The sequence below is a fragment of the Rhodococcus sp. MEB032 genome (assembly GCF_030208925.1).
Taxonomy (GTDB): domain Bacteria; phylum Actinomycetota; class Actinomycetes; order Mycobacteriales; family Mycobacteriaceae; genus Rhodococcus_F; species Rhodococcus_F qingshengii.
The window spans coordinates 1-113687 of the sequence record NZ_JARVSY010000006.1; the positions used below are offsets into that span (position 1 = coordinate 1).

Consider the following 113687-nt stretch of genomic DNA (forward strand, 5'->3'; position numbering starts at 1 on the left):
CAACCACCTGCCCGCCGCCGCGTCACAACTTCACCGAGTTGCCGCGCATCCGCAGTGAGCGTCCGGCGTTCGAGCTGCACTACCCGCACATGGTGGAGCGAATGAGGGCGGAAGCGCACGTGGGTCTCACCGGGCAACCCACGTCGACGTTGGAGAAGAGTGACGATCATCGCCAGATTGATTAGTGCAATAATAGTTGCTGCACTAATTAATCTGATAACATCGGATTCATGACGACGAAGGCTCCGCAGACGCAGATGGATGATCCGCTGGCTCTCGACCGGCAGGTGTGCTTTGCACTTGCGGTCGCGAACCGGGCGGTGCTGTCCGTCTACCGGCCACTGCTCGAGCCGATGGGCCTCACGCATCCCCAGTACCTGGTGATGCTGGCACTGTGGGGAAAGTCGCCGATGGCGGTCAAGGAAATCGGGCAGGCACTGCAACTCGATTCGCCGACGCTGTCGCCGCTCCTCAAGCGACTCGAGGCGTCCGGGCTGATCACGCGAACCCGTAGCCGCGCCGACGAACGGCAACTGGACGTGGACCTCACCGAAGCCGGTGTGGCACTGCGCGCGGAGGCGGAGAAGATCCCGCCGGCGGTTGTCGCGAAGCTCGGCGTCAGCCTCGCCGAACTCGAAGAACTCCACAACGTTCTGACGCGGGTCAACGAGGCCGCGCTCCGCGCCGGAGCCTTGGACCAATGAGAGAAATGTGATGACTGCATCCGAAAGAAACGTGATGACTGCGTCAGTACCGTCGATGCGTACCGAACAGGTGACTTCCGTGACTTCCAAAAAGCAACGTACGAGCCCGAATCCTCTTCAGTGGTTGGGTTATTCAGTGGGGCGCAAGCTGCCCGATTCGATGCAGGACTGGGTACGAAACGACCTGATAGGTGACTGGGCCGTGCCGCGTCACCTGATCCGAAGCATGGTGCCGTTCATTCCAGTGTTCGCGGCTTTCATGCTCTTCCCCGGACCGTGGGCCCTGCGGGCATCGATGGTGCTGCTCGGAGTGCTTCTGGCACTGTTCTATTCGGTCTCCTACATGGCTCAGAACAGGTCGCGTCGCCTCGAGCGTCACGGTTTGCCTTCCGACCTCGAGAACCCGAAGAAGATCTCGCGCCACGACGCCGAGAAGGCCGCCTACGAGAAGTTGCACGGCGGCCCCGCGACGTAGACACCTCGGTCACAAGCCGTGGAGGGCGCTGCCGCCGTTCAACTCGCAGACGCGTTGCTCCACGGTCGCCGAGAAGCCCCCTTCCGGCTCGGTCGAACGGAGAGCCGATTCGACGTCTTGCTCGACCAGATATCCGTTGATCGCGATTGCCGCGGTCGAACCTGCCGCCGCAGCATTGATTACCTGGGCGCGAGGGTCGACGACGTTGCCGGCGCCCCAGATACCAGGAACACCGGTGGCGCCGGAACGATCGACAGCCACGAATCCCGTGGGGCTGGTTTTGCAGCCGAGTCGCGTCAGATGTGCGTCGTTCGGAACGAAACGCGGCGCAACGAACAGTGCTGAGCGCGCAACAAGTTGGCCGTTGTCGAGTTCGACGGCTTTCAGTTTGCTTTTCTCGCAGACCAATCCAGATACCGATCCGTCGGCAACCGTCACTCCTCGGGCAGCCAGTCGCGCGCGTTCGTCGGGGGTGAGCGAGATCTTGTCGGGGAAGAACGTCACATCCGACGACCACTGTCGGAGTAGAAACGCCTGGTGAAGTGACATCTCGCGAGCGTCGCCGCCGAGAACGCCGATCGGTTGGTCGCTGATCTCGTACGCATGGCAGTACGGGCAATGGAGCACGCTTTGTCCCCAAAGCTCCTGGATGCCTGGTATTTCCGGGAGTGAATCCCGTAGACCGGTGGCAACCAGCACAGTACGAGTTTCGAGCGTCGTGCCTCCTGAAAGTTCGACGACAAAGCCGGGTTCGATACCGCGCCAGGAGATGTCGACTACGTCATCTTGTGTCAATTCCACTCCGTACGTCTGCAATTCGCTGCGTCCGACGGCGAGCAACTCACGTGGCGCCATGCCGTCGCGCGAGAGGAAGCCGTGCATGTGTGCTGCCGGTGCGTTGCGCGGTTTGCCGGAATCGATGAGGGCGACCGAGCGCCGAGCACGACCCAACACCAGGGCTGCGCTGAGTCCGGCGGCGCCACCGCCGACGATCACGGCGTCGAGGATCTCAGTTTCAGTGTGTGTTCGCATGAGCACAGATTGCTCGCGGAGGGGGTTCTTCAGCAACTAATGTTGCCATTTCTGGGAATCGTCGTCAGACTCGGCACCATGAATGTCAACGGTCCGCACATCGATGCCGCCATCTCGCAGATCGGCGCGCGCCTCAAACGCATTCGTACACAGAGGAACGTCACGCTCACAGCGCTGTCCGAGTCCACCGGTATTTCGAAGAGCACCCTGTCGAGGCTCGAAGCGGGGGAGCGTCGCCCGAGCTTGGAGTTGCTGCTTCCGATCGCGCTTGCCCACCAAGTGCCGTTGGACCAACTGGTGGCGGCACCGCAGGTCGCCGATCCACGCATCCAGAGTGCGCCTCGAAGCGTCAGTGGGCGAACGGTATTGCCGCTGACTCGGCAACCGGGTGGGTTGCAGGCATTCAAGATGACCATCCCGGCAAGCCAGACGGAACCGGATCCCCAAGTGCACGACGGCTACGAATGGCTGTACGTGTTGTCGGGGAGGTTGCGGTTGGTGTTGGCCGATCACGACATCGTGATGGGTACGGGTGAAGCTGCTGAATTCGACACCCGAAACCCGCATTGGTTCGGCAGTGACGGGCGCGGCCCGGTCGAGGTACTGAGTCTGTTCGGCCCCCAAGGAGAACGCATCCACGTTCGGGCCAGGCCTTCGGCGAAGTGACGGACAGTCATACTTTCATTCGATGCTGCCGGAAGCGAAGAGGACAGTGAGGGTCTGTGCGAATCGAAATTGACGACCTGAGTCGGGATGCGGTCCGTGCTCTACTCACCGAACATCTCGCCGACATGCACGCGACCTCGCCCTCGGACAGCGTTCACGCGCTGGACGTCGCGGGGCTGATGGATATCTCTGTGACCATGTGGACGCTGTGGAGCGAAGGTGACGAGTTACTCGGTTGCGTCGCGCTCAAGGAACGGTCGTCGGCGGGCGGCGAGATCAAGTCGATGCGAACGTCATCGGCAGCAAGGGGGCGTGGCGTGGGAACGCGACTTCTTCAACACGTCGTGGACGAGTCGAGACAACGAGGTTACCGGCAACTCGAATTGGAGACCGGTACGCAAGAGTTCTTCGATCCAGCTCGCCGGTTGTACGCGAAATTCGGGTTCGTGCCTTGTCCACCGTTCGGGAACTACCGCGAAGACCCGAACAGCGCATTCTTCGTTCTCACCTTGTGAGCAGCTCGCACGCTACAGCATCTTTGCTGTGATGCGTCGTACTGCACTGTCGGAGTCCATGATTGCGGTGTCGAGCACCAGCCGTTCCGTAGTCCACGGCTCGTAGTCTCGATCCAGAATTTCCTGCCACGTCGGTGGTACGAGATCCGGGATGTCGACGACTCGCCGTTCAGCGCGTCTGCGATGCTCGTCGGGATCCGAACAGATGACCTCGACACCGAGCAGGCGCGCCGAATTATGTTGTGCGGTAGCGGACCAGGCGTCTCGTGTCGCCTCGACGGGGTTGACGCATTCGACCACGACCGAAAGTCCGAGTCGCAATTGTTCGGCGGCGAGCGCGTACCCGGTGATGTATCCGGCGGTCCCGGACCCGTCAGCGATACCGCTGCGGATCAGCGCCTGTTCGATGGTATCGATCCGCACGAAGGGGATTTGGTGACGCTGCGCAAGCGCCCGCGCGATCGTCGACTTGCCGGTGGCCGGCAAACCACCGATCACGACGAGCGTTGCGCGAGTCGATGGCTGGGGGTTGTGTCCGGCATCCACCATCCCCGAAATGTACGGGGCGTTGTCGATTTACGTGAACTCGCCCCGTACTCGCCCCGTACTCGCTCAGTTCGAGATCGCGAACTCTCGTGCTTCGAACGCCAGATCGTCGGCGGCGGATTCCATTCGTGCCGTCGCGCGGTTGGGTGCTGTCAGCACTGCGACAATCGGAACTGCCAACGCCAGCAGGCCGAGAACGAAGACAGGGAAGAGGAATGAGAACACTTCGAGTCCCTGTGGCGCCGGGGCTGCCGCGTCGTGAACAACCTCGACAGCGGCCATTCCGGTGTAGTGCATACCGACGACAGCGATGCCCATGATGATTCCGGCGACAAAACGCAGAATCGTGGACTCGAGCACCATGGTGAACCACAGTGCAGCGGTTCCGGCGACGACTGCGATGAGAACCGACAGTGCAACGAAGAGCAGGTCGTAGTGGATCTCGCCCTGAAAGCGCAAGGCGCGCATACCCGTGTAATGCATGATGTTCACGGCGAGACCGGTTACCACGCCCCCGATCAGAAGCCGCGTCCAGCGAAATTCGGTCCCGATGATCAGCAGGCCGACAAACACGGCCCCTACTGAGATGATCGCGGAGATCACGGTCCATCCGAGGTTGTATCGAATGGGACTGCCGGGGACCGCGAAGCCGAGCATGGCGATGAAATGCATGAGCCAGATGGCGACGCCACCGATCGACAAGGCAGCCATGGCGAGCCATCGCATGCGTGTGGCGGTTGTCGTCGCCGACGCTGAATGCCTGGTGCACGCCAGGCCGACTACCGACCCGACCACGGACACGACGTAGGCGAGTCCGAGCAGCCAGATTCCCATCGAGAAATGGTGCATTTCATCCGACATGCCAGTTCCTTTCGGCGACGATTCGCATCTGGTGATTCATCTAGACGACTGCTTCAGCTGCAAGTCGTTCGAGGGAGTATTCGGTGACGGCGATCAGCGCGCGTTTGGCTGATTCGCGGTTTCGGGCGTCGATCTCGATCATGGGAACCCGGTTGGGTAGAGCCAACGCCTGGCGGAGATCGCTCGCCGAATGGATTGGTGCGCCGTCGAAACGGTTGACCGCCACGATGAACGGGAGGCCTCGCGCCTCGAAGAAGTCGACTGCGGCGAAGCTGTCTTCCAGGCGACGCGTGTCGACCAGAATGACCGCACCGATCGCACCGGTGATCAGGTCGTCCCACATGAACCAGAAGCGGCGCTGTCCCGGGGTTCCGAACAGATAGAGGACCAGGTCGTCGGCGAGAGTGATGCGCCCGAAGTCCATCGCGACCGTCGTGGTGCTCTTGTCGGGAGTGGATCCGAGATTGTCGATACCGTCGCTGGCGTCGGTGACCATGGCCTCCGTGCGAAGGGGGACGATTTCGGAGACGGTCCCCACAAGTGTTGTCTTGCCAACACCGAAACCCCCGGCGATCACGATTTTTGTCGATTTCACGCGAGACGATGAGTCAGAGTGCCCGAAGTCCACTGAGGGTCCTTTCGATCAGTTCGCGTCGCTCGACTCGAGATGCGTCGCTTCGCAGAGTGGCATGTATTTCCAGTGATCCGGCTACTACGAGGTCGGCGACCAGTACCCGCACGACTCCGATCGGAACACCCAGGTGGGCAGCGATCTCGGCAACCGAGATCCGCTGCTCGCAGAGTGCGACGATCGATGCACGAATATCCTGCGGTGCAAGATTGTTCGAGACCGCGTCTTCGATCGTCGCGATGATCGCTTCGAGTGGGAGGTCGATGGACGGCAGGGTCCGACCTTCGGTGAGCGCGTACGGCCGGACCAAGCTCGGTTCGGCGTCGTCGTACTCGGATTGATGGTGAGGCATCGAACTCAAATACCCTGCGATGTTCTCGGGGCAATGTCCATGGTGGTGCCGACGCGATCGACGAGAGTCGCCATTTCGTAACCGATCTGGCCGATGTCGCATCCGGCGACAGCGAGAGCGGCAAGGTAAGCGCCACTACCGACGCCCATGAGAAGCAGGTAGCCGTTCTCCATCTCGACGACGGACTGCATGACGGCTCCACCGTCGAAGAGGCGTGACGCCCCCGCGGACAGGCTGGCGAGTCCGGAAGTGACAGCGGCTAATTGATCGGCCCGATCGAGCGGAAGATGTGTGCTCGAGGCCGTCAACAACCCGTCGGCTGAGACGATGATCGCGTGACTCACACCCGGCACGTCTCGGGCAAAAGCCGATACCAGCCAGTCGAGTGCGCGGGGAGTCTCTTGGGCTCCGACAGTGTTCACTGTTCTCCTTCATCGTTGTGCAACATCGTGGACGATTCGAAAGACTGTCCGCCATCGGGCTCATGGTCGGCAGCGCGCCGACGCCCTCGTTGTACGCCGGATTGGTAACTGCTCCAACCACGTTGGACGTCCGCCGGATTGGATGCATGGCGCTGTGTCGTTCCGCCTCTCCCGACGGCACCGGGAACCAGGCGGGCTCCGCGGTCTCGAATGGGAAGTCCGGAATCGGCGATCTTGGTGACCGGCATCTCGAACGAGGTCCGAGCGGCCAGCCAGCCTTGATCCGCGTCGGTGGTCCAAGCACTGCCGGTGGAAGCAGCTGAAGTCTCCGCCGTCGGGTCCACGAGCCACTCGGACACCATCCGGGCGAAAATCGGCATCGTGGTCGGGGCAGCGAGTACGCCGTTCGAGTTGCCCTCTCCCGCGCCGTCAGCGCGCGCCGATGCGCGAGCAGAGAGCCCGTCACGGGTGCGCGAGGAGAAGAACGCCGCAGTATTTGTCGGCGTCGGGGCTGAGAGCCGGTGCCGTGGCGGCGGGGTTGTCGACGGGTGTGGACCCACCGGGATCTCGGGACCCTGTGCCGGCGAGGTGAATTCCGGCGAAGGAGTACGCACGGGAAGGGACGTCGATGCGCTTGTGCCTTCGGGATCGGGCAGAGGAGCGAAGGACGACACGGAGGTGGCGGGTGCAGCAGTGGTCGGAGTCGAGGTACTGACCGCCGGTACTCCACTTGTGCCCGGAGTGCGACGTGGCAACCCCGAAGGCGCTGTTGTCGTGGGAATGGATTGCGGTGTGATCGGGGCGAACGTCTCAGTCCGGTCGGTGCTGTTGCTGGGCGTTCGACGCGGGAGATCTGCGAAACTTCTGGTCGCAGGCTGCGGGGGTGCCAATTCGGTCGGGACGGGCTTTGACCAGGACGGTTCAGACGGTGCGGGCGGCGGAGTCCGATCGAGCGTGGGCACGGGTCCGGTTCGCGGCGTGCGGATCTCGGGTCCCCGAGAAGAATCGAGTATCGACGTCGGTAGGAGCACCGTTGCGGTGATGCCGCTGTGCGTCGACGACGTTGCCGTCGGGCGCAGGCGCACAGAGATGTTGTAGCGACGACTGATTCGGCTCACGACGAACAAACCCATGCGACGCGCTGTATCCGCGCTCATCTCGCCGCCGGCGGCGAGGCGCTCGTTGGCATCGAGGATATCGGCAGGCGACATGCCGATACCGAGATCTGCGATCTCGACGATCATGGAGCCGTCGATGGTGCGGGCAGCGTTGATGGAGACGGTGGTCTCCGGCGGGGAGTACCGCAGAGAATTGTCGAGCAGTTCAGCGATGAGGTGAACGACGTCCGGGGCAGCATGACCGGTGACGACTCCGGGCGGTATCTGCCCGAGTTCGACGCGTCGATATTCCTCGACGCCTGATACCGCCGCACGAAGGATATCGCCGAGAGCGACGGGGGCGGTTCTGGCGCGGCGTATATCGGTTCCGGCGAGAACCAACAAGTTGTCGCCGTTTCTACGCATTCTCGCGGCGATGTGGTCGAGCCGGAACAGATTCTCGAGGCGACGAGGGTCGTCTTCGTCCTGCTCCAACTGTTCGATCAAACCGAGTTGCTGGTCGACGAGGGACTTGTTACGCCTCGACAGCGTTTCGAACATGTCGTTGACCTGGCGCCGCAGGGTGGCCTGCTCGCCGGCCAGCGTGATGGCCTGACCGTGCATGTCGTCCACCGCGCGTGCAAGCTCGCCGATTTCCTCGTGGGTGCGGATCGGTACACGGGCGAAGTCGACGTCGTCGATACTGGCACCTGCGCGAATTCGTTCGATCGCGTCGGGGAGTCCGCGTCGTGCTGCTTGCAATGCGGCAAATCGCAGCCGACGGATCGGATCGATGAGCGATCGGCTGATGACGAGGGCGATGGCCAGTGCCAGCAGGACCGCGCCGAGCACGATTGCAGTGTCACGAAGTGCTGCGGTTCGTGCTGCATTGGATTCAGCGGTGACGGTATCGCCGAACTCGGTGACGGTGGTGTCGGTCAGGCTTTTGTACTGGTCGTTTCCGGATTTCAGATCGGTACCGACGCGGCTCCCCAGAGGAGAGGTCGACGGGGTTGATCCGAGTGCGTTGATCCGGTTCTGAGCGGAGTTGCTGAGGGTCCGGACGGTGTCGTTGCTCCCGTCGATGGCGAGAATGTTGTTCAGAGCGACCAGTTCGGCACCGGCGGCACTGACCATCGAGGTACGAGCCTGCTGGTCCGGATCACCTGAGCCGAAGAGGATTCGTTGTTCGGCCAGTGCTCGTCGCGCATCCCAGAGTGCTGAGAGTCGGCCACCCTCTTCGCGCAGCGCCGGACGCTGAGAATGCTCGACGACGCTGGTGAAGGTGCTCGAGAGTGCGCGAGAGACTTCGCCGACCCGCGAAACCAAGCGTGCGGGAGCCACCGCGCCGGCGGCGACCTCCTCCGTGATGGAACGGCTCTCTGCGAGCGCCGAAGTCACTTGGTCGTTGAGATCGTCGTCGGACTGGAACGCGCGCGCGGCGTCGACCAGTTGATCCATTGCGTCCGAAACCGCTTGTGTGGCGGGGCCGGTGTCAGCGCGTGCCGATGCGGCTTCGGCGAGCTCGTACAGCGCGGATTCGAGATTGATCGCGGCGGGCACAGCGAGGGCGCGCTCGGACGAGGAACTCAGCTGTGCGGCTTCTTCGAGTTCCGTCTGAACGCGAAGGGCTCCGAGGACGACGGCGACGATCATCGGCAATGCGAGAACGGCGATGACCTTCCATCCCAGGCGCCATTCGCCGATCGACCACCAAGAGGTTGTCGTGTGTGAATCGTGTTTCATGCGGAACATGGCCCCTTCACGTCAACCCCCCGTGGGTCATTGCCCGAACCCCTTCGATCCGGTTTGACCAGAAGGGGTAGTTAGCTGAACGGTAACAGACTGTTCGCTGGCTCGCTACATCCCAGTTGGCTTCTTGGATCGCCGATGACTATATCCGGATTGTAAGGCCAGGTGAAAGGGTAAACGGACAAGTGCGGCGAATGGGATAGCCGGAAAGTCCAATTTGGTAGCTCGGCGAGCGGTGCTGCCCGGGAATTCGTGGAACTCACGGCAAGCATCTGGCTCGTGTCCCGACATCGAGGACACGTCCGAACGAGGCGCACACGCATGTCAGAATGTGGAAACCGCACCGATGACCGAATTGAACTTGGAGCCATAGTGAGTGGAACTGCTCGCGACGCGTTGCGCGCGATCGCCGAACTGCTCGCCCCTGACAGCGCTGTTGTCATCGATCGTGTGACTCTCGCGATCGACCAACCGGAACGGTATGTCGAAGTGCAGAACGAGTTGTACTCACAGACGCTCGAGAAGCCACACCCGGAAATGGCGTGGTTTGCTCTCGTCGACGCATTGCACGAACAAGAACGCCTGGTCTGGGTGGACTGGAACGAGGATGCTGCCGAGGTTCTGGGTCAGCTGCGAGTGCTCACGTCGGCGCCGGCGGGATCGTGGGAGTGGGCGGACAGTCTTGTCGTGGCCTTCGATCGAGCTGCCGGACTCGAATCGCTTCTCGCCCGTATCGGCGACAACATCACCGATACGGGCGTTTCACTTGCCTGGCTCGACAGCGACAGCGATACGTTTCTCCTCGCGCTCGTCCCGAGTGTTCACGGTGCAACGCTCGTCGAACTCGCGCTGGCAACCGGGCACTGCGTGCGCGTGTTCTAGAGTCTCAGCGTTTGCCGAGCAGGCGGCGCAATCCTTCGATTCGATCGCTCAGTCTGGGCGGCGTGCGCTCGGGATCCATCAGTGCATTTTCAGCGAGCACGTGGTCTTCGCCGTCGACTGTGTTCCGGTCGAATTCGCGCAGACTGCGAGCGTCGGAGGTCGAGAGAGCGCGAACCGTCGACAACAGTGACTGCTCACCCGACGCGTCGTCGACTTCTTCCTCGGTGACGTCGAGGTGCTCGCTGAGTAGCCGGCGCCTCAATCCGATGATCGAGGCGCGCAACTCGACATCTGCGTCGTCGTCGGATTCGACGGCGATGTCGCACTCGGTGTCGAAGCCCATCGAACGGTTGTTGAGATTCGACGACCCGATTCGCAGGAGGCGATCGTCCATCACGAGAACCTTGGCATGTACGTAAATGGGTGCGCCAGAGGAGGTCACGGGATAAAACGCACCGAAACGGTCGTGGATGTCAGCGGACCACAGCAGATGCAGCAGGTCGTGGCGCGCCCCGTCCATCGCCTTTTGTTCCAGCCAACCGTCGGCGTTGCGCGGAATGACCAGAACGATTTCCGGTCCGTCGTCCTCACGCAGGCGCGCGGCAATCGCCTCGGCCAGCGTGCGTGAGGCGAGGTACTGGCTTTCGATGTACAGCGTGTGTTCGGCGCCGGCGATGGCGGCGAGATACAACGCCTCGATCTCACGAACCTCCGCGCGCTCGCCGAGTTCCGGCAATGTTCTGGCGACGGCTACGTCGACCACCCGCAAGGTGGGAGCCAAATTGACGGGCCACGGAGTCGCAGTGCTCTTGACCGGTGTCAGATCCTCGCCGGTTGCGGATTTCCAGCGTGCCCGCGCCAATTCGCCGATGGCCGCAGCCGCATTGCCGTCGACCGCCGTGGTTGCGTCATGCCAAGGGCCGTAACGCCTTCCGCTCGGCGTGATTCGATAATCGTTTCGGTCGACGTGATCCGAGGTGTCCCAGCGGTCCACAGTCATGTCGATGCCGCCGCAGAACGCCAGAGCGTCGTCGATGACGATGATTTTCTGATGGTGCGCCGCACCAACCGGGTGGGCGCCGTCGATCTCGAACCGTAGGCGCTCGTCGGTCAGCCAGTTGGACACGAAGACGGGAGTCATGCCGCGGCCGATTGCGGTGAACGCGCCGATGTTCCATTTGAGTACGAGGATTTCGAGGTCGGGTTTCTCGCGGACGAGCCAGCGGAGGAACATTCCCAACCGGTTGGGGCCGTCGAGAGTCTGCTCGCCTGGTTCGAGTTTGATGCGCGTGTCGAAGTCCCAGCCGATCAACATGATTCGCTTTTCAGCTTGCAGCATTGCGGACTTCGCATGATGAAAGTAGTCAGCGGCGTCGACGATGCAGGCAAGATTGTCCGCCGGTTCGATGCGCCAGCAGGTTTCGCCCGGAACAAGGATTCTGTTCATTCGCCGATTCCCAGGTACGCGGTCAGTTCGCGCGCTGCCGCTTGGCCGGCGCGGTTGGCTCCGATCGTCGACGACGACGGTCCGTATCCCACCAGGTGCACGCGAGGGTCGGCTTCGACCTGCGTGGCGAGGCGCCCGGTCATCGGGATTCCGCCACCCGGTCCGCGCAGGTGCAACGGCGCCAGGTGATCGAGTGAGCTACGAAAACCGGTGCACCACAAGATGACATCGGCGTCGACGACGGTACCGTCGGCCCACTTCACGCCGTTCGGAAGAATTTCGGAGAACATCGGCAGTCGATTCATCACACCACGCTCTCGCGCTGCCTGGATGGCAGGCGTTACCGGGAGGCCGGTCACCGAGACAACGGATCCCGGTGGCAGGCCGCGTCGTACACGATCTTCGACCATGGCAACCGCAGCGCGGCCGATGTCCGGCGTGAACGGCTCGTCGCGGAACTCGGGTTCGCGCCGCGTCACCCAGGTAGTGGTCGTGACGCGTGAGATCTCGTCGAGCAGTTGGACAGCCGAGATCCCGCCGCCGACCACGACGACATGTTTGCCTTCGAACTCGGCAGCGGTTCGATAGTCCTTCGTGTGCAGTTGTCGGCCACGGAACGACTCGGCCCCGCGATAGTGGGGGATGAAGGGCCGCTCCCAGGTCCCCGTCGCGTTGATCAAGCCTCGCGCCGCGAATACTCCCCGGTCGGTCTCGATCCGCAGGCGCTCTTCCCTCGGACACACCACTCGCGTGTGTACCGGGCGGTGGACGGGAAGTTCGAATTGCTTTTCGTACAGTTCGAAGTAGTGGGGGACCGCCACCGATGCAGGCACCTGTTCGGCGTCTGTACCGGTGGTTTCCGCGAAGGACATTCCCGGGAGGTCATGGACGCCGTTGACGGTGCTCAGTGTCAGGCTCGGCCAACGGAACTGCCACGCCCCGCCCGGACCGGCCGCATGATCGAGCACCACGAACCCCGATTCGGGCTCGATTCCGAACTTGCGCAGGTAGTACGCGGCGGAGAGTCCGGCCTGTCCGGCGCCGATCACCACCACGTCAACCGGGTGTGGTTGCTGTGCGGCAAGGTCGTCTGTACTCATCGGTAATCTAACCTCCTGATGTACAGAACTTAGCTGCAGAGAAGTATGCGGACGGTATCGGCGCCTCGGAACATCCCTGTGTCGAGCCTTCCAGAAACGAAAGTGAGCGGACATGATCGGGTTCTCCCGTGACGGCAACGTCGTGACCATCGAGTTGCAGCGTCACGAGCGTCGTAATGCGCTCAGCGCGGAACTCTGCATCGCAATACGGGACGCGATGAACGCGGCGGTAGCCGAGCACGCGCACGTCGTCGTCATCACCGGTGAGGGATCGGCGTTCTGTGCAGGCGCGGACCTTTCCGGCGACGTCTACATGGAGGGCTTCACCGATCGCCTGTTCGAGATGCTTCGCTCTATCGACACGGCGCCCATCCCGGTCATCGCTGCCGTCAACGGTCCGGCCATCGGCGCGGGCACACAACTGGCCATCGCGTCGGATCTTCGCGTCGTAGCGCCGAGCGCTCGCTTCGGAATCCCGGCCGCCACCCTCGGTGTCTCGGTGGACAAGTGGACGATGCGTCGGCTCGCGTCGCTGGTCGGCGGCGGTCCCGCGCGCACCATTTTGCTCGGCATCGAACAGATCGGCGCCGAAGAAGCCTTCACTCGCGGCCTCGCCAACAAAATCGGAACCCTCGACGACGCTCAGGAATGGGCACACCGCATCGCGAATCTCGCACCGCTGTCGTTGCGGCACATGAAGATGGTTCTCAACGACGACGGCACCATGGAGGAGCAGTCTCCCGAGCAGCTCGACGCGCTTCACGCCGCCTGGCTCAGCGAGGACGTCCAGGAAGCCCGCGCTGCCCGCATCGAGAACCGCCCTCCCGTATTCAAGGGTAAGTAAAGCTGGTTGCAGGGAAAACAGGCGCCGGGCACGCAGGGCAGATAGTGGCTACGCTCGTCTGAATGAAGAAGACGACGGTTCTCGGAGTTGCTGCTGTTGCCGCGGCGACGGGGTGGGTGGCGCGAGCCGCATGGGGCATCCCGACGCAGATCGGGGCCTCGCGAAACACGGTGCAACCGTATGCGGCGATGTCCCCGCGATACCGGGACCGCCAGTTCCACAACTCGGAGCCCAGCAGCACACTGGTTCCGGGCACCGATGTCGGAATGTTCAAGTCGATGGCCACGCGAGGGTCGACGGGTCGGCCGCGTCGGCCGATTCCGTTGGCCACTCCGCTGGCACCGGCGGCAGCCGGCGACGCGGCGGTGACGTGGTACGGCCATTCGAGCGTTCTCGTCGAGGTCGACGGCTACCGCGTTCTCGCCGATCCGGTGTGGAGTGAACGCGTATCACCCTCGGCCACAGTAGGTCCCGCACGCATGCACCCCACTCCGGTGGCTTTGACCGAACTGCCTGCAGTGGATGCGATAGTCATCTCTCACGATCACTACGACCATCTCGACATGGCTACGGTCAAGACCCTGACTCGTACACAGACCGCTCCGTTCGTCGTGCCGATCGGTATCGGGGCTCACCTGCGGCACTGGAAGGTGCCCGAGAACCGGATCGTGGAATTGGACTGGGACGAGTCGACCAAGATCGGCGACCTGGTCCTCACGTGCACGGAGGCTCGTCACTTCTCCGGTCGTGGCCTTGTCCGGAACACGACCCAGTGGGCGTCGTGGGTATTCGCCGGGCCGAAGCACCGGGTCTTCTTCGGTGGTGACAGCGGATACACATCACGTTTCGAACAGCTGGGTGAAACCTATGGGCCTTTCGATCTGACGCTTCTCCCCGTCGGTGCGTACGACGTGCGCTGGCCGGACATCCACATGAATCCGGAAGAGGCAGTGCAGACGCACATCGACCTCAACAAGGGCGACGGGTCGCGCGGTGTCTTCGTCCCGATTCACTGGGCGACGTTCAACCTCGCGTTTCACTCGTGGTCGGAGCCGATCATTCGCCTCGACGAGTCGGCTGCAGATGCGGGCACAACAGTGTCGGTCCCGATGCCGGGCGGCAGGATCGACGCGTTGTCACCGACACCGCCGTCGAAGTGGTGGATACCGCTGGGCTGACTGCGGCCCGTGCTCGAAAGTCACCCGGGATCTTCCTCAATCCAGTCGGATTCCGAACCAACCCCCACGTTGGTACTGCAGTTGATGTGTCACTTGTTCACTGGTGAGGTCGGGATCGGGTTGTCGTTTCGGTTCCCATAGTTGTGTGACACTTGCGGATGCGGATGCGATGCCTTCTCCGTCGAGGGTGACAACCTTCTCGTCCATTCCCAGCTGAGGCCATGCAGTTGCGACATCGATCGGCCCGGCGGGCGGTATCGGAGCCAGCAAATACTCACCGCGCACTGAGCCCGAGCGGCTTTCAGCCGTGCGTAACTCCAGCAGCGAGCCTCGCGTTCTTTGCGCGGTTGTCACCGATGATCCGTCCGCGAAACCGAGGCCGAGGAGTAGCGGCGCGCTGAAATGTGTGAACGTGGGACGCCCGTCGTAAGTGCCGAGACTCAGCGAGAGTGCCGGATCCTCGTAGCGGGCATCAATCGCGAACATCATCCCGAACGAGTAAACCCGAATCGCCGACAACCAGACAACCACGTTGTCGGTCCGGTTGAGGTCGAGAGAAATCGGCAGGTCGACGGGCCGTTCGCACCGAAGCGCCTCGTCTAGACCGTTGTAGACGTATTTCATACCGTTCCTCGATGGCCTTCTCTGCTCGTTCCGACCAGCATCGCAGAACCGCGGCGCACGGGTGTGATCTTCGTGTAGCCGTCATTGCCACACGAGTCCGACCCTGATTAGTTGCTCCGGGTGCGTAATCTTTGACCATGGCTCACGAGCACACCAGTTCAGAAGAGACAGCAGTGGCGGTAGCGCCTGAGCGATTGCCGGACGACGTCGACGTCGCCCGCGGTCTGACCGCCGATCAGGTTGCAGCAAGGATCGCGTCGGGACAAACCAACGATGTACCGGACCGGGCGTCCCGCTCGGTCAAGGACATCATTCGCGGCAACGTCTTCACTCGCATCAACGCGATCCTGACCGTGTTGTTGGTGATCGTGCTCGCGACGGGTTCGATCATCGACGGCATGTTCGGACTGCTGATCATCGCGAACAGCGGTATCGGCATCATCCAGGAGATCCGCGCCAAGCGCACGCTCGACGCTCTGGCCATCGTGAGTCAGGCCAAGCCCATGGTCAGGCGTGACGGCGTCGCCGTGGCGATGGCGCCCAAAGATGTTGTGCTCGACGACATTATCGAACTCGGATCCGGTGACCAGATAGTAGTCGACGGTGAGGTGGTCAGTTCGGCTGCACTCGAGGTCGACGAATCGCTGCTCACCGGTGAGGCCGATCCGGTTCACAAGGCGAGTGGCCAGCAAGTGTTGTCGGGCAGTTTTGTTGCCGCGGGCAGCGGTGCATACCGCGCCACCAAGGTCGGCGGCGATGCATACGCGGCCAAGCTGGCCGAAGAGGCGAGCAAGTTCACCCTCGTGCATTCCGAACTGCGTAGCGGCATCGACAAGATCCTGAAGTTCATCACCTACCTGATGATTCCGGCGGGTGCGCTGATCATCTTCAATCAGCTCTTCACGATCGGCCTGCCGATCCGACCGGCACTCAACGGCATGGTGGCAGCTCTGGTTCCGATGGTTCCCGAAGGCCTTGTGCTCATGACGTCCATTGCATTTGCGGTCGGTGTGATCCGGTTGGGCAAGCGCCAGTGCCTCGTTCAGGAGTTGCCGGCGATCGAGGGTCTGGCCCGTGTCGACGTGGTGTGCGCGGACAAGACCGGAACGCTGACCGAGAACGGCATGCGCCTGTCCGAGGTCGACGTCGCACCGGGTGGATCGGGGGAGACTGCGGTCAAGTCCGCGTTGAGCGCGATGGCCGCGTCCGACCCTCGCCCCAACGCGAGTGTCCTGGCGATTCGCGAGTCTCTCTCCGACGACTCCGGGTGGGGCGAAGCGACAGCGGTGGCGCCGTTCTCCTCGGCGAAGAAGTGGAGCGGCCAGTCGTACGGCAGTCACGGCAACTGGGTACTCGGTGCCCCGGACGTGCTGCTCGATCCCGACTCGGAAATGGCCCGCAAGGCCGAGGAAGTGGGTTCGAGCGGACTTCGTGTCCTCATGCTCGGCAGCAGCGACCTCCCCGTCGACGACGCCGACGCCCCTGGCACCGTCACCCCCGAAGCTCTGGTCGTGCTCGAGCAGAAAGTGCGCCCGGACGCCCAGGAGACGTTGGAGTACTTCGCCAGCCAGAAGGTCGCGGTCAAGGTCATTTCCGGCGACAACGCGGTTTCCGTCGGCGCCGTTGCCGGATCCCTCGGACTCGAAGGCGGCGACCGCCCCATCGACGCGCGAGAGCTGCCCAGCGATCAGGAAAAGCTGGCGGACACTCTCGACGGAGCAACGACGTTCGGTCGAGTGCGACCGGATCAGAAGCGGGAAATGGTCGCGGCCTTGCAGTCTCGCGGACATACCGTCGCGATGACCGGTGACGGCGTCAACGACGTGCTCGCCCTCAAGGACGCCGACATCGGAGTCTCGATGGGGTCGGGCAGCCCGGCTACCCGAGCCGTGGCCCAGATCGTGCTGCTGGACAACAAGTTCGCGACGCTCCCGTACGTCGTCGCGGAAGGCCGCCGAGTGATCGGCAACATCGAGCGTGTGTCGAATCTGTTCCTGACCAAGACCGTCTACTCGGTGGTGCTTGCGTTCCTGATCGGCATCACCGGCGTCCTGTCCCAGGTCTTCGACTTCGAACCGCTGCCGTACCCGTTCCTGCCCCGCCACGTCACGATCGCAGCGTGGTTCACGATCGGTATCCCGGCCTTCATCTTGTCTCTGGCACCCAACAACGAGCGCGCGCGAACCGGTTTCGTCTCGCGCGTGATGCGTCTGGCGTTGCCGTCGGGCCTGATCATCGGCATCACCACGTTCATCTCCTACGTATTGGCTTACCAAGGCCCGGACCAGACGGAAACCCAGAAGATCCAGGCCGGAACCAGTGCGCTCATCACGTTGATCATGATCGCCGTGTGGGTTCTGGCCGTCGTGGCTCGGCCGTACGTCTGGTGGAAGCTCGTTCTGATCGGCGGGTCGGTGGCCGGATACCTCATCCTGTTCGCGCTGCCGTTCACCCGCGAGTTCTTCAAACTGGATCCGAGCAACGTCGCTGCGACGACGCTCGCGATCACCCTCGGCGCGATCGGCGTTGTACTCGTGGAACTCTCGTGGTGGATCAGCGCACGCCTGCACGGGGAGAAACGAAAGATGTTCGCGACACCCGACGACCTGCCCGGCGAGCATCACCATGCCCACAGTGAGTGAGTAGTTTCAGCGCCTGAACATCTGCACCCAGGCAATGCGATCGCCGCCCCGCTTCTTGGCTCGGTACATCGCATTGTCTGCGTGCTCGATCAGTTCGTTGACAGCCCGATCCGGTAAGTCCGTCTCGGGACTCAGATAGACACTGACGCCGGTACTGGCGGACACAGGATAGGGATCGGAGTCGGACGAAACCGCCGAATGTATCTCGGTGGCGACCTGCTCGATATCTCCTCGATCGACTCCGCGCAGGACGACGAACTCGTCTCCACCGATTCGAGCCACCACCGCATCGGGGCCGGCGGCAGCGATGAGGCGGTCGGCGACAGCGGTCAACGCGTCGTCGCCCGCGACGTGCCCGTGCGTGTCGTTGAGGTTTTTGAACGAGTCGACGTCGATGAGTAGTGCGATCAGAGCCTGCGTTCGATCACTGCGCAGCAGATGCTGTGCCTCGTCCTGGAGTCCGCGGCGATTGAGTGTCGCGGTGAGGTAGTCCCGGTGGGCGTTGCGTGCGTCGTCGGTCAGGCGCAGCCAGACGATCTGCAGAATCCACGCGGTGGAGAAAACCACACCGGCAACCATCAGATAGAGATTCACGACCACCCAGTCGTCGTTGACCGGCTCGGACATCGCCATGGCAGCGAGCGTCGTGCAGACAGCAAGAGCCCAACCGATGTGGCTGATGGCAACGCGAGGGCTGTGAACTATCGCCGCATAGAAGCCGATCATGATGAACAGGATGCAGCCGATGGTTCCGACGAAAGCGGTGCGTACGGCGAAGAAGAGAGTGACGGCGAGCCACAGGTCGGCCCAGACGACAAAGGCCACGGATTGTCGCCAAGTTGGCCACGATTCATTACGCGCCCAGCGGTAGCCCGCATAGGCGCCACTGATAGTTCCGAGGGCGAAGATCGACCGCGCCAGGGCGGTGTCGGAACCGAAGCGGCTCAACTGCATGGTCGCCGCGATCAGGGCGAAGAGAAAACACCACACCGCGACTAATTTGCGTCCGGGAACGGTCAGCCCGCGAGTGTCGAGGAATCGGGGGAGCCAGGTGTAATCGGTGCGATCCGACCACCACCGGGACAGCAGTTCACGCGTGGGGTAGGGGTCGCTCCCCGTCCCGCGCAGTCCTGCATTCAAACCGGGCACCTGTCGATGTCGATGGGTGGTCAATCAGCTATTGGCGGGTTAACGCTACCGCGAGTTGCGCACGGCTCGAACGCACGGACCTGCTTTCTGGCGCAGAGGCCGTCGACCTGTGAGAATCGAAGGGCGCGGAGGAACGATTCCGCCGAAGGATGTGCGTCAGCACCGGGAGAGGACACGGACATGGGTTTCTTGGACAACGTCAAGGGATTGGTCGAAAAGGGCCAGGAGCTCGCAGCGGAGAACTCCGACAAGGTTCACGACGCTATCGACAAGGTCGCCGACATCGCCGACGACAAGACCGGCAACAAGTACGGCGATCAGATCGACAAGGCAGCTGAGGCCGCCAAGAAGGCTGTTCCCGAAAAGCAGTAATACCGGATTCGGCATACCGTTTTTCGGTAGCACCGTTGCTCAGGGGCCCGTCACCGAAAAGGTTGCGGGCTTCTGTGCGTCCGCTAGGTGAACTCCCAGGGTCGGCGGGCAGAATGAACGCGTGAACTTCACCTGGATTCTGCTGGTCGTCATTGCCGCCATCGCAGTCACCGGGCTGTCCAATCGACGAAACCTGCAGGCTCCGCTGGTTTTGGTGACGGTAGGTTCGGTCGCATCCTTCATACCCGGTATGCCGCGGCCGGAACTCGATCCCCACGTCATTCTCGGTGTGGTCCTGCCGCCGCTTCTCTACTCGGCCGCTCTGAAATTCTCGGTGGCGACCTTCAAACGCAACTTGGCCCCGATCTTGCGCCTCGGCGTCGGAATGGTGTTGGTGACGGCGTTCGTGGTTGCCTTCTTCGCCGAATGGATGGTGCCCGAGTTCACGATCGGCGCCGCCCTGGTGCTCGGGGCCGTGATCGCGCCGACCGACGCCGTCAGCGCGGTGGCGGTCGGTCAGAAGCTCGGGCTCCCGAAACGGGTGATCGCCATCCTGACGGGCGAGGGGCTCGTCAACGACGCCACCGCGCTCACGCTCTTCACCGTCGCCGTCGCAGCAGTGACCGGAACGCGAATTGCCACCGATTCGCCCCTGTTGTTCTTCGCGTACGAAGTGATCGGCGGCGTTGTCGTCGGCTTGGTGCTCGCGTTTGTCGTCAAGTTCGTTCGTGCCCGCATGTACGACTCTCCACTGGAAACCGGCTTGGGGTTGGTGCTTCCGTTCGCTGCCTACCTGGCCGCCGAAGAACTACACGCGTCCGGTGTTCTGGCCGTTGTGGTCGCTGGTCTGGTGATCGGGCACTATTCGACGGACGCGTCGATCATGACGCGATTGCAGGAGCGCTCGGTGTGGTCGAGCCTGGACACTCTTCTCGAGATGTTCGTCTTCGCATACATGGGGCTCCAGCTGAGCTTTGTGATCGACGATGTTGTCGCCGACGGACTTCCGGTGCTTCACGTGTTCGCGTACGGTCTCGCAGTCCTGGCCGTTGTCATCGTGATTCGGCCGGTGTGGCTGTTCCTGAGCTACTCGCGTGTGCGATTCGGTGTAACCCTGCGCCGTGATCGCGAGAATCAACTGACGTGGAAACAGAATCTGGTGGTCTCGTGGGCTGGAATGCGCGGCGTCGTCACTCTTGCTGCGGCCGGCGGTATCCCGTTTGCACTCTCGTCCGGCGAGCCGTTCCCCGGACGCGGCGTCATCCAGGCGATCGCGTTCATCGTCGCGGTCGGGACATTGCTCATCCAGGGATCTACCTTGCCGTTCATGATCCGTCGCCTCGACGTCGCGGATCCTTACGAGCAGTTGCGCACGCAGGAACAGATGGAGTTGGCCCGCAACATTTCTCGCAAGGCGGGAGAGAAGGCGTTGGCAGACGCGGCCGCGCACCCTCCGCCGGGGATCGACGGGAAGGAACTGCAGGCGATCGTCGAACGCGTACGACGCTCGATGCAGGCGAGGCTTCAACTCCAGGAGGTCGACGAGGACGCCGATCGCGAGGCCGCCTTGTGGAATGCGGGAGCTCTGTTCGACAAGTTCCGGCATCAGTCACTGCGCTCGCAACGAGTTGCGCTGATCGCCGCACGTGACGACGGAGATCTCGACGACGAGGTATTGCGTACCGTATTGGAAGGACTCGACATCGAAGAGGCCGCAGCAGAGGAACGTGTCAGGCGTCGCCGAGCAGGTAGCGGTGCGGGCAAATAGAGGGGAACACTGCGTATGACTGTTCGGAGTTCGAGGGTTCGCGCAGTCTGGGGAGTCGTGGTGGCGAGCGCACTTCTCGTGAGCGTCGGCTGCGGATCGGATGCCTCGCCGGATGTCTCCGTCACCGACACCTCGACCACGACAACCCCGTCGGTCGAGAGCAGTGCGCAACGTGGCGTCGTGTTCGACAGTGAACCCTTCACCAGCACAGCCGAAGTGGCGGCGTCCGGAGCAAGCGCGGTGAAAATCCTGTACGGCTCCACCTCCGGTATCGACGGCCGAGAGACTCAGGTGTCGGGAACGGTGTTCACGCCGCCTGGAACTCCGCCGGAGGGCGGTTGGCCGATCGTCTCCATCGGCCATGGCACGACGGGTATTTCGGACGACTGCGCGCCGTCGGCCTCGCCGACCCTGTTCGGCACGATCGGCCTGGTCGCGCCGTTCCTCGACTCGGGATACGTGGTCGCTGTCTCCGACTTCGAGGGCCTCGGCACTCCGGACCCGCATCCTTACCTGCAACCGGACACCGCGGCGTTCAACGTCATCGACGCGGTTCGAGCGGCGCGCAACGTCGTTCCGGACACCTCGACTCGTTGGGCAACTCTGGGGCTGTCCCAAGGCGGGCAGGCATCCTGGGCAGCAGCCGAGGAAGCCGACACCTACGGCGACGGACTCGAATTCGTCGGTGCAGCAAACCTGTCCCCGGCAGCGGACATCTCGCCGATCATCTCGAGTGATTCCGAGGTGAATCTGTCACTGCCTCAGCAACTGCTGCTGCCCTATGTACTCGAAGGGCTGTCCCTCACCCATCCGGACCTCGAACGAACCGACTACGTGCGCGGCGCATTCGAGCAGAACTACGACCTGCTCACCTCGTGCCTGACCGCTCGGGCGACGGAGAAGTTGGGTCTGGTCGGAAAGGTGACGCCCGCCGACACGCGGCCGGCCACCGCCGAGGATGCGGACCGAATTCACGCGTGGCTCAGCGATGTTGCTCTTCCCCGTCAACGCGCGAGCGGTCCGATGTACGTAGTCGTCGGTACCAACGACAACCTGATCCGTCCGGAATGGACCGAGGCGGCAGTCGAACGCGCCTGCGCCGACGGTGACGTCATCGAATTCCAGGCGCGACCGGGTGAAGGTCATGCGGACGGCGCCGCTGTGCCGGGAGCTGTCGCGTGGGTGAAGGATCGATTTGCAGGTGTTCCGGCACCGAATACCTGCGGGTCGTGAATCGATGACGCCGTTGGAGCGAATCCGCGCTCTTGCACTGGCATTGCCGGAGGCGACCGAGCGGGTCAGCCACGGTGAAGCGTCGTGGTTCGTGCGCAAGGCGCCGCAGTTCGTCACCATGGCAGATCACCACCACGACGATCGCGTCGCGATCTGGGCCGCGGCCCCACCTGGGGCGCAGGCAGATTGGGTCAGTCGTGACCCGTCGAGGTTCTTCGTCCCTCCGTACGTGGGTGGCCGGGGATGGATCGGCGTGTACCTCGACGTTCCGAGTGCCGACGAGACCGAGGACGAGAAATTCTGGAACGACGTAGCCGACGTCGTCGAAGATGCGTACCGCACGGTGGCTCCGAAAACACTGATACGGAAACTGGACGAGGACTCGCGGTGAGTCCGGCCGTGGTCGCGCTTCTCAGCGTGCTGATTCTCGCAGTGGCCGGGGCGCTGACGGCTGTGTGGATGCGCACCAGACGTGAGGTGACCACCCCCACCGAACGTGCCGTCCATGCCGCTCTCCATACGGCTTCGCTTGCCGCGCGGCCACTTCGGCGTGGACTCGACGAGAATTCGGCCGCCGAGGCGGCGCCTCACCTACGTGAGCTGACCGGCGGCTCCGGTCTGGGCCTGGCAGACGCGTCGGGAAACCTGTTGGCGTGGGACGGCCGTCACGAAGCGTTGTCCGAACAATTCCACGACGCCGCCATTCGTGCGATCGAAGGCGAACGCCGGGTACTCGTCACGCACTCGGACCTGGTGCGCGGACCGAGCGATCACCATGTGCGAGCGCTGATCGCTCAGCCCCTGCTGATCGAGGACATCGGCGTGGTCGGCGTACTGGGAATCGTCACCAGCGAGGACCCGTGGCCGGGAATGCTCGGAGCGGTCACCGAGGTGGCACGATATGCCTGCAGTCAGATCGAACTCGCCGACCTCGACGCGTCCAGAGCCCTGTTGGATCGAGCCGAAGTGCGTGCCCTGCGCGCACAGATCAGTCCTCATTTCATCTACAACGCGCTCAACACGGTCGCATCGTTTGTTCGAACCGATCCGGCGCGGGCCAGAGAACTGATCCTCGAGTTCGCGGACTTCACGCGGTACTCGTTCCGATCTGCGGGTGAGTTCACCCTGCTTGCCGACGAGCTGCGCAACATCGATCGTTACCTGACCCTCGAACGCGCGCGATTCGGGGAGGCTCTGAACGTCCGCCTTCAGATAGCACCCGAAGTGCTCAACGTGGTTCTTCCTTTCCTTGCCCTCCAACCGCTGGTCGAGAACGCGGTTCGTCACGGCATTTCGAGTAAGCCGGAGGGCGGGACCGTGAGCATCGTGGCTGCGGACGAGGGACCGGACTGCATCATCAGCGTCGAGGACGACGGTGTGGGGATGGACCCCGAACTACTGCGCTCCGGTTCGCTCGACGCCATCGAGTCGGGATCGGGGCGACCCAGCGCACGAGAAGCTGCTCACGTCGGTTTGGCCAACGTCGACGACAGACTTCGTGCCGCGTTCGGCAACGACTACGGACTCGTGGTGGAGACAGCGCCGGGTGCCGGTACGAAGGTCAGCATGCGTGTTCCCAAGTTCAAGCAGGGTATTCACGTCTGATTCTCGCCTTCGATGATCAGGCTGAAACCGTCGTGGGAACATGGACCTGTTGTGAACGAGACTGACACTGATGCCCAGCTGACCGTCCTTGCCGTCGACGACGAGAAACCAGCCCTCGACGAGCTGGCCTTCTTGCTGCGCGCCGAGGGCTCGGTGGCGCACGTTCACACGGCATCGGATGCGACGACAGCGTTGCGGATACTGCGCGGTGGAAGCATCGACGCGGTGTTTCTCGACATCAACATGCCCGGACTCGACGGTCTCGAACTGGCCGGCATCCTCTCCAATTTCGCGACGCCACCGCCCGTGGTGTTCGTGACAGCGCACGACGATCGAGCGGTTGACGCATTCGATCTCGGCGCCGTCGACTACCTACTCAAACCGCTCCGGGAGGAGCGTCTCGCTCAGGCCGTTCAGCGGATCGTGGGGCTCGCCGGGCGCACCAAGAGTGAGAGCAAACCCGAAGCTGCGCCCACGGACGAGGTGATCCCGGTGGAACTGGGCGGTGTCACGACGCTCGTTCAGCGTTCCTCGGTGGAGTGGGTGGAAGCCGACGGGGACTACGCGCGTTTGCACACCGCTGGAAAGTCGCACCTGGTGCGCATCCCGATCTCGACGCTCGAATCACGCTGGGCCGACGCGGGCTTCTTGCGTGTGCACCGCTCCTACCTGGTGTCTCTGGCGCTGGTCACCGGCATCCGCACAGTAGGCAGTGGATTGGTGGTCTGTCTGCGCCCGCACGGTGACAAGCCTCCCGTCGAGCTTCCGGTCAGCCGCAGACACACCCGTGAACTCAAGGATCGACTGGTTCGTGCGCCCAAGCAGAGTTGGTTGTCGCGGTGACGTCGCAGTCCGATCCTCCGCAGCGTGAGCGCGTTGTGTTGGCGCAACGTAGTGGCGCACGGATCGTGCGAACACGGGTGGAGGTGCAGGAACAGACCGAAGTCGGTGACGCCATGATCCGCGGTCTCGTTCGCGCGCAGTTGGGACTGGCAATTCGCCTTGCCGTCGTCGCGGCCGGGCTCCTGTGTGCGGTGCCGCTGCTGACGCACCTCTTCCCGACGCTGTCGGAGGTCGCGATCCTTGGCATCCGGTTGCCCTGGCTCGTGATGGGCGGCGCCGTGTATCCCTTGCTGTTGACGACCGGTTGGGTGTTCGTGCGTCGTGCGGAGCGAAACGAGCAGGACTTCAACGACATCGTGGACGACTGAGCGCGGCACTGTGGGAGGACAACCTATCCCGGTGTTGACGGTGCTCGGCATCGTGGCAGCAGCTGTCGCGACGGTGGCTATCGGAATCTACGGCGTTCGGCTCGCTCGTACCACCTCGGACTTTCTCGTCGCGTCCAGAACCGTCAGCGCGCGGTGGAATGCGACGGCCATCTCCGGCGAGTACCTCTCTGCTGCTTCGTTTCTCGGTGTTGCGGGGCTGGTCGCCAAGTACGGCGCCGACGCACTCTGGTATCCCATCGGCTTCACCGCCGGATACCTCGCCCTGCTGCTGTTCGTCGCAGCGCCGCTTCGGCGTTCCGGTGCGTATACCGTCCCCGATTTCGCCGAGTTCCGTCTCGGCTCACCGCGATTGCGCAAGCTCGCGATGCTCGTGGTCGCGATGGTGTGCATCCTGTATTTGATTCCACAGTTCCAAGGCGCGGGACTGACGCTCAATATCTTGCTCGGGGTTCCCAGTTGGATCGGCGGCGTAGCGGTCGGGGTCATCGTCATCGCCAACGTCGTCGGCGGCGGGATGCGCTCGATCACCTTCGTTCAGGCCTTCCAGTACTGGCTGAAACTGACTGCCGTCGCGATTCCCGCTGTGGCACTGACCTTCTACTTCTTCGGCGATCACCACGACGTCGGCGCGTCGATGCCGCCGACGGTCACCACTGCGACGACCGTCGACATCACCACCGACGTCGTCGTCCAGGTGTCCGAGCCGGTGACGGTCAGCGGCGGCACAGTCGACGGGCGAGCGGTCGAAGGCACGATGACCCTGGGGCCGGGGGAGCACACTCTCGGTGAAGGCATGTCCATGGTCCTCGACGCGGGAGCCGCTGTCCCCGTCGTCGCCGGAGCGCCCGCGCAGAACTCTGACTGGATCACCCCAGGTTGGGGTTTCGGTGGGCCGCACCCGATGTACCAGGTGTACTCGCTGATGCTCGCGACCTTCCTCGGAACGCTCGGCCTTCCTCATGTTCTCGTCCGGTTCTACACCAACCCCGACGGCCGGGCAGCCCGTCTGACGTCGCTCGCCGTTGTCGGTCTGGTCAGCGTGTTCTACCTGTTTCCGACACTCCTCGGCGTCTTCGCTCGTCTGTACGTCCCGCAACTTCTGATCACCGGCACCTCTGACGCGGCGGTGCTGCTGTTGCCGGGCTCGGTGTTCTCGGGGTGGGGCGGACAACTGCTGGCAGCCCTCGTGGCGTCCGGTGCCATCGCCGCTTTCCTGTCGACGTCGTCCGGATTGCTCGTCAGCATCGCGGGCGTCGTCAGTACCGACGTTCTCCGTGGTCGAGTTCGAGACTTCCGTATTGCAGCGCTACTGGCCGGGGTCGTTCCTCTCGTGCTGTCGCTGGCGGTGGTGTCGGTCGACCTCTCGAGAACCGTCGGTTTGGTGTTCGCAGTCGCTGCGTCGACGCTCTGCCCACTGCTCGTATTGGGTATCTGGTGGCGCGGTCTGACTGCCGTCGGCGCGGGGGCGGGGATGGTTGTCGGTGGATGTGTTGCGGGGACTGCCGCTACTGTCGCCGTCCTGGGTGGTTTGTCGGAGGACGTCCTCGGTGGCTGGCCGGCAGCCATTTTCGCGTTCCCGGCCGCGGTGAGCGTGCCGCTGGCGTTCCTCACGATGATCGTCGTGAGCAAGGTGTCGTCGAAGCAGATACCGGCAGATATTGCGCGAATCTTCACGCGGATGCACGCCCCGGAACGTCTCGGAATGGGCTCCGATCGCGAAGACGATCTCCGCCAACCCTGACTTTCACCGCCCGAACCCTCTGCCGTTGGTCGCGCCTGCCTGACCGTTCGGCGCAGCGCGCGACTGCTCACCGTGTGACTGGCGCCACAGCGTCTTCATGTGACTCCGATCTCACTAACGTCTGTGCGTAGTTCACTTCACACGCGAGGCGAGGAGCCGGCAGTGTCCACAGCAGAAATCAGTGAGGGGTCGCCGCAAGAGCGACGCACCCCGGATGCCCAGGCATTCATAGACATGCAAGCGAGTCCCGAATTCCAGGAACTCCGAACGCGTCTGCGCAAGTTCGTTTTCCCCATCACTGCATTCTTCCTGCTCTGGTATGCGGTGTACGTCGTCCTGGCTACCTATGCCCACGACTTCATGGCCACCAAGGTCCTCGGCAACATCAATCTCGGCATCATCCTCGGCCTCGGGCAATTCGTCACGACCTTCGCCATCACCGCGTGGTACGTGAAGTTCGCCGGTCGTGAGCTCGATCCCCGCTCCGCCGCCATCCGTGAAGAACTGGAAGGTCCCGCACAGTGATCACCACACTCGCCGCGTCCGGAACGGACGTAGGAAACCCAGCCTTCAACATCGCGATCTTCCTTGCGTTTGTCGTCGTGACCATGACGCTGGTGATCCGCGCCAGCCGGACCACCAAGAAGGCGTCCGACTTCTACACCGGTGGTGGGCAGTTCACCGGCCCGCAGAACGGGTTCGCCATCGCCGGTGACTACCTCTCGGCGGCATCGTTCCTCGGTATCGCAGGTGCGATCGCCGTGTACGGCTACGACGGCTTCCTGTACTCCATCGGCTTCCTTGTCGCCTGGTTGGTTGCACTGCTCCTGGTCGCCGAATTGCTCAGGAACACGGGCAGATTCACGATGGCCGACGTGCTGAGCTTCCGACTCAAGCAGCGTCCGGTGCGCATGGCGGCGGCCCTGTCCACTCTGGCCGTTTCCCTCTTCTATCTTCTTGCCCAGATGGCCGGCGCCGGTGGACTTGTCGCGCTGCTGCTCAACATCGACGGCAAGGTGGGACAGTCGATCGTCGTCGCGATCGTGGGTGTGCTGATGATCGTGTACGTCTTGGTCGGCGGCATGAAGGGCACCACCTACGTACAGATGGTCAAGGCAGTTCTGCTGGTTGCCGGAGCCGGAATCATGTTCGTACTCGTTCTGTGGGCAGTGCGCGGCAACTTCTCTCAGTTGCTCGCCAATGCGCAGGACATGGTCAACAGTTCCACCACCAAGGGTGTGCAGGGACGCGACATCCTCGGGCCCGGTGCCAAGTACGGTCTTTCCGGAATGACGAAGCTCGACTTCATCTCTCTCGGAATCGCTTTGGTGCTCGGCACGGCGGGCCTGCCGCACGTGCTGATGCGCTTCTACACGGTGCCCACTGCCAAGGAAGCTCGCCGCTCGGTGACCTGGGCGATCGCGCTGATCGGTGCCTTCTACCTGTTCACACTGGTTCTCGGCTACGGCGCGGCCAGCATGGTCGGACCGGACAAGATCTTGGCAGCGCCTGGTAAGGAGAACGCGGCCGCTCCGCTTCTCGCCTTCGAGCTCGGTGGCACCATCTTTCTCGGCATCATCTCCGCGGTGGCGTTCGCGACCATCCTCGCCGTCGTTGCCGGTCTCGCGATCACTGCTTCGGCGTCGTTCGCTCACGACATCTACGCCAGTGTCATCAAGCGCGGCAACGCAACCGAGGAGCAGCAGGTTCGAGTTTCTCGAATCACCGTCGTGGTCATCGGACTCGTCTCCATCGTTCTCGGCATCATGGCGATGGGGCAGAACATCGCCTTCCTGGTGGCTCTCGCCTTCGCAGTGGCGGCCTCGGCGAACCTGCCCACCCTGCTCTACTCGTTGTTCTGGAAGAAGTTCAACACCACCGGTGCGCTCTTCAGCATCTACGGCGGTTTGATCAGCTGCTTGACGCTGATCGTGTTCTCCCCGGCAGTGTCGGGCAAGCCGTCGTCGATGTTCCCGAACTCCGACTTCGCCTGGTTCCCGCTCTCGAACCCCGGCATCGTCTCGATTCCGCTGGCATTCGTCCTCGGCATCGTCGGTACGTACATCGGACGTAACAAGATCGAAGATCCGGCAAAGCAGGCGGAGATGGAAGTTCGCTCCCTCACCGGCGTCGGCGTCGAAAAGGCTGTCAGCCACTAAGAGGGGCAAAGCCCCGTGCGTCTTTCTGGTACCTCTGGTTACGGAAAAGGCGCACGGGGCTTATTGTTCTGCCATGGCAAAGCTCACAGTGAAAATCGACGTTCCGCTTCCTCCTCAGGAAGTGTGGGACAAGGCGTCCGATCTCAGTGGATACGAAAACTGGCTCGTGGTTCACGACGGATGGCGCAGTGAACTTCCCGAACAACTGGGTGTCGGCACCGAGATCAGCTCGATCGTGACTGTGAAGGGCCTGCGCAACCGCGTTCGGTGGACCATCAAGAAGTACGACGTCCCGAAGGCGATCTCGCTCAAGGGAGACGGCAAGGGCGGGGTCAAGCTCGGTCTCGAACTCGACGTCAAGGCAAAGGGCGACGGGTCGGAACTCGCGCTGACAGTCGAGTTGGGCGGCGCGCCGTTGTTCGGCCCGATCGGTTCGAGTGTGGCGCGGGCGCTCAAAGGCGATGTGGAGAAGTCGCTGGCCCAGTTTGTCCAGATCTACACCTAAGTTGTGGAGATTTCCACATCGAGCTACTTTACCGCTAACGTGAGTTAGGATTCTTTTCGGCGGGATAAACCGGGCATCGGTTGGTTATTGATGCGGGTCCCGCCGGAAAGGATTCGATCAATGTCGTCTCGTCATGGGTACGGCGCACCACCTGCGTCCATGCCTCGATCCGTGCAGGTTCTGATCGGACTCTTGGCAGTAGTCGCAGTCGGTGGAACCGCAGCATTCGCCGTGACGTTCAAAAGCGTCAGCGACAAGGGAGAACTCGGTGCGAGTGCTGTCACAGCTGCGACGGCAACCAGCTGTGAGAACCCGGAAACCGTGACCGTGGCCGCCGATCCGTCGATCGCCTCGGGACTCGAAGCTGTCGCCGCTGCCATCCCCGCTACGGAACTCGGGTGCAGCTCGCTCAGCGTGACGCCGCAAGATCCCGTGCTCACCGTCGCGGCGATCGCCGACGGTTCGGCACCCGCACTGTGGATCCCTGATTCGAGCGAATGGTTGGACAAGGTTTCGGCTAGCGGGCAGGAGATTCGCCGGATCAGCAATTCGGTCGCGTCCACCCCTGTTGTCACTGTCTCGGCGCCGGGTAGCGAGGCACCCGCCGCTTGGACGGATGTCCTCGGCGCTCCAGCACTGCACATCGGCGATCCCCTCACCAGTGCCGTCTCCAGCGCACCGATCGTGGCAGCCTTTGCCGAGACCCAGTCGCGGGGCGCTGACCTCACGTCCATTTCGGCAGCCCTGGTCCCGGTGGCGCAAGCGCAGTACGGAAATCTGAAGGAAACCGGTTCCACCGGACGCATCCAAACCGTGGACGCGGACGGCGGGACCGCGGTGACGACCGAGCAGACCTTCGAGGCTTATCTCGCCGCACATGCGGACAGTCGACTCACCGCGTCGGTACCGTCGTCCGGTTCGGTCTTCATGGACTACCCGATGGCAAGTGTGGGTGCAGACTCGTCGGCGGCGGTCGACGCCGGCAAACTGCTGGCGGCAGCGCTGACATCGGACACCGGGCGCTCCGTACTTGCCGGCCTCGGGTTCCGCGGCGCGGATCAGGCCCCGCCGGTCGCCGGTGGAGTGGGAAAAGTTGGCTCGCTGGTGCCGTCCGATCCGACTGTGGTCACCAAAGCGCTTGCGCGGTACGAGATTCTGTCCAGGCCTTCCCGTGCACTGGCAGTTGTCGACGTCTCGGGGTCCATGGACTACATGCAGGACGGGGTCACTCGAATGGCCGCGACTGCACAGGCCGGTGACATTGCGATCCGAATGTTTCCCGCCAACGCACAATTGGGTCTCTGGGCATTCTCCGTAGACCTCGGCGAGGGCACGGACTACCGCGAACTCGAACCTGTCGCCCGTATGGATGCAACTGAAGGCGACACGGATCATCGGAGCAAACTGCTGTCTCGGATCGACAGCCTCTCTTCGATCGTCGGCGGCGGAACAGGTTTGTACGACAGCGTTCTCGCCGCGTATCGGTCCATGCAACAGACCTACGATCCGGCCTCGATCAATTCGGTGATTCTACTGACCGACGGTGCGAACGATGATCCGTCGAGTATCTCGCTGCAGGAACTTCTCGACACCCTGACTCGCGAGCAGGACCCGACGCGGCCGGTACCGATCATCACCATCGGTGTCACCGATGACGCCGATACCGATGTGCTCGAGCAGATTTCGGCTCTCACCGGCGGCAACAGCCACTTCGCTCCGACACCGGCAGACATCCCGAAGGTCTTCGTCGGCGCGATCAGTGGGCGCGCCGGCTGAACTACTCGAGGACTGGCGCGTCGGCGCTGTCCGTGATCCATTCGGTTGCGAGTCTCTCGAGGGTGCCGTCGGCGTAGAGCGCATCCACGGCGGCAGAGACGCACGCCGTCAGAGGACTGTTCTTCTCGAGCACGAACCCGAAGAATTCGGTGACCGCGTTGGGCCGCGGAAACTGACCCACGATGACCGACCCGGGCAGTTCGTTCTCGGTGATGTGAAATCCGGTCGGGATGTCGACGACCAATGCGTCGATCTCGCCCGCGGCCAGCGCAGCTTTCGCGTCGTCCGTGGTCGCGAACTCGCGTGGCGCAGTGGTCGGAACAATCGTGTCGGTGATCGCCGCGAGGCTGGTGGAACCGGTCTGAGCGCCCAAACGGTAGCCGGCCAGATCCGCAAGATTCTTTGCCTCAGCGGCTTTGCTCCCGCGCGAGGCGATCACCGACTGCGCCACTGCGTAATACGGCGAGCTGAAGTCGACGTTCTCGCGGCGATCCCCGGAAACCGTGAACTGATTGACGTCGAAGTCGAAATCCTTGGGGCCTGGTTTCAGTGCGTCGTTGAAGGCGACCGTGGTGAAGCGAACCTGGTCGGCGTTGTACCCGAGTTTGTCGACGACGGCCCGGGCCACCGCCCCCTCGAAGCCCTTGCCGTTGGACGGAGTGTTGTCGACGAACCACGGCGCGTACGCCGGCGAATCGGTGGCGATGGTCAAGACACCGTCTTCGAGGGTGGTCCCGCTCTGGGGTCCGCACTTGTCCACGGCAGTGGTCGAGGGCAGTTTGGTGAATGCCTCGGGAACCGTGGTCGTGGTGTCCGCTGCCGCAGGTGCCTCCGGCTGCGACGAACACGAGCCCAACAAGATCGAGGAAGCGAAGATCGCGGTCACGGCAACAGCGCGTCGTGTCATAGGCACAAGGCCATCTTGCCTGTTTGTCCGGTACGGACGTGACGGGGGTCTCGTGTGAGCGGAGTTCACGCAGCTGAGCGTCGTAGTGCAAGGCGCTCCGACGGTGTCGTCCCACCCCATACTCCGTGTGGTTCAGCGGTGTCGAGTGCAAACGTCAGGCAGTCCCGAATGACCGGGCAGCGGAAGCACACCTGCTTGGCGGAATTTTCCCGTGCAGCCCGATTGCGTCCGCGCTCTTCACCCGGCGAATAGAACACCGCCGGGTCCACTGTTTTACAGGTGGCGAACATCCGCCAGTTGTTGTCCACCAACGGCTCCACGGAACTGCGAACTGTCATCGTGGTCTCCTCTCCCATCGAGAATCCAGTCTTGCCCGTGGCCTGGCGCAGCGGCAGGTTTCCGATCCATCAGATTTCTACTGCCAGACGCAGCGCTATCCAGCACAATGAGGAGATGGCAACGACGGATCGGGGTCAGATCACTCTCGACGGCACAACCGTGTCCGTGACCAATCTGGGCAAGATTCTCTACCCCGAGAGCGGCACCACGAAGGCCGAAGTCATCGACTACTACACCCGTATCGCCGCAGTCATGCTTCCGCATGTCGTCGGTAGACCGGGTACTCGAAAGCGTTGGCCCAATGGCGTGGACGGTCAGTCCTTCTTCGAGAAGAACCTTGCGTCGTCTGCCCCGCAGTGGCTCACGCGTGCGTCGCTGCAACATTCTGATCGTGTCGTCACTTACCCGGTCTTCGATTCCGTTGCATCCCTGGCGTGGCTGGGGCAACAGGCGGCACTCGAATTACACGTTCCCCAATGGCGATTCGACGGTTCCGAGCGTGGTCCGGCGACACGACTGGTATTCGATCTCGACCCGGGCGAAGGCGTCGGATTGACCGAGTGCGCCGAGGTGGCGAGGTCGATTCGAGATCTGGTCGCAACTCTGGGGTGGACTGCCTATCCGGTAACCAGTGGTAGCAAGGGAATTCACCTCTACGTTCCACTGGATCGAGCCTTGGACGGCAGCGGTGCGTCGACTGTCGCCAAGCAGATCGCCACCGGACTCGAGAAGCTTCACCCGGATCTCGTCACCGCGACGATGGCTCGAAATGTGCGGGCAGGCAAGATTTTCGTGGACTGGAGTCAGAACAACGCAGCCAAGACAACCATTGCGCCGTACTCGATGCGCGGTCGCGATCAACCCTATGTTGCCGCGCCGCGCAGTTGGGACGAACTCGACGATCCGAAACTACGACATCTGTTGTTCGACGAGGTTCTGGAGCGCGTCGAATCCGATGGTGATCTGCTGGGCGATCTGGATCCGCCGGTCTCGGCGGCTGTAGCCGACACGTTGACGCACTATCGCAACAAGCGGTCGGCCGACCGGACGCCGGAGCCGATCCCTGCTGCGGTGACCAAGGAGACAGCGGGCAATACCTTTGTGATTCAGGAACATCACGCCAGACGATTGCATTACGACGTTCGGCTGGAGCGGGATGGTGTGCTAGTGTCCTGGGCTGTTCCGAAGGGCGTACCGACCAGTGCCGGAGAGAATCGGTTGGCCGTGCACACCGAGGATCACCCGCTCGAGTACGCCACGTTCTCGGGCACGATTCCGAAGGGGGAGTACGGCGGCGGTTCGATGACGATCTGGGATTCCGGGACGTACGAGACCGAGAAGTGGCGTGAAGACGAGGTGATCGTGCGCCTCAGTGGGAAACGGGTGCAGGGACGCTTCGCGCTGATCCGGACGAAGGGTGACCAGTGGTTGATGCATCTGATGAAGGATCAGAACGCGAGCTTCGGAACGGAGTTTCCGAAGAATCTCGAGCCGATGCTTGCCACCGCTGGAACGCTCGAAGGTCTCGACTCGCAGGAGTGGGCTTTCGAAGGTAAGTGGGACGGGATTCGAGTGATTCTCGAATATCATTCGGGCACAATGTCACTTCGCAGTCGCGCGGGTAACGACAAGACCGGGGACTATCCCTCCCTTGCCGGGTTGGCCGAGGTGCTGGACGGCCATGACGTGGTTCTCGACGGTGAAGTGGTGGCGTACAACGACGCGGGGGTCACCGATTTCGGTCTTCTCCAGCGAGGTGGGGAGCCGGTGTTCCTGGCCTTCGATCTTCTGTACCTCGACGGAGTGTCTTTGCTGCGGAAATCCTACTCGGACCGGCGCACCGTGTTGAATGCGTTGGCGGGCAAGGTCGGTGAGCTCGAGGTACCTCCACAGATCGAGGGCACGGCGGAGAACGCGTTGGAGGTGAGTACCGATGCCGGATGGGAAGGGATTGTCGCCAAACGTCGTGCATCGGTCTACCTTCCGGGGCGGCGTGGGTCGAGTTGGATCAAGGTGAAGAACTGGCGCACTCAAGAGGTGGTGATCGGAGGGTGGCGCACCGGGCAGGGCAATCGAGCACAGGGGATCGGGGCGCTGCTCATGGGAATTCCGGGTGAGGATGGATTGACCTACGTTGGGCGCGTCGGTACCGGCTTCAGTGATCGCGACTTGGAGTCTTTACTTGCGACACTGGAACCGCTGCGTCAGAAGGAAAGTCCGTTCGGGGAGGAACTTCCAGCAGATGACCGCAAGGGTGCGGTGTGGGTGAGGCCGGAACTCGTCGGTGAGGTGCGGTTCATGGATTGGACGAAGACCGAGCGTCTGCGTCATCCGAGTTGGCGAGGTCTGCGGGAGGACAAGAAACCGGGCGACGTGGTGCGGGAAACAGTGCAATGACGGCCAACGCACCGACGAACGCGACTGCGGCACAGATTTGGATTCCGGTACTCATCGCCGAGGTGTAAGCCTGGTTCGCTGCGTCGGTCAAGGCACTCGCGGGGGGAGCGCCGGCATGGATCTGCGCCGGATCGGCTGTGGAAGTGCCGACTCCGGGTTCGAAGCGGGACCGGAAAACGGTGGCTACGACCGTCCCGATGACGGCGACGCCCAGAACTCCACCCAACTCTCGCACGACGCTGTTGATCGAACTGGCCATCGAAGCCTGCTGGGGCGCAACCGAAGACATCGACGTGGTTGTGGCCGGAGCCATGACCAACCCCATCCCCGCGCCGACCAGTGCCATGATCGCAGCCAGGATTCCGAACGGTGCGTACCTATCTGCTGCGATCGACAGGACCAACAGTCCCGCGGACATGACTGCGAGACCGGTCGCGATCGAACTGCGCACGCCGAATCGGCCGACCATACGATCGCTGCTGGAGGCGACAGTCGCCATCACTATCGCAAACGGAACTGCACCGACGCCGGCGACCAATGGACCGTAACCACGAACTAATTGGAGGTATTGCGTGTACGTGAAGAGAACTCCGAAAAGGGCGAAGAATGTTACGGCCAAGATGGCATTGGAGGTGCTGAACACTCGACTGGTGAAGATGCGCACGTCGGTCATCGGTGCCGAGGCCCGCAGCTCCCACCAGACGAATCCGGCGAGAAGTGCTGTTGCGCTGACGATCTCCAGCACCGTGACGGGCGACGACCATCCGCGAAGGCTTGCCTGGGTGAGGGCATCCACGATCAAAGCCAGTCCGCCGGCGGACAGCAGGAGTCCGGGGATGTCGAACGAACCCTTCGTGATCCCTCTTGCCGGGGGCACAAGAAAAACCGTCGCGGCGATCACACCGGCGACCAGTGGGACGTTTATCCAGAAGACGCTTCCCCAACTGAAATGTTCGAGAAGTACGCCACCGGCCACGGGGCCGATCGCGATTCCCAGTCCGGCGGTTGCAGACCAGATTCCTATCGCCCGGCCTCTCTCCTGCGGGGCGAACATCGAGACGACAAGTGACAGCGTCGCCGGCATGACCAGTGCGGCGGCTGCCCCCATCACTGTTCTCCATCCGATCAGCTGCATTGACGTGTGAGAGAGGGCAGCGAAGGCTGACCCGAGGGCGAACAAGGTGAGGCCGGTCAGAAGTATCCGACGGTGACCGAATCTCGCGCCGAGTCCACCTGCCGTGATGAGCAAGGCGGCGAACGCCAATGTGTATGCGTTGGTGATCCATTGCAGGTCGACGGTGGTCGCCCGCAGTTCGCGGGCAAGGGTCGGGATAGCGGTGTTGAGGATGGTGTTGTCGATCGTGACTACGACGAGGGATGTGCAGAGGGCGCCCAGTGCTGCCCATCGTCGCCGGTCAGTGGGTTCGAGGGAATTCATCATGTCCTTACGAATGTAACCTTACGAATGTTTAGTGATGAGAACGTACCCCCTCGCCTTACATGTGTAAAGTTTGTCGGGTGAGTGATGTTTCCGAAGATGCCGATGAAACTGGGACGAGTGGTTCTCGGAGTACTCGCGCCCGAAATCCGAGAGGAAGCGGCGCACGGCTCCGCGGAGAGATCGTCGCCGCAGCGGCGACGCTCATCGCCCGCGCCGGATCGGATCAGGCGGTGACGCTCCGATCAGTCGCTCGCGAAGTCGGGATATCCGCACCATCTATCTACGGACACTTTTCCGATCGCGATGCCATTGTCGAAGCGGTGGTCTCCGAATCGCTGGAGCAGTTGCATCTCGCCGTGGCCGACGCCGTTTCCGCACACCCCGACCCGGTCGAGGGTCTGTATGCCGGGTGCTCGGCATACGTCGAGTTCGGCATTTCCGAGCCCGCTCGGTATCGGGTCTTGTTCGGGTGGTCCAGGCCGAAAGGTCAGTCACCACAATCGGATACGCGAGGACTGGCCGCCTTCAACACGCTGGTGACCAACCTCGACGCGTGCGTCGCCGCTGGGAGGTCGGCCAGCACAGACACTTTTGTCGATGCGGTATCGATCTGGACTTCGCTGCACGGACAGGTGATGTTGCGGGCCGATCTTCCGGAATTCCCGTGGCCGTCGACCGACACCGTCGGTGAGATGGTGAGGAGCCTTGCGCGGCTTGTGAACTGACGCCTCAACCGTTTGCTGATCGGCAACCAGGCGAGGTCTGATCCAGCATCGTGAGATAGGCATCGAGCTGAGCCGCGCCGGCGAGAAGGTTGCGACTGCGTGTGGTCAGCCGGTCCTGCCAGGATTCGAGGAACGCTGACAATGCGTCTGCTCCGCCGGCCTCGCGCAGCGAATCGAGAAACTGGGCGACTTGCGACAGCCGATAGCCACCGCGCCGCAGCTGCCGTGCGATCTCGGCGTCGCGCACACACTCCGAACCGTATTCGCGATAACCCGTTGCCTGTTCGCGCTCGGGGCGCAGGATGCCATGCTCTTCCCACGTGCGCAGTGTCGCCGGGTGAACGCCGAGACGGCGCGCCAGCTCACCCACCGTCAGCGCTGGACCGTGCACCAGTGCCGGTGCCATGGTGGACAGAGTCCCCAGCGCTGTGGCTACCTCGGTGCGAGTTTTTCGCTCGGCGAGCAGCGTCACGTGCGCACTGTCGATCAGGCGGTAGGCGGACTCGGTGTCGCCCTGGTTGGTTGCCCGCATGATTTCCGTGGCCCGCTGGTGCCCGTGACCGCCGCGCAATGCGAGGAAAGTGCGCAGGGCTTGCGCGTGCACTGGGGTGTATCGCCGGTAGCCGTAAGTGCTGCGCTCGGTCGGAGGGAGGATGCCGGCATCGTCGTAGTTGCGGATCGCCTGTGCGGACAACCCGTGTTCACGGGCAAGGTCTATGGGCCGCACTGATCACCTCCGATTGAGGCTTTTCACGTTATACCCCAGGTAATTGCCAGTAAAAGTTTAACCCGAATCTTCAACGATACTGTCGAAGGCAGTCCACCTTCGAAAGGGATGATCATGTCCACTGCCCCAGCGCTGAGTGAGTTCGGCCGCCAACTCGAAGACGCGGCAAGTCTTGGTCGTGCCGTCGACGAACTGCTCGCAGCGCGAACCGAGGTGCCGGCTCTGCTCGCTCTCGGCGAGCCGACTCATGGGATCAAGGCTTTTCCGTTGCTGCGCAACGAACTTCTCGGCCAACTGGTCGAACGAGGATATCGGTCGATCGTGCTCGAAACAGATGTCTTTGCGGCTTTGCTCGTGAACGACTACGTGAACGGGGGAGAGGCGGACATCGAGAAGGTGCTCGCCACAGGCTTCAGCCACGGATTCGGTGCGGTACCGGGAAACCGCGAACTCGTCGAATGGCTACGCGAGTACAACCACGGCCGCGCTCCGGCCGACCGAGTTCGCTTCTACGGCTTCGACGCTCCGGTGGAGTACTCCGGCGCACCGAGCCCACGTGGCGCGCTGTCTGCAGCAGGTGACTTCCTGCCCGCTGCGATGCGGCCGCACTCGTTCGACGACATCGACCTTCTGCTCGGGCAGGACCCCGACTGGACCAACCCGGCGGCGATGTTCGAACCGGCTGCGTCCGTCGGCAACTCCGATCAGGCTCGTGCCCTGCGCATCATTGCGGACGACCTCGCCAGCGTCCTGCGGCGCGCCGCACCTGTGCTGCGGCCCGCCGACCCGGGCGGATACGACCTGGCCCTCGCACACGCACGCACCGCTGTAGGTCTTCTGCGCTACCACGCCGCGATGGCGAGTTCCGCTCCTGATCGTATCGGCACTCTGCTCAGTCTCCGTGCCGAGATGATGGCCGAGAACCTGCTGGCCGTCGTCGCCCAGGAGCAGCGACGCGGGCCGATCCTGCTCTTCGCACACAATGCCCATCTCCTGCGAGTGCCGTCCGACATGCCCGTCAACGGCGACGTGGTCAGCTGGGGGAGCGCCGGCTCACTTGTCGGACTTGTCCTCGGAGAGCGCTACGTATTCGTGGCAACCGACGCCAACCCCGACAGTGATCCGGGCACTCTGCAGGGAGCGTTGGCCGATGCGACCAGTCGGCGTGCCCTGTTTCCGACCCCCGCACTTCGCGCAGCACTTGACCTGTCCGTCACCGCGGGAGAGGCGATCCTGCCAGGGCATCTGCCGCTGAAACCTTCGGAGTTGGACGGCGCCGACGCCGTCATTTTCGTCGCGGACACTGATGGAAAACGTCATCAATACTGGTAACAGCGTCAAGGGCAGAGTGCGTGCGAGAGTATCGCGACGGTGTCCGGCTGGTCCTTCGGCGTCGACGTCAGCGTCACAGTGAACGCGCGGTCCGGCGTCGCACCGGACAGTGTGTAGTACCCGTAGATCCCACCACTGTGGCCGGTATAGGTGACGCCGCAGGGAAGTTCGGTGGCGCCGACGCCCATCCCGTACCCGAGTCCCTCGGCTTCGGTGGCGGCGACCTGAGGGGTGGTCATCTCGGCAAGCTGCTCGGCCGGCACCACCCGCCCGTCGAGTAGTGCACGCCAGAAGGTGTTCAGGTCTGTGCCCGTCGAGACCATCGCTCCGGCAGCCCAGGGGATCGACGGTTCCGTGCGGGAAACGTCGGTCAGGCCACCGTCGAGATCCTGATAGCCCGTCAGGTGATCGCCCCTGATGTCGAGCTCACCGGCCGCCGGGAGGTACGTGTCTTCCAAGTCCAGCGGATCGAGTATCCGAGACCGGAGTTCATCGGCGTAGCTGCGGCCGCTCACGGATTCGACGAGCATTCCGAGAACGATGTAGTTGGTGTTGGTGTAGACGAACGACGTTCCGGGGACGAATTGCGCCGGTTTGCCGAGGGCGATGGCGACCGCGGCGGACGGCGCCAGCGTTCGGTTCTCGTTAGCTGCAATCCATTCGTCGGCGCCGGGTTCTCCGGCGAACTCGGGAAGGCCGCTGCGATGTTGCAGCAGTTGCCGCACGGTGATCGCGCTACCGTCGATGCCACTGCCGTCCATGTCACTGCTGTGCAGTAGGCCCGGGAGATACCGCTCGATCGGTGCGTCGGGGTCGACCTTGCCCTCGGCGACCAACTGCAGAACGAGCGAAGCTGTGAATGTCTTTGTCACACTTCCGATCCGGACGCGATCATTCTTGCCGATCGAATCGCCGTTGGTCCGGTTGGGCACGCCGCTGGTCATGACAGCCGTCGTGGTGCCGTCGTCGAGTGTTGCGATCGACCCGACGACTCCCGACCTGGTGAGTCCGTCGAGATCCGATTGAATCTCCACTGCGCGCTGGAGCGTCGAGCAACCGACGAGTGCCGTGGTGGCTCCGATGATGACCGCGGCGACGAGCAGGTATGGGCGCATGAGTCGAATCTATGGACCTTGTCGTGCCGCGGGATCCAGGAAATCCCCCATCATTCCCTGATCTTCTGCCAGCCCGGGACGTAGGCCCGTTTGTTCAAAACCGACAAATCGGATCAATCATTCCTGTCCGAACACCACGTCCACGCCGTTAACATCCGAACGAAGTGTTTGTTTTCACGTGTCTTACCAGTTCACGGCTATCGAGGTGCGCTGCCGCGCGCCGAAACGACTCCCACGAAGGACGGATGCATGAAGAAGTCGACACTCCGCACGGGAACGGTCGCGGCTTTGCTGACCGGAAGTGTCCTGTTGCTCTCCGCTGCCCCTGCCTCAGCCGACCCGGGAAGCCTCGGTAGCGGTGGCAGTAGCGGGAGTTCCGGAAGCTTGGGAAGCACGGGCAGCATCAGCAGCGGATCAGCCGCCCTTCCGATTCCGAGCCCGGCAGGGCTGATCGCGCTGGCAGCGGCGAGCACTCAGACCGGAAAGCCCTACCAGTGGGGCGGCGTCGGGCCGAACTCGTGGGACTGCTCCGGGCTGGTGCAATGGGCGTTTCGGCAGGCCGGAGTGAATCTGCCAAGGACCAGCCAACAGCAGGCCAACGTCGGACAGCCGGTTCCTCGGTGGGCCCTCGCGCCCGGCGACGTCATCACCTTCTACCCCGGTGCGACGCACGTCGGCATCTACGCCGGATTCGGAATGGTGTTCAACGCCTACGGAGTTGGTGTTCCGACCGGACTGACGCCGCTGGCGGATCTGCCGATCAACAACATCCGCAGGTTCTAGAACCTGCACAGAACCTTCACAAGTCCTCCCAGGTTCATCCACGAGGGCCGAATACAGTCAGTTCCATGAGTCAGCGAAGAGTGCTCGTGGTCGACGACGAGGTCAGTATCTGCGAGTCCATCGCAGCGAGGCTGCGTGCCGAGGGCTACGACGTCGAGTTGGCATTCGACGGCCCCAGCGCGGTGGCCCGCTGCGAGCAGATGGATGCCGACCTAGTGGTGCTCGACGTGATGATGCCGGGATTCGACGGCCTCGAAGTTTGCCGCCGCATCCAGGCCGTGCGCCCGGTGCCCGTGCTGATGGTGACCGCTCGCGCCGATGAAACGGACATGCTGATCGGTCTCGGCGTCGGGGCCGACGACTATCTGAGCAAGCCGTTCAGCATGCGTGTGCTCGTCGCCCGGGTGCAGGCTCTGCTTCGGCGTGCGGATCGCGCGGAGCACGCTGCTCGCCCGGTGGCCGACCTCCTCGAGTTCGGTGACGTCGTGATCGACCTGACCGAACGTCGAGTGCGCCGTGATGCGCAAGAAGTTCACCTGACTCGCACCGAATTCGATCTCATCGCCTATCTGGCGGAGCGGCCGCGAGCCGCGATCCCGCGGGAGTCGCTGCTCGAGGAGATCTGGGGCTGGGGTGAGGGAGCGGGCAGTCGGACCGTCGACAGCCACGTCAAGGCGCTGCGACGCAAGCTCGGACCTTCCGTGATCCGGACCGTTCACGGGGTCGGGTACGCCTGGGACGTGCCGCGATGAGCGTCGTCGACCGTCTTTTTGCACGGTGGCCGCGGCCGCTGGACCCGATGCGGTCCTTCAAGGTGAAGGTCGGCCTCCTGGTTGTCGCAGCACTGGTGTTCGCCGCGGGTGGTTTCTGGCTGACGTCGCAACAACCGTTTCGTTTTGCTCTACTGACGGCGTTGGTTGTCGCTCTAGGCGTTACTCAGGTGCTCGCACACGGGATGACGTCACCGCTTCGCGAGATGACGGCCGCGGCGAAGGCGATGGCGCGCGGCGACTATTCGCGGCGAGTACGAGCGACTTCCAGAGACGAAGTAGGCGAACTCGCCCATGCGTTCAATCGGATGGCCGAGGACCTCGGGGCCGACGACCGGTACCGCCGCGAGTTGATCGGCAACGTCTCCCACGAACTGCGCACGCCCATCACCGCTTTGCAAGCCATGCTCGAGAACGTCGTCGACGGTGTCGAAGAACCGGATCCGGCGATGATGAAATCGGCGCTGCGGCAAACGGAACGACTAGGCGCGCTGGTAGCCGACCTTCTCGATCTCTCGAAACTCGAGGGTGGCGCAATGCCGTTGAAACGCCGCCGTTTCGAGGTCGAGCCGTTCTTACGCGAGCTGTCGAGTGTGAGTGCGGGCGACATCGAGATAGACGTCAAGCCTCCACAATTGTCCGTGGTCGCCGATCCGGATCGCCTCCACCAGGTGGTGACCAACCTGGTGGACAATGCGGTTCAGCACGGGAACGTCGACACCAAAGTTGTCATCCGAGTACGTACCGGCAGCGCGGGGGAGTTGGTGCTCGACGTCCACGACGACGGCCCCGGCATCGAACCACAGGCCCGTGAGCGAGTGTTCGACCGCTTCATCCGCGGCGGCTCGACCGACGGAGGCACCGGACTCGGCCTCGCGATCGCGAAGTGGGCGGTCGAATTACATGACGGCAGGATTGCCGTCGTCGATGCCCCGTCGGGTTGTTGCATTCGAGTAGTGCTGCCGCAGAACTGAATCAAAGTCCCTGACGAGATCGAGAGATCTCGCGATGGCGCATGTCTTCATCGGCATTCGTCTGTACTTCCGACCCTGAAAAATTGAACCAGACACATAGGAGATCACATGAGCGCTCCGATAGTAATTCCACCGAAACCGCCGATGCCGGCCGTAAAACCCAAGCGTTCCAGCCGGTTCTGGCGTCCCGATCGCACTTCGATGGCCACCCGCTCGATGCTCCTCGGCGCGGCCGGAGTAGGGGTGCTTGCGGCCCTGATCCTCGACCCAGGGTTCGCGAGTATCGCGTACGTGATCGTGGGTGCCGGTGTGGTGATCGTCTTCGGGATTCTGACGCCGCCGCGGATGACCGTGACGCAGTGGGTCGCCGCCATCGGGATGCTCGCACTGCTGGGTGTTGCCGCCGTTCGCGGTGCGGAGTGGTTGGTGTTCCTCTGCGTCGTGGTTGCGTGGGTTCTGTTCACGTGGACTCTGATCGGCGGGCGGACGTGGACCGGAATACTTCTGGGAACGGTCGCTCCCTGGCGGGCACCGCACCGGACGGTCAACTTCGTTCGTCGTCGAAAACTTGCTACCCGCTCTGCTCCGCGGGTGCCGGCGGCGCGAGTTGTCGTCGTAAGCGCAGTATCGATTCTTCTCCTGCTGATTTTCGGATCTTTGTTCGTGAGTGCGGATCCGGAGTTCGCGAAGATCTTCGACGGCTTCGCTCCTGCCATCTCGGTGTCGAACCCGGGAGCACGGATCTTTGCCGGCGTCGTGATGGCGTTCGGCACGCTGGTTGCGGTGTATCTGCGCCGCAGAACGCCGACGGTGGACGCGTTTGCACCTGCGCAGGCGACGCCGTTGCCGCTGTGGGAGTGGGCGGTCCCGCTCGGAGTACTCAACGTGCTGTTCCTCGGTTTTGTTGCAGTACAGACGAAGACGCTGTTCGGGGGAGACGAGCACGTACAGGTGACCGATGGACTGACCTATGCGGACTATGCGCGTGAGGGTTTCTGGCAGCTCATGGCGGTTACCGTGCTGACGCTGCTCGTCATCGCCGTCGCAGTGCGGTACATCGACCGCCGCGACGCTGGATCGAGGCGTCTTGCCCGCGGACTGCTGGGTGCCCTGTGTGTTTTCAGCCTGGTGATCGTGGCGTCCGCTGTGCACCGGATGTGGTTGTACGAGAATCAGTACGGTTTCACGGTGCTCCGGGTCAGCGTCTTCGCGACCGAGCTGCTTCTTGGCTTCGTGTTCGTGTTGTTGCTCGTCGCAGGTATTCGGATGTCCGGGAAGTGGCTGCCCACAGCTGTTCTCGCCACTTCGGCCGTCGCGCTGCTGGCCTTCGCGGTGTTCAACCCCGACGCGTACATCGCGCAAAAGAACGTGGAACGGTTCGAGGGCGGCAAGAGCATCGACGTTTCCTACTTACGCGGGCTCTCCGTCGACGCGGTACCTGCCTTGGATCGTCTACCGGAACCGCAGCGTTCATGTGCCTTGAGCAGATATCGATTCGGAGTGCCGGGCACCACTGCGCCCTGGGAGTTCAACGCAGCGCGAGAGAAGGCCCGCGACATCCTGGAAGCTCGCCCGGTGGGGCCGTGCCTGCAGATGTACACGGTCGGATAGACGCAGGGCGATTGTGCAGCCGCGCGGCAGATGGCCTGCGCGGCTGCATAATCGGCGAGCGCCGCCTGGTCGATCAGTGCACGGCGAGTGAGATTTTCTCCCGTTCCTCTGCGGACACCACGTCTCGGGTGGATCGCAAGTCGACGGTCACGCTGTGGAGTTTGCCGCCGTAGCGGAACGTGCCCTTGTCCGCGAACTCTTCCGCGACCGGGCTTCCCCGGTTGATGCCGACGTCGAGCTGTTCGTTCATGCTGAAGATCGCCCGAGTGGTCTTCTCGATCCGGCCTTCGGAGACCACCTCGTCGTCGACGCTCAGGGTTGCGGTTCCACCCTTGCCGATTCCGCCGCCGTCGTACTCGAAGTGGACGGACACCTCGCGTGCATTGGGTGCCAGCGGATTGCGCCCACGCACGAAGGTCCGACCACCGCCGCTGAAGTTGTAGCAGTAGACGGGGACGGAATCGAGTATGTACAAAGCGAATCCGCCGAACCGGCCACCGAGGCTGACCAGCATGCCGTCGGCGACGCTACCCAGACTTGCGGTCAGCGTGTACGAGCGGTTGAAGAACGTCGGCGCGGCTTTCTCGACCAGACCGTTCATGTGTGGGTACAGCGTGAGGGTCTTGCGGCCCATCATCGGATGCGGGGGTCGTGATTCCGCGGTGGCGTGGCGACCGACCGTTCTGTCGTCCAGCGGCAGCACCTGATATTTGGCCGCCTCGACGAGGAACTTTTCCTTGAGCCGGGCGAGGATCTCGGGATGCTCGTCCGCGAGATCGCGGGCCTGCGACCAGTCGACCGAGGTGTCGTACAGCTCCCAACGGTCCTCGCTCATCGGTGTGAGCTCGAGGCCGTGAGTGGCCATCAGCCAGGGTGCGCGGTGGGCCGTGACTGCGGTCCAACCGTGATCGTAGATTCCGCGGTTGCCGAAGATCTCGAAATACTGTGTGGTGTGGCGCTCTTCGGCGTCGGGCTCGGCGAAGGTGTAGTTCATCGCCACGCCTTCCATCGGTTTCTGGGTGACCCCGTCGACGCTGGTCGGTGCCGGAATGCCGGCAGCTTCCAGGATTGTCGGCGTGATGTCGACGCAGTGATGCCACTGCTCCCTGATTCCTGGCTTGTCGATCCCCTTGGGCCAGTGGGCGATCAGACCGTTTCGGGTACCGCCGTAGTGGGACGCAACCTGCTTGGCCCACTGGTAAGGGGTGTCGAGAGCCAGAGCCCACGACGCCGGATAGTGCGGGTAGCTGGTTTCGGTCCCCAATTCGTCGTAGCGCGCCAGTACGTCGGATGTCGCACTCTTGTAACCGTTGAGGCCGGCGAGGTAGTTGAACGAACCCTCCATTCCGCCTTCCGCGGAAGCGCCGTTGTCACCCATCATGTAGAGCACCAGAGTGTTGTCGAGTACACCCATGTCCTGCAACCGGTCGACGAGCCTGCCTACCTCGTCGTCGGTGTGCTCGAGAAACGCCGCGTACAACTCCATCAAACGGGCCGAGACCTTCTTCTGGTCGTCGTCGAGTTCGTCCCAGTGTGGGAGCCCTGGAGCCCAGGGGGCCAATTCGGTATCAGGAGCGACGACGCCCAGTTCCTTCTGCTTTTGGAGGGTGATCTCGCGTTGGCGATCCCACCCGTGATCGAATTCGCCGACGTACTTGTTCAGGTATCGGTCCGGAACCTGGAGTGGAGCGTGGCACGCGCCGAAGGGGAGATAGCAGAACCACGGCTTGTCGGGGTCCATCGTGTTGACGCCCTCGACCCATTCGATCGCGTGGTCGACGAGATCCTCTGAGAGGTGGTAACCCTCCTGTGGTGTCTTGGGTAAGTCGACCATCGTGAAGTCCTCGTAGAGAACCGGGGTGAACTGGTCGGACTCGGCACCGAGGAAACCGTAGAACTTGTCGAAACCCTCACGGACCGGCCACCGATCGAACGGCCCGGCAGCGGTGGTCTCCCACGTCGGGGTCTGGTGCATCTTGCCGAAAGCACCTGTCGCATAGCCGTTTCCCTGTAGGACGCGTGCGACCGTGGCGGCAGAGGCGGGGCGGGTCCCGTTGTATCCCGGTGCCGCGTTGGCCATTTCGGAGATGACACCCATACCGACACTGTGGTGGTTGCGCCCGGTCAGTGTGGCGGCACGCGTCGGCGAGCACAGAGCCGTGGTGTGGAATCGGCTGTATTTCACGCCGGTTTCGGCCAAACGCTCGGCGGTGGGGGTGCGGCACGGGCCACCGAACGCGGAGGGTGCGCCGAATCCGACGTCGTCGATCATGATCAGCAGCACGTTCGGGGCCCCGGCCGGCGGGCGAAGCGGTGCCGGGCGGGTGTACGGGGGATTCTGATCGGGGTAGTACACGGCGGCCGCGACGTTCGGCGTCTCGGGAATGATCGGAATGGAATGGCGATTCACCAGCAGGCTCCTTGGCGTGTGCAAAACCGGGCGGATTAAGCAGTCGTCTTAATCTGGAGCGTATCGATCGGAATTCAGTTGGCGGCGTATGTCTCGTTGACTGGGACAACTACCCCCGTGAGTGGTTAAGGAGTCCCTGCACTCCCTAACCGCGCACAGGGGATGGGGCTTGCGGAATTAAGACAGTGACTTATATGGTCGGTGTATGCCCGCCTCGTTGGATGCCAAGAACGCCATGATCGCCGTCGCCGAGCGGATGTTCGCCGAGCAAGGTATTCACGAAGTGTCCATGCGGGACGTGGCGACTGCGGCCGGGCAGCGCAACAACTCTGCAGTTCAGTATCACTTCGGTGGGCGAGACGGTCTGGTGCTGGCCGTATTCCGGCATCGGATGGATCAGATCAACGCAGCGCGACTGACGTATCTCGACGACATCGACGCCAGTGGGCGGACCGACTTGGTCCGTGCTTTGGTCGAAGCCTTTCTGTACCCGCTGGCAGATTTTCTGGCGACGGTCGACGGTTCCAACTATGCGAGGTTCATTGCCCGAATCTCACCGTCGGTGGATACGCAGAGTGCTGAGTTTCGCGAGGTCAGTGAAGGAATCAACGAGGTAGTCGGCAGGTTGACGCGGGCGTTGCCGCATCTGCCCCGCCGCGTCGCGGTGGAACGGATCGATCTGACGTTCAACATGAGCGTCTCTGCTCTGGCCATCTTCGAGCAGCGCCGCGAAGACGAAAACCCGGTTGTGCAGGCAGATTTCGATACGACGGTGGATCATCTGGTCGATCTCGCGGTGGGAGCACTGACCGCGCCCCAAAGCACACACAAACGCACACGAGCAGAGCGGGTGCACGCGTCGACTGACGTGTGACCCCACGACACGACAGGACGGAGTCATTCGATGGCTACCCTTACATCCTCACGAACAGTTCAAATCGGCAATCACACAATCGAATTCGGACCACGCGGAATGAGGCGAAACCCGGAAGGCGTTGAATCGAGGCCGTACGAGCGGTTCACTCTGACACCCGTCACACCGTTCATCGGTGCCGAGATCAGCGATATCGACTTGCGTGACCCGTCGGAGGAGCAGATCGAGGACGTGCGTCGGGCCCTCCTCGAATGGAAGGTCGTGTTCTTCCGTGACCAGCCGATTTCGAGCGTGAATCATCGTGACTTCGCTGCCCATTGGGGCGAACTCGAGGTCCATCCACTTCTCCCACAGGGAGAGGTTCCGGCAGTCGTCAGATTCGAACGCGGAGAGGACAGTCCAGGAACCGAGAACATCTGGCACGTCGACGTCACCTGGACGAAGACGCCGCCGCTCGGTTCAGTACTTCGGGCGATTGACGTACCGCCTGCCGGTGGTGACACGCTCTGGGCTGATATGGGTAACGCCTTCGACTGCCTCCCCGACGAGATCAAGGAATTGATCGACGGCAAGGACGCCATCCACGATTTCGTGCCGTCCTTCGGACGCGGCATGAGCCCGGAGAAGTTGGAACAGATGAAGGAGCAGTACCCGCCGGTCCTGCACCCGATGGTGCGTAAGCATCCGGAGACCGGGCGTAAGACTCTGTTCGTCAACAGCCTTTTCACCACCCACATTCCGGACATGGATCCTGTCGAAGGCAACGATCTGCTCAACCTGCTGTTCGCGCAGGTCAAGGTCCCGGACTTCCAGTGCCGCTTCAAGTGGGCGCCGAATTCCATTGCCTTCTGGGACAACCGGGCTACCCAGCACTACGCAGCGAGTGATTACTTCCCTCATCGCCGCGTCATGGAGCGGGTGGCCATCCTGGGGGACGTGCCCTTCTGATCTACTCCTGCGGAATGCGGATGATGCACCGGAAGCCGACGTGGCAGGTTGAGGACTCCTCGGATTCGCCCTGCCGCGCGGCGGGGCGGTAGCGCAAGCAGTAGTTCGGTGCACACAGATGTGAGCCGCCTTTGATCACCCGTCGTGCGTAGGGTTCGCCCACCAACGCCTCCGTGGCGAACTCCGCTCGGGGATTACGAGGAATGCAGCACGACGAGGCCGGCGCGACGTTCTTGGAACTGTGGGCGTGGTCCGATGTGTAGTGATCGGCCGTCCATTCCCACACGTTCCCGGCCATGTCGAACAGTCCGTAGCCGTTGGGCCGGAACTTTCCGACCGGAGCGGTGCGCTCGTAACCGTCCTCGAGCAGATTCTCCCAGGGGAACTGGCCCTGCCACACGTTGCCACCGGGCCGCCCGCCCGGAGAGTCGTGATCGCCCCACACGTACGCCTGGCGATCGAGTCCACCGCGGGCGGCAAACTCCCACTCGGCCTCGGTCGGGAGTTCCTTGCCGGCCCACGCGGCGTAGGCCTGGGCGTCGAAGTACGACACGTGGGTGACGGGGTGCCGTTCACGTCCCCCGATGTTGCTGTCGGCGCCCTCGGGATGGCGCCAATCGGCGCCGGGAGTGAACGACCACCACTGGGTGTAGTCGTCAAGTGAAACCGGGCCGGGTGGCGAATTGAAGACCAACGATCCCGGGACGAGGAGGGCTGGATCGGCGTCGGGATAGTCGGCGGCGTCCGGGGCGATTTCAGCAGTGGTGACGTGGCCGGTTGCCTTCACGAAGCGTCGGAACTCGGCGACCGTCACCGCCGTCGTGTCCATCCAGAATCCGTCGACTGTGACCTGGTGAACTGGGCGTTCTTCCGGATAGAAGTCTTCGGAGCCCATCCAGTACGTCCCACCCGGGATCAAAGACATGTTCTTCGGGGGAGTAGCCGTGGAGTGAGGCGTCGTCATGAATTCAAGAATGGCACGTTGGTGGCGCCGATGTGGGGAGAGTCCCACCTGGTGCCCTCGGCAGGATTCGAACCTGCGACCCTTCCTTTAGGAGAGGAATGCTCTATCCCCTGAGCTACGAGGGCGGGGAGCGTACCGACAAGCGCTGAAAACCCTGTGCTGCCGGGGTTTTCGCTTCTCGATACTGCTGTTGCGTCCGCTCGACCTGTCGGCACGAAGCCTCGGGCGTCACAGCTGCGCTAGTCAGTGTAGCGGCCCGCCGACGAGGTCGCGAAGTCGACGGTATCGCCGGGTGCAAGCAGGAGCCGTACCGATCGCACTGATCGCAATGGTGTTCACCGCGGAGCAGGCACGGCATCGTGCGGGAATGACCCGCAGAATCCGCTTCAACGCCTTTGCCATGAACTGCGTCGCCCACCAATCGCCAGGTCTGTGGCGCCACCCGGAGGACCAGTCGTCCAGGTACACGGATCTGAGGTACTGGACGGAGTTGGCGAAGCTCCTCGAGCGTGGACGATTCGACGGGCTGTTCCTGGCCGACGTGTTGGGAACGTACGACGTGTACGGCGGCAATCACGACGCAGCGCTGCGGCAGGGCGCGCAGGTACCGGTCTCGGACCCGCTACTGCTGGCGTCGGCGATGGCTGCCGTGACCGAGCACTTGGGCTTCGGGATCACCGCAGGTACAGCTTTCGAGCATCCCTACCCGTTCGCTCGGCGCTTGAGCACCCTCGACCACCTGACGAACGGGCGAATCGGGTGGAACGTGGTCACGGGATACCTCCCCTCGGCCGCACGGAACATGGGCGAGGACGACCAACTCCAGCACGACGATCGCTACGACCACGCGGACGAGTACCTCGAAGTTCTCTACAAGTTGTGGGAAACGTCGTGGGAAGACGACGCGGTGGTGCGTGACAGAACCACCGGGGTCTACACGGACCCCGCCAAGGTTCATCCGATCGAGCACGAAGGCAAGCACTTCACGGTTCCGGGCATCCACATCTCCGAACCTTCTCCGCAGCGGACGCCGGTCATCTTCCAGGCCGGCGCGTCGCCTCGTGGGGTGCGGTTCGCCGCTGAGAATGCCGAGGCGATCTTTGTGGGTGCACCGACAAAGGCGATTCTCAAAGACACCGTTGCTCGAATCCGAAACGAACTGACGAAGGTCGGGCGAGATCCGTACTCGGCCCGCATCTACACACTGTTGACGATCATCACCGACCGAACCCCTGAGTTGGCCCAGGCGAAGCTCGAGGACTACCGCAGTTACGCGAGTAGTGAAGGCGCGCTCGTTTTCACCTCGGGGTGGATGGGAATCGACCTCTCCGGATACCGAGCGGACGAGCCGATCGGGAACGTCGAGAGCAATGCCATTCAATCCGCGGTCGCATCGTTTCGTCAGGCCGACGAGAAGGGCGGCGAATGGACGGTGGGGGACATCGCGGAGTGGGCGGGCATCGGCGGGCTCGGCCCGATCGTTGTCGGTTCCGGCGCGGAGGTCGCCGACGAGTTGCAGGAGTGGGTGTCCGAGACCGACGTCGACGGTTTCAATCTCGCGTACGCGGTGACTCCTGGAACCTTCGAAGACATTGTGGAGCATGTGATTCCGGAGCTGACCAAACGAGGTGCCTACCAGAGCGACTACGACGAGGGAACGCTGCGCAACAAACTGTTCGGGCGAGGGGACAGGCTGCCGCTCGAACACCGAGGCCGGAGTTTCGACCGGATCCGCACTGCCGGCTGAGCGGACCTCAGGACCAGCCGGACCCGGGTACGTGGACCGAGGTGGTGAGGTCGACCGCCTCGATGTCCGAAGACCTCGGTTCGTTTCCGAAGGTGCTGTGCCGTAGTGGTGGTAGCGGTGCGGTTTATTGGGCGCACACCGCTTCTCCCGCGATTACATGGTGATGAGGACGGGCCAGATTGACTGCCCTTTGCAAGTGACCGAGTACTCGTGTCTCGGTGGGTTCTGTTCATACTCACGAGGCTCGCGCATTTCCGTCGGCCGTCAGGATTGCCAACCGTGCGGACAACACGGAGTTGGAGATTTCCCCCGCGCCAGCCAGACGTTGTAGCGCCGCGACCCTAACTAGGCGAACGGGCGTGGACACCGTTGTGGCCGTGCCGTCATCCACTGATTCGGACCCGGCCGGGCAAGTGACCATGGAACTTCTCGCCGAGATGGCATGACGAATCCCCGACGAACTTACTCTCAGGTAAGTTCGTCGGGGATATGTCGAATCGGAGGAGTTGCCGTGAGTGATCGTGTTCGTGTCGAGGTAGTGCAGTCGGTGGCGTACGTGACGCTCAGCCGACCGGAGAAACTCAACGGTCTCGATCTGGACATGCTCGACGCGCTGGTGAATGCCGCTCGAACGATCGAAACCGATCGTTCGATTCGGGGCGTGATTCTTCAAGGCGCGGGTGACGCGTTCTCGGCCGGGTTGGACTTCGCCTCTGCGGGTAAGCAACCGAGGCGCATGGCGAAGGCCTTCGCGAAATTTCCCGGTCAGAAGACCAACCTCTTCCAACGCGCGTGCTGGGTGTGGCGCGAATTGCCCGTGCCGGTCATCGCGGTCGTTCACGGGCACTGCTTCGGCGGGGGACTGCAATTGGCGCTCGCCGCAGACTTTCGATTCACCACCCCCGATTGCACGTTCTCGGTGATGGAGGCGAAGTGGGGATTGATCCCCGACATGACCGGAACGGTCACGATGCGCGAACTCGCGGCAATGGACGTCGTGAAACGCCTCGCCATGACTGCTGAACTGTTCGACGGAAATCAGGCTCTCGAGTGGGGGTTCGTGAGCGGAGTCAGCGACAATCCGATCAAGCCGGCACAGGAACTGCTGTCGCAGATCGCGGTTCGCTCGCCGGACGCCGTCGCAGCGACGAAGACGTTGCTGCACAAGACCTGGAACCGCTCGCCTCGCGGCGCGTTCTGGATCGAATCGCGGATCCAACTGGCGCTGATGCGAGGCAAGAACCACAAGATCGTGCGTACAGCGAATGCTGCGAAGAAGTTGCCGGAGTTCGCCTTTCGAAAGTTCGGCTGACAAACTCCGGCATCGCGACGCCGTTGGGCGTCCACATTCAGGTCGATCACACCATCAGGTCTCGTCCTGATCGATCCTTGATGAGCATCGTGGCGACGAACGAGACCGCCGCCAGCAGGGCGAGGTAGATCGAGATGGCAAGGGTGCCACCGGTCTTGCCGAGGAGCCACTGTGCGACGGTGGGAGCAAAGGCGCCGCCGAAGATGGTGCCTACCGCGTAGGAGATCGACGCACCGCTGTAACGGATCGAAGCCGGGAACAGTTCGGCGAACAACGCGGGTTGAGGTCCGTACGACAGCCCGAGTCCGACCGAGAACAGGATCATCGCCACGTAGATCCAGCCGAGATTCCCGGTGTCGACGAGGAGGAAGAACGGCACCGCGAAGAGGACCATTGCGAGGTTGCCCACGTTCATCACCGTGGTGCGGCCGCGTCGATCCGACCAGTAGGCGCCGATCATGGTGAAAACGCCCCACGTGACGGCACTTGCGAGCGTGGCAATCAGTAGTTCGGTCTTACCCAGGCCATAGGTCTTGGTTGCGTACGCGACGATGAATCCGCCGATCACCATGTAGCCGTTGCCGTTTGTGCCGATGAAGGACAGCGCCGCGAGTACGACCTGCTTCGGGTGTTTCTTGAACAGAGTTCGGATAGGCGTGTTGCTCTCGGTGCGGCGTTCCTTGAGTTCGGCGAATACGGGTGACTCGCTGACCTTGCTTCGAATGTAGAAGCCGACGCCGATCAACACGACGCTGAGCAGGAACGGCACTCGCCATCCCCAGGTGGTGAACTGTTCGTCCGTGAGGGTGAACGTGCACAGTGCCAAAACGCCGGTGGCGAGCAACATTCCGAGCGGTACTCCCATCTGTACGAACGCTCCGAAGAACCCTCGACGCTTGGTGGGTGCGTGTTCGACGGCAAGAAGAGCGGCCCCGCCCCATTCGCCGCCCGTCGAGAATCCTTGGACGACGCGAAGCAGGATCAACAGGATCGGTGCCCAGATTCCGATCGATGCATACGTCGGCAGCACGCCGATGAGAACCGTCGCGGCACCCATCATCGCCAACGTCGCGACCAGGACACGTTTGCGGCCGAGCCTGTCGCCGAGATAGCCGGCCACGATGGCACCGAGAGGACGGAAGACAAAGCTGATGCCGACCGTGACGTAGGAGACGATCTGGCCTGCCGAGCCCATCGGCTTGAAGAACAGGTCGGCAAAGATCAGGGCTGCAGCTTGGGCGTAGATGAAGAAGTCGTACCACTCGACGGTGGTGCCGACCATCGACGCCATCGCGGCGCGGTCGTATTCCTTCGCGGCGGGCTTGGTGCCAGTTCTGGTTGTGGTCATCGAGCTACTTTCTGCCAGTCACGTGGTTCACCGACACGGTGAAACTGCGAAGTCGGAACAGGGGAGAAACGCTGTTCGATCTGCGACGTTGCCGGTGTGCTCGGTGCATGCTTTTGGCTGACTCGGAGCGTTCCTGCGCGATCTCATCGTCGATATCGACAACCGAATGATCGGTAGGTAATGAATTATGCAGAAGTGTGAGCGTCAACACAAGCGATGCCGGAAAAGTCTGATTGTTTGATGCGGAGCGTGCGAGAAGTCAGCGACTCACGTGTGGAGTGACGCCGCGATCCGCAGATCGATTTCCCTGGCGCTGAGCAGATGGTCGAGGACGAGAACCGCACAACCGAGGATGCCGGATTGTGCGCCGTGGCTGACCGAAGCGATCTGAAGCTTTCGGGTGGCAAGCGCCGTTGCGTTGCCGTAGACGGACTCCCGAAGCCCGGCGAGGAAGAGTTCGTCCGCCTCGGCCATGTCGCCGCCGATGATCAGGACCTCGGGATTGAGGAGATTGACCGCGCCGGAAATGACGTCGCCGATCAGTCGGCCGCTGCTTCTGATGAGCCGGCGGGCTTCGCTGTCGCCGTCCAGGGCGAGGCGGACGACATCACGCACGTGACCGACGCTTCGGCCCTGATCTCGGAGGGCGTGCACGAGAGCCCAACCGCTGGCGACAGTTTCGACGCAGCCGACGTCGCCGCAGCGACACTTCATGCCCCGCGCTGCAGCGGTTTTGGTATGCCCGATCTCGCCGGACGCTCCGAGTGAACCGCGTTGGAGGACTCCGCCCATGACGATTCCTGCGCCGAGGCCGGTTGACGCCTTGATCATCAGGAGGTTGGGCGCACTCTCGCGTCGCTCGCTCAATTCGGCCAGAGCCATCACGTTGGCATCGTTGTCCGCGAACAGCGGAGCCGTGGTCACCGATGCCAGATAGGGGGCAAGCGCGACTCCGTCCCACCCCGCCATCATCGGAGAGTCGAGGCTTGCTCCCGCGGCGACGTCGACCGTTCCGGGAATGCTCAGTCCGATTCCGATGACCTCGGTAGACGCGCGGTGGACCTGGGCCAGTAGTGACGAAAGATGCTCGGCAATTTCGGGCATCAGTTCGTCGGGGCCGACCCCGACCGACTTGTCGATGTCTTCTGCCGCGAGGATCGTGCCCGCCAGGTCGGTGACGGCAAGTTGTGCCCGCGATCGACCGATTGCCACGACGAGAACCACGCCGGACGAGTTCGCGAACGTGAGAGTGGACGGCGGCCGACCGCCTGTCGACGGGCCCTCGTCGTCATCGGCAATCAAACCAAGCGATTGAAGTGCTGCAACCCTGGCCGATACCGCCGTCCTGGACAGGCCGGTGAGCTTCCCGATCTCGCTGCGAGTGGTCGCGGAACCGCTGCGTATCAGCGTGAATACCTCTCCCGCGGTAGCCGGAGTCGTGGACGGTCGGGTCATTGTCCTATTCAAGCATTCCTCGTCGGTAACTTCAGCGTGCGAAAGTTGGCATACTTTGTTCACAAAAAGACGTAAGTAGGTCTTGTGAAAAAGCAGAAGTAGGCATAGTCTGTGTCTTGACTCACTGCCACGGGCGTCCGAGGAGACGAGTCGCAGTTTCTGTGAAGCAGGGCGCACAAACAGGGGAGAACCTGATGAGCCGCACCGATACACAAGAGATCGTCGAGTTCGCACGTAAGTGGCAGCAGTTCGACGGTGGACCTGACGAAGAGATCTTTGTAACCTTCGGCCTCGCCCCGGACGAGTATTTCCGCAGGCTGCAGGCAATTCTCGACGACGGCGTCGTAGCGCTGACTCTGCCGGTCACCGGCGAACTCGCAACGGTCTGTGCACATCGACTCGGCCAATCGGTCAGGCGTCGATAAGTCCGACCCGGCGTCAGCCCAGAGTCACCCGAATCCGTGTCACCCGAGTAAGGAATTGAGGTCGCCATCATGCACAAGCACCTTCCGATGCCGTACCCGACCGCCGAAGTGTGGGACTGGCAGCTGCAGGGAGCGTGCCGCGGGCACGATTCCGCGGTGTACTTCCATCCGGACGGCGAGCGTGGACACGCCCGCGAGAACCGTGAACGCAACGCCAAGAAGGTCTGCGCGACGTGCCCTGTACTCCAGCAGTGCCGCGAACACGCACTCTCCGTCCACGAGCCGTACGGCATCTGGGGTGGAATGACGGAGACCGAGCGCGCAGAATATGTGCGATCGCTGCGTAAGCGCAGCAACCGGATGCCCGCGGTCGCCAACGCGAGCTGACGGTCCTTCGGAAAGGACGCCAGTGTGGCCCTCGTAGCCGGTATCGATTCGTCTACCCAGTCGTGCAAAGTCATTGTCCGTGATGCCGATTCGGGAGAGCTGGTACGAGAAGGGCGGGCGGCGCATCCCGTCGGTACCGAGATAGATCCGGCATGCTGGCTCGAGGCGATGGACAGTGCAATCGCCGCAGCGGGTGGGCTCGGCGACGTCGCAGCCGTATCGGTCGGAGCTCAACAGCACGGCATGGTGTGTCTGGACAGTGGCGGCGAGGTCGTCAGACCGGCGTTGCTGTGGAACGACACTCGCTCGGCGAAGGCTGCGACCGATCTGGTCGAAGAGCTCGGCGGACCCAAGGCGTGGGCCGACGCAGTTGGTGTAGTTCCGGTTGCCGCGGTCACGGCAAGCAAACTTCGATGGCTCGCAGATCACGAACCCGGCAACGCCGATCGCACTGCCGCGGTGTGTCTTCCGCATGACTGGTTGTCCTGGAAGTTGGGTGGGTCCGGCTCAATCGAGGAGCTTGCCACCGACGCGGGCGACGCCAGTGGAACCGGCTATTATGCTGCCTCGACGCGCGAATATCGTAAAGATTTGCTGGCGTTGGCATTTCGCGGTCGAACCCCGCATGTTCCCCGAGTTGCATCGCCGAACGAAAAGATCGGAAGTACACGTTCCGGAGGTATTGTCGGGCCTGGCACCGGTGACAATGCCGCAGCCGCACTGGGTTTGGGGGCAGTTCCCGGTGACGTGATCATCTCGATCGGAACATCCGGCGTCGTCTCGGCTGTATCGGCCACCCCCACGCATGATCCCGGCGGGAACGTGGCAGGATTCGCGGACGCAACCGGCCTGCACTTGCCGCTGGTGTGCACTCTCAACGGCGCGCGCATTCTTGATGCGACGGCGTCCATTCTCGGTGTCGATCACGCCGAACTGTCGCGGTTGGCGTCGACGGCGCCCCTCGGAAACGACGGGCTGGTCATGATTCCGTACTTCGAGGGTGAACGGACGCCCAACCGCCCTGACGCCACGGGGGCCATGCACGGATTCCGGCTGCAGAACTCGACGCCTGCGCACTTTGCACGAGCCGCAATCGAAGGGCTCCTGTGCGGCTTGGCCGACGGCGTCGACGACCTGGTTCGCCAAGGCGTCCAGGTGAAGCGAGTTCTCCTCGTGGGAGGCGGAGCGAAGTCGCGCGCTCTCTGTGAGATCGCGCCGGCAATTCTCGGAGTGCCGGTCGTGATCCCTGCTCCGGGTGAGTACGTCGCCGAAGGGGCATGCAGGCAAGCAGCATGGGCACTGTCCGGGGACACGCAGCCGCCGGTGTGGCCGAAACCGGAAGGGCGACGATTCGACGCCGAACCAGCTCCCCACGTGCGCGAGCGCTACGCGTCGTTGCGCGAACTCACCGAAGGTGTCTGAGCGCTCCCTACAGAAGCCCGAACTTCCGCACTGCGTCGAGTAGCGCGTGCGGGCGTTCGGTCGTCGGCAGGGGATCGACGAGTGCGAACTGGCAACCGACGTCACGGGCAGCGCCGTCGGCGATGTCGCTGTCACCGACCATCAGAGTCTGCGCCGCATCCACATCGAGTTGTGCGAGGGCGTACTCGAAGATCGCCGGTTCGGGCTTGACTGCACCCACCTCGAACGAGAGAACGAACTCGTCGACCCAGACGTCCCAGCCGCGGTCGGCGAACGCCGGACGGATGTCGAAGGCGATGTTGCTCAAGACGGCAGTGCGTATGCCCTTCTCCGACAGTGACTTCAGGACCTCGCCGGTATCCGGGTACGGCGACCACTGATCCGGATCGACCAGCAGGGCGTAGAAAGCTTCGGCCCGAACCGGATCGGGCACCCCGGACTTACTCAACACGTCGAGGTAAGCCTGACGATGCAACTTCGGATCCCGGTCGCGGTTCTCCCACGCGTAGATCCCCGCTTCGTCCATCTCCACGGTTCTGCCCACCGGCGCGGTCATCCGACGCATCAGCTCGGCTTGAGCGTGCACGTCGAGCGGATCGCCTTGGTGATCGACGAGGTGCTCGGTCCAATCGTCGCTCTCCTCCAATCGGAAGAGGGTTCCGGAGAAATCGAACAGCGTCGCGGCGATATGTCCGTCTTGATGGGCCGTGCTGTCAGTGTTCACCTCGACAGGTTATCGGCGTCCGCTTTCCGATGCGTGATGTGAGCCAGTGCACGCGTACTTTGAGAGAGCACATTTTCCGAGGTTCCCCCGACGGGCACAATTTCGATGCCCCGGATGAACCGTATGACGAGGGGGATCCTCCGTGTCCGACCACGCGAATACACCAGACCTGACGAAGCCGTCCGGCGAAGACCCCCACCTCTCACGTCAGCTGTCCAACCGGCATATCCAGCTGATCGCCATCGGTGGTGCCATCGGCACCGGACTGTTCATGGGATCGGGCAAGACGATCTCGCTCGCCGGGCCCTCCGTGATCTTCGTGTACATGATCATCGGATTCATGCTCTTCTTCGTCATGCGGGCGATGGGGGAGCTGCTGCTCTCGAACATGGCGTACAAGTCGTTCTCCGACTTCGCCGCGGATCTGCTGGGCCCCTGGGCGGGATTCTTCACCGGCTGGACCTACTGGTTCTGCTGGATCGTCACCGGCATCGCGGACGTCATCGCGATTTCCGGGTACTTCAAGTACTGGTGGCCAGGGCTCGCGGCGTGGATTCCTGCTTTGCTGACGATCGCGGCGCTGCTGCTCCTCAATCTCCCGACCGTTCGCGCCTTCGGTGAAACCGAGTTCTGGTTCGCGCTGATCAAGATCATCGCCATCGTCAGCCTGATCGTCGTCGGCATCGTCATGGTCGTCTCCGGGTTCACGGCGCCGAACGGTGCCACCTCCGGTATCGACAACCTCTGGAACGACGGCGGGATGTTCCCGACCGGATTCATGGGCTTCGTCGCCGGCTTCCAGATCGCCGTGTTCGCCTTCGTGGGTATCGAGCTCGTCGGTACGACGGCAGCCGAGGCGAAGGACCCGGAGAAGAACCTGCCGAAGGCCATCAACTCCATCCCCATTCGTGTCCTGCTGTTCTACGTCGTTGCACTGACCGTGATCATCGCGGTGACTCCGTGGCGTGAAATCAGCGCAGACAAGAGTCCGTTCGTCGCCATGTTCACACTCGCCGGCCTCGGCATCGCTGCATCTGTCATCAACTTCGTCGTGCTGACCTCCGCTGCATCTTCGGCCAACTCGGGTATCTACTCCACCTCGCGCATGGTGTTCGGCCTTGCGCAGGAAGGCGACGCACCGAGGGCCCTCGGCAAGCTGAACTCACGCAAGGTCCCCGCGAACGCCCTGATGTTCTCGTGCATCTTCCTGCTGGCGTCGTTGATCCTGCTGTTCTCGGGCGATTCCGTGATCGAGGCCTTCACCGTCGTCACGACCATTTCGGCGCTGCTGTTCATGTTCGTGTGGACGATCATCCTGGCGAGCTACATGGTGTACCGGAAGCGTCGTCCGCACCTGCACGAGGCGTCGAAGTTCAAGATGCCCGGCGGCATCGTGATGTGCTGGGTCGTGCTCGCGTTCTTCGTCTTCATTCTCTGGGCACTGACAACCAAGGACGACACCCTGCAGGCACTTCTCGTCACGCCGATCTGGTTCGTGGTTCTGGGCATCGCGTGGGCGATCATCCGGCGTCGACCCGCTCACCGGGCACGATACGACGCATTCAAGTCAGAACTGGACGCCAGCCGACAGAACGGCGAGAAATAGTTTTGGTCAAGATCGGGTAACGGTGGCGGCCGCCTTGATCAAACTGTTACATTCTTCGGCAGACAGAGGAGCGGGCTTCATCAGAAGGACGCTGCACGCCGACGACTGACGGAGTACACACTGTGGGAAACCACCACCGCACGGGCAATGACGATGTTGTCTTCGAGATCGATCCCGAGGCAGCAAGCGGCCGCCACCGCACCCCGTCGGCTGGCCCTGGTGCCGGTGTCAAGGCAGGTGTCGTAGCTGCGGCTACCGGTGCGCTCCTCGTCGGTGCAGGCCAGATGGGCGCAGGAACCGCTGCTGCGGCGCCGGCAACACAGACCATCGCCGGCATCGAAATCCCGCAGGGTCTGCTCCCCGAGGGCGTTGTCGTTCCGGCTGAATTGGCGGCACTTCCGGCTCTCGACATCCCCGAGCTTCCCGATTTTGCTGCCGACCTCAACACGCAGGCACAGCAATTCCTCGCTGGGATCAACCCCGGCACCTCAGCTCGTACCGTGCAGCCGGTGTCCGGAACGCTGACCTCCACCTTCGGTTCGCGCTGGGGAGCACACCACGGCGGCCTCGACATCGCGGCTCCGATCGGTACGCCGATTCTGGCTGCAGCCGACGGCCAGGTCATCGACGCCGGCCCGGCGTCAGGTTTCGGCCTCTGGGTCCGCGTCCAGCACGACGACGGCACGGTCACCACGTACGGCCACGTCAACGACTACCAGGTCAACGTCGGCCAGCGCGTCAACGCCGGCCAGCAGATCGCCACCGTGGGTAACCGTGGCCAGTCCACCGGCCCGCACCTGCACTTCGAGGTTGCCGAGAACGGCGCAAAGGTCGATCCCGCAGCGTGGCTGCAGGCTCGCGGCGTAGCTGTCACCTGGGTCGACAACTCGTAGAAGAAACTTTCGGAGAACTGCGGTGGCGTCGGGAAATTCTTCCCGGTGCCACCGCAGTTCTCGTTTGTCGGTGACACCGGACGGATAGCCTTCAGTGACGTTGATCGTCGAAGGGGGAATGCGCAATGGGTGCAGAGGTCACGGCGCGAGAATTCACCAGAGCCGACCGTAGGCTCTTTCGTAAGAAGGTGCGCTCGTGCGTCGACGCCATGAAGCAGATGCTCGACGGTGGTGACTTCCGAGACGCCGTCGACAAGCCCGCTCCGCTGTTGGGCATGGAGATCGAGTTCAACCTCGTGACCGGCGACATGACGCCCGCGATGTCCAACCGTGAAGTGCTCGCATCCATCGACGACTCTGCGGTTTTCCAAACCGAGCTCGGACAGTTCAACGTCGAGATGAACGTCGAGCCCGGCCCACTCACCGGTGATGCGACTTTCGAATTGGAGAAGAAACTGCGGGCGTCCCTCGACGTCGCAGACGCGCGAATCCACGCGCACGACGCCGAGATGGTGATGATCGGGATGCTGCCGACACTGCAGCTCGAGCATCTCGATCGTGAGTGGATCACCGCCAACCCGCGCTACGAATTGCTCAACGAGCAAATTTTTGCCGCGCGAGGAGAGGACATCGAACTCGACGTCGAAGGTGTCGCGCTACCCGGTGGCGACGTGGAAATCCTTCGGGCCGACACCAATTCGGTGGTGCCGGAGGCGGCTTGTACGTCCATGCAGTTGCACCTGCGCGTCGCGCCGGAAGAATTCGCAGCGCACTGGAATGCCGCGCAGTGTCTGGCCGGAGTACAGGTGGCGCTTGCGGCCAATTCTCCTTTCCTGGCAGGGAAGGCGCTTTGGCACGAATCACGCATTCCGATCTTCGAACAGGCAACGGACACCCGAACTTTCGAGCTCAAGAACCAAGGTGTGCGACCGCGAGTGTGGTTCGGTGAGCGGTGGATCCATTCGGTTCTCGACCTGTTCGAGGAGAATTCACGGTACTTCCCGGCGCTGCTCCCTGATGTCTCGGACACCGATCCACTGGAAGTGCTCGCGGCGGGCGGGGTTCCGGAGTTGAGCGAGCTTCAGATGCACAACGGCACGGTCTATCGCTGGAATCGGCCTGTCTACGACTGCTCGGATGGCAAGCCGCACTTGCGTATCGAGAATCGGGTGCTGCCGGCCGGGCCGACCGTCGTCGACATCATGGCCAATGCGGCCTTCTACTACGGAACCGTTCGCGCATTGGTGAACGCGGAGCGGCCACTGTGGTCACACATGTCGTTCCATGCGGCAGAAGAGAACCTGCACATCGGCGCCAAGTACGGACTCGACGCCACCCTGTACTGGCCGGAGATCGGTTGGGTCGGTGCCGACGAGTTGGTCCTGCGAAGGCTGCTGCCGTTGGCGGACGAGGGTTTGGCCGACTTCGGATTGTCCGCCGCGGCCCGCGATCGGTACCTCGGCGTGATCGAAGGGCGGTGCATGAATCGGCAGACCGGTGCCGCCTGGCAACGCGAGCAAGTGGCGCACGCGGAGGCCTCGGGCGCGGACCGCTCGACTGCGCTCACCGGAATGCTCCGCGGTTACGTGGAGAACATGCGGACGGGAGATCCTGTTCACACCTGGTCCTGATTTCTCTGCTAATTGTCCTATCCGTCAACAGTTTCGGGGACCTAAGTCCCCGAAATGAAGAGGGAGCGACCCCAAAAAACCCGGACAAGTGGGATGGTTAGAGTGAAAGTGGCTCGGTTACTTCTTCAGGAAGGTGGGCACATGAGTTCACGCGAACATAACAGTGTTGTTGTCGGAGTCGAGGGTTCGGACACTGCGTCCACAGCGCTCCGCGAGGCCGCGAAAATCGCCGCCCAGCGCGAATTGCGACTCGACATCATCCACGCTCTCGACTTCGCGCCTTACGGTTTCGGCGGACCGTACGTCGACGCGGGTGGGGTGTACGAATGGGTCGAAGAGGCCGGAAAAGCGATCTTGGCGGAGGCGGAACAGTTCGCCCGTGAGATCGATCCGAAACTCGAAGTTCACACCGAAATCGCCATCGGCAGCGCAACTCAGTGGCTGATCGAGAGTTCGGCACAAGCCAGGCGGGTAGTCGTCGGTGCGTCGGCGTCAGGCAAGGCGGCGACAGCAGTCCTCGGCAATACCGCGGTCGGTGTGGCCAGTCACGGCAAGTGTCCGGTCATCGTCGTTCGGGACCGCGATGGTGCGGTGCCCTCGGAAGGACCCGTAGTGGTCGGCGTCGACGGCAGCGCGTTGAGCGCCCAGGCCGTCGGTGCGGCTTTCGAGGAAGCGTCGTTCCGCGGAGTCGAGTTGGTGGCGTTGCACGTGTGGAGTGACCTCGGCAGTGCGGCATTCGAAGACCCGAGGGCCGCTGCGCTTGCCCCGCAGTCTCTCGAAGAGGAAGAGCACGCGGTACTCAGCGAGAGCTTGGCCGGATGGTCCGAGCAATACCCGGACGTGAAGGTCCGGCGCGAGGTATACCTCGACAACCCACGCGGACGGCTGCTGGACTGGTCGGCAAAAGCGCAGCTCGTCGTAGTCGGAAGCCGTGGTCGCGGTGGATTCCGCGGCATGTTGCTCGGCTCGACCAGCAACACCCTGATCGCTTCGGCCAAGTGCCCCGTCATGGTGGTTCGCCCCGAAGAATCCTGACCCTCGACAGGCTCTCCCACTACCCCGTTCATTTCGGTCATCGAATATGAACGGGGTAGTCACATGAATGCGGACTCAGGTTCCGTAGTGTTCGATGTGAGTAAGTGTTCGATGGGAGTACCACTGCTCGTGTGCGCGTCGCACACGGCAGCAATCGTCAGGATTGGGGTTACAACGTGCGTATCGGTATGGGTTTGAACTACAGCGGCGGGTTCGCCGAAACCGTCGAAGAGGTCGGTGACCTGGAGAAGGCGGGCCTCGACATCGCCTTCGTCCCGGAGGCGTATTCCTTCGACGCCGTCAGCCAGCTCGGTTACCTGGCGGCCAAGACGTCGACCATCGAACTCGCTTCGGGAATCTTTCAGATCTACACCCGTACCCCTTCGTTGACCGCCATGACGGCGGCTGGCCTGGACTTCGTCTCCAACGGTCGCTTCGTGATGGGACTGGGCGCTTCCGGACCGCAGGTGATCGAGGGGTTCCACGGCGTCAAGTACGACGCTCCGCTGGGACGCACACGTGAGGTCGTCGAGATCTGCCGTCAGGTATGGCGCCGCGAGAAGGTCGAGTACCAGGGCAAGTACTACCAGGTTCCCCTCCCCGCCGAGAAGGGCACCGGACTCGGAAAGCCGCTCAAGCTGATCAATCATCCTGTGCGTGAGCGCATCCCGATCCTGATCGCTTCGCTCGGACCCAAGAACGTCGAGCTGACGGCGGAAATCGCCGAAGGCTGGGAACCTATCTTCTTCCATCCGGAGAAGGCAGCAAGCGTGTGGGGTGAGCCGATCGCCAAGGGCAAGGCCAAGCGCGATCCGAGCCTCGGTGAGCTTCAGGTGTACGCGTCGCCGGCACTGGCCATCGGTGACGACGTCGACCACATGCTCGACTGGGTACGCCCGAGCCTTGCGCTCTACATCGGTGGCATGGGCGCCAAGGGCAAGAACTTCTACAACGATCTCGCGGTGCGCTACGGCTACGAAGAGGCCGCCGAGAAGATCCAGGATCTCTACCTCGCGGGCAAGAAGGACGAAGCCGCAGCAGCAGTGCCGGACGAACTGGTTCGCGCAGTGTCGTTGATCGGTCCCGAGAGCTACGTCAAGGAACGCGTCGCAGCCTTCGCCGAAGCCGGTGTCACGACGCTCAACGTCACGCCGTTGGCGGCCGACCGCAACGGCCGAGTGCAGCTGATCGAGAAGTTCCGCAAGATTTGTGACTGACCCTGCCGTGCGCCTTTATTAACCGCCGGCGGTTAATAAAGGCGCACAGCAGAGCAGGTGGTTCGGGATCTCCTGCGTACGAAACCCGATTTTGGGCGCTTGTTGACAGGACTTTTTTCACTTCTGACCGGTCGGGTTCTTCACCTAACGTGGATCGAGTAGCCAGGGTTTGCGTGCGAATCCGGCACCGGTGGCCTCGTTGACGCCCGAAAGGGATGTTGGCGGGGCCGTTGCCGCAGTCCACCCGAACACCCAATGTCCGATTCGGGACTCGCGTCGGCTGATGAATCCTTTTTGAGGTCATTGGGCAATAGTGTGAGGGCGAAGAGATTCTGTGGTCGATTGTGGAGGGACGAACATGAGTGCAACCAAACCCGTCGTCGTAGCGGTAGACGGTTCGGAATCGGCGTCGTCGGCTGTCGTCTGGGCGGCGAGGACCGCGGTGGCGCTCGGTCGACCGCTCCACATCGCGACGGTGGTGCACATCCCAGCCTTCTACTACTCCGAGCCTTACCTCGCCGAGAGCTTCAAGGACGAACTGCGGCGCACTGCCACCGCTCGTCTGGACAGCGCACAGATCCTCGCGCGGCAAAGCATCGACGACGACCTCGAGATCGTCACCGAACTACTCGACGGCAGCGTCTCCGATCGCCTGATCGAATTGTCCAAGGGCGCGTACATCATTGCGCTCGGCCCTCGCGGGCACGGCGAATTCACCGGATTGGTCGTCGGTTCTGCGACGGTCTCGGTTGTCTCGCACGGCGAATCTCCGGTTGCAGTTGTCCGAGGACGGACGCTCGACGGTCGACCGCCGACCGAGGGCCCCGTCGTCGTCGGTGTCGATGGATCAGAAAGCAGCATCGAGGCAGTCGAGCACGCTTTCGAGCAGGCCTCCGCGCGGGGCGCCACCTTGATTGCCGTCAACGTGTGGAGCGACGTGAGTGTGCAGCCCTCGTTGGGCGCCACCCCCGACGACCCCCTGTGGAGCAGCATCCAGACGGGCGAGGAAGTTGTCCTCGCCGAGCAATTGGCCGGATTCACCGAGCGTTACCCGGACGTCGTCGTCGAAAGAGTCGTCGCGCGTGACCGTCCGGTCCGAGTCCTGAGCGAATACGCGGAGACGGCGCAGTTGATAGTCGTCGGCAGTCGCGGGCGCGGCGGATTCGCAGGAATGCTCCTCGGATCGACCAGTCGGGCGCTCCTGCACACCGCGGATTGCCCGGTTCTCATCGTCCGGCACGTCAACAAGTGAAGAGAATGCATTCCATGAGTTCTGAGTCCACCGTCTCCGGTACCGTTCGACGTGAGATGTCTTTTGGAGGGGTTCGATGACAACGCGGATATTCCTGGTCGACGATCACGAGATCGTCAGACGCGGATTGTTCGACCTACTCGGTGGGGTCGAGGACTTCGTGGTGGTGGGCGAGGCGGCGTCCGTGGGGGAAGCGCTGGCTGCGGTACCGCAGAGCAACGCCGACGTCGCTGTTCTGGACGTACGCTTGCCTGACGGCAACGGCGTCGAACTGTGCCGAGAACTCCGCTCGATGCTTCCCGACCTCCGCTGCCTGATGCTCACGTCGTACGCCGACGACGAGGCGTTGCTCGACGCGATCATGGCGGGCGCCTCGGGATTCGTCCTCAAGCAGATTCTCGGAACCGATCTGGTCGCTGCAGTCCGCACAGTCGGGCGTGGCGGTTCACTGCTCGACAGTCGTGCAACCGAGGCGCTGATGCAGCGGATCCGCAGCGACCGTACAGCTGATCCGTTGGCCGAACTTTCCGATCAGGAGCGAGCAGTCTTCGACCTCATCGGAGAAGGGCTCACCAACCGGGAGATCGGCGCGCGATTGTTCCTCGCGGAGAAGACGGTCAAGAACTACGTGACGCGTCTGCTCTCGAAGCTGGGCATGCAGCGTCGTACTCAGGCTGCGGTGCTGGCGACCGAAATCCGTAGCGGCAGTCGCTAGGATCTAACGACCGGATTTCGGTCGATTCGAGTTGGTGCGACCGAGCGGTACTCGCCAGAGCAGGCGTGCACCGCTCGGATCGTGATTGACGATCGTGCACGTACCGCCGCAATGTTCGGCGCGGCGCTCCAGATTGTGCAGTCCACTCTTGTGGAAGTCGGAGGGGAGTCCGACGCCGTCGTCCTCGATCGTGATCGCAAATTCGACGTCCGCGGTGACAGCGATGGTGATGTGGCGTGCGTGTGCATGCCGAAGGACGTTGCTCAACCCCTCACGCAGCACGGCTTCGGCGTGCTGGTGGATCCCGGGATTCACCAGAGTGTCGATGGCGCCGGAGAATTGGACGCTCGGGGTCACAGCGGACTGTGCGGTGGCGTCGCCGATGACATCGAGGAGGCGTCGGCGCAGGCTCGACGAATCGGTGGCTGTGGGAGTCTGCAGATCGAAGATGGTTGTCCGGATCTCGCGGACTGTCTTGTCGAGCTGTTCGAGGGATCGTTTGACAATCGCGCGCGCCGACTCCGGGAGGGTCTCGTCCGGAAGCGTGCTCTGCAGGCTCATTCCGCTCGCGAACAGTCGCTGGATGACGTTGTCGTGCAGGTCTCGTGCGATGCGGTCGCGGTCGGCGAGAACGGACAACAGGCGTTGCGCCTTTTGTTTCTCGTCGAACTCGATTGCAACGGAGCCGAGTTCGGCCATCGACTCGATCCGGGTCAGTTCGTCGTGATCCCAGTGTGTGTTGGTGGAATTCGACGCCACGATGACCGCGCCGACTACACCCGAGGCGACGCACATCGGTGCCACGACCGCACTCCCAGCCGACGGCACCAGTTCGGTGAGTGCGCCTAAAGTGGTGAGTACCTGTAGCTTTCGAGTGCTCCGCACCACGTCGAACGGATAAGTGGTCGCCGGGATTCTGACTCCACGTGACGTGGTCCGGGCGCTGGCCGCGGCGTGAACCTGTGCGTAGCCGTTCTCGCAGATCACCACGATCACGTCGTCGACGCCGGTCAGGTCCCGAACGCGACTGGCAAGAAGTTGCAGGCCGTCCTCGAGCGAGTCACCGGCCAGCAACCGCGAGCGGATGGCAGATGTTGCGGTGAGCCATCTTTCACGAGTTCGTGACTGCTCGAACAGTCGGGCGTTTTCCACAGCGATACCGGCTGCGATGGCGAGGGCTTCGAGAATGACCTCGTCTTCCTGGGTGAACTCGGCCTGTCCCCGTTTCTCGGTCAGGTAGATGCTTCCGAACACCTTTCCCCGCATCATGATCGGCGCTCCGAGGAAGCTCTCCATCGGTGGATGATTTGCGGGGAATCCCACCGATTCGGGATGGTCGCCGAGATGGGCCACACGCAAAGTCTGCGGGTGATTCATCAGAACACCCAGCACGCCATGACCTTCGGGGAAATGTCCCATGGTCGCGCGTTGGGACCCGGAGATTCCCTCGTACACGAATTCCGAGAGCCCGCCCCCCGGCGCCGCGACCCCCAGGGCGCCGTAGCGGCAATCCAGAACCGTTGTCGCAGAGGTGATGATCCGTTGAAGCGTCAGGTCGAGGTCCAGGCCGGAGCCGACCACCAGGACCGCCTCGAGCAGGCGGTGGAGTGTCGGTATGTCGGCATTGGAATCGCCCAGGCGGTCGAGCAACTCGCCGAACGTACGTGCCGGACTGTGACCCGAAGCTTCGACCATGGTCGAAGCATATCGCCTCACCGAACGTCAGCTCTCCCGGCGGCGACCTTCCCACCACGACGACCAGTGATGCTTGATCTCGTCGAACTCGTGATCGCTCAGGTCGTAGGTGGTCAGCAGGATGGACATGCCTCCGTCGGGCCGCTGCGCCGTCACCGACTGGGTGGCGACAGACAGCAGGCCAGGGCCGAGATCCTCGACTGTCAACCCGAATTGGTGGTCAGTGACGTAGTCGACGACGCCTTCGAAATAGTCGCCGGGAGCGATTGTCACCGCGTACCGACTTCCCGCTTCCAATTCGATTTTGGTGAGCCCGAGGACGCTTGCCACGTTCTCACCGGGGAGCAGAAGGCCGTCGAGATAAATGGTTTTACGCTCGGCCAGTCCGTGGTGCTCCACTGCGAATCTGAGCAGCTGGAGGAATGTCGTCCAGCCCTCGGTGATGTCGTCGTACCAGTCGTCGTCGGCAGATTTGGCCGGCCGATCGATGCGGACGACCGTCTTGCCGTCCTGTCCGCGAAGTGAGAAACGGTCGCCGTTTCCGAGTTTCAGCGTCAACGCTTCGGGGTCGGCCTCAGCGGTGGAGTAGATCTGGGTGATTTCGTCGTCGAGTCCGTCGTACTCCCAGCCGAACCAACGTCGAATCAGCGACGGGTCGCGCAGCGCGGGCCAGAGTACGGACGGGGCTGCGACGACGGACACTTCGATCACGGTTTCGCTCACGCGGAAGACGCTACCGATTTCAGCCCTTCATGGCGACGGTCAGTAGAAATGCAACGTCTTCGAGCGCTTCGACGCTGTGCCGGTCGGCCGGGACGGTCAGGAAATCACCCGTGGATCCTTTCCACTGGTCGCTCCCACATACAAGATTCAGCTTCCCGCTCAGTACCAACAATGTGGCTTCGCCCGGACTGTCGTGTTCGGCGAGGCTCTTGCCGGCGCTCAGCGCGATCACCGTTTGTCGCAGGCTGCGCTGGTGGCCGCCGTAGACGGTTTGTGAACTGCGACCGCTGGTCGCCGAGCCCGCCAGTTTCAACTGTTGGCGAGCGAGAGCGGTCAGTGACTTCTTGTCCATCGAAGACCTCTCGGAAGCGGTGAATGTCCTTCTTGGAGTATGACCGACTCACTCGCGAGGTGCCTCGTTATCGGCGGAAGTCGGTCAGCGCGTGTACTCCAACCAGCGGAAGCGCAGGCCGCTCTTCTCCGAGGTCTGCCAGGGCTCGTCGGATTTCAGGTTCCATTCGGGGCCGATCTCGGGAGCAAAAGCATCACCGGCGATGTCGAGGTCGATCTCGGTCACCAGTAGATGCGTTGCGAATGGCAGTGCAGCCGAATAAATTTGCCCGCCGCCGACGACGAAGACGTCACCGTCCGGCAACGCCACGGCGACGTCCAGACTGCGGACCACCTCGGCGCCTTCGGCGTGCCATTGCGGATCGCGTGTGACGACGATGTTCCGACGCCCGCTGAACGGACGGAACTTCGATGGAATGGAGTCCCAGGTGCGCCGCCCCATGATTACCGGATGGCCCATGGTGACGCGTTTGAAGTAAGCCATGTCCTCGGACACGCGCCACGGGATCGAGTTGTCGGCGCCGATGACGCCGCCGTGGGCCTGCGCCCAGATGAGGGTGACTGTGCGATCGGTCATCGTCAGACCGCTACCGGGGCTTTGATCGCGGGGTGGTGCTGATAGTCGACGATCTCCACGTCCTCGAAGGTGTAGTCGAAGATGGAGTCGCGCTTGTTCAGCTTCAGGGTCGGCAACGGCAGCGGTTCGCGGCCGAGCTGCTCGGTCACCTGGTCGACGTGATTGTCGTAGATGTGGCAGTCGCCGCCGGTCCAGACGAACTCGCCGACGTCGAGTCCGGCCTGCTGGGCCATCATGTGGGTGAGCAGCGCGTAACTGGCGATGTTGAACGGAACGCCGAGGAACATGTCGGCGCTGCGCTGGTACAGCTGGCAGGAGAGCTTGCCGTCGGCGACGTAGAACTGGAAGAAAGCGTGGCACGGCGCCAGGGCCATCTGCGGAATGTCGGCGACGTTCCACGCCGAAACGATGATCCGCCGCGAATCGGGGTTGGAGCGCAGAGTCTCGACGGTCTGCGTGATCTGGTCGATGTGCTCGCCCGAAGGGGTGGGCCAGCTACGCCACTGGACGCCGTAGACGGGGCCGAGTTCACCGTTCTCGTCGGCCCACTCGTCCCAGATGGAGACGCCGTGCTCGTGCAGCCACGCCACGTTGGAGTCGCCGCGCAGGAACCACAGGAGTTCGTTGACTATCGACTTGAGGTGGACCTTCTTGGTGGTGACGAGCGGAAAGCCGTCGGCAAGATCGAAACGCATCTGGTGACCGAAGATGCTGCGGGTGCCGGTTCCGGTTCGATCGGATTTGGCGGTACCCGTCTCCATGACGAGCCGGAGGAGGTCTTCGTAAGCAGTGGAGACAGTCACGGGGATCAGTCTAGGGCCTGCCCTGCTGTGCGCCTTTATTAACCTCCGGCGGTTAATAAAGGCGCACGGCAATATAGCCTCGGCACATGCGCGAACTCTTGGTGATCGGTATCGGTGCTGGTGATCCCGACCAGGTGACGGTTCAGGCGATCAAGGCCATGAACAGGGCCGATACGTTCTTCATCATCGGAAAGGGTGACGAGAAGCAGGCCCTGGTCGACTTGCGCACCGGCATTCTCGACGAGCACGTTCACCTCGACTACAAGGTGGTCGAGATCACGGACCCGCCGCGGGACCGAACCCCCACCGATTACGAGGGAGTCGTCGAGGACTGGCACGAGCGTCGGGCCGCGAAATTCGAAGCGGAATTCGCGGCCGAACCTGGCGTCGGCGCGATTCTCGTCTGGGGTGACCCTTCCCTCTACGACAGCACTCTGCGGATCGTCGAGCGCGTGCTCGCTCGCGGGAGAGTTTCGTTCGACTACTCCGTCATCCCGGGAATTACCAGCGTGCAGTCGCTGGCTGCACAGCACCGGATCGTCCTGAACCGAATCGGCGAACCCATCCACATCACGACCGGCCGCAAACTGGCCGAGGGATTGCCCGACGGCGTGGACAATGCCGTCGTGATGCTCGACGCGCATTGCACCTTCACTCAGGTAAGCGAAAACGACGCCGAGATCTGGTGGGGCGCGTACCTCGGGACCCCGGACGAGGAGTTGATTTCCGGCAAACTGCGTGACGTCGAAGATCGGATCGTCGCTCGCCGGGCGGAGTTGCGTGAGAAGCACGGTTGGATCATGGATACGTACCTCGTTCGGCGCTGACAACCGACCCTGAATTTGCCGCCTCGATCCTGCACTCTTGATCCCGAACGACGGTCTGCGCACCTATGATCTGCGCATGACATCGTTCGGGCAGGACCGACTGCAGTCGATTCTGCCCGCGCCGCGTGGCCGTGAAAAATCAGCTGTGAAGTCGGCTTTCGACCTTCTGGTTCAGTGGTATCGGCGTCCTGATCAATTCGACAGTTTCAATCGATACCTCGCCACGAAGGGCCTGGAGCTAGCTGTCCGATTGCTGGTCATCGGCTCGCTGACGACGGTCATCATTGCGATGACTCTGCTGCGCTTCAGCGACGCGGGCGTGCACAACCACGTCACCAGCGTCGTCAACGCCGTTATCATCGCCGTCACGATTGCGGTGATCGTGCTCTTCTGCCTTCTGCCCGAAATCACGCGTCGGTGGTCGTACTTCTTTGTCGCCTACTGCGAGGTCGGCGTATTCGTCGGTGTGTTCTTGAACAACGACCCTTTCATCGGGTTGATCCAGTGTGTGCTCTTCGTACTGATCGGTGGCTACATCGCGTACTTTCACAACGCGAGACTCCAGGCGGTTCACATCGCGCTGTCCATCGTGGTTCTGGCAGTGGTCGGCCGAAAGGTTGCGGTCTACGCGGATCCTGCGTTGGCCACAGCACTGTGCCTGATCATCGCCACCGGGATCGTGGTCATCCCGTTCGCCTGCCAGTTCGTCCTCTCACTTCTCGGCTCCGACGCGGACAGTTCGGATGTGGATCCGTTGACAGGGCTTCTGAATCGGCGCGGGCTGCAGCGAGCTGTTGTCGAAATGGGGGCGACGGGGCATGCGTCGAGCAAGTCGTCGTATGTCGTCGCGATTGTCGATGTCGATTCGTTCAAGAGCGTCAACGACTCACAGGGGCACGAGGAAGGCGATCTCGTACTTCGCCAGATTGCTGATCGACTGCGGTGGTGCGGCGGCGAGAAGGCGCTCTTCGCCAGATTCGGTGGGGACGAGTTCGTGTTGGTAGACACGATAGACGTCGGCGCAGCGCCTGCGTTCGAAGACAATCTGCGAAGGCACTTGCGAATCGACGATCGTGATCCGGTAGTGACCACCAGCGTCGGAGTCGCGATCACCTCTGCCGAATGGTCGTCGATTATTTCCGACGAGGAGTTGACGGAACTGTTTCGAGTAGCCGATGCCTCGATGTACCGCGCGAAGGCCGCCGGCGGCGATCAGGTTGTGATGTGGGACGGCAAACAGTGAAAATTGTCTGATTGCGGGGAGTTGACTGGATTACCCTGACCCTATGGAATCTGCCGAGAGTGTTGAGCGTTCGGACGCCGTGGCGTCTCGACGACCGCTCTCGGGTCCCGCGTTCCGGCTGATCTCTTCTCAACTTGTCGATTGGTATCGGCGTCCGGACCAATTCGACACCTTCAATCGCTATCTCGCGGACAAAGGGTTGACCGTCGCCTCGCGGTTTCTCGTCGTCTGCTCGTTGGTGCTGGTCACCGTGATCATGTTCCTCACTCGCTTCAGTCCACAGGGCCCGACCACTTCGCACGCGCGCACCGCGAACGCAGTCATCATGGTCATAACCGTGATGATGGCCGTCGCCCTCTCGACGAGGCGCAATCTCTCCCGTTCCTGGTCTTACGCCTTTGTGCTCTACTCGGAAGTGGGAATAGCGGCCGCAATGCTGCTGTACTCCAATCCGCTTGCAGCACTGGCACACGCCGTGATGTTCTCGGTGATCGGCGGATACATCGCGTTCTTCCACAATGCTCGAATACAGAGCCTTCACATGTTGTGGGTATTCGTCGTGGTCATCGGCATCGTGACACGTACGGCCGTGGTCGGAAACGATGTGGATATTCCGGTTCTGGTCGCGTTGGTAGTACTGGTCGGCGCGGCAATCTACGTGATTCCCTTTGCCTGTCAGTTCATTTTCTCCATCCTCGGCACCGACGCGTTGAACTCGCAATTGGACCCACTGACCGGACTGCTCAACAGGAGGGGACTGGCCGACGAAGTGCGACTGTTGCTGGAGCGGTCGTACACGCACTCGGCGCTCTTGGTAGTCGCCGCCGTCGACATCAATCGATTCAAGGCCATCAACGACGAGTACGGACATACCGTCGGTGACGCTGTGATCGAAAAAGTCGGATCGAGACTGGTCGAATGCGCCGGCCCGGCGGCCTTGATCGCACGGATAGGCGGCGACGAGTTCGTCATCGTCGATTCGGTCGATCAACGCTCGTTCCATCGACTCGAACATGAGCTACTCCGTTCGACGATCACCTCGCCCGATCATCCCGAGGTGGCGATGAGCGTCGGAATCGCGAAGATCGCAGGGCCTTTCGAATCAGCGGATGATGCGCTGGTCGCCTACCCGACCCTGCTGCGGCGAGCGGATCGGGCGATGTACTCCGCGAAGGCACGCGGTGGGCATTCGGTGGTGCTGCAGACGGAAACGGACTGAGCGCGCTGTGAGTGTCCGTGGTCGGCGTTAGTCTGTTGCCATGCCTGAACTACCCGAGGTGGAAGCGCTGGCAGGGTTCCTTCGTCAGCACGCGGTCGGCGCAGTGGTGGGACGCGTCGACATCGCTGCATTGAGTGTGCTCAAGACCTTCGATCCGCCGATCACTGCTCTGCAGGGGCGTGACGTCACGGGCGCCGCCCGCTTCGGGAAGCATCTGGCTCTGGATTGCGACGGGTTGTGGTTGGTCACGCATCTCTCCCGTGCCGGCTGGATGCGCTGGCTGGACAATCCATCGGCGACGCCGCCGAAGCCGGGGAAGGGGCCGTTGGCGCTGCGCGTTCATTTCTTCACACCCGAAGGGTTGACGCCGGCATTCGATCTCACCGAAGCCGGCACCAAGAAACGCCTCGCCGTCTGGGTCGTGAACGATCCGCAGGAGGTTCCGGGCATCGCCCGGTTGGGGCCGGACGCGATGGCCGTGACCGAAGCCGAGTTCGCACAGATTCTGGGCGGAACGTCGGCACGGATCAAGAACTCGATAGTCGAGCAGTCGTTGATCGCCGGTATCGGGAACGCCTACTCGGACGAGATCCTCCACACCGCGAAACTCTCGCCTTTCGCGACCTCGTCGCGGCTGACGCCGGATCAGATTTCGACGTTGTATGCCGTGATGCGATCCACGCTGGCCGACGCGATCGAGCGTTCGGAAGGTCAGGACGCGGCCCGGCTCAAGGGTGAGAAACGCTCGGGGATGCGAGTGCATGCTCGTACCGGACTTCCGTGCCCGGTGTGCGGTGACGTCGTACGCGAAGTGTCGTTCGCGGAGCGTTCTTTTCAATACTGCGCGACGTGCCAGACCGGCGGTAAGCCGTTGGCGGACAGGCGAATGTCGAAACTGCTCAAGTAGCGAACTGCGCTGCGAGTAGTTCGACGAACTCGCGGGCGAGTGCCGACGAATGGGTGGGTTCGGTGATTGCGTGGACGATCCGATGCGGCGCATCGGTGATCGGAATACAGACCAATTCGGGGTGCAGGGCGCTCATGGACTGGGGGAGCAAACCTACGCCCAGGCCGTTGGCGGTCAGTGAACAGATCAGGTCTACCGAGTTGGCTTCAAGTGTTTTTCCCCGAGGGACCTGTGATTCGGCGAAGGCTTGGTCGGTTTGGACACGGGCCTCGCTGCCGGAGGCGAAGTCCACGAGAGTGTGATCGCGTAGGTCTTCGAGCCTGATCGACGAAGCCTGGGCAAAGGGATGGTCGGGAGCAACGAACGCTGCGGTGGGTTCACTCCACAGCGGCGCGGCGGCAAAGCTCTTGGGTAGGCGACCTGCGGCCAATCCGACAATGCCGACGTCGATTGCACCGGACCGGACTCCTTCGATAACTACTTCACTGCCGTACGGTCGCGCGGTGATGTTGATTGCAGGGTGGCGCCGTGTCAGATCTGCCAGCGCGCGTCCGACGTCGACGCGCCCCGCCGAGGTGATGGTGCCGACCGTCAACCGCACTTGCTCGTTGCTCCGTGCCGAGACATCACTGACGAGTCTCGACACGGCGCCGAGTACCTCGCGGGAGCGGGCGACAAAAACCTCGCCTGCAGCAGTCAGGCCGACGTTTCGGCTGTTCCGGTTGAACAATTCGACGCCCAGTTCCTTTTCGAGGTCTCTGATCTGGGCACTCAAGGCGGACTGGGAAACGTGCAACCGCGACGCTGCTCGGCTGAAGTGTCTGTCTTCCGCGACTGCCAGGGCGTAGCGGATGTGACGTAGTTCCATTGCACCAATCTATCGTTTCTGGAGATAGATCATGCATATCTATCTATTGGACGCGCGTCGGTGTAGGCGGTCATGCTTGACGACATGATTTCAAGCGACGCGCGTCCGAGGCTCGGACTACCGATAGTGCTGCTGATGGCTGCGGCGACGGGCCTGTGCGCGGGCGGTAACTATTTCAACCAGCCACTCCTCGATTCCATCGCAGATCACCTGAATGTGTCGGCCTCCGCAGCGGCCGCGACGGTGACCATCGCGCAGGTCGCGTATGCACTCGGATTGATACTTCTGGTTCCGGTGGGCGACATGGTGGACCGACGCAAGCTGACGGTAGGGCTCATGCTGCTGGCGGCGACCGGTCAAGCGGTCAGCGGATTTGCGCCCAACTTTGCCACGCTGGCAGTGGGAATCGCTGTCGCTGGCGTCTTTTCGGTCGCCGCCCAGGTGCTGATTCCGTTTGCCGCCTCGCTGGCCGAACCTGAGAGGTCCGGTCAGGTGGTCGGCACGATCATGAGTGGACTGCTGATCGGAATCCTGCTGGCGCGCAGCGTTGCCGGCGTCCTCTCCGGATTGGGGGGTTGGTCGACGGTATACAAGGTTGCGGCGGTGCTGATGGTGGTGATGGCCGTGGCATTGTGGCGATCTCTGCCTTCCGATTCCGCAGATCGCCCGAAGGCAAGCTACCGCGCAACGCTCGCTTCGGTAGGGAAGTTGGCTGCGACCTTGCCGCGCCTGAGAACCCGATCGGCCATGGGCGGACTGGCTTTTGCTGCTGTCAGCACCGTCTTCACGACGATGGCCTTTCTTCTGTCCGGCGAATTCGGCTACAGCGACACTCAAATCGGCTTGGTCGGACTACTCGGTGTGGCGGGAGCTTTGATGGCGACGGTGGCGGGCAGACTGGCCGATCGGGGATTGGGTCAGCTGGCGACCGGCGGCGCCATCGCGATTCTCTTGGTGTCGTGGCTTCCCTTTGTCGCCGGTGCCACCCACGTGGTGTGGTTTCTCGTTGCCATCGTCCTTGCCGACCTCGCGCTGCAGGGAGTGCACGTCAGCAACCAGAACGTGATCTACGCCCTTGTCCCCGAAGCGCGTTCGCGTGTGAATTCCGTGTACATGACCACCTACTTCGTCGGTGCTGCCGTGGGCTCGGCGGTGGGGTCAGTGGTGTGGAAGTCGTACGGCTGGAACGGAGTATGCATCGCCGGGTTGGTCTTCTCCGTTGCAACGGCGATGGTGTGGGTGCATGATCGCCGACTGGAGACGGCTGAACTGCGAATCCCGGAATCCCCTGTTGCAGTGGGGTAGGCACCCACACCTTCTCGGCTCCAGCACCTTTCAGATTTCGGCACCGTCCACCAGGATCTTGCCGACGCGTTCGGGATAGAACGACACGTGGTCGTCGATCCCGGACGCTTCGGCGGTAGTGAACGGATAGAACCACGCCAGATCCTCGATCGGAGCGAGTTCGGTTGTGCCGGTGAACGACAGATACGACGCAGTGCCCTTGTAGGGGCAGGCCGTGGTGGTCGGGGACGGCGCAAAGTACTCGCTGTGAACGTCGATTCTCGGAATGTAGTACCGCGTGGGCAGTCCGGTTTCGAAGAGCAGTCTGGGTCGTCTCGTCTCGGCGACCAGTACGTCGCCGACAAAAACCCGGACGTGGCGGGACGAGGGGAGTGCGTCGATACGTACGTATGGATCGCGGGCGTGGACAAAGACCTGTTGATCCTCCTCGTACCAGGCGTCCATGCGATCCCAATAGAATGCGACGTACTCACTCAGATCCAGGGAACCGTCGAACTGTTCAGGGTAGGTCCAGACGGCGTCCTCGGCCCGGCGATCCCCGATCTCGATCGTCCAGTAGGTGGCGTCACCTTTCCATGGGCAATGGGTGGTCGTCGACGTCGGGACGAGGAATTCGGTACGAACGTCCGCGAGGGGGATGTAGTACATCGGCAGGCGGCCGCGTTCGAAAAGGTATACCGAACGAGTGGTGTCTGCGACGGCGTGACCAGCGAAGAAGGCTCGAATTCGGCGGGGGTTCGGCTCCAGTGCGATCCGCCCGTTGGAAGCTGTGATCTGTGTGTCTTCTGCGTGAGTCAGTGCTGTGGACATTCGCGAATGCTCCTGAGATCGGCAGGGTGGTCCTTCCCATCCTGCGCCCGGCAGCAGTTATTTGACAGGTTGGAGTCGAAATACGCGGATCTGGCGCCCGAATGCTCGATCGGCGTAGGTTTCGTACGGCGGCCACGTGGTGGTCGCGAGCTCCCACAGCTTCTTACGCGTGGCGCCCTCCGCCAGACTCGCACCGACCGGTATTTCGACGCCCTTCACTGTCACGATTGCGGTGGGGTTTGCCATCAAATTGAGTGTCCATGCTGGATGCGTATCCTGCCCCCAGTTCGAACCGACGACGACAAACGCATCGCCGTCGGGTGCGTACAGGAGTGGCGTGGTTCGAGAACGGCCGGTCTTACGGCCCGTCGTGGTGAGCAGTAGCTGAGTCACGGTGTTCTCTCCGACCAGCGAGAGCTTGCCTCCCGACACTCTCTGCACTGCTCGATCGAGCGGAACCAGATCCTTGCCGAGATCCGAGAACCATTGTGTATGGCCGACATTGCGCATCAATGACCGGTAGATATTGCGCATCGGACCCCTCGCATTCTCGGCACTGTTTCGAGGCTGGTGCACCTCGACTCGAAAGAGTCTGCCACGTCTGGTCACAGATACCTGAGTCCCAAGGTCCCGAAAGGAATGAAGCGGTCAGCCGAATCGGTTTTGGTGGAGTAGAATTGGGGCATACCGCCGAAACCGTTCGTTGGTGCGCGTTGGACGGTCGTTGGAAGATCAACCCTCCGAGGTCAAGACATCAGGCTCTAGCCACTCGACGCCGAGCAGTTCGGACAGCGACCGCAGACCGGATCGATCACCACCTTTCAGACCTGTGACCGAATTGAGATTGCGCAACATGACCGTGGCGACGTCCTCTTCCTTGGTGCCCACGCCGAAGGGTATGACCCACGGGCACGTCTGGTAGTCGCGATGCGACCGACCGAACGTCTGTTCTGCCGCGATCCCTGAGTATCGCGGTTGATGAAAGATTCCCGTCCGTGGCAACGGGGACGCGTGAGTGCCGTCCGGGAGTGCTTCGTTGGCATGGAGCGAGATCGAGGTCGTGACATTGAAGACGATGACCGGTGCGTCCCCGCGTTGAAACCGCAGACGTTGACCCTCCTTGTCCGGCACCGCGCCGAACAGTTTTGCCACCGAGATCCCGGCGTCTTCGATCATCTCGACCAGTGGATCACCTGCCGTGGAGACGAATTCGACGGCCACCAACACCTGCTTGCCTGCCTTGACCTGCGCCTGCGCCCACTGGGCCGTCGACTCGGCGCGGATCATGCCCGCTTTCTGTCGGTAGCGCAGAACCAGCGCACGGCCGCGCGCGATGTTGCGACTCTTGCGGGCCAATCCCATTTCGTAGGCGTACTCGGCCCACTCCGTCTCGTACTCGGCGCGCTGGGCATGGGTGAGGTCGATCGGCATACCGTCGAGCGGAACAGGTCCCCACGGAGTCGGTCGATGAATCATCAAGGGCGGTTTGCTGTTCGACATCCACCCACGCACGGTCTCGAGCGCGCGAGATTGCAGCGTAGGTGATTCCTTCGCCTCTGCGCTCCACGTCCACTTCCCGTAGGACTTGTCCAGCGGAAGGCCGGACTCGACCAGCCTGGCGCCCAGGTCGGACCAGTACTCCGAAGGTTCTGAATGCAGCTGCGCGAAAAGCGGTGCCAGGTAACGCTGGTCGGCCGGCGTGTGTCCCGGTGTTGCCGTCACGGACAGGACGAACGGCGCTTGCTCGTGAGCATTCGAAAAGCGCGCGACCTTCTCGAATGCCGCCGTGCGCTGTGTGTCGTTGCTGTACAGCTGGGCCTCGTCGGCAATCACCACACCGAACGTGTACTTGGGGCGGCCGTTTCGCGCGATCAGCTTCTTCAATTGGTCAGGCGACATGATCAACCAGCGGAATCCACCGTCGCCCACCGAGGCGATGGAATAGCGCCAATGCGGAATGGTGATCTGTGCGGGTCGATCGACGAGGACGAGGATGTTGGTTTCGCCGCGCTCCTCGGCAATCGTCTTGGCAGACATCACTGCGATCAGCGTCTTACCCAGGCCTGCATTGTCTGCCAACAGAAATCCGCGTTTGCCGGCGCGAGCGGCATCGACGACGGCTGCAGCCCCCGAAACCTGCTCGGGCCGAGGAATTTTGGGTACAGCAACGGGACGTTCACCGGTGCTGTCATTGATGTCGTCCTCTACCCACTGCTGATAAGAGAAGGGGAGTGCCTTGAATGGAGCGAGTTCTACGGGCAACTCCGTACCGACCCACGCGTAGCTCTTCCATTTCTTGACGAACTGCGCACCAGGCGCCGGCGTCCGAAAGGGAACGTCGAGGAGCCAGACTCTCTCACCAGGGCCGGCAGTCGGCACATCCGGCATCGTCGCGCGTGAGCTCTTCTTTGCGACAGTCTTCTTCGGGGCGGTCTTTCTGGTCGTGTTCCTCTTGGGTGCAGCCTTCTTCGGTGCAGCCTTCTGCGGTGCAGCCTTCTTTGCGGCAGCCTTGCGTGCCGTGGTTGCTTTGCGTGGTGGCATCAGGCGGTTTCTGCTGTGAGGAATTCACGCAGCGTGAGCGCAGGCCGGCCGACAAGGTCCTCCACGGTGCCCGTGATCAGCGCCAATTCACCCTGCGCGATTGCGGTGTACGTCGACACCCATGCGTCGAGTTCCCAAGCGGGTGCGTTGTACGACGCCCGCGATTCGTAAGCTTCCTCGAGCGTTTCCTCGACGTACGTGGTTCGCTTGCCGGTGACTTCGGTGATGATGCTCGCGGCCTCGGAGAGCGTCAGTGCCTCCCGTCCGGTCAGGCTGTACGTCTGTCCGACATGAGAATCCAGATCCTGCAGAACCGACACAGCGACGGCAGCAATGTCGGAGCGCGCTACCGCGCCGACGAGACCGTCCCCTGCGGGTCCGCGGATCACACCGTCTTCACCGGCGAGAGCGGGTAGGAAATCGAGGTAGAAGCTGTCGCGCAGGAAGGTGAATGCGAGCCCGGAAGCGCGGATATGTTCTTCGGTGACCCAGTGATCGCGAGCGAGCGTGAACGTCGCGTCCGGAGCAGCGCCGAGGAAAGACGTGTACACGATGTGCCTGACCCCGGCCTCCGCTGCGGCGTCGATGAAGGTGCGGTGCTGATCCAGACGATCTGCGCTTTCGGCCGCCGAGACCATGAAGAGGGTGTCGATTCCGGCCAGAGCCGCGAGAGCGCGCTTCTGATCCCCGTACGTGGTCTCGGCCGAATCGGCACCGGGGAGCTGCGGTAATCGGTTGACCGACCGTGCGATCAGCCGCTGCGGGACACCGGCGTCGCCCAACGACCGGGCCACCAGTCCGCCGATATGACCGGTCGCGCCGGTGACGGCGATCCTCGCAGACCGTGAATCTACGGACATGGTGCCCCTCCTTCGGTCGGTGTGCATCCCATCTTGCCGGAACCCACTCCCACGTCAGGTCACGACGCGACGATTACACCGCGAGCCACCGACAGAGCGTCGGACAAAGCTGTCCTGGTGTTGTCGTCGAGGGAAAGCAGGGGCCGGCGGGGAAGGCCGGCGTCGACGCCGAGAGATTCCAACCCGGCTTTGACCGTCGACGGCAGTCCGCGACTGACGAGGACCTTCAGTAGCGGCTCGATCTGTTCGAACACAGCGGCGGCACCCGACCGATCACCGGATTCGAGTAGACGCCAGAAGTGCACCACCTGTTCGGGGGCCAGACACGGGGCTGCCGTGCACCATCCGCTTGCACCGGCAGAGAAAGATTGCAGTGCAAGAGGATTGCTGCCGTTGAAGAAGGGGATCGTGCCACCGCTCAGTTCGTTGATGCGGTTCATCCGGGTGATGTCGCCGGTGGATTCCTTGATCATCGTGATGCCGTCGACGGTGGAGACGAGATCGACGAGAAACTCCGGCGACATGTCGATCCCGGTGGTGGCCGGATTGTTGTAGATCATCGTGGGAATGTCGACGGAATCGGCCACCGCGGTGACGTGTTCACGAATCTCCTGCTCACCCAGATGCCAGTACGACGTGGGGAGGATCATCATTGCGTCGGCTCCGGCGTCTGCCGCGATCGATGCTCGGCGGAGTGCTCCCGCCGTCGTCAGATCCGACACTCCGACGACGGTGGGGACTCGGCGGTCGACGTAGTCGACAGTCTCCCGAGCGACCGTCTCCCACTCTGCATCGTCGAGATAGGCGCTCTCGCCGGTACTGCCGAGTGGGGCTATCGCGTCGACACCACTGCTGATCATGCTGTCGAGGAGCGTGTGTAGCGGCTTGGGGTCGAATGCTCCGGTGTCCCGGTCGAACGGGGTGATGGGATAGGCGACGATTCCCTTGATGGTGCTGCTCATGAGGCTCTCAGTTCTGTTGGTGGGAAACAAAAGTCAGTTGGTCAGTGTGTCGGGATGATTGCGGAGAGCGCGACGGGCGTAGTAAGCGAAGTTCGCCTCGCTGCGCCGAGGAGTCAGTGTCCAATCGTGTGCCTCCTTCGCCAGGCGAGGCGGTAGCGGCTTGATGTCTCCGGCAGCCATCGCCAGCAACTGCAGTCTGGCCGCTCGCTCGATCAGATGCCCGAGAGAGCATGCCTCTTCGACCGTGTTGCCGACGACGAGTTGGCCGTGGTGGGCGAGCAGAATTGCCCGCTTGTCGCCGAGTGCAGCCGAAATGATCTCGCCCTCCTCGTTTCCCACGGGAACCCCGGGCCAGTCGGCGAGAAATGCGCAGTCGTCGTAGAGCGGCGCGATGTCCATTTGGGAGACGACGAGGGGAATCTCGAGCATCGACAGCGCCGTCGCATGTAGTGGGTGTGTGTGGACGATGCAGTTGACGTCGGGTCGTGCGCGGTAGATCCAACTGTGGAACCTGTTGGCGGGGTTCGGCATGCCCTCCCCGTCGAGGACTTCGAGATCCTCGTTGACGAGCAGGAGGTTGTCCTCGGTGATCTCGTCGAACCCGAGGCCGAGTCGCTGTGTGACAAACGTTCCTGGCTGCCCACCGCGGGCGGAGATCTGTCCGGCAAGGCCGGAGTCGTGGCCGGCGTCCGACAGTGCCCGGCAGGTCAGTGCGATCTTCTGTCGAAGAGTCCAACTACCTGTCGTTACTTCGGTGAGCATCTTCGTCTCGGCGGTGGCCATGAGTTCCTGCTTGCTCGCATGCATCGTGTCGGTCATGGGGTGTGCCTTTCTCGGGACCCGGAAATCAATGACATTCAGTCACCTATAAGACACAAAGTGTCATATAGGACGGAAATGCGCAACCCTCGATTCCTGCATCGCTGATCGCCGCAGGTCAATGTATTGGTAGGGTGATGACACAAAGTCTCGTGAGGGGAACCTAATGGCAGCGTTTTTGCGAACACATCGGCGTCGCGCCGGTCTGACGCTCGAGGGCCTGGCCGAGCAGACCGGTCTGACGAAGAGCTATCTCTCCAAGGTCGAGCGGGGTATCAGTACCCCGTCGATCGCGGTGGCACTCAAGATTGCGCGTGTGCTCGACGCCGATGTGGGGCAACTGTTCTCGGACAGTATGGAGGGAAATGCCATGACGATCGTGCGCGCGAAGGACCGCGTGATCGACCCGGCCAACTCCGTGCAGTCTTCCGTCTACGATCCGATCGCGCCCTCACTGGTCGGAAAGGCCATGCAGCCGTTCGTGGTTCATCCGGCCTCGGTGATGGGTCCCAAGTTCATGGACCACACGGGAGAGGAGTTCGTGTTCGTGCATTCCGGATCCGTAGAATTCGAAATCCCCGGGCAGACGATGCACATCGACGCCGGCGACAGCTTGTACTTCGACGCGAATACGCCGCACCGGATGCGGTCGGTGTCGGCGGATCGTGCGGTGGTGCTGGTTGTCGTCTACGACAAGCCTTCGGCTGGATCACCCAGCGGTGACTCGCTGGAAACGCACTGCGGGGTGGGCAGATGACGCTGGGGATCGACACGACACTGACGCTTCTCGCGGCCGGTCTGATCTTCCTTCTCTCCCTGTGCCTGGGAATCTGGAAATACCGACAGATGGCCACTTCGGACAATCACCTCGCCCATCCGTATGTCGACATCGCACACCGCGCTGCCCTGATGTACTCGTTTGCGACGCTGCTGATCGCGGTGTTCGTCGAACTCAGTGCGTGGCCGACGTGGATCAACCTGACCAGTGCCGCAGTGGTCGTGTTCTTCTTTCTCGCAGCGATATTCAGCTACATCGCTCACGGTGCGATGAAGGACACCGACAATCAGTTCGAGTCCGCCGGTCCGCCCCTGCACCTCGGGATGTTTCTGCTGATCCTCGGTGAGGTGGGCGGATTTGCCGTCCTACTCGCAGGTTTCGTGAAAGGTCAGTTCTTCTGATCGGGCTTCAGCGCCTGTGCTCGTAGCCGATCCAAGCCCGTCGACGCTCACCCATCGGGTCGTTCTCCACTCGGGACGTCTCGTCGAAGATCATTGTTTGCCGCTCCGGTACGGAGTAGGCGGGCCAATCCCGGTCCGGCACTCCGTGGCGGGCGAAATGGATCCAGTGGCGCTGCATGGTGGAGGTCACCGCAGTCAGTCCGCGGCGCCCACCGACCGCGGTCAAGGCCGCGGTGAGTGCATCCGAACGCCCGAAGACCGCAAGCAATTCGGTGGCGTGGGTAGCGCCCATGCCGACGAGTCTGAGCAGGCGAGGCGCAAAATCGTAGCGGTAACTGTAGGTAGGAGCTACCTGGCAATGACCCTGTGCGCAGAGTATCGCGGGCTCCCAGAACGTGATGTCGCCGCCGAGATCTGCGGCAGCAAACCGGTGCGGATACGTGGGATACGCCGCGAGCGCACGTGCTTTCACTTCAGGGGTGGTGTGGGAGAACATCTTCTCGATCCGAACCGGGTCGGTAGGCAAGATGTCGAGAACGCGCGGGAAGATTCTTCCCTCGTGGAGATTCGAACCGACGAGCAGCGGAACGGGGTGGGCGCGTCCGGCGGCGAACACGTCGAGCGGGTGTTCGGGAAGGACGTCGTCACCCACCACGGGGGCAAATGCCCGCGTTCCGGGTTCTTCGTCCGCGCCGCGGCGTGCAAGTTCTTCGCCGGCAGCGACCAGGTCCTTCACCGAAGCGGAGCGCAGCCACGATCCCGGATCGGTATCCGGAGCCTGTGCGATCTCGAGGAACTCGCGTGCCCAACGGTGCGCTCGCTCTTTTCCGTATGCCGAAGCAGCCGGCGGACTTTGAGCGATGGCCCGGGCGAACAGCCCTCGTGCCGCCGGCGTTGCCATCAGAGTGGTGACCGCGTTGGCGCCGGACGATTCACCGAAGACGGTGACGGCGTTCGGGTCGCCGCCGAAAGCGGCGATGTTGCGTTGGACCCACGTCATCGCGGCGATCTGATCGCGCAATCCGAGGTTCGTCTCGAATGATCTTTCCGCAGTGGAATATTCACTGAAATCGAGGTAGCCCAACGCGCCGAGACGATATTGGATCGAGACGTAGACGATGTCGCCACGTTCGACCAGGCTAGTTCCGCGGTACATGGGCGTCGACGGATTCCCGCCGTTGTACGCGCCGCCGTGAATGAAAACCATGACCGGTCGCAACGAATCCGACGGTACCTGCGGAGCCACTACATTGACGAAGAGTGAGTTCTCGTCGAAATTGCTCTTGCGCTGCGGAGACGGAGAGCCGAATGCTTCCGCCGGGCGGACACCATGCCAAGCCTCGACCGGCTGCGGTGCGCGAAATCTCCAGCGGCCGGTCGGGGCCGTTGCGTAGGGGATTGCTCGCCAGGTGCGCAGTCCTCGATCGAGGCGCCCGCGTACGACCCCGGAATCGAGAGTGATCTCGAGGGGGCTCGTCACGGTAGGGAGATGTCGGTGCCGTGGCTACGGTAACCGCTGTATCCCGCCCAGGCCAAGCGTTGTTCACGTCTGGGATCGTTCTCGACGCGGACGATCTCGTCGAAGATCATGGTCCGACGCTCCTGCCCCTCGTAGCGCGGCCACGATCCGCGCGGCGAGCCGTGCTCGGCGAAGTGAAGCCAGTGTCCCTGAACAGATTCGGTGACTGCGCGCAGTCCGCGTCGACCGCCGGGAAGGGTGAGGCCGCGCCCGACAAGGGTGTCACCGATGCCGAAGACTGCAAACATCTCGAATCCGTGTGTGGCGTCGAGGCCGAGCCAGCGCATCATCGTCGGCGCGAAGTCGAATCGGTAGGCGTATGTCGGCGCTGATTGTGCGTGCGCTTGCATCAACTCCACGGACGGGTGCCAGAACGTGACGTCTCCGCCGACGTCGATCGCGGACTGCTCGTCCGGGTAGCCGGGATAGGTTGCGAGGATGCGCTTCCCGGCCTCGGGATCGGTGAGGGCAAACATGGTGTCGATGCGCGACGGGTTGGTCGGAAGTGCGTCGAGCACCTTCGGGAACAGCGTCCCCTCCCGTCTGTTGGTGCCGATGATCATCGGCACCTGGTGTGCCGATCCTTCTTTGAATGCGTCCAAGGGGGAGCGGGGGAGGAAGTCGCCGTCGACGACCGGTCCGAAGGGATGTAGTCCAGGTGTGTTCGCGAGTACCTCGGCGCCCAGTCTGCTTCCGGCTCTGCCCAATTCGACGGCTGTCGCCGAGGTCAGGGCCTTCGCGGGTGGTAGGCCGGAATTGAGGATCTCGACGAAACGCGCGCCCCAGGCATGCGATCGCTGCGTGCTCGAGACCAGATCCGGAGCCGAACTCTCGGCGATAGCGCCGGCAAAGAGTCCTTTGGCGGCCGGAGTCGCCATCAGGGTGGTGACGGCGGTGGCTCCGGCGGATTCACCGAAAATCGTGACTTTTTCAGGATCCCCACCGAAGGCGGCGATGTTGCGTTGCACCCACTGCAGGGCCGCGACCTGATCGCGCAGTCCGAGGTTGGAGTCGAATACGCGCTCGGATGTGGAGAACGGGGTGAAATCGAGGTAGCCCAGAGCGCCGAGCCGGTAGTTGATCGAGACGTAGACGACGTCGCCGCGTTCGACGAGGGACACGCCCGAGTACAAGCCGGTGGCCGAGGTCCCGATGGTGTTTGCCCCACCGTGGATGAAAACCATGACGGGACGCGGAGTATTGCCGGTGTTCGCGGGGGCGAGCACGTTGAGCGTCAGGCAGTCCTCGCTGCTCGGCTGGTACTTCCCGGGCGCGAGCAACAGCCCCTTCTTGTGTTGGACAGACGCGTCGCCGAACCTGGTCGCGTCGCGTTCTCCGGTCCACGGCGTGACCGGCTGGGGTCGCGTCAGACGCAGTGTTCCGACCGGCGGCCGGGCGTAGGGAATTCCGCGCCAGGCACGAAGTTTTCCCACCCGGCGGCCGCGCAGGGTGCCGTCGGCCGTGGTCACAAGTATGTCGGACGCCATGTCGCGACTATACGTACTTCGGGAGGGCGTCAGCGGCGAGCCTCCAGCAATCGAAGCCAGACTTCACTGACCGTCGGATACGAGGGCACCGCATGCCAGAGAGTTTCCAGTGGTACGGCGCCGACGACCGCGACTGTCGCCGCATGCACCAGCTCGGATACTTCGGGCCCGGCAAAAGTAGCGCCGAGGATCACCTCGGTGGCCTTGTCGATCACCAACTTCGCGCGCCCCGAGTAGTCGTCGCGCAGCAGCGAAGATCCCGCGACGGCGAGTTCGATCTCCACGACTTCGACGTCGTAGCCGTCGTCGCGAGCTTTCTTCTCGGTGCGTCCCACCCAGGCGATCTCGGGTGAGGTGAACACCACCTGGGGGACCTGTCCATTGTCCGCCGACGCGGTGTATCGAGGTCCACTGAGCCCGCGACTCTCGGCCCGCGCGGCGATGACGTCTCCGCAGACTCTCGCCTGATACTTGCCCATGTGGGTGAGGGGAGAACGACCGTTGATGTCGCCGACTGCGTAGAGCCATTCACCTTGGGCACAGAGGTGATCGTCGGTCGTGACGTACTTGCCGTCCTCGAGGCCGATGACGGACAAGCCGAGATCGGCTGATGTCGGCCCGCGGCCCGCCGCGACGATGACCTCGTCGACTTCGATCACGCCGGACGATGTCTCGATGCTGACGGGTCCACCGTGGATGTGGCCCTCGCCGGTGTCCTTGGCATCGGGGCGTGAGACCGAGTTGACGGCAGTGCTCAGTCGAACGTCCACACCGCGGGCGCCGAGTGCTTCGGCCACCATAGTTCCGGCAAACGGTTCTGCTGATTTCAACAGAGCATCGCCCCTCACGAGCAACGTCACGTGAGCGCCGAACGACGACAACCACGTTGCGCACTCCGTTGCGACCACTCCGCCGCCGATGACCGCCACTCGCGACGGAACCTCGTGCAGGTTGGTGGCGTCGCGCGAGGTCCACGGGAGTGCCTCGCGCAATCCCGGTGTCTTCGGGACGGTGGCGGTCGTTCCCGTGGCGAGTACGACGGCACGGCGGGCACGGAGCTTACGGGTCCCGTCGACGGTCACTGCTCGCTCGCCGTCGATGACCCCGTGGCCTTTGATCACGGTGATGCCCGCGGAGGTTGCCCAGTCGACCTGGGACGAGTCGTCGTGGTTGTGGGTGAACGAGTCGCGCCGTTTCAGAACGGCATCGACGTCCAGCGGTCCGGCCGGGATCCCGGGCAAGGCGTCGGCCGCCTCGAGGACCTGCCCCGGGCGCAGTAGTGCCTTGCTGGGCATACAGGCCCAATACGAGCATTCACCGCCGACCAGTTCGTGTTCCACGATTGCGGCGGTGCGATTACTTCCGGCGATGGCGTATGCGGCGGCGTTCTCGCCGGCGGGTCCACCGCCGATCACGATGACATCGAATTCGTCGGTCATTGCTCCACGGTATGTCGGATCGGTCCGAGTTCGCTCGGTTACCGCCGGGTACGAGAACTCGATGATGGTTACAGTTGCACCCATGACGCGGCAGAAGATTTTGATCACCGGTGCCAGTTCGGGTCTGGGTGAGGAGATGGCCAGGAGATTCGCCGCGGCCGGTCGCGACCTCGCGTTGTGTGCCCGGCGGACGGATCGTCTCGACACGCTGCGTGGGGAGCTGGTGGCGCAGTACCCGTCGATCAGCGTCGCAGTGCGCGAACTCGATGTGACCGAACACGATTCCGTCGTCCGGGTTTTCGGTGAGCTGCGCGACGAGTTGGGTGGCCTGGACCGGGTGATCGTGAACGCCGGGCTCGGCAAGGGCGCCAAGATCGGAACCGGAAAAGCGCACGCGAATCTTGCAACAGCGCAGACGAATTTTGTCGGCGCGCTGTCGCAGTGTGAAGCTGCGCTCGAGATCTTCCGCGCGCAGGACTCCGGACACCTGGTTCTCGTGTCCTCGATAAGCGCGGATCGGGGGCTACCCGGGCCAAAAGCGGCCTATTCGGCGAGCAAGGCGGGAGTAGCGGCGCTGGGTGAGGCGCTCAGTATCGAGTTGGCGCGCACACCTATTCGGGTCACCACGCTGCTGCCGGGCTTCATCAAGACCGACATGTCCGCCGGCGCCGGCGACGACGCAGCGCTCATGGCCAGTCTGGACGAAGGCGTCAGTGCCATGGTCGACGCTATCGAGAAGGAAACCACCCGAGCGGCGCTACCCGGCCTCAAGTGGCAAGGGATAGATGCGGCCCTACGATTCCTGCCCAACTCCGTGACAGCGAGGTTTGTCTGATGAGCATCCACATCTCGAACGGTAAGCCCCGGGTAGTGATCGTCGGTGGCGGCTTCGGTGGACTGTATGCAGCGAGACGACTCAAGAAAGCTGACGTCGAGGTGGTTCTGATCGACCGAGGGACCAGCCACGTCTTCCAGCCCCTGCTCTACCAGTGCGCCACGGGTCTGCTCTCCGAAGGGCAGATCGCAAGTCCGCTGCGACATCTGCTCGAGGACAACAAGAACACGAACGTCGTTCTGGGCGAGGCCAAGTCGGTGGACGCCGACGCCGGGATACTGACTGCCAGTCGCTTCGACGGGTCGACCTTCGAATTGCCGTACGACTACCTGATCGTGGCGGCTGGAATGCGCCAGTCCTACCACGGCCAGGACGAGTTCATCAAATGGGCGCCCGGCATGAAAACCCTCGACGACGCTTTGGCGATCAGGCGCAGTCTCATTGCTGCGTTCGAGATGGCCGAATCGCTCCCGACTGCGGAAGAACGTCGACCGTGGCTGACATTCGCCGTGGCGGGCGGCGGACCCACCGGCGTCGAATTAGCCGGACAGATCCGCGAATTGGCGATGCACGCGCTCACCAACGAGTTCCGGTCCATCGACCCTGACGAGGCAAGGGTACTGCTCTTCCACGGCGACGATCGGGTGCTCCCTTCGTTCAGTCGCAAGCTCTCGGCCGCCGCCAAACGTACTCTCGACGGGATCGGCGTCGAGACTCACCTCGGCGTGCACGTCACCGACGTGTGCGAGACCAGCATCGAGACGACGGACAAGAAGACAAAAGAGAAGCGGCAGTACGAGACCCGCACGATTCTGTGGACCGCGGGCGTCGAAGCGGTGCCGTTCGCCGAGGCACTGGCCACGGCGCTGGGTGTGAAGCAGGTCGGCGGTGGCCGCATCGAGGTGGAAGCCGATCTGACCGTTCCCGGCCACCCGAACGTCTACGTGGTGGGCGACCTCATGTCGCGGGACAAACTTGCCGGGGTGGCCGAGGTCGCGATGCAGGGTGGTCGGCACGCCGGTGCCCGGATCGCTGCAACCGTGGAAAACGGAGTGCCCAGCCGAAAACCGTTCAAGTACCGCGATCTTGGAACCGCGGCCTACATTTCGCGACGCCACGCGTTGCTTCAGGCAGGGCCGGTCCAGTTGTCCGGGTTCATCGGATGGGTGTCCTGGGGAATCATCCACATCGCATTCCTCGCCGGTTTCCGCAACCGCGCCAGCACGGTGCTGAACTGGGGCGCAACCCTGGCATCGAAAACGCGTCGGGAACGGGCAATCACGTACGGCGACCCCGAAACCGCTCGGCAGCCGTACAACTGAGGGTTACTCGGTCTTGAACACGGGGTTTCCGGCGGCGTCGATCATCCACCACAGGCTGCCGACGCTCTGTCCGAGCATGTCTCCGGGAACCTTGTCGTCGAGGTACCGATAGACGGGCTTGCCGTTGACGGTGATCTGGAAAGATCCTTCAGGCCCGTCGACAGTGTCGATGACAGCGTCGATTCCTTCGACGATCGGCGAATCCGTGACCGAGGTGACCGCCGGCCAGTAACGCAGGCACGCTTCGTCGCACGACCCGGCTTGTGAGTTCTCCTCGTCCGGGTTGTAGACGTAGACGGTCATGCCTTCGCCGTCGACGGCGATCGTCCCGAGTGGGGAGTCGGCGGTCTTCAGCAGGGGTGCATCAGCGGCGGCGGGTGGCGACAGCGACGTCGAAATGGCAGTGACGTTGTCTGCGCTGTCCCCGGAATCGAGGGCGTCGGGCGAGCAACCGGTGAGGATCAGGGCGGTACTCGCAACTGTCGCGAACAACCACTGTCTGCGCATGACGTCTCCGTTCTGGGCGGGAGTGCTCGGGACAAGCAATCGGGGATACCCGTTGCGGACGAGCTGAAAACGCCGGGCGTCCGGATTCCTCGACAATAGCTCTGTTACAGAGCTATTGTGAGTTGTGGATGGAAGCGGAGCAAATCTTGCGGATGACGTCCTGGAGACGCTCGGACAATTGCGCCGGGGCACGAGGAAGGCGTCGGGGCGGCCGTTTGCGGAACGACCGCTCGCCGGCGCCCAGATCGAACTCGTCAGGCTGCTACGACGCAACCCGGGTCTGTCGGTGGCCGAGGCTGCCGGGCGATTGGGTGTCGCGGCAAACACGGTGTCCACCTTGGTGCGGCAGCTCGTCGACGAGGGAGTGATCGAACGCGTTGCCGACGAGGCCGACCGCCGCGTCGCGCGATTGGTGCTCGCGGACGAGGCGCGCGCCCGCGTCGAGGTGTGGCGTGATCGCCGGAGTGTGATTGTCGGTCAGGCATTGTCGACTCTGACCGCAGAGGACAGGGCAAGTATCGAGGCTGCTCTACCGGCCCTGTCTCGATTGGCGAGCGCTCTGGCAGCAGCCGGATCGGAAGGCGGGGGGCAGTGAGATGCTGACACAGTGGTGGAAGAGCCGAGCGGCAGGTTCACCCGAACCCGGCGCACACGCGGTCGAGATCGACTCGGTTACATACAAGTTCGGCGACCACCGCGCGGTGGACAACCTGAGTCTGGTCATCAATGCGGGGGAGTGTTTCGGCCTGCTCGGTCCCAACGGCGCAGGAAAGACTACGACGATCAGGTTGCTCAACACGTTACTTCCTCTGCAAGACGGTGACATTCGGATTCTCGGTCGCTCAGTTCGTACCGAGGCGATGACCATTCGGCGCTACCTCGGGTACGTGCCACAACAGCTCTCGATCGAAAGCGCATTGACCGCACGCGAGAACGTGACCTGGTTCGCGCGACTGTACGACGTTCCGCGGTCCGAACGACGCGAGCGCGTCGACCAGGCGCTCGAGATGGTGGACCTACTCGATTCAGGTGATCGTCTGGCGTCGGGTTTCTCCGGCGGTATGGTGCGACGTCTCGAACTTGCGCAGGCGCTGGTGAACCGACCGTCGTTGCTGGTGCTCGACGAACCGACGGTGGGGCTGGATCCCATTGCCCGCGAATCCGTCTGGCAGCGAGTGGCGGAGATGCAGAAGCAGTACGGCATGACTGTGCTGCTCACGACGCACTACATGGAAGAAGCCGAGGAGTTGTGTGATCGTGTTGCGTTGATGCATCACGGTGAACTTCGTGCAGTGGGCGAGCCGAGCGCGTTGGCCGCCGAACTGGGGCCGGAGGCCACTCTCGAAGACGTGTTCCGTCACTACACCGGCGACGACCTCACCGGCGGCAAGTCAGGAGGTCTCCACGATGTCCGCAGTGCCCGTCGCACAGCGCGCCGCTTGGGCTGATCCCACTACCAACGGTCTTGCTCGATTGCTCTCGAGAATTTCAACATTCTGCCTCGTGGAAGTTCAGAAGTTGCGGCACGACCGATCTGAATTGGTCACGCGCGCAATCCAGCCGATCCTCTGGTTGGTGATCTTCGGTCAGACGTTCAGTCATATCCGAGCGATCCCGACTGGCGACGTACCGTATCTCGACTTTCTCGCGCCGGGCATCATTGCGCAGTCCGCGCTTTTTGTTGCGATCTTCTACGGAATCCAGATCATCTGGGAGCGTGACGCGGGAGTCCTCACCAAACTCATGGTGACGCCGACGCCACGAGCCGCGCTGGTCACCGGAAAGGCATTTGCAGCCGGTATCCGTGCGGTCGCCCAGGCCGTGGTCGTAGTCGTTGTAGCGGCGCTGCTGGGCGTGAGCATGACGTGGAACCCGATCAAGCTGCTCGGCGTCGTGGCTGTCGTTGTCCTCGGCTCGGCGTTCTTCGCCTGTCTGTCGGTTGCGATCGCGGGGATCGTGCTCAAACGAGATCGATTGATGGGCATCGGCCAGGCGATCACCATGCCGTTGTTCTTCGCGTCCAACGCTCTGTACCCGGTCGAACTCATGCCGACGTGGGTTCAGTGGCTCAGGCGCTGCTCGGAATCATCACAGCTTCGGCACTATTGGGCCGCTTGACTCGCTGATCTGACTCGCTGAACTTCGCTCCGGACTAGTCGCGAGTGAACGGTGGGGTGTAGGTGCTGCAATCCGGAGGGACGGCCGGGAGTCCTTCGGACGAGCGAAGTTTCTCCGCAATCGATGAGAGCAAGTCCTGCGATTCAGGGGAGAGATCGACCGCTTTTATGGCCAGAGAACGTAATTCGCTGTCGTGGAACTCCTCGACAACCGAACGGTCTTCTTCCGGAATCAGTTCGGGATCTTGGCGAGGTGTCGGGCCGAAGAAGTACTCTGCTGCCACGCCGAAGTAATCGGCCAATGCCAAAACGACTTGCTCCGATGGATTCGTGCGCACACCGCTCCGGAGTTGCGAGAGGTACGGTGTCGAAATCTTGCATCCACGTTGCGAAAGGGCTTCCACAACTTGTGCGTTGGTGAGTCTCGGTGCTGTGGCCGGGTACAAGGCGTTCAAACGGTCCTTGAATGAATCGGTCACAATTCCTCCCTCGAGCGTGACCCAGCGTCACAGCTACTTCGCAGTTTTCACATAGTAGACGACACGGTTATTCTGGACTCTGGTCGAAAGTCCTTTCACCTGCGGATATTTGGCGCAGAAAAATTCCAAAGACTTTGTAAAGTATGTGATTTTCGCCGCGTACTGACCGTTCGTTTTGCCAAGGTGTACGGCGGTAGCGTATAAGCCGAACGGTGGTGGTTACGCCATTGTGCTGCAGGTTCTTTCAGCCGGTCCTATCCATTTTGTGTCGATGCATTCCTGCTCGGTCTGTAACGTGCGAAGCGCTGCCGCCGGGCACCGGGCGTCGTCGTGCCGGCGGTTGGCGCGCCGCGTGTTCGGGACTTCTTCTCGGTGCTCTGCTCGACGCTCGCGCGCAGTGGTGGGCCCGTATTTTGCTGCACTCGAGAGTGAGCGCTCAGGTGTGTCCACCTGCGAAAGTGACGCGCATTGAAAGCGGCCGATTGGTATGTCATCGACGTTGGAACACAGTGCTTCTCGTCGGTCCCCATTTTTCATGCGGTGACATAAGGTTCATGCGGTGACATCAGCGCCGCCCGGGCGTGTTGCTGCGGCGGACCGGGCTCGAAGCGCAGCCGGCCGGCCGGACATGTCGAGCGTCGACTCTGCGTCTTTCGGATCGGAATTGCCCGCTGCGCCAGTAGTAGTCGACGTCGTCGCAGTCAGGTGCATGTCAGAACCATGTGGAGGATTACACGTCTTGCACGGAGGGCGACAGTCCAGGCGGCAATTCTGTCGCACAGATCTACCATCCAGTCCCCGCCGTGCGCTGCTCAACCTGCGGCATGTGTGCCTCGGCCTCGGAAGCGCTTTATGGCACGGGGGTTGCTGACCGGCGCATACTGGTTACAACACAGTGTGTTCGAAGGGCAGGACTGACATGGTCAGTGTCGAGAAGTGGGCGATGTGGGATTCCGCCGTGGAGGTGGACGTCACCGAGGGCGCTGCGCTGCCTACTGCGCACGCGTTGATCGCAGCTGCCATCGACGAAACCGAAGCGGTCTGCGACCTTCGCCGGGGAGACGCCGAGATTCACGCCGTCAACCTCGCTCAGGGAACTCCGGTCAAAGTGACACGACGTATGTCGGCTCTGCTGCGGTCGGCGCTGTGGGCTGCCCGTATGACCGGCGGTGCAGTCAATCCGCTTGCCGACAACTACTCCGAGGACGAATCCATCCCTCCGGTGCACCCGACCCCGACGTTCGAGGACGTACAGCTCGACGGAGACGTGGTGTACGCGCCCTGGGGTGCGTCGTTCGACATCACCGGAGTTGCCAAGGCCGACACCGTCGATCGCGCCGCGCAGATCGTCGCCGCCGAATTACAATGCGGCGTTGCTGTGCGGATCGGCGACGTGATCGCCACGGCCGGCCATGCACCGGCTGGTGGCTGGCAGATTCCGGTGCCGGACAGCGAAGAAGTCGAACTGATCAACGGAACCGCGATGGCGACGGCGCGGGCGCTGGAGCTGCCCTCCTGGGAGCCGAACCAGGAGCGGCCCTCCACGGAATGGGCACAGGTCTCGGTGATTGCTGACGACGCGGTGTGGGCGTACGCCGCGAGCGAAGCTGCGTTGATCCGGGGGATAAGCGCCATCAAATGGGTTGAACAGCAAGAGCTTCGGGCTCGGCTCGTCGACCGATCCGGACGCGTGTACACAACGGAAAGTTGGTTCGGCCCGGCGGCCGCGTGAGTCAGGCCCGTCCGCGCTCTCTGCGGTACCACTGCACCAGAGCATCTGTGGATGTGTCGCCGAGGTCGCCGGGTGCTGCTTCGGAAGAGAGCGCAGGCCCCAGTTCCATGGCTTGTGTCTTGCCGAGTTCGACGCCCCACTGATCGAACGGATTGACACCCCAGACAGCACCTTCGACAAATACCTGGTGCTCGTAAAGTGCGATCAGCTGACCGACGACCGAGGGGGTCAGCTCCTTCGCCAAGATAGTGCTCGACGGTCGGTTGCCTGGCATCACCTTGTGTGGCACCAGCTCCGGAGCAGTGCCCTCTGACGCGATTTCTTCGGCAGTCTTGCCGAACGCGAGAACCTTTGTCTGAGCGAAGAAGTTACTCATGAGCAGATCGTGCATTGATCCCGTGCCGTCCGCAGTAGGCAGATCGTCGGTGGATTCCGCGAACCCGATGAAATCGGCAGGCACCAGCCAGGTGCCCTGATGCAGGAGTTGGTAGAAGGCGTGTTGGCCGTTGGTTCCGGGCTCGCCCCAGAAGATCTCACCGGTGGACGTGGTCACCGGTGAGCCGTCGGCGCGAACCGATTTGCCGTTGGATTCCATGGTCAGCTGCTGCAGGTAGGCGGGAAAGCGCAGCAAGTCGTTGGAGTAGGGCAGCACTGCGCGGGACTGTGCGCCGAAGAAGTTGGAATACCAGAGCCCGATGAGGCCGAGGAGGACCGGCGCGTTCTGCTCGAGCGGTTGGTTTCGGAAGTGCGTGTCGATCTGGTGGAAACCGTCGAGGAACTCCGCAAAGCGAACGGGTCCGACGGCACACATGACCGACAAGCCGATCGCCGAGTCGACGGAGTAGCGCCCGCCGACCCAATCCCAGAACCCGAACATGTTCGCGGTGTCGATGCCGAACTCCGCCACACGGTCACCGTGGGTGGAGACTGCGACGAAATGCTTGGCTACGGCCGAGACGTCTTCGCTGCCCAGACCGGCGAACAGCCAACGCTTTGCCGCTGTCGCGTTGGTGAGGGTCTCGAGGGTGGAGAACGTCTTGGATGCGACGATGAAGAGCGTCGTCTCCGGATCGAGGTCGTCGAGCTGCCCGACCAGGTCGACAGGGTCGATGTTGGAGACGAACCGGACGCTGATTCCGGCGTCGGCGTAATGCCGTAGTGCGCGGTAGACCATCACCGGCCCGAGGTCGGAACCGCCGATGCCGATGTTGACGATGGTGCGGATGCGCTTGCCGGTAGCTCCGGTCCACTCGCCGCTGCGCACACGATCGGCAAAAGCGCCCATCGCGTCCAGAACTTCGTGAACGTCCGCGACGACGTCTTGACCGTCGACGGTCAGAGCAGAATCCTTGGGCAGACGCAGCGCTGTGTGCAGTACGGCGCGGTCTTCGGAAGTGTTGATGTGATCGCCCGCGAACATCGCGTCGCGTCGTGCCTCGACGCCGGCCTCGCGGGCCAGGTCGACGAGCAGCGCGAGAGTCTCGCGGCTGACGCGATGCTTGCTGTAGTCGATGTGAAGATCACCGGCGTCGATCGTCAGCTCTCGCCCGCGGGCTGGATCGTCCTGGAAGAGTTCTCGCAGGTGAACGCCTTCGATGTCGGCGTAATGAGCGCGCAGTTTCTGCCAGGCTGAGGTTCCGGTGATGTCAGTGCTCACGATCATCGACTTTAGTGGCACAAGCTGGAAACTTCCGCGTGAGTCTCGCTCGCGGGCAGACGGACGCGGCTCCGACGAGCATCATGGAACCCATGGACACATTCGAATTCATTCGATCAGTTCCCACCCAGTTGTTCGTCGGCGGTCGGTTCGTGCCCGCGGAGAACAACGCGACCTTCCCGGTGGCGGATCCGGCGACCGGGAAATCGTTGACCGATGTCGCCGATGCGAGCCCCGCGGACGCGCTGCGCGCTCTCGACGAAGCCGTGGCCGTCTCGTCGAAGTGGGCGAGCACACCTGCGCGCGAGCGTGGTGAAATCCTGCGAGCCGTCTTCGAGAAGATCACCGAGCGAGCGGAGGACGTGGCGCTGCTGATGACCCTCGAAATGGGCAAGGCACTCGCCGAAAGTCGCGCCGAGGTGAAGTACGGGGCTGAGTTCTTCCGGTGGTTCAGCGAGGAGGCCGTTCGCATCGGCGGGCGCTACACGCCGGCCCCGGCGGGCAACGGCCGGATCCTTGTCACCAAAGCGCCGGTCGGACCGTGTCTGGCCATCACTCCCTGGAATTTCCCGTTGGCGATGGGTACCCGCAAGATCGGCCCGGCGTTGGCCGCCGGCTGCACGATCATCGTCAAGCCCGCCTCGGAGACCCCGTTGACGATGTTGTTGCTTGCTCAGCTCATGGCCGAAGCAGGGTTGCCCGACGGAGTCCTCTCGGTGTTGCCGACATCGAAATCCGGTGAAGTGACCGGCCCTCTCATCGACGACCCTCGACTGCGCAAGCTCACCTTCACCGGGTCCACCGGCGTCGGCAAGATGCTGGTGGAGAAGTCCGCGAAGCGATTGCTCCGCACGTCGATGGAATTGGGTGGCAACGCACCCTTCGTGGTGTTCGACGACGCGGACGTCGACAAGGCAGTCGAGGGCGCGGTACTGGCGAAGCTTCGCAACGGTGGCGAAGCATGCACCGCCGCCAACCGGTTCCACGTCGCCAACGCCGTGCGTGAAGAGTTCACGACCAAGCTGACCGAGAAGATGGCGACTTTCACGATGGGACCCGGTACCGACCCGGAGACGAAGCTCGGCCCGCTGATCAACCAGAACCAACTCGACACGGTCGCGGAGTTGGTTGCAGATGCGGTGGATGCCGGGGCGAAGGTGCGACTGGGCGGCGAAGCGCCGGGTGGTGAAGGGTACTTCTATCCAGCCACGGTGTTGGCAGACGTTCCGGCCAGCGCGCGGATTCTGAAAGAAGAGGTGTTCGGACCCGTCGCCGCGATCACCGGCTTCGACACCGAAGCCGAGGGAATCGCAGCCGCCAACGACACCGAGTTCGGACTGGCCGCGTACATCTTCACGAGGGATCTCGACCGTGCGCTTCGGGTTTCCGACGCACTGGAATCAGGAATGATCGGCGTCAACCGCGGAGTGATCTCGGACGCGGCAGCGCCGTTCGGTGGCGTGAAGGAATCCGGATTCGGCCGCGAGGGCGGGACCGAGGGGATCGAGGAATACCTGAACACGAAGTACATCGCGCTCGAGAGCTGATACACACGCGAACGGCCACATCGGGACTGCCAGAGGCATCCGATGTGGCCGTTCGCAAGTGATCTGGGTGTGCGCTAGTGGCCCAGGCGTCCGCGGCCCAGGCGTAGGAGCAGCATCGCGAGAGTGTGGCCTTCCTGGCCCAGCTCGTTGAATCGTTCTAGGACCTTCATCTCGCGGCTGTGCACCAGACGCGGACCACCCGATGCCATCCGGGTACGGCCGATGATCTGGGAGACCTCGGAGCGGCGTTTGATGGCCGCGAGGATCTCGGCGTCGAGACGGTCGATTTCTTTCCGTAGTTCGTCGATCTCCGCCTCACTCTGGGGGATCTCGACGTCTGTCGGAGCAGTTTTTACAGTATCGACAGTATTTCCATGGGGGGCTGCAGCCTGGGTGCTCATTGCTATTCGTCTCCTCTTCCTACTGCGTGGATCGTGGTCTCGGCTCGGGTCGTTACCGATCCAGGCACACTGACGAAAATGCCCCGGATCCGATTCGGACCAGGGGCGGGTGAGCTGTTCAGATCACGTGCACCGAGGTCCGGGGCACGTAAAGTAACGCCACAGCGGGCCGACGGGGTCGGCCGTGTTGTCGCGAACGGAAATGCTGAACATAGCGTCCAGTTTGCCATGCTCGACACAGGTAATCCAAGTGCCTCTACCAGCAGGTGGACGCACTGACGACCGTGTCGGTGGACGCCGGTAGCGTGGACAGGCGATGAACACGTACCCAGCACTCGGTGAGCACGACGGACATTCCCAGCACGACGGGGGCGGCGCGCGGGGACACGACGCGGGTTCGGACGCCCTCCTCGAGGGTCTCAACCCGCAACAGCGCGAGGCCGTGGTCCATGCCGGTTCGCCGTTGCTGATAGTCGCGGGCGCCGGCTCGGGCAAGACTGCAGTGCTGACGCGTCGCATCGCCTATCTGTTGGCCGAACGGGGTGTCACCCCCGGTCAGATCCTGGCCATCACGTTCACCAACAAGGCTGCGGCCGAGATGCGCGAGCGTGTGGCAGCTCTTGTCGGACCGCGTGCCAACGCCATGTGGGTATCGACGTTCCACTCCAGTTGCGTGCGGATCCTGCGAGCACAGGCGGCGCTCCTGCCCGGTTTGAACTCGAATTTCTCGATCTACGATTCCGACGATTCGCGTCGACTGCTGACGATGATCTCGAAGGACCTCGAGCTCGACACCAAACGATTCTCCGCGCGGCTTCTCGCCACTCACATCTCCAACCTGAAGAACGAACTCGTCGGACCGGAAGAGGCGGTTGTCGCAGCCGATCAGGATCCGGCCGAACTGCCGCGGCTGATCGCCAAGGTCTACGGCCACTACCAACAGCGGCTGCGTGCTGCGAACGCACTCGACTTCGACGATCTCATCGGTGAGACCGTCGCGCTTCTTCAGGCGTTTCCACAGATCGCCGAGTACTACCGCCGCCGCTTCCGTCACGTGCTCGTCGACGAGTACCAGGACACCAACCACGCGCAGTACATGCTTGTGCGTGAACTGGTCGGTGGAGCCGGAGAGTCCGACCACGCCGTTGCCCCGGCCGAATTGTGCGTCGTCGGTGACGCCGATCAGTCGATCTACGCGTTCCGCGGAGCCACTATCCGCAACATCGAAGAGTTCGAACGCGATTACCCGGATGCTCGGACCATCCTTCTCGAACAGAACTACCGTTCGACGCAGAACATTCTGTCTGCGGCCAACTCCGTGATTTCCAAGAACACCGGCCGACGAGAAAAGCGTCTGTGGACCGATTCGGGTGAAGGCGAACTGATCGTCGGCTACGTTGCAGACAACGAGCACGACGAAGCATCGTTTGTCGCCTCGGAGATCGATCGGCTGGTGGACCAGGGCGAGACCAAGTTCGCCGACATCGCGGTGTTCTACCGGACCAACAACTCCTCGCGCGCGCTCGAGGAGATCTTCATTCGACTCGGAGTGCCGTACAAGGTGGTCGGCGGCGTTCGCTTCTACGAGCGCAAGGAAGTTCGGGACATCGTCGCGTATCTGCGCGTCCTCGCCAACGAGGACGACACCGTGAGCCTACGACGCATTCTCAACACGCCCCGACGCGGTATCGGTGATCGAGCCGAAGCCTGCGTCGCCGTGCACTCCGAGCATCGCAACATCAGCTTCGCCGCCGCTCTCCGTGACGGCGCGGAAGGCAAAGTGGCGCTGCTCAATACGCGGTCACAGAAGGCCATCGCGTCGTTCCTCGAGATGATGGACGGGCTGCGGGCCCTGCTACCGACAGCGGCCGCCGACGAGGACGAACCGTTCGAGCTCGGTGACATCGGTGAGGTTGCCGAGGCGGTGCTCGAGCGCACCGGCTACCGCGCCGAGCTTGCGGCGAGCAGCGATCCGCAGGATGGCGCGCGACTCGACAACTTGAACGAACTCGTCAGTGTGGCAAGGGAATTCAGTTCCGACGCGCGAAACGCGGCCGGGCTGATCGATCCGGACGACGAGGAAACCGCAGCAATGCGTGAAGGTGAACCCGATCCGGGTTCGCTTGCCGCCTTCCTCGAACGGGTATCGCTTGTCGCCGACGCCGATCAACTGCCGGACTCCGACGACGGCGTCGTGACCATGATGACGCTTCACACCGCCAAGGGCCTCGAGTTCCCGGTCGTCTTCGTCACCGGTTGGGAGGACGGGCAGTTCCCGCACATGCGCGCCCTCGGCGATCCGGCGGAGCTGTCCGAAGAGCGTCGACTTGCTTACGTCGGCATCACCCGTGCCAGGCAGCGCCTGTACCTGACGCGCGCGATCATGCGTTCGGCGTGGGGGCAACCGATCCAGAACCCGGCGTCGCGGTTCATCCAGGAGATCCCGGAGGACCTGATCAACTGGCGCCGTGAGGATCCGGGCACCGGTGGCGGATTCGGAAGCGGCAGGCCGGGTTACGGCAGCGGAAGCCGCTACGGCAGCCAGGGCGGCCAGGGATACGGCGGCGGGCAGAACTACGGGGGAGGGTCCGGCAAGGCCGCGTCGACTCCCAGTTTCGGTGCCGCGCGTGGCCGCAACAACGTTCTGGTCCTCGCCACGGGTGACCGCGTCAGTCACGACAAGTACGGTCTGGGCACCGTGTTGGAAACCAAGGGCACTGGCCCCACCGCGACGGTCACCATCGACTTCGGTAGCGCGGGCAAGGTGCGGTTGATGCTCATCGGCGGTGTGCCGATGGTCAAGCTGTAGAAGACAGGCAAAAACTTCCGGCCCGTACCTGGAAAGGTGCGGGCCGGAAGTTTTTCATCAGAAGCGTTGGGCTTGCGATCAGTCCTGCTCGACGCCGAGGCTGATGCCGCGTGAGGCGAGCCAGGGGAGGGGATCGATCTTGTTCTCGCCAGCGAGATGAACCTCGAAGTGAAGGTGCGGGCCGGTGGAGAAGCCGCGGTTGCCGACAGTGGCGATCTGGTCGCCGGCCATGACCTGCTGACCAACCGTGACGGTGGACGTGTCGATGTGGCCGTAGACGGTGATCGTTCCGTCTGCGTGCTGTAGGCGTACCCACATGCCGAACCCGGAAGCCGGACCTGAATCGATGACCTTGCCGTCGGCGACGGCGACGATGGGCGTCCCGATCGGGGCGGCGATGTCGACGCCGGCGTGCAGGGTGCCCCAGCGGGTGCCGAAGTTGGACGTGAACGTGCCAACTGCCGGCAGGACGAACAGCGGGCGACGGGCAGCGGCTTCGCGTGCTGCGCGCTCGTCACTGAAACGCTGGCCCTTGGCAAGCAGGTTGCTGAACTGGGAGAGGTCGGTCGGCGCTGCGACGTTGAGGACCTGCGGAGCGTCGGCCTCGGTGGTGGCTGCCGTGGAGGTGGCCGGAGCGAACTGAGCGGCCTGCGGTTCTGCGGTGGTACCGATCGCGGAGGACTCGTTGGCGAGTGCAACTTCCGAGTGGTCGGCGGCAGAAGAGGAACCGTCGTTGACAACTGCCTGGCCCGCGGCGACAACCGCGCCGGCTGCAACTGCCAGAACGGCGGCGCGGCCCTTGAGAGCGGAGGGAGGGGTGGGGAGTCGGTGAGCACCGCTGCGGCGAACCGGAGATTCGACATCGACTGTCGGTGCGGAGGTGGCGTAAGTGGGGGTGCTGATCACGTCGGACTCGACGAACTCGTGAGAGTCGGAATCTGACGACGTGGAGGATGAATTTCGAGTGAACATATCGGTAGAGATCTCAGAACTTTTGGTCTCGGTGTAACGCCTGGCCGAGTGCGTTGGATAAGTGGTCGTGACCTCGTCTGGAGCTGAGTTCGAGAACCTACTAGCGGTGAACTGGCTGCGGTGATGCATATGCCGGTTCTCTCCTCGAGTTCGTGATCAGCCCGTGACTTAGACCGACTGACGGTAACGAAATGATTGCGATGGGCGCAAGCCGTAGCGGAAACCTGTCCGATTATGTGACGTGCCTCACAGCTTGACCTGGGAATATGTCGATCCGGGCAAAACGGACGAATCATCTCGTTTCGTGATCGCGCGTGTCACAACCGGATCACCGGTCCATTCAGGCACTACCGTCGATCGAGTGTCCACAACACCTGGAACTACGTCGCAGGCGCGTATCGACGACCCCGGAGTGAAGTCCGGGGCGCCACTCGCGGCGGTAATCGGACTGCTCGGTGCCGTCGGAGTGGCAGCCAGTCCCGTCGTCGGAGTCGGGAGTGGCCGCGGGGTCGACACGACGGGGGCTCTTGCTTCCGCCGCTCTCTTCGCTGCCGTCTGCACGATCGTCGTGCCGCTGGTTGCGGTGCTCACCTCGGGGCGCAGGCCCGCCTTCGCAGGTGGACTCCTGGCAGGTATCGGCGCGGTGTCCCTCGGCGCGGCGATCCTCGACGTTCAGTTGTTCGTCGACGCAATCGATGCAAACCGCTTGGACCTTTTCCGTCCGATTTCGGCGGGTTCGATCGATGCGGGTCCGGGCGCTTATCTCGCGCTCGCGGGCCACGGACTTATTGTGGTGTCCGGTGTCCTCGGCTTCATGGTCGTCCATCGTGAATCAGAGCGGGACGGATACGGCAGCGCTCGCGCCGCGGAATTCGACGGGCGATCGGTTGGCGGGCGGATCGGTGGGTGGCCGACAGCGCTGCTGATTCTGGCCGCGGTGGTGTTCGTGCTCTCCCTGTTCGGTCCTTCCTTCAGTTCGCAGGATCCGATCTTTCTGGTCAAACCGCTCGTCGACTCGGCGGCGGCTACCGCCGTCGGTACGGGATTGGTCGGCGTCGCGGTACTCGTTGCGGTCGCGGCGGCATTGACGTCCATCTCGCTACCGGTGGGCTGCGGCGCCCTGATCGGTGTCGGTCTCGGCGCACTCGCAGTCAGTGGAACCAGGGTGATGGCTGGGTTCGCGGCCGGCGATCGGATCGGCGTCGGTTCGGGATCGGTGGTCGGGGCACTGGCCGCCGTGGTCATCGCCGTGATCGGCGTTTCAGCTCCCTACCTCGCTTCCAGGCGTGAAAAAGATGCGATTCCCGCTGAAAGTGTGGTTCGCGCACCCGCGAAGACGACAAAGGGTGCGCTGAAAGCGGCGATGGTGGCTCAGTCCCGGGCGGCGCAAGCGCGGGTGAACAGACTTCACCGCGTTGCCGGTATCGGCGCAGTTGTCACCGCAGCAGTGGCAGCCCTGGGGGTGGCACTTCCGGTCCTGTCGTTGCCGGAGAACATCCCCGAACCGTCCATGCTTTCGTCTCGAGTTGTCCTGCTTGCGGCTGCTGTACTGCTGGTCGCCGGTCTGGGCCTGTTCGCCCCGGGCCGCGCCGCGGTGGTGCGGCCGGCCGTCGGCGTGTTGTGGACCACGGTCGTGATGGGAGTCGCCGCTGTCATGCAGTCGGCTGTCATCGCCACGGACGTACCGGGCGTCGGGTTGGGAGCCGGTGCCTTCGTGCTCTGCGGCGCGGCTTTCCTCGCTGCGGCGACGGGACTGCTCGTCTGGCTGGCGGGAAGCGCCGAGCGTGAGGATGTCGACACGTCGGTAGGTGGCGGTTCGCGAGGGCTGGTGCTTCTCGTCGGTGGGATCGGCGCCGTCGCTGTCCTGATCGGAACCGCGCTTCCCCTCTATCAGGGCGACGCCTATACGGCGGCCTCAGTTCTGGAGTGGCCGTGGGGAATTGACGTCTGGGGTCAACTGCTCGTCGGCGTCACCGTCGTGATCGCCGCTGTGATCGCAGCGTCCGCGCGGCCGTCGCGGGGCGCGGCATTGCTGATCGGATCTGCCGTGGCAGCTCTGGTGTACGTCGGTGAGTGGCCACTCACGTCATCGCGCATATCGGACGCAACCGTGGGGGTGGGTGCGATCACAGCGGCCACGGGCATAGTGTTGCTTCTCGTTGCAGCGTTCTCGAGCGCAAGAATCAGTGAGACTGATGCTTGACAAATTCGGTGTGGCCACCTTGCCGAATCGGTGAGGCGTGCCTCATCGGGCAATTGCGCGTGACTTGGGCCACATAGCATCAATGCGGGCGCAAACCGAACGCGGCAACTGGTTAAAGTCCAGAACAGACCCGCTCCTACCCCTCGAGCGGGTGACAACGCAGACGAGACGGTGAGCAGATGGATCTCTTCGAATACCAGGCGAAGGAACTCTTCGCCAAGCACGGAGTGCCGACTTCGGCTGGACGTGTTACAGACACAGTCGCCGGCGCACGCGAGATTGCCGAAGAAATCGGTAAGCCCGTGATGGTGAAGGCACAGGTCAAGGTAGGCGGCCGCGGCAAGGCCGGTGGCGTCAAGTACTCGCCCGACGTGGATGCCGCAGTGGCAAACGCCGAGGCAATCCTGGGCCTGGACATCAAGGGCCATGTCGTCAAGAAGCTGCTGGTCGCAGAGGCAAGTGACATTGCCGAGGAGTACTACATCTCCTTCCTGCTCGACCGCACCAACCGCACCTACCTGGCCATGTGCTCGGTAGAGGGTGGCGTCGAGATCGAGGTCACCGCCGAGGAGAACCCCGACGCTCTCGCCAAGATCCCCGTCGACGCAGTCAAGGGCGTCGACCTCGCGTTCGCGCGCAGCATCGCCGAGGCAGGAAAGCTGCCCGCAGAGGTGCTCGACGCAGCGGCCGTGACGATCCAGAAGCTGTGGGAGGTCTTCATCGGCGAAGACGCACTCCTCGTCGAGGTCAACCCCCTCGTTCGTACTCCTGACGATCAGATCCTCGCCCTCGACGGCAAGGTCACCCTCGACGAGAACGCAGCGTTCCGTCAGCCCGGCCACGAGGCATTCGAGGATCGCGACGCTACCGATCCCCTCGAGCTCAAGGCCAAGGAAAACGACCTCAACTACGTCAAGCTCGACGGTGAGGTCGGAATCATCGGCAACGGCGCAGGCCTGGTCATGTCCACGCTGGACGTCGTCGCATACGCCGGCGAGAACCACGGTGGCGTCAAGCCCGCCAACTTCCTCGACATCGGCGGCGGAGCTTCCGCTGCAGTCATGGCTGCCGGCCTGGATGTCATCCTCAACGATGCACAGGTCAAGAGCGTGTTCGTCAACGTCTTCGGCGGCATCACCGCGTGTGACGCAGTTGCCAACGGCATCGTCGGCGCACTGAAGACCCTGGGTGACGAGGCCAACAAGCCGCTCGTCGTTCGCCTGGACGGAAACAACGTCGAAGAGGGTCGTCGCATCCTCGCCGAGGCCAACCACCCGCTGGTCACGGTCGTCGCAACCATGGACGAGGCCGCCGACAAGGCCGCCGAACTCGCTCACGCAGCGAAGTAAGGGACTCACAGAACAATGGCAATCTTCCTCACCAAGGATTCAAAGGTCATCGTCCAGGGCATCACCGGCGGCGAGGGCACCAAGCACACCGCTCTGATGCTCAAGGCCGGCACCCAGGTCGTCGGCGGCGTCAACGCTCGCAAGGCCGGCACCACGGTCTCGCACGTTGCAGCTGACGGTTCCCCTGTCGAGCTCCCCGTCTTCGCGACGGTCGAAGAGGCAATCAAGGAGACCGGCGCAGACGTCTCCATCGCATTCGTTCCCCCGGCCTTCTCGAAGGACGCCATCGTCGAGGCCATCGACGCGGAGATCCCGCTCCTCGTGGTCATCACCGAGGGCATCCCGGTTCAGGACTCCGCTTACGCTTGGGCGTACAACGAGTCCAAGGGCAAGAAGACGCGCATCATCGGACCGAACTGCCCCGGCATCATCACCCCGGGTGAGGCCCTCGTCGGCATCACGCCCGCCAACATTGCAGGCACCGGCCCCATCGGCCTGGTCTCCAAGTCGGGCACCCTGACCTACCAGATGATGTACGAACTCCGTGACTTCGGCTTCTCCACCGCCATCGGCATCGGCGGCGACCCGGTCATCGGAACCACCCACATCGACGCCATCGAGGCGTTCGAGAAGGATCCCGAGACCAAGGTCATCGTGATGATCGGTGAAATCGGTGGCGACGCGGAAGAGCGTGCAGCCGATTACATCAAGGCCAACGTCACCAAGCCGGTCGTCGGCTACGTGGCAGGCTTCACCGCTCCCGAAGGCAAGACCATGGGCCACGCCGGCGCCATCGTCTCCGGTTCCTCGGGAACGGCTCAGGCCAAGCAGGAAGCTCTCGAAGCTGCAGGCGTGAAGGTCGGCAAGACGCCGTCCGCCACCGCTGCTCTCGCTCGCGAGATTCTTCAGTCCCTGTAAGGGGCTTCGCCCCCGTGCGTGGTTAGGGAGTCTCCGGACTCCTTAACCACGCACAGTGGTATCGACCCACATCGACCCGGCAGGTTCCAACTGCCCCGCACCGGATGTGATGGATGCGACGATCGAGTCGAGATCGTCGGCGTCACCGGCGGCGAGCGTCATCACCGCCTTCGATCCATACGTAGTTCCGAGCACCGAGACGCCCCGCGCTCTCAGCTCCGCTTCCACCCGACCGGCCTCTGAGTGCCGGATCGCCAAAGTGCGCAGGACCTTTCTCTCCCTGGCCACAAGCTCGGCCGAATCGAGAGCCACCGAGACCGCTCCCGAATACGCGCGGACCAATCCACCGGCGCCGAGCTTGATTCCGCCGAAATAGCGCGTGACGACAACAATCACATCGACCAGATCTCGAGACTTGAGAACCTGAAGCATCGGCACCCCGGCAGTGCCGCCCGGTTCACCGTCGTCGTGTGCACGTTCGACGCGTGAGTTCGCCTCGTATCCGATCACGAAAGCCGAACAATGATGGCGCGCATCGGGATACAGCGAATTCTGCTCCGCGACGAACTCCGTGGCGGCTTCGGCGTCGTCTACGCGGTGAAGCGCGGCGATGAATCGTGAGTGCTTCACCTCTGATTCGACGACGTGGTCGGCGCCGGGCGCGAGGGTGAAGGGCATCTGCCCATTGTCTCCTGTCGGTGTTAGCGTGCGAAGTCGAGACACATACGCTGGTAACCATCGAAGACCGTCTACGAGGAGAAGTCATGACGTTCACGCCGCAAGGGCCCAGCTTCGGGCCACCGAATCAGCCGGCAGCGGGCGGTGGAACCAAGAATCTCGGATTCATCCTGCTCATCGCCGTCGCGGCACTCGGCCTGATCAATTTCCTGCTCGGTTTTGCGCCCTTCACATCGATCAGTGGAAGCAGCAGCGGCATCGGTAGCGGCCTGGATACCAGTTCGAGTTTCTTCGAATCGAGCATCTACGGCCTCGGATTCGTTTTCGCCGGCGGTGTGGTTGCGGGCGTATCGCTCCTCCCGAAGCAGTCGTATGCGGGCATTGCCGCAGCGCTCACCCTCACGGGTTTCTTCGCTTTAGTGTTCGCCGCTTTCTCCGTCGGTACCAGCGACTACGTCGACATCAGCCTCGGTTGGGGCCTGATCATCGTGCTGATCCTCTCGTTCGTGCAGACCGTCGTCGCAGTCGCCGCGTTGTTGTTCGAGATCGGAATCCTGAAGGCTCCCGCGCCGCGTCCGGTAGCTCAGCAGTACGGTCAGCCGCAGGGCTATGGCCAGCCCCAGGGCCAGGCGCCGGGGCAGGCGCCAGGTCAGCCACAGGGATACGGACAGGCTCAGTACGGCCAGCCTCAGCAGGCTCAGCAGCCGGGCCAGTACCAGCAGAATCCGCAGTACGGGCAGGCGCAGCAGCAGGGATACGGGGGAGCGCACGCCGCCCCCGTCGACCCGACCGCTTCGCAGCCGCCTTACGGCCAGACTGCGTCTCCCTACGGGCAGAACCCGGTGCAAAATCCCGGACAGACCGACTCGTCGGCCGCGACGACGTCGTCTTACTATCCGCTGACCTCTCAGCCCGCGAGTCAGCCGAACCCGAGTTACTCGTCGGATCAGTTCACCGCTCCACGCGGTTACGGCCAGCCGTACAACCAGCAGCAGACTGGCTCGACCGAGCAGCCGACGGGCTTCGAGCCGCCTACCTTCGAAGCGCCGACGCCGTCTGCGGAACCTGACCAGGGCAGCAGCGATTCCGCGGCCGAGACCAAGGTCTTCGGCTCGCAGAACCCCGACGAGCGTCAGCAGTAGTACTTCTTCGTTTCACGAACATGAATGTGGCCTCCGACCCGCTGCGGGTGGAGGCCACATTCCGTGAGCCCGACGGCGCGCCTGAGTGCGCGGCGCACTGTCGAGTGAAACCCTCGAGGGGATGAGTTCTTTGATTGATGGCACCCGGTCCCGTCCCACGTCCTCACGACCCGGACGTGGTCGTACTGGCAGCGGCCGCGTCGGCGGCGGTCGCCCGGGACCGAACCCGGACCTGGCGCGCAAGCTGCTGACCGTCGCCTTCCGACCGTCGGGCCTGACGATGCTGCTGATCGCGGCTGTCGTCGTGGTCACTTTGGTATCGGCGAGCAGCGATCTGACCGGAACCTTCGGCGCCATTGCCACTACATGGTTGGTCATCCACCAGGTGCCGGCGACTATCAGCGGCGTCCAACTCGGTGTACTGCCACTGCTTCCAACGGCGGTCATGATGTGGGTGGTCGCACGCCGATGCGCGTCGACTGCGGTGCACACCGACTCCCGTGACGACACCCTCCGCCTGGTGGGGGCGGCGGTAGCCGGACCGTTGACTATCACGGCAATCGCTCTCGCCGTTGTCGCCGACGCCTCCGCGGCAATTCCGCTGTCGAGCCCCAACACGTTGGCCGCTTTCGGCTGGGTCGCCGGGATTCACCTGATCGCCGCGTCCGTCGGTGTTACTGCTGCGCACTGGGATCGCGTCGTCGCCGAGATTCCGCCGTGGGCATCTGCCGCTGTTCGTCCGGCCGCGGCTGCGTCGGCAGCGCTGCTGGCTGCGGGCGCCGTGGCCGTTGTGGTGTCGCTACTCGTGTCGTGGTCGACGGTCGGTGACCTACTCGCACGCGGCAACGGGTTTGTCGGCGTACTGGGATTGACGGTGTTGTCGCTGCTCTACCTGCCGAACCTCGTGGTCGGTGCAGCCGCGGTGATGACGGGATCGACGGCCGATTTCGGCAACGTCTCCATCAGCGTGTTCGGCAACATCGGTGGAGATCTGCCACCCTTGCCCCTTCTCGGAGCGGTTCCGGAAGGCGTCGCCGGCGGAATCTGGCCGGTGCTGTTGGTCGTTCCGGCTGCGGTGGGTGTGATGCTCGGCCGTGATTGCGCTCGACGCATCGCCGGGCAGGACAGTGTGCTCGCAGTGCTGACGGCAGCTGCCGGTGCCGGCGTCGTCATGGCTCTGCTTGCCCTTGCTGCGGGGGGAGACCTCGGGCAGTTCGGCACCGTCGAGGTCCTGTGGTGGGGCTTCGGTCTTCTGACTTTTGCGTGGCTGGGATTGTTCGGAACCGTCTCGGCGCTGTTCGCGATGTGGTTCTCACACCGCGGACACATGAAGGACGAGGTTGCGCCGCCGACGGCTGAACCGGCTCGAGCATCCGAGCCCGAACTTGCGATCACGGCCGCGGCCACAACGGATGGCGAGGACGACGAAAACGCCGACGAAGTGCTCGCCCAGGAATCTGCGGTGGTAGTGACCAAGGTCGTCGAAGCCGAAATTGTCGAAGAATTAGGCGAACCCGTGCAGGTAGTGACAGAGGAAACCGTCGAGATCGAAGTAGTCGACGCGGAGGTTGTCGCGGCACCCGAGGCGGACCCCACAGCCGGGGCGGAGCCGGAGACCGACCTGCCCTCGAAGCCGCAGGAGTCCAGCGACTAGGCTGTCATGCGGCCGATACTCCGGCCGCATCATCTTCCAGTTCTCAGGAGTAGTGCGCTGACTGCCTCGGCCGACAATCCGCAGCCGACAATGCCCGACAGGGTCCAATTTCGCGACTCTGTCGCGCGGGTAGTCGTACTCGCTTCCGGCGCGGGAACCCTGCTGACTTCGCTGATCGACGCTTCGCATGCCGAGGGATACCCCGCCGAGATCGTTGCCGTCGGTGTAGATCGTGACTGCCTCGCCGCCGAGCACGCTGTGGATTCGAAGATCCCGTCCTTCAAGGTCTCGATCAAGACCTACGAAAATCGTGCCGCCTGGGACGAGGCGCTGACAGCAGCAGTGGCCGAGTACGAACCCGATCTCGTGGTCAGCGCTGGCTTCATGAAAATCCTCGGCCCCAGCTTTCTCGAGCGTTTTGGCGGCCGAATCATCAACACTCATCCCGCGTTGCTGCCTGCCTTTCCCGGCGCGCACGCGGTTCCCGACGCTCTGGCGTACGGCGTGAAGGTCACCGGTTCCACGGTGCATCTCGTCGACGGCGGAGTTGATACCGGGCCGATCTTGGCGCAGGAAGCTGTGCCGGTGCACGACGACGACACCGAGTCTTCGTTGCATGAACGCATCAAAATTGTGGAGCGACGGTTGTTGGCGGACGTCATCGCCGCTGTTGCTACGCGCGGAGTGGTTTCCGATGGACGAAAGGCCGTGATCCCCAGTGAGTGAACGCAAGGCTGTGCGCCGTGCACTTGTCAGCGTCTACGACAAGAGTGGTCTGATCGAGCTGGCCACGGGCCTGCACGAGGCCGGTGTCGAGTTGGTCTCGACCGGTTCGACCGCGTCGAAGATCGCCGACGCCGGAATCCCCGTGACGCCGGTCGAGGCTCTGACCGGATTCCCGGAATGCCTCGAAGGCCGTGTGAAGACGCTGCATCCGCGCGTCCACGCCGGCGTTCTCGCCGATACCCGCAAGCCGGATCACCTCGCTCAGCTCGAGGAACTCGGCATCGCGACCTTCGAATTGGTGGTCGTGAACCTGTACCCCTTCACCGAGACGGTTGCCTCGGGCGCTAGCCCGGACGAGTGTGTCGAGCAGATCGACATCGGCGGCCCGTCGATGGTGCGTGCTGCAGCCAAGAACCATCCGTCGGTTGCCGTCGTGGTCGATCCGGCTCGTTACGCCGACGTCCTGACTGCCGTTGCCGGTGGCGGATTCACCTTGCGTGAGCGCACTGTGCTTGCGGCGCAGGCGTTCCAGCACACTGCGTCGTACGACGTCGCTGTTGCGAGCTGGATGACGAGCACGATCGCCGCTGACGAAGACGGTTCGCTGTTTCCGGCCTGGGTCGGTGCTACCTGGAACCGCAGCGCTGTTCTTCGCTACGGCGAGAACCCGCACCAGGACGCCGCGCTGTACGAGAACCCGGCTGCGCCTGCAGGTTTGGCTCAGGCGGAGCAGTTGCACGGCAAGGAGATGTCGTACAACAACTACACGGACTCCGACGCAGCGTGGCGCGCAGCGTACGACTTCACTGATCCGGCCGTCGCAATCATCAAGCACGCCAACCCGTGTGGCATCGCCATTGGCACCGACATCGCCGACGCCCACCGCAAGGCGCATGCATGCGATCCGGTCAGTGCTTTCGGTGGTGTGATCGCTGCCAACCGTGAGGTCACCGTCGAACTGGCCGAGCAGATCGCCGACATCTTCACCGAGGTCGTCATCGCGCCCTCGTACGAAGACGGAGCTGTCGAGGTTCTGCAGCGTAAGAAGAACATTCGTGTTCTGAAGGCAGCCGCTCCGACCGCTACCGGAATCGAACTGCGTCCGATCTCTGGCGGTACCTTGCTCCAGCAGCGCGACGTTCTGGACGCCGACGGCGACAACCCGGCCAACTGGACCCTCGCCAACGGTGAGGCTGCAGATGCCGAGACTCTCGCTGACCTCGAATTTGCTTGGCGCGCCAGCCGTTCGGTGAAGTCCAACGCGATCCTGCTGGCCTCCGGCGGTGCCTCTGTCGGCGTCGGCATGGGCCAGGTCAACCGCGTCGACGCAGCGCATCTGGCTGTTCAGCGAGCCGGTGACCGCGTCGTAGGTTCGGTTGCAGCTTCGGACGCGTTCTTCCCGTTCCCTGACGGTCTGCAGGTGCTGCTCAATGCCGGCGTCAAGGCTGTTGTGCAGCCGGGTGGTTCGGTTCGCGACAACGAAGTGATTGCCGCAGCCAAGGAAGCCGGTGTCACTCTCTATCTGACCGGTGCGCGCCACTTCGCGCACTGACTCCTGCGTCGGTAGCGGGCCTCGACTCCTCAACGGGAGTTCGGGGCCCGTTCTGCATTCAGGCCGCCCGGGTCTTTCAGGCGGCGCTGCTGTGGGTGCCCTGGAGTTCGCGGGGTGAGCCGGTGATGACGACGCGTGAGGCTCCGCGACTGCGGAT

Annotated in this window: 107 protein-coding genes, 1 tRNA gene and 2 pseudogenes (1 of these 110 running past the window's edge); 64 read left to right on the top strand and 46 right to left on the bottom strand. The window is 62.8% G+C overall.

The features are described from left to right. From QRN54_RS06055 to QRN54_RS06065, 3 genes and pseudogenes are all read left to right on the top strand, one after another. Positions 1 to 185 (top strand): annotated as a pseudogene (locus QRN54_RS06055) (cytochrome ubiquinol oxidase subunit I); the annotation flags it as partial. A gap of 45 nt (positions 186 to 230) precedes the next feature. Next, entirely contained in the window at positions 231 to 704 is a 474-nt protein-coding gene (locus tag QRN54_RS06060) for a MarR family winged helix-turn-helix transcriptional regulator (RefSeq protein ID WP_003939892.1), read from the top strand. Positions 705 to 759: 55 nt separating this feature from the next. Continuing rightward, entirely contained in the window at positions 760 to 1179 is a 420-nt protein-coding gene (locus tag QRN54_RS06065) for a DUF5313 family protein (RefSeq protein ID WP_042451127.1), read from the top strand. 9 nt (positions 1180 to 1188) lie between these two features. Here QRN54_RS06065 and QRN54_RS06070 read toward each other — a convergent pair whose 3' ends face one another. Beyond that, complete coding sequence (locus QRN54_RS06070; RefSeq protein ID WP_064687573.1) at positions 1189 to 2217, bottom strand: NAD(P)/FAD-dependent oxidoreductase; 1029 nt, start codon at positions 2215 to 2217, stop codon at positions 1189 to 1191. 33 nt (positions 2218 to 2250) lie between these two features. Here QRN54_RS06070 and QRN54_RS06075 point away from each other — a divergent pair, with 33 nt between their 5' ends. Both QRN54_RS06075 and QRN54_RS06080 read left to right on the top strand, forming a co-directional pair. Further along, on the top strand, positions 2251 to 2877 hold the full coding sequence (locus QRN54_RS06075; RefSeq protein ID WP_007727793.1) for a helix-turn-helix domain-containing protein: 627 nt from the start codon (positions 2251 to 2253) through the stop codon (positions 2875 to 2877). Positions 2878 to 2933: 56 nt separating this feature from the next. Then, positions 2934 to 3392, top strand: coding sequence for a GNAT family N-acetyltransferase (locus tag QRN54_RS06080; protein ID WP_285181742.1), 459 nt, complete (start codon positions 2934 to 2936; stop codon positions 3390 to 3392). Positions 3393 to 3404: 12 nt separating this feature from the next. Here QRN54_RS06080 and QRN54_RS06085 read toward each other — a convergent pair whose 3' ends face one another. The 6 genes from QRN54_RS06085 to QRN54_RS06110 form a co-directional block, all read right to left on the bottom strand. Continuing rightward, positions 3405 to 3941 (bottom strand): P-loop nucleotide/nucleoside kinase family protein, encoded by a 537-nt coding sequence (locus QRN54_RS06085; protein WP_054781217.1) that lies wholly within the window; start codon positions 3939 to 3941, stop codon positions 3405 to 3407. Positions 3942 to 4004: 63 nt separating this feature from the next. Further along, positions 4005 to 4799: an MHYT domain-containing protein gene (locus QRN54_RS06090; protein ID WP_003939865.1), complete on the bottom strand. Its 795-nt coding sequence runs from the start codon at positions 4797 to 4799 to the stop codon at positions 4005 to 4007. Positions 4800 to 4839: 40 nt separating this feature from the next. After that, on the bottom strand, positions 4840 to 5427 hold the full coding sequence (locus tag QRN54_RS06095; protein ID WP_003940118.1) for a GTP-binding protein: 588 nt from the start codon (positions 5425 to 5427) through the stop codon (positions 4840 to 4842). After that, positions 5408 to 5782 (bottom strand): DUF742 domain-containing protein, encoded by a 375-nt coding sequence (locus QRN54_RS06100; RefSeq protein ID WP_007727785.1) that lies wholly within the window; start codon positions 5780 to 5782, stop codon positions 5408 to 5410. Before QRN54_RS06100 ends, QRN54_RS06095 begins: the two co-directional genes overlap by 20 nt. A 5-nt stretch (positions 5783 to 5787) precedes the next feature. Continuing rightward, entirely contained in the window at positions 5788 to 6204 is a 417-nt protein-coding gene (locus QRN54_RS06105; RefSeq protein WP_003940329.1) for a roadblock/LC7 domain-containing protein, read from the bottom strand. Then, the gene (locus QRN54_RS06110) at positions 6201 to 9047 is read right to left on the bottom strand and encodes an ATP-binding protein (RefSeq protein ID WP_285181743.1); all 2847 of its coding nucleotides are present in this window, start codon (positions 9045 to 9047) and stop codon (positions 6201 to 6203) included. Before QRN54_RS06110 ends, QRN54_RS06105 begins: the two co-directional genes overlap by 4 nt. A gap of 378 nt (positions 9048 to 9425) precedes the next feature. Between QRN54_RS06110 and QRN54_RS06115 the strand changes: the two genes are divergently transcribed. Next, positions 9426 to 9935 (top strand): DUF6630 family protein, encoded by a 510-nt coding sequence (locus QRN54_RS06115; protein ID WP_030534948.1) that lies wholly within the window; start codon positions 9426 to 9428, stop codon positions 9933 to 9935. A gap of 4 nt (positions 9936 to 9939) precedes the next feature. Here QRN54_RS06115 and QRN54_RS06120 read toward each other — a convergent pair whose 3' ends face one another. Continuing rightward, a complete protein-coding gene (locus QRN54_RS06120) occupies positions 9940 to 11382 on the bottom strand; it encodes a phospholipase D-like domain-containing protein (protein WP_064443868.1) in 1443 nt (480 codons plus the stop codon). Continuing rightward, positions 11379 to 12482, bottom strand: coding sequence for an NAD(P)-binding domain-containing protein (locus QRN54_RS06125; protein ID WP_285181744.1), 1104 nt, complete (start codon positions 12480 to 12482; stop codon positions 11379 to 11381). Before QRN54_RS06125 ends, QRN54_RS06120 begins: the two co-directional genes overlap by 4 nt. A 112-nt stretch (positions 12483 to 12594) precedes the next feature. On the opposite strand from QRN54_RS06125, the gene QRN54_RS06130 reads away from it, so the two are divergent. Together QRN54_RS06130 and QRN54_RS06135 are read left to right on the top strand one after the other, a co-directional pair. Then, positions 12595 to 13326 (top strand): enoyl-CoA hydratase, encoded by a 732-nt coding sequence (locus QRN54_RS06130; protein WP_003940192.1) that lies wholly within the window; start codon positions 12595 to 12597, stop codon positions 13324 to 13326. Positions 13327 to 13388: 62 nt separating this feature from the next. Continuing rightward, positions 13389 to 14504, top strand: a complete 1116-nt coding sequence (locus tag QRN54_RS06135; protein WP_081558270.1) for an MBL fold metallo-hydrolase — start codon at positions 13389 to 13391, stop codon at positions 14502 to 14504. 36 nt (positions 14505 to 14540) lie between these two features. On the opposite strand, the gene QRN54_RS06140 is transcribed toward QRN54_RS06135, so the two are convergent. Then, positions 14541 to 15128, bottom strand: a complete 588-nt coding sequence (locus QRN54_RS06140; RefSeq protein ID WP_211920739.1) for a hypothetical protein — start codon at positions 15126 to 15128, stop codon at positions 14541 to 14543. A gap of 137 nt (positions 15129 to 15265) precedes the next feature. Here QRN54_RS06140 and QRN54_RS06145 point away from each other — a divergent pair, with 137 nt between their 5' ends. Next, on the top strand, positions 15266 to 17770 hold the full coding sequence (locus QRN54_RS06145; protein ID WP_003940410.1) for a cation-translocating P-type ATPase: 2505 nt from the start codon (positions 15266 to 15268) through the stop codon (positions 17768 to 17770). Between the two features lie 6 nt (positions 17771 to 17776). Here QRN54_RS06145 and QRN54_RS06150 read toward each other — a convergent pair whose 3' ends face one another. Further along, the gene (locus QRN54_RS06150) at positions 17777 to 18919 is read right to left on the bottom strand and encodes a GGDEF domain-containing protein (RefSeq protein ID WP_003940053.1); all 1143 of its coding nucleotides are present in this window, start codon (positions 18917 to 18919) and stop codon (positions 17777 to 17779) included. A gap of 180 nt (positions 18920 to 19099) precedes the next feature. On the opposite strand from QRN54_RS06150, the gene QRN54_RS06155 reads away from it, so the two are divergent. From QRN54_RS06155 to QRN54_RS06210, 12 genes are all read left to right on the top strand, one after another. After that, positions 19100 to 19291, top strand: coding sequence for an antitoxin (locus QRN54_RS06155; protein WP_003940164.1), 192 nt, complete (start codon positions 19100 to 19102; stop codon positions 19289 to 19291). A gap of 121 nt (positions 19292 to 19412) precedes the next feature. Next, positions 19413 to 21059 (top strand): Na+/H+ antiporter, encoded by a 1647-nt coding sequence (locus tag QRN54_RS06160; RefSeq protein ID WP_003939739.1) that lies wholly within the window; start codon positions 19413 to 19415, stop codon positions 21057 to 21059. Positions 21060 to 21074: 15 nt separating this feature from the next. Continuing rightward, positions 21075 to 22292, top strand: a complete 1218-nt coding sequence (locus QRN54_RS06165) for a lipase family protein (RefSeq protein ID WP_050654687.1) — start codon at positions 21075 to 21077, stop codon at positions 22290 to 22292. Positions 22293 to 22296: 4 nt separating this feature from the next. After that, positions 22297 to 22683 carry an MmcQ/YjbR family DNA-binding protein gene (locus tag QRN54_RS06170; protein ID WP_042921394.1) on the top strand — a complete coding sequence of 129 codons (387 nt, stop codon included), beginning with the start codon at positions 22297 to 22299 and terminating at the stop codon, positions 22681 to 22683. Then, positions 22680 to 23897, top strand: a complete 1218-nt coding sequence (locus tag QRN54_RS06175; protein WP_030534943.1) for a sensor histidine kinase — start codon at positions 22680 to 22682, stop codon at positions 23895 to 23897. The genes QRN54_RS06170 and QRN54_RS06175 overlap by 4 nt, the downstream gene beginning before the upstream one ends. 51 nt (positions 23898 to 23948) lie before the next feature. Next, positions 23949 to 24740, top strand: coding sequence for a LytR/AlgR family response regulator transcription factor (locus QRN54_RS06180; protein WP_209447861.1), 792 nt, complete (start codon positions 23949 to 23951; stop codon positions 24738 to 24740). Continuing rightward, positions 24737 to 25108, top strand: coding sequence for a hypothetical protein (locus QRN54_RS06185; RefSeq protein WP_082661374.1), 372 nt, complete (start codon positions 24737 to 24739; stop codon positions 25106 to 25108). The genes QRN54_RS06180 and QRN54_RS06185 overlap by 4 nt, the downstream gene beginning before the upstream one ends. A gap of 10 nt (positions 25109 to 25118) precedes the next feature. Then, positions 25119 to 26870, top strand: coding sequence for a sodium/solute symporter (locus QRN54_RS06190; protein WP_030534942.1), 1752 nt, complete (start codon positions 25119 to 25121; stop codon positions 26868 to 26870). A 162-nt stretch (positions 26871 to 27032) separates the two neighbouring features. Next, positions 27033 to 27395: a DUF485 domain-containing protein gene (locus QRN54_RS06195; protein WP_003939976.1), complete on the top strand. Its 363-nt coding sequence runs from the start codon at positions 27033 to 27035 to the stop codon at positions 27393 to 27395. Then, the gene (locus QRN54_RS06200; protein ID WP_007727752.1) at positions 27392 to 29029 is read left to right on the top strand and encodes a monocarboxylic acid transporter; all 1638 of its coding nucleotides are present in this window, start codon (positions 27392 to 27394) and stop codon (positions 29027 to 29029) included. The genes QRN54_RS06195 and QRN54_RS06200 overlap by 4 nt, the downstream gene beginning before the upstream one ends. A gap of 73 nt (positions 29030 to 29102) precedes the next feature. Further along, positions 29103 to 29534 (top strand): type II toxin-antitoxin system Rv0910 family toxin, encoded by a 432-nt coding sequence (locus QRN54_RS06205; RefSeq protein ID WP_285181747.1) that lies wholly within the window; start codon positions 29103 to 29105, stop codon positions 29532 to 29534. 120 nt (positions 29535 to 29654) lie between these two features. Next, entirely contained in the window at positions 29655 to 31310 is a 1656-nt protein-coding gene (locus QRN54_RS06210; protein WP_285181748.1) for a substrate-binding domain-containing protein, read from the top strand. A gap of 1 nt (position 31311) precedes the next feature. On the opposite strand, the gene QRN54_RS06215 is transcribed toward QRN54_RS06210, so the two are convergent. Together QRN54_RS06215 and QRN54_RS06220 are read right to left on the bottom strand one after the other, a co-directional pair. Next, positions 31312 to 32217, bottom strand: a complete 906-nt coding sequence (locus QRN54_RS06215; protein WP_081558267.1) for an ABC transporter substrate-binding protein — start codon at positions 32215 to 32217, stop codon at positions 31312 to 31314. Between the two features lie 65 nt (positions 32218 to 32282). Beyond that, positions 32283 to 32555: a WhiB family transcriptional regulator gene (locus tag QRN54_RS06220; RefSeq protein ID WP_037128762.1), complete on the bottom strand. Its 273-nt coding sequence runs from the start codon at positions 32553 to 32555 to the stop codon at positions 32283 to 32285. A 115-nt stretch (positions 32556 to 32670) separates the two neighbouring features. Here QRN54_RS06220 and QRN54_RS06225 point away from each other — a divergent pair, with 115 nt between their 5' ends. Next, positions 32671 to 34953 (top strand): ATP-dependent DNA ligase, encoded by a 2283-nt coding sequence (locus QRN54_RS06225; protein ID WP_003940540.1) that lies wholly within the window; start codon positions 32671 to 32673, stop codon positions 34951 to 34953. On the opposite strand, the gene QRN54_RS06230 is transcribed toward QRN54_RS06225, so the two are convergent. Continuing rightward, positions 34853 to 36394: an MFS transporter gene (locus QRN54_RS06230; protein ID WP_285181750.1), complete on the bottom strand. Its 1542-nt coding sequence runs from the start codon at positions 36392 to 36394 to the stop codon at positions 34853 to 34855. The two genes, QRN54_RS06225 and QRN54_RS06230, sit on opposite strands and share 101 nt — an antisense overlap. A 77-nt stretch (positions 36395 to 36471) precedes the next feature. On the opposite strand from QRN54_RS06230, the gene QRN54_RS06235 reads away from it, so the two are divergent. Next, complete coding sequence (locus QRN54_RS06235; protein WP_285181751.1) at positions 36472 to 37119, top strand: TetR/AcrR family transcriptional regulator; 648 nt, start codon at positions 36472 to 36474, stop codon at positions 37117 to 37119. A gap of 4 nt (positions 37120 to 37123) precedes the next feature. Here the strand turns inward: QRN54_RS06235 and QRN54_RS06240 are convergent, their stop codons facing one another. After that, positions 37124 to 37846, bottom strand: a complete 723-nt coding sequence (locus QRN54_RS06240) for a MerR family transcriptional regulator (protein ID WP_064443874.1) — start codon at positions 37844 to 37846, stop codon at positions 37124 to 37126. 108 nt (positions 37847 to 37954) lie between these two features. Here QRN54_RS06240 and QRN54_RS06245 point away from each other — a divergent pair, with 108 nt between their 5' ends. After that, positions 37955 to 39178: an erythromycin esterase family protein gene (locus QRN54_RS06245; protein ID WP_007727728.1), complete on the top strand. Its 1224-nt coding sequence runs from the start codon at positions 37955 to 37957 to the stop codon at positions 39176 to 39178. 5 nt (positions 39179 to 39183) lie between these two features. Here QRN54_RS06245 and QRN54_RS06250 read toward each other — a convergent pair whose 3' ends face one another. Further along, positions 39184 to 40293, bottom strand: coding sequence for a serine hydrolase domain-containing protein (locus QRN54_RS06250; RefSeq protein ID WP_285181752.1), 1110 nt, complete (start codon positions 40291 to 40293; stop codon positions 39184 to 39186). Between the two features lie 249 nt (positions 40294 to 40542). On the opposite strand from QRN54_RS06250, the gene QRN54_RS06255 reads away from it, so the two are divergent. The 4 genes from QRN54_RS06255 (at position 40543) to QRN54_RS06270 (ending at position 44431) form a co-directional block, all read left to right on the top strand. Beyond that, positions 40543 to 41076, top strand: a complete 534-nt coding sequence (locus QRN54_RS06255) for an NlpC/P60 family protein (protein WP_020970417.1) — start codon at positions 40543 to 40545, stop codon at positions 41074 to 41076. A gap of 65 nt (positions 41077 to 41141) precedes the next feature. Beyond that, positions 41142 to 41828: a response regulator transcription factor gene (locus tag QRN54_RS06260; protein ID WP_285181753.1), complete on the top strand. Its 687-nt coding sequence runs from the start codon at positions 41142 to 41144 to the stop codon at positions 41826 to 41828. Next, positions 41825 to 42820, top strand: a complete 996-nt coding sequence (locus QRN54_RS06265) for a HAMP domain-containing sensor histidine kinase (RefSeq protein ID WP_007727705.1) — start codon at positions 41825 to 41827, stop codon at positions 42818 to 42820. Before QRN54_RS06260 ends, QRN54_RS06265 begins: the two co-directional genes overlap by 4 nt. Before the next feature lie 108 nt (positions 42821 to 42928). Beyond that, entirely contained in the window at positions 42929 to 44431 is a 1503-nt protein-coding gene (locus QRN54_RS06270) for a DUF4153 domain-containing protein (RefSeq protein ID WP_350318869.1), read from the top strand. A gap of 73 nt (positions 44432 to 44504) precedes the next feature. On the opposite strand, the gene QRN54_RS06275 is transcribed toward QRN54_RS06270, so the two are convergent. Beyond that, complete coding sequence (locus tag QRN54_RS06275; protein WP_285181754.1) at positions 44505 to 46841, bottom strand: arylsulfatase; 2337 nt, start codon at positions 46839 to 46841, stop codon at positions 44505 to 44507. A gap of 205 nt (positions 46842 to 47046) precedes the next feature. Here QRN54_RS06275 and QRN54_RS06280 point away from each other — a divergent pair, with 205 nt between their 5' ends. Further along, positions 47047 to 47715 carry a TetR family transcriptional regulator gene (locus QRN54_RS06280; protein WP_285181755.1) on the top strand — a complete coding sequence of 223 codons (669 nt, stop codon included), beginning with the start codon at positions 47047 to 47049 and terminating at the stop codon, positions 47713 to 47715. Positions 47716 to 47745: 30 nt separating this feature from the next. Continuing rightward, on the top strand, positions 47746 to 48663 hold the full coding sequence (locus QRN54_RS06285; RefSeq protein ID WP_075834086.1) for a TauD/TfdA dioxygenase family protein: 918 nt from the start codon (positions 47746 to 47748) through the stop codon (positions 48661 to 48663). Between the two features lies 1 nt (position 48664). Here the strand turns inward: QRN54_RS06285 and QRN54_RS06290 are convergent, their stop codons facing one another. Both QRN54_RS06290 and QRN54_RS06295 read right to left on the bottom strand, forming a co-directional pair. After that, positions 48665 to 49627 (bottom strand): formylglycine-generating enzyme family protein, encoded by a 963-nt coding sequence (locus QRN54_RS06290; RefSeq protein WP_037125552.1) that lies wholly within the window; start codon positions 49625 to 49627, stop codon positions 48665 to 48667. Positions 49628 to 49676: 49 nt separating this feature from the next. Next, a tRNA-Arg gene (locus QRN54_RS06295) sits at positions 49677 to 49752 on the bottom strand. 242 nt (positions 49753 to 49994) lie between these two features. Between QRN54_RS06295 and QRN54_RS06300 the strand changes: the two genes are divergently transcribed. After that, positions 49995 to 51374, top strand: a complete 1380-nt coding sequence (locus QRN54_RS06300; protein ID WP_047272629.1) for an LLM class flavin-dependent oxidoreductase — start codon at positions 49995 to 49997, stop codon at positions 51372 to 51374. 153 nt (positions 51375 to 51527) lie between these two features. Here QRN54_RS06300 and QRN54_RS06305 read toward each other — a convergent pair whose 3' ends face one another. Beyond that, a complete protein-coding gene (locus QRN54_RS06305) occupies positions 51528 to 51626 on the bottom strand; it encodes a winged helix-turn-helix transcriptional regulator (RefSeq protein ID WP_228401232.1) in 99 nt (32 codons plus the stop codon). 259 nt (positions 51627 to 51885) lie between these two features. Here QRN54_RS06305 and QRN54_RS06310 point away from each other — a divergent pair, with 259 nt between their 5' ends. Further along, positions 51886 to 52686: a crotonase/enoyl-CoA hydratase family protein gene (locus QRN54_RS06310; protein WP_285181756.1), complete on the top strand. Its 801-nt coding sequence runs from the start codon at positions 51886 to 51888 to the stop codon at positions 52684 to 52686. Positions 52687 to 52732: 46 nt separating this feature from the next. On the opposite strand, the gene QRN54_RS06315 is transcribed toward QRN54_RS06310, so the two are convergent. Both QRN54_RS06315 and QRN54_RS06320 read right to left on the bottom strand, forming a co-directional pair. Beyond that, positions 52733 to 54034, bottom strand: coding sequence for an MFS transporter (locus QRN54_RS06315; RefSeq protein ID WP_099698277.1), 1302 nt, complete (start codon positions 54032 to 54034; stop codon positions 52733 to 52735). Positions 54035 to 54301: 267 nt separating this feature from the next. Beyond that, on the bottom strand, positions 54302 to 55489 hold the full coding sequence (locus QRN54_RS06320; RefSeq protein ID WP_003946405.1) for an ROK family transcriptional regulator: 1188 nt from the start codon (positions 55487 to 55489) through the stop codon (positions 54302 to 54304). Between the two features lie 194 nt (positions 55490 to 55683). On the opposite strand from QRN54_RS06320, the gene QRN54_RS06325 reads away from it, so the two are divergent. The 3 genes from QRN54_RS06325 (at position 55684) to xylB (ending at position 57723) form a co-directional block, all read left to right on the top strand. Then, positions 55684 to 55914: a DUF3263 domain-containing protein gene (locus QRN54_RS06325; protein WP_285181757.1), complete on the top strand. Its 231-nt coding sequence runs from the start codon at positions 55684 to 55686 to the stop codon at positions 55912 to 55914. A 69-nt stretch (positions 55915 to 55983) separates the two neighbouring features. Next, positions 55984 to 56301, top strand: a complete 318-nt coding sequence (locus QRN54_RS06330) for a WhiB family transcriptional regulator (RefSeq protein WP_003946343.1) — start codon at positions 55984 to 55986, stop codon at positions 56299 to 56301. A gap of 24 nt (positions 56302 to 56325) precedes the next feature. Then, complete coding sequence (gene xylB, locus QRN54_RS06335; RefSeq protein WP_285181759.1) at positions 56326 to 57723, top strand: xylulokinase; 1398 nt, start codon at positions 56326 to 56328, stop codon at positions 57721 to 57723. Positions 57724 to 57730: 7 nt separating this feature from the next. Here xylB and QRN54_RS06340 read toward each other — a convergent pair whose 3' ends face one another. Further along, on the bottom strand, positions 57731 to 58447 hold the full coding sequence (locus QRN54_RS06340) for an HAD family hydrolase (protein WP_007727677.1): 717 nt from the start codon (positions 58445 to 58447) through the stop codon (positions 57731 to 57733). 142 nt (positions 58448 to 58589) lie between these two features. Between QRN54_RS06340 and cycA the strand changes: the two genes are divergently transcribed. From cycA to QRN54_RS06375, 7 genes are all read left to right on the top strand, one after another. Then, positions 58590 to 60053, top strand: a complete 1464-nt coding sequence (gene cycA / locus QRN54_RS06345; protein WP_030534902.1) for a D-serine/D-alanine/glycine transporter — start codon at positions 58590 to 58592, stop codon at positions 60051 to 60053. 122 nt (positions 60054 to 60175) lie between these two features. Continuing rightward, the gene (locus tag QRN54_RS06350; protein WP_003946431.1) at positions 60176 to 60946 is read left to right on the top strand and encodes a M23 family metallopeptidase; all 771 of its coding nucleotides are present in this window, start codon (positions 60176 to 60178) and stop codon (positions 60944 to 60946) included. Positions 60947 to 61071: 125 nt separating this feature from the next. After that, positions 61072 to 62577, top strand: coding sequence for a glutamate-cysteine ligase family protein (locus QRN54_RS06355; protein ID WP_231782435.1), 1506 nt, complete (start codon positions 61072 to 61074; stop codon positions 62575 to 62577). 141 nt (positions 62578 to 62718) lie between these two features. Continuing rightward, positions 62719 to 63612, top strand: coding sequence for a universal stress protein (locus QRN54_RS06360; RefSeq protein WP_007727672.1), 894 nt, complete (start codon positions 62719 to 62721; stop codon positions 63610 to 63612). Positions 63613 to 63788: 176 nt separating this feature from the next. Then, a complete protein-coding gene (locus QRN54_RS06365) occupies positions 63789 to 64829 on the top strand; it encodes an LLM class F420-dependent oxidoreductase (RefSeq protein WP_007727670.1) in 1041 nt (346 codons plus the stop codon). 358 nt (positions 64830 to 65187) lie between these two features. After that, positions 65188 to 66081 carry a universal stress protein gene (locus tag QRN54_RS06370; RefSeq protein ID WP_003946389.1) on the top strand — a complete coding sequence of 298 codons (894 nt, stop codon included), beginning with the start codon at positions 65188 to 65190 and terminating at the stop codon, positions 66079 to 66081. A gap of 76 nt (positions 66082 to 66157) precedes the next feature. Beyond that, the gene (locus QRN54_RS06375; protein WP_003946380.1) at positions 66158 to 66796 is read left to right on the top strand and encodes a response regulator; all 639 of its coding nucleotides are present in this window, start codon (positions 66158 to 66160) and stop codon (positions 66794 to 66796) included. Positions 66797 to 66799: 3 nt separating this feature from the next. On the opposite strand, the gene QRN54_RS06380 is transcribed toward QRN54_RS06375, so the two are convergent. The 5 genes from QRN54_RS06380 to QRN54_RS06400 form a co-directional block, all read right to left on the bottom strand. Next, entirely contained in the window at positions 66800 to 68491 is a 1692-nt protein-coding gene (locus QRN54_RS06380) for a sensor histidine kinase (RefSeq protein WP_042921348.1), read from the bottom strand. A gap of 27 nt (positions 68492 to 68518) precedes the next feature. Further along, positions 68519 to 69214 carry a hypothetical protein gene (locus QRN54_RS06385; protein ID WP_285181760.1) on the bottom strand — a complete coding sequence of 232 codons (696 nt, stop codon included), beginning with the start codon at positions 69212 to 69214 and terminating at the stop codon, positions 68519 to 68521. Positions 69215 to 69233: 19 nt separating this feature from the next. Next, the gene (locus QRN54_RS06390; protein ID WP_003946336.1) at positions 69234 to 69566 is read right to left on the bottom strand and encodes a cupin domain-containing protein; all 333 of its coding nucleotides are present in this window, start codon (positions 69564 to 69566) and stop codon (positions 69234 to 69236) included. Between the two features lie 84 nt (positions 69567 to 69650). Then, complete coding sequence (locus QRN54_RS06395; protein WP_285181761.1) at positions 69651 to 70142, bottom strand: dihydrofolate reductase; 492 nt, start codon at positions 70140 to 70142, stop codon at positions 69651 to 69653. A gap of 2 nt (positions 70143 to 70144) precedes the next feature. Continuing rightward, on the bottom strand, positions 70145 to 70945 hold the full coding sequence (locus QRN54_RS06400; RefSeq protein WP_003946427.1) for a thymidylate synthase: 801 nt from the start codon (positions 70943 to 70945) through the stop codon (positions 70145 to 70147). 86 nt (positions 70946 to 71031) lie between these two features. Here QRN54_RS06400 and cobF point away from each other — a divergent pair, with 86 nt between their 5' ends. The 4 genes from cobF to QRN54_RS06420 all read left to right on the top strand — a co-directional run bounded on the left by cobF (position 71032) and on the right by QRN54_RS06420 (position 75141). Then, entirely contained in the window at positions 71032 to 71772 is a 741-nt protein-coding gene (gene cobF / locus QRN54_RS06405) for a precorrin-6A synthase (deacetylating) (RefSeq protein ID WP_003946376.1), read from the top strand. Positions 71773 to 71848: 76 nt separating this feature from the next. Then, complete coding sequence (locus QRN54_RS06410) at positions 71849 to 73015, top strand: GGDEF domain-containing protein (RefSeq protein ID WP_223304416.1); 1167 nt, start codon at positions 71849 to 71851, stop codon at positions 73013 to 73015. Between the two features lie 43 nt (positions 73016 to 73058). After that, on the top strand, positions 73059 to 74234 hold the full coding sequence (locus QRN54_RS06415) for a GGDEF domain-containing protein (protein ID WP_285181762.1): 1176 nt from the start codon (positions 73059 to 73061) through the stop codon (positions 74232 to 74234). A 40-nt stretch (positions 74235 to 74274) separates the two neighbouring features. Next, on the top strand, positions 74275 to 75141 hold the full coding sequence (locus QRN54_RS06420; RefSeq protein WP_007727653.1) for an Fpg/Nei family DNA glycosylase: 867 nt from the start codon (positions 74275 to 74277) through the stop codon (positions 75139 to 75141). Here QRN54_RS06420 and QRN54_RS06425 read toward each other — a convergent pair. Next, on the bottom strand, positions 75134 to 76009 hold the full coding sequence (locus QRN54_RS06425; RefSeq protein WP_007727651.1) for a LysR family transcriptional regulator: 876 nt from the start codon (positions 76007 to 76009) through the stop codon (positions 75134 to 75136). The two genes, QRN54_RS06420 and QRN54_RS06425, sit on opposite strands and share 8 nt — an antisense overlap. 72 nt (positions 76010 to 76081) lie before the next feature. Between QRN54_RS06425 and QRN54_RS06430 the strand changes: the two genes are divergently transcribed. Then, entirely contained in the window at positions 76082 to 77314 is a 1233-nt protein-coding gene (locus QRN54_RS06430; RefSeq protein WP_042921334.1) for an MFS transporter, read from the top strand. Positions 77315 to 77344: 30 nt separating this feature from the next. On the opposite strand, the gene QRN54_RS06435 is transcribed toward QRN54_RS06430, so the two are convergent. From QRN54_RS06435 to QRN54_RS06460, 6 genes are all read right to left on the bottom strand, one after another. Continuing rightward, positions 77345 to 78124 carry a DUF427 domain-containing protein gene (locus tag QRN54_RS06435; RefSeq protein WP_050655572.1) on the bottom strand — a complete coding sequence of 260 codons (780 nt, stop codon included), beginning with the start codon at positions 78122 to 78124 and terminating at the stop codon, positions 77345 to 77347. A 57-nt stretch (positions 78125 to 78181) separates the two neighbouring features. Then, positions 78182 to 78658, bottom strand: a complete 477-nt coding sequence (locus tag QRN54_RS06440) for a nitroreductase/quinone reductase family protein (RefSeq protein WP_003946395.1) — start codon at positions 78656 to 78658, stop codon at positions 78182 to 78184. A gap of 198 nt (positions 78659 to 78856) precedes the next feature. Further along, a complete protein-coding gene (locus QRN54_RS06445; protein ID WP_285181763.1) occupies positions 78857 to 80665 on the bottom strand; it encodes a DEAD/DEAH box helicase family protein in 1809 nt (602 codons plus the stop codon). Then, complete coding sequence (locus QRN54_RS06450; protein ID WP_075834061.1) at positions 80665 to 81525, bottom strand: SDR family oxidoreductase; 861 nt, start codon at positions 81523 to 81525, stop codon at positions 80665 to 80667. Before QRN54_RS06450 ends, QRN54_RS06445 begins: the two co-directional genes overlap by 1 nt. 59 nt (positions 81526 to 81584) lie before the next feature. Beyond that, positions 81585 to 82487, bottom strand: coding sequence for a dihydrodipicolinate synthase family protein (locus QRN54_RS06455; RefSeq protein ID WP_064687551.1), 903 nt, complete (start codon positions 82485 to 82487; stop codon positions 81585 to 81587). 33 nt (positions 82488 to 82520) lie between these two features. Beyond that, on the bottom strand, positions 82521 to 83306 hold the full coding sequence (locus QRN54_RS06460) for an aldolase (protein ID WP_030534888.1): 786 nt from the start codon (positions 83304 to 83306) through the stop codon (positions 82521 to 82523). A 166-nt stretch (positions 83307 to 83472) separates the two neighbouring features. On the opposite strand from QRN54_RS06460, the gene QRN54_RS06465 reads away from it, so the two are divergent. Further along, on the top strand, positions 83473 to 84063 hold the full coding sequence (locus tag QRN54_RS06465; protein WP_285181764.1) for a helix-turn-helix domain-containing protein: 591 nt from the start codon (positions 83473 to 83475) through the stop codon (positions 84061 to 84063). Further along, positions 84060 to 84485, top strand: a complete 426-nt coding sequence (locus tag QRN54_RS06470) for a hypothetical protein (protein ID WP_003946354.1) — start codon at positions 84060 to 84062, stop codon at positions 84483 to 84485. Before QRN54_RS06465 ends, QRN54_RS06470 begins: the two co-directional genes overlap by 4 nt. 7 nt (positions 84486 to 84492) lie before the next feature. Here the strand turns inward: QRN54_RS06470 and QRN54_RS06475 are convergent, their stop codons facing one another. The 3 genes from QRN54_RS06475 to QRN54_RS06485 are packed head-to-tail and all read right to left on the bottom strand — an operon-like array spanning position 84493 to position 88930. Then, positions 84493 to 85965, bottom strand: a complete 1473-nt coding sequence (locus QRN54_RS06475) for a carboxylesterase/lipase family protein (RefSeq protein ID WP_285181765.1) — start codon at positions 85963 to 85965, stop codon at positions 84493 to 84495. Continuing rightward, positions 85962 to 87491: a carboxylesterase/lipase family protein gene (locus QRN54_RS06480; protein WP_003946388.1), complete on the bottom strand. Its 1530-nt coding sequence runs from the start codon at positions 87489 to 87491 to the stop codon at positions 85962 to 85964. The genes QRN54_RS06475 and QRN54_RS06480 overlap by 4 nt, the downstream gene beginning before the upstream one ends. 29 nt (positions 87492 to 87520) lie before the next feature. Next, a complete protein-coding gene (locus QRN54_RS06485; protein ID WP_285181766.1) occupies positions 87521 to 88930 on the bottom strand; it encodes a dihydrolipoyl dehydrogenase family protein in 1410 nt (469 codons plus the stop codon). 82 nt (positions 88931 to 89012) lie between these two features. On the opposite strand from QRN54_RS06485, the gene QRN54_RS06490 reads away from it, so the two are divergent. Together QRN54_RS06490 and QRN54_RS06495 are read left to right on the top strand one after the other, a co-directional pair. After that, positions 89013 to 89765 (top strand): SDR family oxidoreductase, encoded by a 753-nt coding sequence (locus QRN54_RS06490; RefSeq protein WP_007727631.1) that lies wholly within the window; start codon positions 89013 to 89015, stop codon positions 89763 to 89765. Continuing rightward, complete coding sequence (locus QRN54_RS06495) at positions 89765 to 91087, top strand: NAD(P)/FAD-dependent oxidoreductase (RefSeq protein WP_003946361.1); 1323 nt, start codon at positions 89765 to 89767, stop codon at positions 91085 to 91087. The genes QRN54_RS06490 and QRN54_RS06495 overlap by 1 nt, the downstream gene beginning before the upstream one ends. 3 nt (positions 91088 to 91090) lie before the next feature. On the opposite strand, the gene QRN54_RS06500 is transcribed toward QRN54_RS06495, so the two are convergent. Beyond that, the gene (locus tag QRN54_RS06500) at positions 91091 to 91594 is read right to left on the bottom strand and encodes a COG4315 family predicted lipoprotein (RefSeq protein WP_285181767.1); all 504 of its coding nucleotides are present in this window, start codon (positions 91592 to 91594) and stop codon (positions 91091 to 91093) included. A gap of 124 nt (positions 91595 to 91718) precedes the next feature. Between QRN54_RS06500 and QRN54_RS06505 the strand changes: the two genes are divergently transcribed. The 3 genes and pseudogenes from QRN54_RS06505 to QRN54_RS06515 all read left to right on the top strand — a co-directional run. Continuing rightward, positions 91719 to 92189, top strand: coding sequence for a MarR family winged helix-turn-helix transcriptional regulator (locus QRN54_RS06505; RefSeq protein ID WP_007727626.1), 471 nt, complete (start codon positions 91719 to 91721; stop codon positions 92187 to 92189). Position 92190: 1 nt separating this feature from the next. Then, positions 92191 to 93042 carry an ABC transporter ATP-binding protein gene (locus QRN54_RS06510; RefSeq protein WP_285181768.1) on the top strand — a complete coding sequence of 284 codons (852 nt, stop codon included), beginning with the start codon at positions 92191 to 92193 and terminating at the stop codon, positions 93040 to 93042. Then, a pseudogene (locus QRN54_RS06515) lies at positions 93002 to 93685 on the top strand (ABC transporter permease); the annotation flags it as partial. The gene QRN54_RS06510 and the pseudogene QRN54_RS06515, both read left to right, overlap by 41 nt. A gap of 61 nt (positions 93686 to 93746) precedes the next feature. Here QRN54_RS06515 and QRN54_RS06520 read toward each other — a convergent pair. Continuing rightward, complete coding sequence (locus QRN54_RS06520; RefSeq protein ID WP_003946341.1) at positions 93747 to 94190, bottom strand: helix-turn-helix domain-containing protein; 444 nt, start codon at positions 94188 to 94190, stop codon at positions 93747 to 93749. Positions 94191 to 94742: 552 nt separating this feature from the next. Next, complete coding sequence (locus tag QRN54_RS06525; RefSeq protein ID WP_155277906.1) at positions 94743 to 94901, bottom strand: hypothetical protein; 159 nt, start codon at positions 94899 to 94901, stop codon at positions 94743 to 94745. Positions 94902 to 95109: 208 nt separating this feature from the next. Between QRN54_RS06525 and QRN54_RS06530 the strand changes: the two genes are divergently transcribed. Then, on the top strand, positions 95110 to 95922 hold the full coding sequence (locus QRN54_RS06530; RefSeq protein ID WP_007727618.1) for an FAD:protein FMN transferase: 813 nt from the start codon (positions 95110 to 95112) through the stop codon (positions 95920 to 95922). A 1-nt stretch (position 95923) separates the two neighbouring features. Here the strand turns inward: QRN54_RS06530 and pgi are convergent, their stop codons facing one another. Then, positions 95924 to 97579 (bottom strand): glucose-6-phosphate isomerase, encoded by a 1656-nt coding sequence (pgi, locus tag QRN54_RS06535; RefSeq protein ID WP_007727615.1) that lies wholly within the window; start codon positions 97577 to 97579, stop codon positions 95924 to 95926. A 92-nt stretch (positions 97580 to 97671) separates the two neighbouring features. On the opposite strand from pgi, the gene QRN54_RS06540 reads away from it, so the two are divergent. Beyond that, entirely contained in the window at positions 97672 to 99126 is a 1455-nt protein-coding gene (locus QRN54_RS06540; RefSeq protein ID WP_007727613.1) for an NAD-dependent succinate-semialdehyde dehydrogenase, read from the top strand. Positions 99127 to 99200: 74 nt separating this feature from the next. On the opposite strand, the gene QRN54_RS06545 is transcribed toward QRN54_RS06540, so the two are convergent. Continuing rightward, a complete protein-coding gene (locus QRN54_RS06545) occupies positions 99201 to 99527 on the bottom strand; it encodes a chorismate mutase (protein ID WP_003946362.1) in 327 nt (108 codons plus the stop codon). Positions 99528 to 99843: 316 nt separating this feature from the next. On the opposite strand from QRN54_RS06545, the gene pcrA reads away from it, so the two are divergent. After that, positions 99844 to 102336 carry a DNA helicase PcrA gene (gene pcrA / locus QRN54_RS06550; RefSeq protein ID WP_003946394.1) on the top strand — a complete coding sequence of 831 codons (2493 nt, stop codon included), beginning with the start codon at positions 99844 to 99846 and terminating at the stop codon, positions 102334 to 102336. 78 nt (positions 102337 to 102414) lie between these two features. On the opposite strand, the gene QRN54_RS06555 is transcribed toward pcrA, so the two are convergent. Continuing rightward, on the bottom strand, positions 102415 to 103437 hold the full coding sequence (locus QRN54_RS06555) for a M23 family metallopeptidase (RefSeq protein WP_054828357.1): 1023 nt from the start codon (positions 103435 to 103437) through the stop codon (positions 102415 to 102417). A 232-nt stretch (positions 103438 to 103669) separates the two neighbouring features. Here QRN54_RS06555 and QRN54_RS06560 point away from each other — a divergent pair, with 232 nt between their 5' ends. The 3 genes from QRN54_RS06560 (at position 103670) to sucD (ending at position 107778) form a co-directional block, all read left to right on the top strand. Beyond that, the gene (locus QRN54_RS06560) at positions 103670 to 105511 is read left to right on the top strand and encodes a hypothetical protein (protein ID WP_285181769.1); all 1842 of its coding nucleotides are present in this window, start codon (positions 103670 to 103672) and stop codon (positions 105509 to 105511) included. 179 nt (positions 105512 to 105690) lie between these two features. Next, complete coding sequence (gene sucC / locus QRN54_RS06565) at positions 105691 to 106860, top strand: ADP-forming succinate--CoA ligase subunit beta (protein WP_003946426.1); 1170 nt, start codon at positions 105691 to 105693, stop codon at positions 106858 to 106860. 15 nt (positions 106861 to 106875) lie between these two features. Further along, positions 106876 to 107778 (top strand): succinate--CoA ligase subunit alpha, encoded by a 903-nt coding sequence (gene sucD / locus QRN54_RS06570; RefSeq protein WP_003946432.1) that lies wholly within the window; start codon positions 106876 to 106878, stop codon positions 107776 to 107778. Between the two features lie 42 nt (positions 107779 to 107820). On the opposite strand, the gene QRN54_RS06575 is transcribed toward sucD, so the two are convergent. After that, positions 107821 to 108456, bottom strand: a complete 636-nt coding sequence (locus QRN54_RS06575) for an IMPACT family protein (protein WP_285181770.1) — start codon at positions 108454 to 108456, stop codon at positions 107821 to 107823. Between the two features lie 86 nt (positions 108457 to 108542). Here QRN54_RS06575 and QRN54_RS06580 point away from each other — a divergent pair, with 86 nt between their 5' ends. The 4 genes from QRN54_RS06580 to purH all read left to right on the top strand — a co-directional run bounded on the left by QRN54_RS06580 (position 108543) and on the right by purH (position 113530). After that, the gene (locus QRN54_RS06580) at positions 108543 to 109598 is read left to right on the top strand and encodes a DUF5336 domain-containing protein (protein WP_065455345.1); all 1056 of its coding nucleotides are present in this window, start codon (positions 108543 to 108545) and stop codon (positions 109596 to 109598) included. A gap of 121 nt (positions 109599 to 109719) precedes the next feature. Next, the gene (locus QRN54_RS06585; RefSeq protein ID WP_285181771.1) at positions 109720 to 111252 is read left to right on the top strand and encodes a cell division protein PerM; all 1533 of its coding nucleotides are present in this window, start codon (positions 109720 to 109722) and stop codon (positions 111250 to 111252) included. Positions 111253 to 111258: 6 nt separating this feature from the next. Next, entirely contained in the window at positions 111259 to 111978 is a 720-nt protein-coding gene (purN, locus tag QRN54_RS06590; protein ID WP_081558239.1) for a phosphoribosylglycinamide formyltransferase, read from the top strand. Then, positions 111971 to 113530 carry a bifunctional phosphoribosylaminoimidazolecarboxamide formyltransferase/IMP cyclohydrolase gene (gene purH / locus QRN54_RS06595; protein WP_003946407.1) on the top strand — a complete coding sequence of 520 codons (1560 nt, stop codon included), beginning with the start codon at positions 111971 to 111973 and terminating at the stop codon, positions 113528 to 113530. The genes purN and purH overlap by 8 nt, the downstream gene beginning before the upstream one ends. A gap of 76 nt (positions 113531 to 113606) precedes the next feature. On the opposite strand, the gene QRN54_RS06600 is transcribed toward purH, so the two are convergent. Next, positions 113607 to 113687, bottom strand: the 3' portion of a protein-coding gene (locus tag QRN54_RS06600; protein WP_003946391.1) for a hypothetical protein. Its footprint extends 141 nt past the window's final position; 81 of the gene's 222 nt are visible here — the last part of the coding sequence; its start codon lies beyond the right edge, outside the window; its stop codon occupies positions 113607 to 113609.

Excerpts from the sequence above, each read along its gene's own strand:
- QRN54_RS06130 (WP_003940192.1), top strand. The coding sequence starts at position 12,595 with ATGATCGGGTTCTCCCGTGACGGCAACGTCGTGACCATCGAGTTGCAG.
- QRN54_RS06165 (WP_050654687.1), top strand. The coding sequence starts at position 21,075 with ATGACTGTTCGGAGTTCGAGGGTTCGCGCAGTCTGGGGAGTCGTGGTG.
- sucC (WP_003946426.1), top strand. The coding sequence starts at position 105,691 with ATGGATCTCTTCGAATACCAGGCGAAGGAACTCTTCGCCAAGCACGGA.
- QRN54_RS06460 (WP_030534888.1), bottom strand. The coding sequence starts at position 83,306 with ATGACCGACACGATGCATGCGAGCAAGCAGGAACTCATGGCCACCGCC.
- QRN54_RS06495 (WP_003946361.1), top strand. The coding sequence starts at position 89,765 with ATGAGCATCCACATCTCGAACGGTAAGCCCCGGGTAGTGATCGTCGGT.
- QRN54_RS06430 (WP_042921334.1), top strand. The coding sequence starts at position 76,082 with ATGCTTGACGACATGATTTCAAGCGACGCGCGTCCGAGGCTCGGACTA.
- QRN54_RS06510 (WP_285181768.1), top strand. The coding sequence starts at position 92,191 with ATGCTGACACAGTGGTGGAAGAGCCGAGCGGCAGGTTCACCCGAACCC.
- QRN54_RS06375 (WP_003946380.1), top strand. The coding sequence starts at position 66,158 with ATGACAACGCGGATATTCCTGGTCGACGATCACGAGATCGTCAGACGC.
- QRN54_RS06325 (WP_285181757.1), top strand. The coding sequence starts at position 55,684 with ATGAGCCGCACCGATACACAAGAGATCGTCGAGTTCGCACGTAAGTGG.
- QRN54_RS06060 (WP_003939892.1), top strand. The coding sequence starts at position 231 with ATGACGACGAAGGCTCCGCAGACGCAGATGGATGATCCGCTGGCTCTC.
- QRN54_RS06140 (WP_211920739.1), bottom strand. The coding sequence starts at position 15,128 with ATGAAATACGTCTACAACGGTCTAGACGAGGCGCTTCGGTGCGAACGG.
- QRN54_RS06500 (WP_285181767.1), bottom strand. The coding sequence starts at position 91,594 with ATGCGCAGACAGTGGTTGTTCGCGACAGTTGCGAGTACCGCCCTGATC.
- QRN54_RS06230 (WP_285181750.1), bottom strand. The coding sequence starts at position 36,394 with ATGATGAATTCCCTCGAACCCACTGACCGGCGACGATGGGCAGCACTG.
- QRN54_RS06440 (WP_003946395.1), bottom strand. The coding sequence starts at position 78,658 with ATGCGCAATATCTACCGGTCATTGATGCGCAATGTCGGCCATACACAA.
- QRN54_RS06250 (WP_285181752.1), bottom strand. The coding sequence starts at position 40,293 with ATGCGCCCATACCTGCTCGTCGCCGCGGTCATCATCGGAGCCACCACG.
- QRN54_RS06425 (WP_007727651.1), bottom strand. The coding sequence starts at position 76,009 with ATGGAACTACGTCACATCCGCTACGCCCTGGCAGTCGCGGAAGACAGA.
- QRN54_RS06585 (WP_285181771.1), top strand. The coding sequence starts at position 109,720 with ATGAGTTCTTTGATTGATGGCACCCGGTCCCGTCCCACGTCCTCACGA.
- QRN54_RS06065 (WP_042451127.1), top strand. The coding sequence starts at position 760 with ATGCGTACCGAACAGGTGACTTCCGTGACTTCCAAAAAGCAACGTACG.
- QRN54_RS06145 (WP_003940410.1), top strand. The coding sequence starts at position 15,266 with ATGGCTCACGAGCACACCAGTTCAGAAGAGACAGCAGTGGCGGTAGCG.
- QRN54_RS06530 (WP_007727618.1), top strand. The coding sequence starts at position 95,110 with ATGGTCAGTGTCGAGAAGTGGGCGATGTGGGATTCCGCCGTGGAGGTG.
- QRN54_RS06555 (WP_054828357.1), bottom strand. The coding sequence starts at position 103,437 with ATGCATCACCGCAGCCAGTTCACCGCTAGTAGGTTCTCGAACTCAGCT.
- QRN54_RS06580 (WP_065455345.1), top strand. The coding sequence starts at position 108,543 with ATGACGTTCACGCCGCAAGGGCCCAGCTTCGGGCCACCGAATCAGCCG.
- QRN54_RS06155 (WP_003940164.1), top strand. The coding sequence starts at position 19,100 with ATGGGTTTCTTGGACAACGTCAAGGGATTGGTCGAAAAGGGCCAGGAG.
- QRN54_RS06215 (WP_081558267.1), bottom strand. The coding sequence starts at position 32,217 with ATGACACGACGCGCTGTTGCCGTGACCGCGATCTTCGCTTCCTCGATC.
- QRN54_RS06410 (WP_223304416.1), top strand. The coding sequence starts at position 71,849 with ATGACATCGTTCGGGCAGGACCGACTGCAGTCGATTCTGCCCGCGCCG.
- QRN54_RS06210 (WP_285181748.1), top strand. The coding sequence starts at position 29,655 with ATGTCGTCTCGTCATGGGTACGGCGCACCACCTGCGTCCATGCCTCGA.
- QRN54_RS06355 (WP_231782435.1), top strand. The coding sequence starts at position 61,072 with ATGGGTGCAGAGGTCACGGCGCGAGAATTCACCAGAGCCGACCGTAGG.
- QRN54_RS06455 (WP_064687551.1), bottom strand. The coding sequence starts at position 82,487 with ATGAGCAGCACCATCAAGGGAATCGTCGCCTATCCCATCACCCCGTTC.
- pcrA (WP_003946394.1), top strand. The coding sequence starts at position 99,844 with ATGAACACGTACCCAGCACTCGGTGAGCACGACGGACATTCCCAGCAC.
- QRN54_RS06305 (WP_228401232.1), bottom strand. The coding sequence starts at position 51,626 with ATGCGCGAGCCTCGTGAGTATGAACAGAACCCACCGAGACACGAGTAC.
- QRN54_RS06485 (WP_285181766.1), bottom strand. The coding sequence starts at position 88,930 with ATGACCGACGAATTCGATGTCATCGTGATCGGCGGTGGACCCGCCGGC.
- QRN54_RS06370 (WP_003946389.1), top strand. The coding sequence starts at position 65,188 with ATGAGTGCAACCAAACCCGTCGTCGTAGCGGTAGACGGTTCGGAATCG.
- QRN54_RS06090 (WP_003939865.1), bottom strand. The coding sequence starts at position 4,799 with ATGTCGGATGAAATGCACCATTTCTCGATGGGAATCTGGCTGCTCGGA.
- QRN54_RS06480 (WP_003946388.1), bottom strand. The coding sequence starts at position 87,491 with ATGGCGTCCGACATACTTGTGACCACGGCCGACGGCACCCTGCGCGGC.
- QRN54_RS06255 (WP_020970417.1), top strand. The coding sequence starts at position 40,543 with ATGAAGAAGTCGACACTCCGCACGGGAACGGTCGCGGCTTTGCTGACC.
- QRN54_RS06225 (WP_003940540.1), top strand. The coding sequence starts at position 32,671 with ATGGCAACGACGGATCGGGGTCAGATCACTCTCGACGGCACAACCGTG.
- QRN54_RS06280 (WP_285181755.1), top strand. The coding sequence starts at position 47,047 with ATGCCCGCCTCGTTGGATGCCAAGAACGCCATGATCGCCGTCGCCGAG.
- QRN54_RS06110 (WP_285181743.1), bottom strand. The coding sequence starts at position 9,047 with ATGAAACACGATTCACACACGACAACCTCTTGGTGGTCGATCGGCGAA.
- QRN54_RS06380 (WP_042921348.1), bottom strand. The coding sequence starts at position 68,491 with ATGGTCGAAGCTTCGGGTCACAGTCCGGCACGTACGTTCGGCGAGTTG.
- QRN54_RS06220 (WP_037128762.1), bottom strand. The coding sequence starts at position 32,555 with ATGACAGTTCGCAGTTCCGTGGAGCCGTTGGTGGACAACAACTGGCGG.
- QRN54_RS06100 (WP_007727785.1), bottom strand. The coding sequence starts at position 5,782 with ATGCCTCACCATCAATCCGAGTACGACGACGCCGAACCGAGCTTGGTC.
- QRN54_RS06320 (WP_003946405.1), bottom strand. The coding sequence starts at position 55,489 with ATGACCCGACCGTCCACGACTCCGGCTACCGCGGGAGAGGTATTCACG.
- QRN54_RS06525 (WP_155277906.1), bottom strand. The coding sequence starts at position 94,901 with ATGCACCTGACTGCGACGACGTCGACTACTACTGGCGCAGCGGGCAAT.
- QRN54_RS06245 (WP_007727728.1), top strand. The coding sequence starts at position 37,955 with ATGATCATGTCCACTGCCCCAGCGCTGAGTGAGTTCGGCCGCCAACTC.
- sucD (WP_003946432.1), top strand. The coding sequence starts at position 106,876 with ATGGCAATCTTCCTCACCAAGGATTCAAAGGTCATCGTCCAGGGCATC.
- QRN54_RS06260 (WP_285181753.1), top strand. The coding sequence starts at position 41,142 with ATGAGTCAGCGAAGAGTGCTCGTGGTCGACGACGAGGTCAGTATCTGC.
- QRN54_RS06445 (WP_285181763.1), bottom strand. The coding sequence starts at position 80,665 with ATGCCACCACGCAAAGCAACCACGGCACGCAAGGCTGCCGCAAAGAAG.
- QRN54_RS06075 (WP_007727793.1), top strand. The coding sequence starts at position 2,251 with ATGTTGCCATTTCTGGGAATCGTCGTCAGACTCGGCACCATGAATGTC.
- QRN54_RS06465 (WP_285181764.1), top strand. The coding sequence starts at position 83,473 with ATGGCAGCGTTTTTGCGAACACATCGGCGTCGCGCCGGTCTGACGCTC.
- QRN54_RS06315 (WP_099698277.1), bottom strand. The coding sequence starts at position 54,034 with ATGACCACAACCAGAACTGGCACCAAGCCCGCCGCGAAGGAATACGAC.
- QRN54_RS06420 (WP_007727653.1), top strand. The coding sequence starts at position 74,275 with ATGCCTGAACTACCCGAGGTGGAAGCGCTGGCAGGGTTCCTTCGTCAG.
- QRN54_RS06135 (WP_081558270.1), top strand. The coding sequence starts at position 13,389 with ATGAAGAAGACGACGGTTCTCGGAGTTGCTGCTGTTGCCGCGGCGACG.
- QRN54_RS06270 (WP_350318869.1), top strand. The coding sequence starts at position 42,929 with ATGAGCGCTCCGATAGTAATTCCACCGAAACCGCCGATGCCGGCCGTA.
- QRN54_RS06330 (WP_003946343.1), top strand. The coding sequence starts at position 55,984 with ATGCACAAGCACCTTCCGATGCCGTACCCGACCGCCGAAGTGTGGGAC.
- QRN54_RS06290 (WP_037125552.1), bottom strand. The coding sequence starts at position 49,627 with ATGACGACGCCTCACTCCACGGCTACTCCCCCGAAGAACATGTCTTTG.
- QRN54_RS06205 (WP_285181747.1), top strand. The coding sequence starts at position 29,103 with ATGGCAAAGCTCACAGTGAAAATCGACGTTCCGCTTCCTCCTCAGGAA.
- QRN54_RS06390 (WP_003946336.1), bottom strand. The coding sequence starts at position 69,566 with ATGGACAAGAAGTCACTGACCGCTCTCGCTCGCCAACAGTTGAAACTG.
- QRN54_RS06450 (WP_075834061.1), bottom strand. The coding sequence starts at position 81,525 with ATGTCCGTAGATTCACGGTCTGCGAGGATCGCCGTCACCGGCGCGACC.
- QRN54_RS06285 (WP_075834086.1), top strand. The coding sequence starts at position 47,746 with ATGGCTACCCTTACATCCTCACGAACAGTTCAAATCGGCAATCACACA.
- QRN54_RS06360 (WP_007727672.1), top strand. The coding sequence starts at position 62,719 with ATGAGTTCACGCGAACATAACAGTGTTGTTGTCGGAGTCGAGGGTTCG.
- QRN54_RS06085 (WP_054781217.1), bottom strand. The coding sequence starts at position 3,941 with ATGGTGGATGCCGGACACAACCCCCAGCCATCGACTCGCGCAACGCTC.
- QRN54_RS06300 (WP_047272629.1), top strand. The coding sequence starts at position 49,995 with ATGACCCGCAGAATCCGCTTCAACGCCTTTGCCATGAACTGCGTCGCC.
- QRN54_RS06395 (WP_285181761.1), bottom strand. The coding sequence starts at position 70,142 with ATGACCGATCGCACAGTCACCCTCATCTGGGCGCAGGCCCACGGCGGC.
- QRN54_RS06540 (WP_007727613.1), top strand. The coding sequence starts at position 97,672 with ATGGACACATTCGAATTCATTCGATCAGTTCCCACCCAGTTGTTCGTC.
- QRN54_RS06575 (WP_285181770.1), bottom strand. The coding sequence starts at position 108,456 with ATGCCCTTCACCCTCGCGCCCGGCGCCGACCACGTCGTCGAATCAGAG.
- QRN54_RS06545 (WP_003946362.1), bottom strand. The coding sequence starts at position 99,527 with ATGAGCACCCAGGCTGCAGCCCCCCATGGAAATACTGTCGATACTGTA.
- QRN54_RS06125 (WP_285181744.1), bottom strand. The coding sequence starts at position 12,482 with ATGAGTACAGACGACCTTGCCGCACAGCAACCACACCCGGTTGACGTG.
- QRN54_RS06415 (WP_285181762.1), top strand. The coding sequence starts at position 73,059 with ATGGAATCTGCCGAGAGTGTTGAGCGTTCGGACGCCGTGGCGTCTCGA.
- QRN54_RS06435 (WP_050655572.1), bottom strand. The coding sequence starts at position 78,124 with ATGTCCACAGCACTGACTCACGCAGAAGACACACAGATCACAGCTTCC.
- purN (WP_081558239.1), top strand. The coding sequence starts at position 111,259 with ATGCGGCCGATACTCCGGCCGCATCATCTTCCAGTTCTCAGGAGTAGT.
- QRN54_RS06170 (WP_042921394.1), top strand. The coding sequence starts at position 22,297 with ATGACGCCGTTGGAGCGAATCCGCGCTCTTGCACTGGCATTGCCGGAG.
- QRN54_RS06265 (WP_007727705.1), top strand. The coding sequence starts at position 41,825 with ATGAGCGTCGTCGACCGTCTTTTTGCACGGTGGCCGCGGCCGCTGGAC.
- QRN54_RS06490 (WP_007727631.1), top strand. The coding sequence starts at position 89,013 with ATGACGCGGCAGAAGATTTTGATCACCGGTGCCAGTTCGGGTCTGGGT.
- cobF (WP_003946376.1), top strand. The coding sequence starts at position 71,032 with ATGCGCGAACTCTTGGTGATCGGTATCGGTGCTGGTGATCCCGACCAG.
- QRN54_RS06120 (WP_064443868.1), bottom strand. The coding sequence starts at position 11,382 with ATGAACAGAATCCTTGTTCCGGGCGAAACCTGCTGGCGCATCGAACCG.
- QRN54_RS06470 (WP_003946354.1), top strand. The coding sequence starts at position 84,060 with ATGACGCTGGGGATCGACACGACACTGACGCTTCTCGCGGCCGGTCTG.